Origin of the sequence: Enterocloster sp. 210928-DFI.2.20, from assembly GCF_020554465.1 — a bacterium.
Classification (GTDB): Bacteria; Bacillota; Clostridia; order Lachnospirales; family Lachnospiraceae; genus Enterocloster; species Enterocloster bolteae.
In genome coordinates this window covers 1-107,182 of record NZ_JAJCHK010000017.1, presented here as the reverse complement: position 1 = coordinate 107,182, position 107,182 = coordinate 1, and the positions used below count along the sequence as shown (strand labels likewise).

Sequence of the window (107,182 nt, the reverse complement as noted above, 5' to 3'; positions counted from 1 at the left end):
AAGAATGTTGGAAGTGTGCTTTTCAGCACACCCCAACATTCAGTATAGAACCCATCTTTTATGCAGAAGAAAAGGAGAACGCCTATGATTAAGAAGAAACTTGCGATACAAATCGCCCAAAGAATTGGAAATGGACGGGAGGAAACAACGAAGTTACTGGATGTTTTATGTGAGGTGCTGGGAGATACTCTGGACGCCGGCGTGTTTGTCCATCTTACGGGGCTGGGGAGACTTACCGTGCGGGAATATCCAGCCCAAAAGGGATTTGATCCTCGAACAAGAGGATTCATCAATATGGCTGCCAAGAAATCCCCAGTATTCAAGGCAAACAAAAGCCTGAAAGGAAAGTCCAATGAAGCGGGGGCTTGACTCAATGGGCTCCGCACGTCCTAGGTGGGGACGCTCTAGGGGACGTAATAAGCATCCGTGGTATGTGACGCTGGGGGGACTGTCCAGTTGTGTAATGCTGGTCGTGTCTCTGTTCATGCTGGGGCATTCACTATTGGGACTGGAGAAATCACAAGTGGTATTTACAACTTTAACTACCCGTGTGGAAGAAGAACGAAAGCGCCCAAAACCAACCACAACTATAGAACTTGTAACAGAGGACACACACGCTTCCTCACCATATGCGGTTCTGAAAGAAGAAAACGGCAATCTGTTTGGCTGGGTGAAAATTGCCGGAACAAAGTTGGACTATCCGGTGATGTATACGCCTGAAGAGCCGGAATACTATCTGCATCGGGCTTTCGACAAAAGTAGCTCTGTCAGCGGTGTTCCCTTCTTGGATGGAAACTACATTGATGGAGGAAAGCACTATCTTATCTACGGTCATAACATGAAAAACGGTACCATGTTTCATACTCTACTGAACTATGTAAAAGCAGATTTTTGGAAGGAACACCCCACCATTACCTTCGATACTCTACAAGATAATGGCACGTATACCGTTATCGGGGTGTTCTATTCCAGAGTGTATTACCAGGATGAAACGGACGTGTTCCGCTTTTATGCCTATCAAGATCTGAGCGATCCAGTTTTGTTCTCCGAGTACGTGGACAACGTGACGGCGGCCTCTTTGTATGATACGGGGGAAACAGCAAAGTATGGGGACACGCTTCTGACTTTGGTGACATGTAGCTATCACGCGGAAAATGGGCGGTTTGTTGTGGTGGCCCGGAAATGTTGATTGATATATTTGCAAGTGAGGGCTATATCTGGGGAAATTAGAAGGATATCCAGCTATCAAACAGATGCGATTGTAAATTTTCACTTGAAAAATAAGGAGTTTATTAGGGGTATGAAAAAAAACATTGAGATTATTCGATGCATTGCGGAAGAGATTTGCGTTTTTGTTCCAGGAATTTAAAAGCATTTATATCTCATTCAGCGGCAGCAAGGATAGCGATGTTCTTTTGAATTTGCTGCTGTATTACTGGAATAATCATGCTTCAGATCGTGTGATTGGCGTATTCCATCAGGATTTTGAGGCGCAGTATACCGTGACTACGGACTATATTACCCGCACTTTTAAGCGCCTGGAAAACGAATACGGCATAGAGCTTTACTGGGTCTGACTTCCTATGGTAACACGGACAGCGCTGAGTAGTTACGAAATGTATTGGTATCCTTGGGATGATACAAAGCAGGATATATGGGTGCGTCAGATACCAAAGTATTCCTATGTCATTAATCTGACGAAGCCGTTTGCCTACTATCGCTACAGGATGCATCAGAGAGATTTTGCAAAGCATTTTGGCCGATTCTACAAGGAGGAGCATGGGTATGGCAGGACGGTCTGCCTGCTTGGTATGCGAGCGGATGAGCCTCTGCAGCGGTACAGCGGATTTGTTAATAAAAAATATAGGTATCATAATGAGGGCTGGATTTCCAAGCAATTCAAAGATGTATGGTGTGCTTCAACTTTATACGACTGGTCAAACTCCGATGTGTGGTGCGCGAATTATTGATTTGATTATGACTACAATAATTTATATGATCTCTTTTAAATCAAGACCGGTTAGTAGAGTGAATCTATGGTATGTTCAGATGATATGGGGAAAGAACAGAATCTTTGTGAACAACTCAGAGAGATTGACATCAGGAGTGACTGATTTAATCATTAGGAAGCTGATATGGCGCGGTATATATGACCAGCTGGGCTAGCGCGAGAGAGGGCAGGACATTGATGGCCGCTTCCCGGCTCCCAAGAGCGAGGAGATATTGGATTGTGTTCTGCTGGAGGTAGAACTGGCGGTTGAGCTGCTGTCAACTCTGCAAGAGCAGGAACCTACGGAACCGGCAGTTGGAATCGTCCTGGGCTGGGAGCTACCAGTCCAGGCGGTGGTGAGTGGATTGGAAACGCCCCGCTCTTATTTGGAGCTGGTGCAGGAGGAGCATACCCCGTTGTAAGGGATGACTTGATGGGCCGCGCCCCATAAGAACTAAGCAAGGAAAATGTTGGTGGAAGGACATCACGGCCAGGCTGGACGACAGGGATGCATATACCGCTTTGGAAAAAGGAAGCAAGAAGGAATAACCTTTGGAGAAGACATCTTTTCGGGACTAATGGAGGAAAATCATGTTGGCAAAGAAGTTTAAAAGTGTCCTGTGTCAACTGGGCATGGAGCGACTGGAACACCCACTGTTTTACCATGCGCCAGTGGGAATCCGGTTCAGAATAGGTGGGGAAGAGACGATATACTTAGATGGAAAAATCAATTCTGACTATGTTCAGGGTGCGCTGGATCGGGCGGCTGCGATTTACCGGAGCCTTCCGAATCCACCAGATATCCTACGGATCGATGGATATCCCGAAAAAGAAACAGATGAGTCTGTACTGACTATGGTTCGGAAGATGTCCGGGCTTCCTGTCCCCCAGGAGCAGGAAGCATCCGTAGGATTGGATGAAGATGGCGATGCCCATAGGCAGATTCGCTTTTATTGGGACCTTAGGCGTGTTTTGTTCTGTCCAGAACAGCTTATTCGGGAAATTATCCTGGGAGACATCGGCGGTTGGTCCGGCTTTACGTCTAATGTTTATCTGGCAGGCCCTGGTCCCTACCTCTACCATCTGTACGATGACCGGGGGCTGGATGTGCTGGGCAGTTCACAGGAACTGCTGCTGCCTCTCTACCGCCAATTTCATAGCTGGATTTTAGAGTATGATCTGGAGCAGATTGATCGCCTGTTTGCTTCAGAAGACTAACCACCCTGACAGAAATTTATCAGTGATGGCCGACTTTTTTCGCTATAGCTGGATTCTACAGAGAGGCGAGCGGGTATTCAACCTTGGAGTGGACACGAAGAAGGGGTGGAATCTGAAGTTATTCAACGACATCCTACGGGGCAGTTTTGGGAAGATCAGCGGCCATGGAATTACCCTGGGCGGTATTATTGTGAATTCCGGTAATTTCGGCTGGAAAGCCAGTGGTAAAACAACTCCTATCGAAAAAAACACTCCTAGCTATCATGGGGACTCGTTTGTGGAAGCGGCAGCCCCGGCGGCCTTTGTCACCTATATCCATGCCATTCTTCTTCGCGATAAAGGTGCAACTCTTTCCCACTTCAACGCATTTCTGTTTTTGTAGGGCATGGAACCGCCTTTCTCTACGCCTGGAACGTCACGCAGAAAATACAAAGAAAATGATGGACTATCTAGACCATCATCCACAGGTGGAAAAAGTCAATCATCTCAGCCTGCCGGCTCATCCTAATCACGCATTGTACACAAAGTATTTCCCAAATGGAGGAGCCAGTATCTTCACCTTTTAGATTAAGGGTGGCCAGGAGAAATCCTGGAGGTTTATGGACAATCTATAAATTTTCTCCCTGCTTGCAATGTAGCCGATGTAAAGAGCCTCGTAATCCACCCTGCCAGTATCACCCATTCCCAACTCTTCCCGGAAGAATTGTTGGAACAGGGCATTAAGCAGAATACAATCCGCCTGTCCATCGGCACAGAGCATATTGATGATATTATTGCAGACTTAGAGAATAGGTTTGCTTCATTAAAATAAGTGATGTGAATGAAATTGAGGTAAAAGGGAGTCAGGCTTGAGCTGGGAAATTATCGGGAAATATTTGCCGTTGTACCTTTCTGGTTTCACTGAAATGCAGCCGGACAACATAATAGGTAGTATCCCAATCTTTTTTACTAATGCGGGCGTGTTCTTTTTCCCTACGCCGGTCTGGGGGTTCCACTATCATTTCAGAGGATTTTTTCTCGGTGCTTAAAGGGTCATATACTTCTTTATCGGGCACAGCCCACCGGAGATGAGTTGTCAAGGGCATTTTAATCAAGTTTTCAAAAATTCAAAAATGGCAGCCTTTCAATCTACGCTATTTCCAGGATTTTCCCTCGATTTTTCTGCGTCTTTTGCATATAATAAGAGTAGGGAAAATCCTACTTTCCATGTTTCAGAAAGGTGGTGTAAAATCATATTAGCAAATACGTTTGTAGACAATGCAAAAGTCATGGCAAAGGGGCAGGTCACAATTCCCAAAGATATTCGGGAAGTACTCGGCGTGGCAAGCGGTGATCGCATTACGTTTATCGTTGAGGGAAACACCGTCCGCATAGTTAATTCTGCTGTCTACGCTATGCAGGTGCTTCAAAAGGAGATAGCCGGAGAAGCGGAACGCGCTGGCTTAACCTCCGATGATGATGTCATGGAGTTTGTGAAAGAATTGAGAAATGAGGATGAGAACGAATGAGGGGGTTGATTGATACCAATGTCCTGAGCTCTGCCGCTTTAAACGCAAACGGCATTCCCTTTCAGGCGTATGTAAAAGCGGTGTCCTATCCCAATCATGGGCTGATCTGTGAGCAGAACGTGGACGAAATGAAGCGGGTATTTAGTAAGACAAATTCTAAAACTAATATCTTCCCATAATAAAAACTACCTTTTTCTTAAAACTATAGCAGTATCTCTCCTTAGTGAGCTACTGCTATAAATATATCCTATAATTAATAAATTTGTTGTGAATTATTTACAACTTGAGAGTTTTACTATTCGATAAATCTAAAGTAACGGTTGCTGTTTCAAAGTGTATTTCAAATACTATCAGTGATTTCCCACCATATTCTATTGTTTCTCGATAATCAGGTATCTTCTCGCAAAAACAATCTGCCAAATCAAAAATATTTTTTTTACTCTTTATAGCAGTTCCCCTCACTTTTATATGCTCGTTTTCTTTTTTGGGAATTGTTGTAAAGGCAACATTTTGATTTTGTTTCATTTCTTTTACTTTATCGTTATTTTTAAATGTTGCAAAGTATACAATATTATTTTCTGGATTGAAATAATAATTGACAACTCTAACATTTGGAATGCCGTCTGTTCCGATTGTTGCCAATGCAAGGTCAGTCTGTTCTGCCATCATTTTTTGAAATTCTTTTAGTGTATCCATAGAAATCCTCCTTTTATTATTGATACGTAAATAGTATAATATAAAAAGGTATCAGAACATGACACCATTTAGCGAAATAAGGAGGTTTAAACAAATGCGTAAATCAACACGATTGAATGACATGATGATTTTTTTAAATGATAAAAGTTATTTTAACTTGAAAGATATTATGCAAGAGTACGGAATATCTAAAAGTACAGCAATTCGAGATATACAATCTTTAGAAGAAATCGGTATGCCCATATTTTCGGAAACTGGAAGAAATGGACGTTATGGGATTTTGAAAAATAGACTTCTTTCACCAATTATTTTTACTGTTGATGAAATGTATGCTTTGTATTTTGCTATGCTAACTTTAAACGCCTATGAATCGACTCCTTTTCATTTAAGTATTGAAAAGTTAAAGAAAAAGTTTGAAACTTGCTTGTCTGATGAACTTATTAAAACTATTAATAAGATGGAACATACATTAAGCCTTGAGGGGACTAAGCATTATAATAGTAGCCCTTTACTAAAAGATATTTTAGAAATGGCAGTAAAAGATACGGTGTGCTGTATCTCTTATAAAAAAGGCGAATTCGTATCAGAAGTACAAGTGCAGTTTTTTAATATATCTTCATCTTTTGGACAATGGTATGTTACAGGTTTTAATTATGACAGGCAAAGAGTTCAAGTTTTCCGTTGTGATAAAATTATCGATATTTCAGAAAGTGAGTGCTATATACCGAAGCCAAGGCAAGAACTTCTAAATCGTTCGACAAATATATTTAAGTCTGAAAATGCTACAGATTTTGAAGTTCAAATATTAGATAAAGGAGTGGATTTATTTTATAAAGAAAATTATCCCTCAATGGAATTAGTCAAATATGATGGACAATATAAAATAAAAGGATTTTACAACGTAGGGGAAGAAAGATTTATTGCTGATTATTTCCTTTCATATGGAAAATTGATTAAGTCTATTTATCCAGAGCATTTAAAAAAACTTGTATCGAAACGAGCAAAAGAATTGTACCAATATTACGATAATCTATAAAAATAAGGCATATAATTTTATGTGTTTGTATGCTTATGAATTTATTTTACAATCTTCCAGTTGCTATCCTTATATAGCACAAGTTCAAACTGTGATACCTATGTTGTCTTTGTCTGATTATCAATGAATTTCATGGCAACTTTGACTTTCACATTATTCTCATGGCAATAAAATTCCCCTTTATTCCTCTTGATTATCTCAAAACAGCAAAGAAAAAGTCCTGTCAAGAGTCTTACCAACGTAGGTGGTGCTTGCACTCTTGATCGGACTTTTTGTTTGTTGTATCTTCTGTGAGAGGATAAAGGCTATTCATCTTGAACATCAAAATATTTCATATTTACAATAACCTTGCGTTTGGCGAATGGAACATACGGGGGCATGCGCTTGTGTCCCTCTGTGCTTTCCCCGAACATATCAAGGCTGTAAAACTCATCATAGCGGTCTAAAATCTTCTGAAATTTCAAATGCTTGACAAACTCTTTGATTGGGTAAAGGTTGGACGCTGTGATGTCTTTGCCATTGATATAATCTGTGACATATTCCCTTAACTGTTCTAATTCGTATTCCAGCCATTCTTCCTCGCTGTCAAAGAAGTTTCATAATGACCGTGTTTCAATTCAGCACTTAATCGTTCTTCCCCTCTGACAGACTTCTTTCTCTATATGAGAAGCAAATTTCCATGTACCTGACAGCATTTCATTCGGTGCAACTTCTAACACAACCATTATCTTTTCCAGTGTTTCAAAGGTAGGATAATACACACCTCTTTCAATCTTGGAAAGGCTTTGTAGGTTGATACCGATAGCATCGGCAAGTTCTTGCTGCTTCATCCCTTTTAGTTTCCTGAACGTCTGTATATTTGGTCCAAAATGCTTATCATTCATAGAACATCTTCTCCTTTCAATTGCTTTATAAGCTTATGATGATTATTAATATTGAAAATTCAAGAAAAAGTTCTTAAAAAGTAATTCTATTGGCGTTATTATCATAGCAGATAGAGCGATTGAAAACAATGAGGTCAATCACACGACTGAGTAAGCATTTAGAGAAGATATTTTCACTTTGATAGCATAAATGAGCATGGACTGTCAGACTGAAAATCGTGGTTTCCAAAAGGGGCTGGCTGGACGGGGCACATCCTCCAGACGTGTTTCGGACAGACAGTTCCTTTTGGAAAGGGAACGCCGTAGGCGTTGGGCAAGGACGTATATGTAACACTGCCCTGCGTATACAAGTTATAGTACCTAGAAACTGTGATAGATAAAGGAAAAGTTGCAATTTATCCCCGTAAAAAATCAGGAAGTACGAAAGGCGTAATGCAGTATCGTAACACACGAAAATTTATCCGTTAAGATTGATTACATCAGCATTGTATTTGAAACTGCAACCGCTGAAGATGTAATCACACACATTTTAGATTTACCGCCTGACATTTTCAATGTTTATCCAGCAACCGTAAAATTAAAGACATATCAGACACGCCGGGAGATTGGAGATATTTATGTATCGGGCGATGCAAAAAAGATAGAGGACAATCCAAAAGGACTTGGCTGTTATCTTGTGATGACGGACAAAGGGTGTGATGATATTTTTTAAATCCTCGACAGCAGAAATTTAACTTTTGGAGATATGTTCAGACGCTGTGAAAGAAGATACGGGCTCGATAACTTTCATTTTACAAGGCTTGATGTTGCCATAGATGATAAGAACGAAAAACCATTCTTTACCTTAGAGCAGATAAAGAAGAAATGCGAAAAAGAGGAATTTATAGCAAACAGTGAGGGCTATCACTTTGACGAAAGCAAGTTTGATGATTTTGATACCGCAAAGACGGGTTATATCGGTGCTGGAAAGTCGGGATTGTTCTACCGTTTTTATGACAAAGACAAGGAAGTTTGTTTAAAATACAACAAGACGCTTGATGAAGTCGGCAGTTGGAAAAGGACAGAAATGTAACTGCGTGATGATAAGGCTCATGACTTTGCCATGACATCCATGACATTTAAGGATAGACAGGTGGAACTTGGAGAACTGGCTTTCGGTTTGCTGGCTGATAATATACGCTTTGTTGTGCCAAATAAAAATGAAAGAAATAAGAGTAGATGAAAAACGTGTCGGTTTTGGGAACGCTTTTTAGGGGCTGTGGAAGTCTTGAAACTGTATATACCCAAACAACACAATTCCTACAATACCATTAACAACCATAAACGCTCGTTAAAAGCGTCATTCTACATAGCCATACAAGATGATTATGTGAGGAAGAACCCCTTTGATTTCTAGATGGGAGTCAAGACCACCGGCTTAGCTGGTGGTCTTGACTGATACAGAGATTGGAAGAGTAATAGTTATAATTGCCATCCGGTGGCTTCTACACAGAATTTAAGGAAATTCCGGTAAATTCCGTCCTTTTTACTGAGCTGCTCATGGGTGCCCTTTTGCTTGACTTGCCCATTATCAATCACAATAATCTGGTCAGCTTTTTGTACAGTACTCAATCGGTGGGCTATGGAAATTAAAGTCTTATTTTTAGTCAGCTCCTCAATCGCAGATAAAAGAGCCTGTTCATTTTCAGGGTCAACACTGGAGGTCGCTTCATCTAAAATGACAATGGGTGCGTCTTTTAAAATTGCCCGTGCAATGGAGATTCTTTGTTTTTCGCCGCCAGATAATGTAGATCCGCTTTCGCCAATTATAGTTTGATATCCATCCGGCAAAGCCATAATAAAGTCATGACAGCAGGCTCTTTTTGCTGCCTCCATTACTTCTTCAAGTGACGCATCAGGCTTCCCAAACTTAATATTATTTTCGATTGTGTCATGGAATAGATAAACCTTTTGGAAAACCATACTGATACAGTCAAGCACACTGTCAGCGGTATAGTCTTTCACATTTTGGCCGCCAATACACACAGAGCCTTCCTGAACGTCCCAGAAACGAGCGATTAAGTTACATAATGTCGTTTTACCGCTTCCTGACGGACCTACAATCGCACATGTAGTATGTTCTGGTATGTTTAAGGAAATGTGGTCAATAATTCTGCGGGAACCATAGCCAAATGATACATCTTTTAATGAAATCTCATAATTGGAAGGATGGAGTTTATCTGTAGTGGTGTCCATCTGGGGAATATTTGTCACTTCCTCCAAACGGTCTAATTCGGTATTTATTTTCTTGCTCAAGAATGCACTGTTTCCCATAGTTTCCAAATCAGAATAAACGGTGAATGCACAAAACAAAAATGTCATACAGAATGGTAGGGAAATTTTTCCGTCCATGTATAAGATACCAGCAATAGCGATTAAGACGCAGCTCATCAATTTATAGACAAGGCCATATAGCCGGAGAACACCTGCGGTTGCCTTTTCCTGCGAATAATCAGCGTCCCATTTCTTTTGAAATGCGGTGTGTACCTCTTGCTGGCCGCTTTTGCCGTTTGAAAATGAACGGAGAACAGCAATCCCACGTATGTACTCTAAACATTTATTAACCAGATTTTCCTGGGCAGCCTGATAAATTGGCGAATGTTCTGCGGCCCGCTGTCTGACCAGGCGTAATACTGTCAGGCCAATTACTAAGCCTATCATACTTAGTGTCCCTATTATTGGATTAAAAAAGAACATCATGAAAGACATAAGGAATGCCATGGCAACACCACTGGTCATCTGTTCGATAGCCATCATTGAGTAACCTTCCAGATCCGCTATGGTAGTGGTTAAAATTGTTTGGATGGTTCCAAGGTTCTGCTCTGAAAAATAACCCATAGGTGCTTGTTTTAATCGCTCACCAATTTCTAAACGGTAATCACGGAAAATATCATAACCGGTTCCGCTCATGGTACGGTCACTCATCCATTGGAAAAAGAAACGTCCAAGAATACTAATAAGAATGATAATTACAGCTTTTAAAATTATTGAGGAGGTCAGTGTATCAAGGTTCAACATGATTAAAAATACACTGAGCATCATAAAGCTTTGAAAAAAGGATTTTAAAATATTGCACAGTATTCCAACTGTTATTTTTTTTCTGCTGGAGCCGGCGATTTGATAAATACGAGAAATCATTTCAAACATCTAAGATTCTCCTTTCGTTTTGGAAGTTACCGCATCTGAATAATTCTCCCACATTTCCTTATAAAGAGGGCAGTTCTCTAACAGTTCATTTTGCGTTCCGCATCCGGCTATTTTCCCATCAGCTACAACAAGGATTTGATCGGCATTGCGGATTGTATTCAGACGATGTGCAACAACAATTAGGGTTTTCCCGGAAATTAACTTACTGATTGCTTCTTGTATCAGTGCTTCATTTTCCGGGTCTGCATAGGCAGTTGCTTCATCAAGAATAACCACGGAAGCTTTTTTTAGCATGGCACGCGCTATGGTGATACGTTGGCGTTCTCCACCAGATAGGCGGTCTCCGGCATCTCCGGCCATAGTGTCGTAGCCTTTTTCTAATTGCATGATAAAATCATGGCAGTTTGCAGCTTTTGCAACGGTTTCTATTTGTTCGTCCGTTGCGGCTGGATTTCCCATGCGGATATTATCACGGATGGTTTTATCAAAAAGAAAGTTATCCTGTGCAACATAACTGATTTCTCCCATCAGCTGCTCAAAGGGGATGTTGCGAATATCCTGTGAACCAAAAAGCACAGTCCCGGAGGTGGCATCCCAAAACCCCGCCATTAATTTGGCTATGGTAGATTTACCAGATCCGGATGGGCCGACAATCGCTGTCATTGATTTCGGTGACGTCTTAAATGAGATATCGTGCAGCACTTCACTTTTGTTATAACCAAAGCAAACGTGACTAAATTCAAATGTCGGTTCTGTGAGAGTAACCGGGTCCGCAGGCCGCTGCAGTTCAGGAGTTTTTAAGAAGGCAGTAACTTGTTCAAGGTTTCCTTTGATCATACTCACCTGCTCCATGGCTTCCGATACTTTCATCAGCGGCCCTGTAAAGCCAAGGGGGACAATAAGACATATCATCAGAACCGGTAAAGTAATCGAACCATTCATAAAAAGCAAAGCACCGATAGGAAGCGTGCCAAGTAAGGTGGAGGGAAGGACTGCGCGAGCGGCCGCATTCCATAGCCAGCACTCGCTCCACCATTCCATGGTGCAGTCGTGGAAGTAATTGACAGCTTTTGAGTATTGACCATAGGACGAGCTGGACCGGTTAAAAGCTTTAATGACCTGAATACCATTTACATATTCCACAAGAGAACTGTTCATTTCATTCGCAGAACACATATAGTTTTCCATACGGGAGGCATATCCGCGCATCATGGCAGCGAAAAACAAACCTCCCAACGGGACAGTAATTAAAGAGGCCAGCCCCATACGCCAATCCAAAATAAAGATTAATAGAATACTGCATAGCGGTGCTGTAATGTGGGACGGAAGTTCAGGCATAAAATGGGCCATAGAATCCTCTAGCTTTGCTACATTATCTACAATTAAGTTTTTAAAACTGCCGGAAGGGGTTTCCAACATGACGCCCATGGGAACCTTCGCCATTTTATCGGCAATTTTTTCACGTATATTTTGTAAAATAGTAAAGGAAATACGGTGGGACAGAAGGGACGACCTCCATATAAGGAATGTCTTAATGCACTGGCAAAGTGCCGCGATTCCCGCCAATATCACCGTATCTTTAGTAGTAGCTGTTCCGAAATAGAGTGAATCTGCCAACATAGCCAGCATAAGGAATGGAACCATACCAAATAGTTCCCCTAAAACGGCCATAAGAATGGAAAATTTCATTTTCCCCTTGCTACTGCCAACAAACATAAAAAGCTGTCGGATTGCCCCCGGTTCTTTTGATTTCATATAAACATCTTCCTTTCTGCTAATCAGAATTGGTAAATGGGTATTGATTTTTTAGGAAAAGGGTGGTAAAATCTATATTACAGCGTAATATTACAGTGTAATATAGTATAGAATGGAGGGGAGGAAATGTCAAGGGATTTCCAGCAAACTCATGAAAAGCTTTTGGCCTGTGCAAAGAAACACTTCTTAGAATTTGGCTTTGAAAGAGCCAGTATTAGGGAAATCTGTAAAGACGCAAATGTAACCAATGGTGCCTTTTACAATCATTTTGCTGATAAGGAAGCTTTATTTGGTTCTTTAGTGGAATCAGTTGTTCAGACAATCCAAAAGATATATTCAGAATCAATAGATAAGCATTTTGATTTAGTAAAAACAGATGAGCTTAAGAATTTGTGGAGGCTGTCAGAAAGCACGATTATCCAGATAATTGAATATATTTATGAGAATTTTGATGTATTCAGGCTGCTTCTGATGTACTCGTCAGGAACAAAGTATGCAGGCTTTTTAGACGACTTGGTACGCGCAGATGTGCAGGAGACAATAAAACTCATTGCAGAATTAAAAGCACGCGGTGTACCTGTCAATGATTTAGATGAGGACGAGTGGCATATGTTGGTCCATTCTTACTATGCTTCAATTGCGGAAATTGTTATGCACAATTATCCAAAGCCAGCTGCATTGAAGTATGCCCATACGCTATCGGTATTTTTCAGCTCGGGCTGGCAAACTGTTTTGGGGATTTAATCCCCAAAAAATTTCCCTGACGGTTAGCTGCATCTAACTATAAAACATAAAATTAGTCATAACGAAAGGACGATTAAAATGCAAAAATCTAATAAACTAAATGGAAAAGATCTTATCAATGTAGGAATTTATACTGCCATGACTCTTGTAATATTTTTTGTTTTCGGATTACTGACCTCACTGCCTGTAATATATCCATTCCTCCTGTTTATCTGGCCGTTTGTATGTGGCATTCCTATGATGCTGTACTACACAAAAATCCAAAAATTTGGGATGCTGACAATTACAGGTGTCATCTGCGGTCTGTTTTTCTTTCTTATAGGCTATACATGGATTGGGCTGGTGGGGTGGACACTGGGCGGAATTCTTGCTGATATTGTGTTAAAGGCCGGCCAGTATAAAAGCTTTAAAGTTACCTTCCTAAGCTATGCGTGTTTTTGTCTTGGGATGATGGGATGCCCTGCGAATCTTTGGATTGCCGGTCAGTCCTACTGGGAAAATATTCACAGCTCCATGGGGGACCAGTACGCAGAAACATTACAATCTATGATGCCATCATGGATGATGTATGCAGGATTTTTGATTTTGTTTGTCGGCGGGATTTGCGGTGCTTTGCTCGGTCATAAAATGCTGAAGAAGCACTTTGAGAGGGCGGGTATTGTTTGATGCACATGCTTGCTGTTACAGAGACGAAAGGATTCCATTTAGACCCACGGACAAAATTACTGCTGATGGCCGTTGTAGCTACCGCCGAGTTTTTATACGGCCATACTGCTTTTATGCTTGCAGTGGCTTTGATACCTTTTATTCTATTACTTACAAACAGGCAGTATAAGGCAGCAACCATTTTTATAGTTCTGTTTGTAGCTGCTTTGGTGGTTAAGGAAATCCAAAACTCAATTCGTTTTCATATGGTTGTCAATATGGTTGTAGTTTTATTGGTGGGATTGGTTTTAAGGCTTTTTCCTGCTTTTGCAATGGGAAATTACATAATTAAGTCTACTACTGCCAGTGAGTGTATTACATCACTGAGCAGAATGCATATCGGTAGGAATATTACCATTCCTCTTTCTGTATTATTTCGCTTTTTACCTACCATGCAGGAAGAGTCAGCAGCTATTAAAGACGCTATGAGAATGAGGGAAATCCAGTTTGGTACGAAAAAATTTTGGCAGAATCCAATGGCACTGCTTGAATATCGTTTCATACCGCTTATGATTTCGGTTGTAAAGATTGGTGATGAACTGTCTGCAGCAGCATTAACCCGTGGGTTGGATAATCCAGCGGATCGGTCAAGTATAACGAGAGTTGGATTTACCTGTTACGATGCCATTGCGGTAGTAATTTCAGGCGTTATGCTGTTTGTCACCTTATTTATTATTAAATGGTAGAAGGGGAAGTGAAATGATAGAAATAAAAGATGTGTCCTTTACCTATGAAAGCGGAGAATCAGAGAATAGCCTGCGTAATATTAATTTGAAAATCAAAGATGGAGAGACTGTTTTACTGTGTGGTGAATCTGGTTGCGGTAAAACAACTTTGACACGCCTGATTAACGGATTGATTCCACATTATTATAATGGACAGTTAACGGGACAGATTTATTTGGATGGGAAAGAGGTAAAGGATTATCAGCTATATCAGATTGCTCCCATGGTTGGCTCTGTATTTCAAAACCCGAGAACACAGTTCTACAATGTAGATACGACAAGCGAGATTGTGTTTGGATGCGAAAATATGGGGTTGCCGGTGCAGGAAATGCTGGCAAGGCTTGAGAATACAACAAAATGCCTTAAATTAGAAAATCTGCTTGGACGGAGCCTGTTTGCTTTATCTGGTGGAGAAAAGCAGAAGATAGCCTGTGCATCGGCAGATGCTATCTGCCCGAATACTTTTGTTTTGGATGAACCGTCCTCTAATTTGGATATTTCTTCGATAAAAGATTTAACAGAAGTAATTCGCCAATGGCAATCTGAAAATAAAACAGTAATTGTTGCCGAACACCGCCTTTATTACCTGGCTCCATATGCGGACCGAATCATATATATGAAGCGCGGAGAGATATGTAATGAATATACAAGAGAGGAATTTTTGGGACTAGACCCAAAAGAGTTAAAGAAAATGGGATTACGTGCATTAAATCCATTTGACTTGATGCCTGAAAAAACCCCTGAAGCAAATGAAAAAAGCCTGCAGATTGATAATTTTTGGTTTTCATATGAAAAACGGGGATATCCGATTGTAAACATACCGGATTTAACATTGCCGCAGGGAGAAATCATTGGAATCATTGGTGACAATGGAGCTGGTAAATCCTCTTTTGCCAGATGTCTATGCGGATTAGATAAATCTTCAAAGGGCACTTTGAAATTAAATGGCAATGCCCTTAATGCGAAGAAGCGCCGGCATATTTCCTATATGGTAATGCAGGATGTAAATCACCAGCTTTTTACAGAAGATGTTCTTGATGAACTTTTGCTGAGTATGGATGGAGAAAATGAGGAAGAGGACAAGGTTCGGGCACAAGAAATTTTGGCCGGGCTTGATTTGTCGGATAAACTGAAACTGCACCCAATGTCATTATCCGGTGGAGAGAAGCAGCGAGTTGCTATTGGCAGTGCGGTTGCATCTGGAAAAGAAATAATCATATTTGATGAACCCACCAGCGGGTTGGATTATAGACATATGCTTGAGGTTTCAGAAAAATTAATACAGCTAAAAGAAATGAAAAAAACGTTGTTTCTGATAACGCATGATCCTGAACTGATATACAAATGCTGTACACATCTTATGTTTATTGAGCATGGCCGTATATTATGGCATCGGCCTATGGATAACGAGGCTGTAAGACTTTTGCAGGAATTTTTCTCCCACGAAAAGGGTAGTTCAGCAATGGCTATATAAAAACGAATGAGTACTTTGAAGTGAGCTGAGAGAAATGTTATATGTCATAAGGACTAAAGAGAACTTATTTCGGATAAAGAAAATGTAAGAGTAAGCTGTAAGTTAATATAATGATTCAGGCCGCAGTACTTTTTATAATAGATGACAATGTCGATTTATCAAAAAGTCTGCGGCAATTATTTTATAAATTTGTTAAAAAGTTATTTTGGGAGGAAACGTATGACCATAAAAAATCGGTATTTTCCATTTGTGTCCGAAAATGTAGCTGACAGTAATAAGGGGACTATCTTGTTTTGCTTTCATCATGCAGGAGGAACGGCGACAACATATCGGCCGTGGACTTTGAAATCTAATGATTCAGTGATCATTATGTGTGTCGAGCTGCCTGGAAAGGGAACCAGGCGGACTGAAAGAATGGCTGTTGATTTTAATGAGATTCTGCCGGAACTGTCATTGCAAATTGCTGATGTTAGCTGCGGCAGAAAAATTGTCCTGTATGGGCACAGTATGGGGGCAGCAATGGCGTTTTATACGGCACATTATTTGTGGAATCAATTAGACAGAAAATGTGAAAAAATAATTGTTGCCGGGCGTCAGGCTCCGGATCAGGAAAATCCCTATGAATTTAAGACCTATATGAATGATGATGCTTTAATTGAGGAGTTAGTTCGGTATAATGCCACACCAAAGGAAGTGCTAGAAAATAAAGAGCTGCTGAATTTTATTCTTCCGGGTCTGCGTCAGGATTATATATTAAATGAAAGTCTGGTTTATCATGGAGAAGTGTTGGATATACCGATAGTAGCGCATACTGGAAGCCAGGATTACGAGGCAAATGCAGAGATAATGAATTTGTGGAAACATATGACAACCAATATCTTTCAGTTGAATTTGTTCGAGGGTTCCCATTTCTTTGTTACAGATTTAGGCAATAAGTATAGGGATATTGTGATACAGGAAGCAATTAATAAACGGGAGGATTAAGCCTATGAAGGAAAACATTTCGATTATAAAAGGGATGGACACGTTAAGAACAATTGCAGAGGAACGGAAGGTATCGGTTAATGTACTGCTAAAGGGAATCGCAGTGGAAATATATTATCGTTGGTTTGCAAATGAAACAGCAATAGAATATGTGACGCTGAATGATTTGATTAGTGAGGTAATCGACAGGTCTAAGGATAAAGATACCATAGTTATCAATGATTACGTGTGCAGTGTAATGTGCAACAATGATAAGGCTGTTCTGTGCATTGAGTGTGAGCAGTTGGAATGTGATATGATGGAAGGCTTGAGTGCTTTTACTGAGGAAATTATTTTGGAGTGGGCAGATTTAGCTGATAATGCTCCAATGGTCCACCAAATTCCGAGAAATCAGATGGCTGTCAGGAAGAACAGGAATAGGACGAAAAAAACATTTTCAGATGAATGCCTACATCATGGATTTTTTGAAAATGCGGCAAATGCGCCTGGGAAAGCAGCACTTATATATTACAAGAATGGAAATAAAGAAGAAATTAGTTATTCCTGCTTACAGGATATGATTTTAAAGTTAGCTGGATATTTAAAGGAAAATGATGTAAAAAGCGGAACGCTGGTCGGTGTAAGTATACCCAAAGGCATTAATCAGGTTATTGCCGTTTATGGTATTTTGGCGGCAGGAGCAACATATGTGCCTATTGGCGTTCACCAGCCTGTAGAAAGAAAAAAGAAAATTATAGATACTGGAAGAATAAGGTATATCGTAACAAGCAATGAAATGAGGTCAGAAGAAGATTTAGGAGTATCTGTGATCTGCCTTGAAGCGGTTCTTCAGAAAGCGTTACCGGCAAAAGAACCTGGCTTTCCCGAAACGAACCAACCGGCTTATATTATTTTTACATCGGGTACAACTGGTATACCTAAAGGTGTGGTTATCTCCCATAGTGAGGCCCATAATACAATAGCCGATATAAATCAACGATTTAATATAGGTAGGAATCATACTGGGATCGCTATTTCAGACTTGGATTTTGATTTATCTGTTTATGATATTTTTGGATTGTTATCAGCTGGGGGAACCTTGGTGGTGTTGAGTGAGGAAACAAAAAGGGAGCCTGTATTTTGGAGAAAAGCAATTATTGATGCGGGCGTAAATGTTTGGAACTCGGTTCCGGCACTGTTTGATATGTTATTAACCACCTGTGAAACTGATAAACAAATGCTGCCGCTTCAACTGGTTTTATTATCCGGAGATTGGATTAAGATGGATTTATATGACAGGCTGAAAGCAATCAGTGAATGCTGTAAGTTTGTTTCTCTGGGAGGAGCAACGGAAGCGGCCATATGGTCTAATTATTTTGTTGTGGACGGTATTGACAGCAGCTGGAAGTCAATACCATATGGTGAACCACTAAGCAATCAGTATCTGAGAGTTGTTGATGGTAATGGATATGATTGTCCGGATTATGTAAATGGGGAACTGTGGATTGGCGGGGACGGTGTGGCAGAAGGCTACTTAAATGACCCTGAATTAACAGATGCGAAGTTTGTTGCAATAGATGGGGTAAGGTGGTATAAAACCGGCGATTTGGTCCGGTATAATTCTGCAGGGATTGTAGAATTTCTGGGTAGAATCGACAATCAGGTTAAGATTAATGGCTACCGAATCGAATTGGGAGAAGTAGAAAATGTTATTAAGCGTTCTCCGGACGTTTCTAATGTAGTGGTAGGTGTGGTTGATGAGAAAGGAAAAAAGGAATTAGGAGCTGTGATTGTTCCGAAAATAAATGCTGCTGTCAATGTACATATTACTTGTTGTGAGGATAACAACAAATATTCGGATTTCCATATGAAGGAACGTGAAAGAGTTGTCAGGCAGTTGATTCTTGAATTCTGTCATATGCAATCAAGGGTATCAGCAGAGTATAGGCCGATTATAGAATTTTGGGAGGGCTGGCTTGAATGCCATATGGAATATTCAGCAGATATATTTTACGCCAGAGAGGAAATGGAACCATTGCAAGAGGTTATGAATGCAAGGAATCTTTTTGCGGAGATACTCACGGGGGAGCAACGTGTGGAGGAGCTGCTTCGGAGGGAGGAGGTTTCACCAGAGTTCTGGTCTTTAAAGGGGGAAGATACGAAGTACTTTTTAGACAAGATACTGGCAGGCGATATAAGTAACAGGAAAATCGCAGTTTTGGGTGCAAGAACAGGAGAAATTATAAAGCAATACTGGGACGGATTCTGCCAGGCAGAGGAGATAACGTTATTTGATACTTCAGCGGGAATATTGAAGTTGGCACAGGAAAAACTGGGAGGAATGAATGCAAATATCCGCTATTGCAGTACATACAATGAGGGTGTGGAAGAATCGGAACTGAATAAATATGATATTGTTTTGGCGGTAAATCTATTGCATACCTATGAGGAACCTTTAAAGGAAGTGGAGTGGGCAGCGCTTCTGCTGAAGAGGGAAGGGGACTTTTATGCAATCGAGTATGAGGAGTTAGACCCCATGGGTATTCTTATTTCTGGTTTGCTGGAGAATGGATTTGTTAATAGAAAGCGGGGAAGACGAGAGCATACGCCTTTACTATTATTGGATGATTGGAAAAATATTTATGGACAGGCTCCTTTTGGAGAGGTTGCAATAAACAGAAGAGGAAGATTGGGAGCTCTGTTAATCCACGCTAAAAACGTAACACCAGAAGTAATAGAAATGAGATCTCGTATATTAGAATACATGAATGAAAATCTGACGGCCTACATGATTCCGACTAAACGCATGATTGTAAAGCAAGTAGTGTTGAGCAAAAATGGAAAGGTGGATAGACAGCAGACATTAGCGTTATTGGCTGTAAAGCAAACAGCGGAAAAGGAGAGTATCATACTTCAGGGAATTGAAGCTGATATTGCAGAGCTTTGGACAAACATTCTGAGTTGCAAAATATTTGATAGGAGCCAGAGCTTTTTTGAATCGGGCGGAGATAGTCTATCAGCAACTCGGTTTCTGGCGGAAATCAAGAAGAAATACTCTGTGGATATACCATTAAAGGATATCTTTAGCACGCCATCTCTCAAGTCTGTTGCGGATCTGCTTCAGGCCAGGCTTGCGGAGAATGAAGGTATGGTTGAAGGCGAGATATAAAACTCTGGAAGGAGCATTGACTCTATGGATAAAACAAAAGAGTTCATATGGCTGGCAGATAATGAGTTGAGAATAAATTTAAATAAATTAGCCAGTGATGGAATCAATGTATGGTTAGAGGATGAAAAGCTAAAGTTTAAAGGCGAACAGGGCAAGGTTACGGAAGAGGCATTAAAATGGATGCGGCAGAATAAAACAGCAATTATATCCTATCTCTTGGAGAAGGAGGAGGTTCAGGATAAGGGATTTGATTTAACCCCGATACAAAAGGCGTATTTCTTGGGTAGGGATAACCTCTATGAATTGGGAGGTATCAGTGCTAATTACTATTTTGAAATAGATATGGATAAGCTGGATGTTAAGAAATTTGAATCAATATTTAACCAGGTGATTCATGATAATGAGGCACTGAGAGGCATTATCTTGAAGTGTGGGAGGCAGGCTGTTTTAAGTAACGTACCGTGGTTCTCCATTGAAGTGAAAAGAGTAAATGATGAAGCAGAGCAAAAAGCGCTGCGGTTAGAGTGGGAAAGCAAAATATATCCGTTGGAGTCCTGGCCTATGTTTCATGTGGGTCTGACAACAAAGGATAATTGCTGTTACAGGCTGCATGTGGGGTTTGACTGTATTTTGCTGGATGCCTGGAGTGTCACACTTATGCTGAAGCAGATATATAAACTTTATGAAAATGATAAGATTATGGTTCCTGCATACACCTTTAGAGAATATTGCAATGAACATGGGAAGCTTCTGAATGAAAAAATTCAGGAGCAGGCTGAGCGGTATTGGAGCCAGCGGTGTGAAATGCTTCCGAAGGCACCGGCCTTGCCATATGCAAAAAAACTATCGGATATTAATATACCGCATTTTAGAAGATTGAATTATGAGTTGCCGAGATCCGATACAGAAACGATATATATGAAGGCGAAGGAATACAAAGTAACCCCAGCAGCAGTTCTGTGTACTGTTTATATGAAAGTATTGGCAGAATATGCGGAGTCTCCTGAGTTTTCCATAAATCTAACTGTGTTTAATCGTTTATCAGCAAATAGGGAAGTGCAGGAAGTCCTTGGAGACTTTACGAATATCAGTATCGCGGTATATGAAGCGAAGAAAGGACGGTCATTTAAGGAGGAGGTTCTGGAAACACAGAAAGAATTTTGGAATTTGGTTAAATATAGAGGGTATGAGGGCGTAAAGATAATCAGAAAAATGCCAAAGAATAATCCAGTTCAGGCGTCTTTGCCGGTAGTTTTTACGGGAATCCTTCAGGGACTTAAACAGTCCGATTACTATCTCCCCAATTGGGCAAGAGAAATTTATGCCTACAGCCAGACACCTCAAGTTTCTTTGGATTATCAGGCAACGGATTTTAAAGGTAATCTGTCTGTTAATTGGGATTACGTGGTACAGGCATTTGAGAATTTTGTGATACAGGAGATGTTTGACAAAAATATAGCTCTGCTGAGGAAAATCATTCAATTGGATTGGGAACAGGAAATTGAAATATAGGAAGAATCCCATGTGGAATGATGGTGTTTATATATTTAAGGAGTTAGACCGTATCAGTGAATCAGATTTAGAACGGGTATCTATGATTTTGCCGGAATATCGGTTGGAAAAGGTTAAAAAATATAAACGGGATCTTGATCGTAAGAATTGCGTCATCGCTTATCTCTTATTAACGATTGCCCTGAAACGGGAGTTTAATATAGAGGGAAGGATTGCTATGGACTATGGCATTCACGGAAAACCGTATTTAAAAGAATATCAAGACGTTTACTTTAATTTTAGCCACTGTTCCCAGGGTGTGGTCTGTGCTGTTTCTATAAATGATATAGGTGTTGATATAGAAACAATCGATGAAAAGAGAATGTTCTTTTCATCGGATATTTTTTCACCAAAAGAACTGGAATTCATTGTAAATTCGCAGAAAGAAGATTTCTTCCGCTTATGGGTTTTAAAGGAAGCTACTGTAAAATGTACAGGCATAGGTTTGGTCTACGGGAGCAATTATATTGAGTTTTTAACTCCGAAAGACGGGACTTTCTGCAAAGATGAATTTGTGTATCATCTGAAAAAGATAGGAAGTATGTATTTAGCGGTATGTAGCAAATACCCGGTCCGATATCAAATGGTTACACGAAAGGAGTTACTGAATATATGAGACAAAATGGAAGTATTATGGAAATCTTTCATAATTTCTTTAATAATAGCGAAAATGAAATTATATTTTATGATTTGAGTGAGGAACGTTTCAGTGCAGATAATTTACGGAATATGGTTGAAAAAACCATGGCGAAGCTGAGCTCTGTTGAAAGGCGAGAGTATGTTATTTTACAGATTGGTGATAAAAAGGAGTTTCTAATTTCCCTGATTTCCGTATTCTGTTTAGATGCCATTCCGGTTATATTGCCAATGTGTACCAGCCAAAGTGGTTATGAGCAGTTAAAGAAGATTTTGAAGGCGCATCCAGGGACATTGGTGATTGCTGATAATCAGGGCAGCCAGAATTTGGCTCATTTTACAGATGGAAGTATTGATATACAAAATATTGAAGCGGACGCAATGAGCCTTTGCCGCAGGGGCAGAGCATATGGGGAGCAGGACGAGGCAATTATCATGTATTCCTCCGGCAGTACCTCGGAACCAAAGGGAACAATATTGACTGTCGAAAATATTATAGAGTCGGTAAAAGAGAAAAGCATAGAGTATAGCGTAGCACAAAATGATGTGTTTATGACATGGATGTCCTTAGAGCATATAGTGGGGATGGTGGACTTTATGTTCTTACCATTTTTTACAGGCTGTACATGCGTTTACTCGGAAATCAGCTCATTTTTATCTAATCCCAGGGAATGGTTCGATTTGATGGAAAAATACAATGTGACGGTTTCTGTAGCACCTAATTTTGCATATAAGTATATGTCCGATTGTATAACTGATTCAGATAATTGGGATCTATCATCCCTTCGCATTTTAATGAGTATTGGAGAACCGATTTCACGGCAGGTGATTCAGAGATTTTTTTCTAAGGTAAACAGGTTTCATATTGATGAGGAAAAGTTTGTTGCTGCGTATGGGTTGAGTGAGACTTGTTCCGGTGTGGTTGTAAATAAAGGAAATGTGTTAAAAGCTAAAGTGGCACCAGAAGTGAATATAACATCAGGAATTGATTTTGACAGCAGCCATTTTGATTATAAAAAAGCTGATTTAATTTGTCAGGGAGAACCTATTGCAGATACAAAAGTGAGAATCATGGACGACCATCGTGAGGAACTAAAAGAAAATTGTATCGGAAATATAGAGATAAAGGGAAGTGCTGTTTGTAAGGGATATTTTGAGTATGATGGCCGTCAGCCTGTAGAAGATGGGTGGTTAAGTACAGGCGATATAGGATTTTACTCTGGTGGGGCATTATATGTTATAGGGAGAAGAAAGGACGTGATTTTTTCCTACGGAAAAAATATATACCTGAGTGATCTTGAATATGCGGTTGCTAAATATTTTCAGCTTAGAAGCGTGGCCTGCGGTGATAATGTGTCCAGCGAGGGTGAATTTTATATCTATTTATTTGTTGAAATAAATGAGGCTGAAGGTCAGCAAATGAAAAGTAAAATCAGGCATACTATTTTAAGAGAGCTGGGTATAAAGCTAGATGATATTATCTTTATGGACAAACTTAGTAATACAAAAGCAGGAAAAATCAGTAAAGCAGAAATCATGAGGAAATATACAATGAGTAGAGATTCAGAGAGAAGAGATAATATAGAAGGTTTTATAAAGGGTTACTTTGCGGGAGAAGTTACGGAAGACACCAGTATTCTGGACGTTGCAGAAGACTCCCTGAGTATGTTTCGGTTGATTGGTGCAATCCATAAGCAATTTGGAATTAAAATGGGGATTCTTGATTTAACGAGGTGTGAAACCATTCATGATTTATGTGATTACATCAATAAGCTTTCCGGAAGAGAAATACCGGTAGAAAAGATAACATGTGAAAACCAGATGTTTTGCACCTCTATACAGGAGGCATACATACTGGGACGCCAGCAGGAGTTCTATGGAAATACCAACATGTCCCACTTTTATTTGGAAGTGAGGCATAATCTTTCTTCACAAAAAATAGAAGAGGCAATACGTAAACTAATCAGACGCCATTCTATGCTGCGCAGTATTTTTGAAAATAGCAGACGGGTGGTATTGGGTGAAGACATTGCCGATACGTTTTTCTTAAAGACTTTAGAAGAAAAGTCACTTGAAAGCCATAGAAAAGCTGCCAATCAGAAAGTAAATGAACCAGACAAATGGCCACTGTTTGAAATCTGTAATATCAAGGAGGGGGATTCTTATATTGCGGCCATTGATATAGATATGCTTATTGTGGACGGATTTAGTTTAAGCGTGTTGGTCAGAGACTTTAAGAGTTTATGCAGGAGGCTGGAATTAGAACCCATATCGGATGGATTTGGCAAGTATCTGGAAGCATATTCCATCAGAAAATCCGGAAACAGATACTTACAGGATAAACAATATTGGCTGGAAAGAGTGAAGACGCTTCCGGGCTCCCCACAAATACCGATTCTTGCAGCTGTCAATCGTGGCCCTAATGTATTTTTACGCAAGGAGAAGGCATTTACAGAGCAAGCCTGGGAAGAGTTAGAAAATGTTGCAGAAAGAAATGGTGTGACGATAAGCGTATTGCTGTTGACTCTTTATATACATACGCTTAAGAGATGGAGCGAGGAACCGGAATTTACACTCAATGTAACAGTGATGGATCGTCCGACACAGATGAAAGACACAGAGCGTTTTGTTGGAGACTTTACGACCAATACACTTTTCAATTACGAAAATGAATCAGGCAGTCCCCGGAATCTGTACCAGGATTTATCTCATGTAAAGGGTAGGTTATATGAGTATTTGGATCATAACAATTTCGATGGTGTAGAAGTAATAAGGGAGTATGCTAAAGTTCATCAGGGCGAGATGGCTTTAATGCCGGTGGTTTTCACCAGTATGTTGTTTAAGGAAGACAATGCGCTTACATATGAGGACATCAACTACTTTGTTACTCAAACATCACAGGTATATCTGGACTGCCAGATATATCATTATGATACAACTTACGTAATCGCTTGGGATTATCTGGAGAAGGTTTTTCCGGACAATATGATTCACAATATGTTTGATTACTACATGAATCTTGTTGAAGGAATAATCTGCGGCCGTGAAATCAATGAAATCCCCGTAGGAAATGAGAGAGCAGTTACTCGGTACAATGAAACTGATTATTCGGAAGAACTAATGACTATTCCGGAAATGTTAAAACGGTCACTCGATTTCTTTGGTCCCAAAACAGCCATAACGGATGGTGAAACTGTATTAACATATGAACAGTTAAAGAGACGTATGGAAGATATGATTGAGGATTATATAAAACAGGGGATGAAATGTGGAGATACGGTCATGGTACTGGCGGGAAAGGATATTGATTCCGTAGTAGCGATATTAGCTGTTGCTAAAATAGGAGCCACCTTTATACCCGTTCCGGAAGATTATCCGAAGGAACGTATTGAAACTATAAGAGAGTATTCCAGTGCAGAGTGGATTGTGCATGTGCAGAATAATAAGATTGAAAGATGTGTTTCTGCTAAGAGACAGAGGAATCACACAACTTCTAAGTTGGAGGACACAGCCTATATAATTTTCACATCGGGTAGCACAGGCAATCCCAAAGGGGTGGCCATTTCTCACGAAGGTGTTATGAATACGCTGGTTGATATGAAAAAAAGATTTGCCTTGGACGAAAATGAAGGGGTATTGGGATTGTCTGCGCTGAATTTTGATTTATCCATTTTTGATATTTTCGGCAGTATCTATATGGGCGGATTTTTATCTTTGGTAAAGGACCCGAGGAATGCAGAAGAGATAAACCATATGCTGGAGCAATTCCCTATAACGATATGGAATTCGGTTCCAGCAATCATGAAACTGTTTTTGGAAAGTCTTCCAGTGGATTATAGAAATACAGAAATAAATCATATTTTCTTAAGCGGGGACTGGATTGGTACGGAGCTGCCTGAAAAAATAAAAAAGGTGTTTACGAATGCAGAAATTATAAGTTTGGGAGGTGCTACAGAGGCTTCAATCTGGTCAATCTATTTTCCGATCCGTGAGGTTCGGAAAGAATGGAGCAGTATACCTTATGGCTATCCATTAGGAAATCAAAAGATTTATATATTGAATAAAGAAGGCGATGCATGCCCAACAAATGTTGTGGGTGAAATCTGTATTGGCGGAAGGGGAGTAGCTTTAGGATATGTTGGAGACGAGGAAAAAACAAATCGGTCATTTGTAGATATACCTTCAATTGGGAGAGTGTATAAAACAGGGGACTATGGTAAATTTTCTGAAGAAGGATATGTAATAATATTGGGGCGAAAAGATGGTCAGGTTAAAATAAACGGTTTTCGTATTGAATTAGGTGAGATTGAGGCTGTTGCCCGTAAATTCTATACAGTAGATAATGCAATTGCAATTATGGATTCTAAGAAGAAATTGGCTCTGTTTTATACTGGGAAGGAAATAGAAGATAGGGAATTGCAGGTTCACTTTGAAAAATATCTGCCTGCCTACATGATCCCATACCGCTTTGTTTATATGGAACAGTTCCCGTTAAGTAAAAATGGAAAAATAGACAGGGCTGCGTTATTGCAGATACGGGAATTAAAAGAGGAATCCGAGATATCAGCTCCGGCTAATGAGATAGAAATGAAAATATCTGTAATATGGGGGAAGTATTTAGAGAGCGATCAAGTATCGGTTGATGAAAACTTCTTTGCCTTGGGCGGGGATTCTATCATTGCACAAAGGATAGCACAGGAATTAACAAAGCAATTTGCAGTGAAAATTCCCTTTGTAAAAATTGTGGAAACCGGCACTGTAAAAGAATTGGCCCGGTTTATACAAGCTGAAACGGAATCAAAGGAGGAGCCGAAGGCCACTTTATTATCGGAAAACCAGGGGGAGAAAACAGTGGAAGCATCTCAAACGGAACTTCCAATGACGAATATTCAAAAAGCATATTTTAATGGAAGAAATGATTCGTTTGAATTGGCGCACTATAATGCCCATTACTATTTTGAGGTGGAGTTCCCATATGAAATCAGTGATATTGAAAGAAGCATTGCACAGATGCTGGAGCGTCATGAGGTTTTACGCAGTATATTTTTAAAAAATGGAACACAGAAGATTCTGGCAGACGTGCCGGAGTATAAGGTTGATATTACGATAGCCGAGACGGAACAGGAGTTTGCGGAAAAGAATGAACAGATGCGCCGCGAATTGTCTCACAAAAATTATGATTTTTCAAAGTGGCCGTTATTTACGTTTGAAGTTTTAAAACGGGGATGTGACGATTTTAAGATTTTGTGTGCAAGTATCAACCTCATGGTTTGTGATGGTGACAGCTTAAGAATCTTTCTAAAGGAATTTACAGAAGGTTTAAATAATAAAAAACTGCCGCCGATTCATTATTCATATCACGAATATGTAAATTCATTAAATGATTGTACGAATGAAAGGGAGTATCAGGAGGCGAAAGCTTACTGGTTAAATAAAATTCCTTGTTTTCCGGAATTCCCTCACTTACCTATGCTGAAAAACCTGACACAATGTAAAAATTATAGAATCAGCAGAGTCTCCGAAACGATTGATGCTGAAACCTGGGGGACATTTAAAAACACTGTAAGAAAACATGCTGTTTCTCCATCTACAGTACTTTGCACAATTTATGCCAGGGTGCTTGCGAAATGGAGTAATCAGAAGGATTTGCTGCTTAATATGACTGCATTTGAAAGAAAAGAGTTTGATCAGAATGTCAGTGGGATTTTAGGGGACTTTACAAAAATTCTTCCATTGGAAGTACATATTGATGGGGCGGATTTTTGGGATAATGCGATGCAGATTCAGACGAGGATTTTGAATAATCTGGATCACAAAGCATTTGATGGTACAGAGATTATAAGAGAATTGTCAAGGCTGAGGAATGGAATAGGTAAGGCCCTGATGCCGGTGGTATTTACCTGTGTGTTATTTGATTCTGATGAGAACTGGTTTGAACAGATTGGAAAACTGAGATACGCCGTTACGCAGACACCTCAGGTATTTTTGGATAACCAAATTCTTGAAATGAAGCATGAGCTTTATATATCGTGGGATTATGTGGAGGATTTATTCAATCCTGCGATAATAGCTGCAGTATTTGAGGATTTTATAAGTGGAATTAAAAATATAGCAGTAAATGGGGTATTTGAAACACGGTCTCAAATAGAAACGGATAAAGTTTGGGATGGATATAACATGCCGGTGGAACGTGTTGCCCCCAATACATTGCAGGCATTTTTTGAAAAGCAGGTCCGGGAAACACCGGACGGAACAGCCTTATATTACGGAGACAAACAATACACCTATGCTGCGATTGAGGCCAAAGCGAATCAGGTTGCACGTTATTTATGCAGCCATGGAATCTGCGGCGCCAATAACCGGGTCGGCGTGCTGGGAGAAAGAAAACCGGAAACCATTATTTCTATTATAGGAGTATTAAAAACGGGTGCTGCCTATGTTCCTGTGGATGCAAAGTTCCCGAAGGAAAGACGGGATTTCATACTGGAGAATAGTGGTTCAAGGCTATTGCTGAGTGAGGAACTGTATCGTTCGGGGGAATTAGAGCAATATGATGAAAGCCCCATAGGAATACAATCGCTGCCTGATTCTTTGGCATATATCATTTATACGTCAGGCAGTACAGGAAAACCAAAGGGCGTTATGATAAATCATATGGCAGCCTGCAATACAATCAGCGATCTGAACAACAAGATAAAATTAAATAAGACGGACAGATTGATTGGGATATCATCAGTTTGCTTTGATTTATCCGTATATGATATTTTTGGAGCATTTAGTACAGGAGCTGCACTGGTAATGGTCCGTGATGCGAGAGATTGCAGCGAGATTGTTTCCCTTCTTGCGGAAAGAAAGATTACGGTATGGAACTCGGTACCGGTTATCTGCTCAATTGTTGTTCAACATATGTTGGAAAGAGGGATGAAAGATAGCCTTTCATTACGGCAGATTATGCTGAGTGGAGATTGGATTCCACTTGATTTGCCAGATAAGGCGAAAAGCATCTTTAACAAAACTAAGATAATGAGTTTAGGCGGAGCAACAGAAGCTTCTATTTGGTCAATCTATTATGAAATAGGAGAAGTAAAACCAGCATGGAAGAGTATACCTTATGGCATGCCTTTAAAAAATCAGACAATGTATGTTTTGAACTTCGCCGGCGAGTTATGCCCTATGGACGTAGTGGGTGAAATATATATTGGAGGAGTTGGGGTCGCACAGGGATATTGTGGAGATACAGAGAAAACGGAAGCTGCATTTATTCAACATGACCATCTGGGCAGGATTTATAAGACTGGTGATATGGGAGTGCTGCGGAAAGAGGGATATATTGAATTTTTAGGCAGAATAGATAATCAGGTTAAAATTCGTGGCTATAGAATCGAATTAGGAGAAATTGAATCTGCCATTAATAATGTACCAGGAATTGAAAAAAGTGTAATTTCATATGTGGTAAATAGAACGGGAAATAAACAGCTGATAGCATACTATATTCCAACATCGAACGACCTTGCTTCAGAGACTATCAAGGAAAGTATAGGTGCTTTTCTGCCTGAATACATGGTACCGCAGCATTATATTTCCATAAAAGAATTACCGCTGTCTGCCAATGGGAAAATTGACAGAAGTAAGCTTCCTGAGCTGAATTTAGATAAGAAGGAGCGGGCATTATCAAAAGATGTAATCAGTCCGTTGCAGAAAACACTGCTGGGAATTTGGCAAAAGGTATTTGAAAATACTGAAATTACTATTACCGATGATTTTTATGGCCTGGGTGGAGATTCTATTGTTCTGATGAAGCTATTGGACGAAATTGCTTTGGCAGGTCTGGAAAACATTAGCATAGAAGATATTTTGGAATATGAGACAATAGAGGCGTTATCAGCTTATATGGAAGAAAACAAATAAGAGGAGTTATTACATGATAGGAATTATTGGAGGCAGTGGTAATGTTGGCCAATGGGCGACCCAGGCTTTAACGCGTTTTTCCAGTGCATACATCAAAGTGGGGGGAAGGAATAAGGAACAATTTGAAAAATTGGCAAGGTCATTGCCTGATAACGCCGCAGTGGAATTCAGGCAGGTGGATTTCAAAAACATTCATAGTGTAAAGCAATTTGCTGAGGATTGCACAATTATTTTAAATTGCGCCGGCCCTACCTATAATCATGCATCCGAACTGGCGGAAGCGGTATTGAATATGGGAATTGGGTATGTGGACGTTGGATATGGTAAAGCGATGGACCAAATATTTAAAAGATATGGCGATAAAAGGATTCTTTGTAAAGCCGGTGCAATCCCTGGATTATCAGGCGTGTTGCCAAAATATCTGGCCCAGCAAGTTGAAGAGATACACCAGATAGAAGTATATTATTGCGCTTTGGGAAAGTTCACTAAGACAGCTGCGGCAGACTATTTAGATGGGGTATTTGACAACAGAATGGAATTACCATCAAAGAGGAGAGAGGCAAGAAGGAAACTTCTTCCTCTTTCCATAAACGAAGCTTATTTATACCCATATTATGATGAGGAATGTGAGCATGTAGAACGGATTACAAAGTGTAATGTTTCAAAATGGTTCATGGCATTGGAGGGGGAGTGCACGCACAATTTTATGAACACGGCGGCTGACAGTTATAAAATGGATTCTGATAAAGCAGTTGAAGATTTGTGCTTGGCTACTTATGTCGATACATTAGGAAGAACGGAATATGCAGGTTTTGTAATTCAGATATCCGGAGAGACAGCGGGTAAACATATGATTCGCACCATGCAGGTAAAAGCACCAACAGCAGAGTATATGACAGGTACAGTAGCAGCGGCATCTGCCCTTTTGCTGGATAATACAAAGGAGTTGGAAATCGGAGGGGAATTAGGAAAGATAAAAGAAGTGAATGAATTCTTTTCTATATTGGATAGGATTGGACAAAGGTTGCTGATAAGCATTGTAGATAAATCAATAGAGGATTTAACAGCTGTTGAGGAAGGAGAAATATAAATATGCAGAAAATACGAACTGTGGTATGCGGCACTACATTTGGGCTCTTTTATCTTGAGGCTCTGAGACGATTGAATGATAAATTTGAGATTGTCGGTATTTTAGCAAATGGGAGCGAACGTTCCAAAAGATGCGCGGCAAATTTCAATACCACTTTATATACTGATATACGGCAGGTTCCAAAGGATATTGACTTAGCCTGCGTAGTTATAAGAACCAGGGCGTTGGGCGGAAAAGGGACTGAGATAGCGGCACATTTCCTGGAAAATGGAATAAATGTCATTCAGGAGCAGCCAATCCATCCTAAAGATTTGGAAGAGTGCTATCGTATTGCGTTAAAGAATGGGGTATATTTTCAAACCGGAGATGTTTACCCCCACCTTGACGGTGTTGAAACGTTTATACGAAGTGCACATAAATTAAATGAAATTCATGACCGTCCGCTATATATGAACTTATCTTTTGCACCGCAGGTATCTTATCCGTTAATGGATATTTTGATGAATTCCTTACCAGATATCCGCTCATGGGAATTCAGCGGTAATGTTAAGGCTGGACCATTTAGGGTTATAACAGGTACTTTAAATAAGATACCGGTATGCATGGAAATTCATAATGAGGTATTCCCGAAGGACCCGGATAACAACATGCATTTGCTTCATAGTATAACGTATATGTATGAGAGCGGACATTTGTCACTGCAGGACACATTTGGGCCGGCAATTTGGAATCCGCGGCTTGACATTCCTGTGGAGTTATACAATTATGGCGATGTGAAAAGTGAAGTTCCTGAATACATGTATGAAAAAACGGGACATATTTTAGGCGGATATCACAGCCGGAATTTTAAACAGATTATCACAGATATATGGCCGGAGGCTGTAAAGAAGGATCTCCTGCTGGTTTTAAAGGGAATTAGCGATAAACGGCTGCTCAACGCCAAAGGACAGAAAGAGATGATTTGCTCAAGGCAGTGGAATGAGATGACAAAATATCTGGGATATGCGGATATAATGGACAAGAAATTGAGTAAGGCCACCCTTACCGATATATTGGAAAAGAGTGTTCAAGAACAGAGGAGGCATGAATATGAATCATGTTGAGAACATGAAAATAATTTTAGAGTTATTTAAAAATAAGGGAATCACCCTATTTATGGATGGAGAAAAATTAAAGTACAGAGCCTCTCATGGAATAAATCATGATGATATTTTGTTGCTGAAAGAGAATAAAGAAGCTTTGATTCAGTATTTCAAAGAGCACGCTGAGGATATAAGAATCATATCTGCCCCAGAGGATATGTACAAACCATTTGCGCTTACAGATGTACAGGCTGCCTATGCATTGGGAAGAAAAGATACTTTTGAATATGGTGGGGTAGCATGCCATGTTTATATGGAATTAACATATAGTGAGTTACATGTGGATAAGGTACAGGCAGCATGGCAGCGTTTGATTGCCAGACATGAGATGCTGAGAGCCATTGTTAATGAAAATGGAACACAGCAGGTATTACCGGAAGTAAATGAATTTAAAATACAGGAGTATGATCTTTTACATATTTCTGAGGCTGGTAAGGCTCTCGAAAAAATTAGAAATCGTATGGGAAATGCTATATATGAACTTGGAAGCTGGCCCATGTTTGAAATTGCAGTGAGCCATACAGATAAGGAATCCATTCTTCACTTTTCAATGGAATTTTTAATTGCAGATTGGAAAAGTATTTGGATGCTATTATACGAGTTTGAAACACTTTATTTCACACCGGAACAATTGTTGCCTGAAGTGGGAGTGACATTCAGGGACTATTTGATAGCCGAGAGAAAATTGAAAGAAACAGAACAGTATAAGGTTGATAAGGAGTACTGGTTAAATAGAATAGAAAGTTTGCCAAAGGCTCCGGAGCTTCCGATACTTAGAAATCCAATTAAAAACAGGAGTGATTTTTCAAGATATTTTATGGAGATTGATCAGGAAAAATGGAATAGATTAAAAAGATACTCCAATCATTTTGGAATAACGCCAACGGCAGTGGTATTGACAGCTTATGCAGAAGTAATGGAACGGTGGAGTCAGACATCAGAATTTTGTATTAATCTCACCGTTCTCAACAGAGCGCCCATTCACCAGAAGGTAGAGGAAATTGTTGGAGATTTTACATCTGTAAGCCTTTTGGAAACACGTATGGAAAAATCGAAGCCTTTTATTGAAAAGGCCCGAGAGATATCAGGCCAATTGTTTGAAGATTTGGATCATCGTTTGTTTAATGGTGTTGAGGTCATCAGGGAAATATCGAGGAAAAAAGGAAGGGAACATGCCTTAATGCCAATTGTTTTTACCAGCGCTATTGGCCTTTCTGATAAGAAGCTGCAAGGTGAGTTTCACGGAAATGGAATTAGCCAGACACCACAAGTATTCATAGACTGCCAGGTCATGGACGGAGAATATGGATTACAGGCGGATTGGGATGTTAGAAACGGTGTATTTCCTGATGGGTTGATTAAGGATATGTTTGAAACCTTCCGTAGCAGGCTTTTGGAGTTGGCAGAAACTGATGTGAACTGGACAAAGGTTTCTGAACTGGAACTGCCTTCATGGCAGCTGGAGCGGATAGCCGGCATAAACAGTACTGAAAAAGAGATATCTCCTCAAATGCTGTATGACGAGTTCCTGGAACAGGTTAAGAAGCAACCTGCAAAAACAGCAGTGATTGATTCTGCAGATAAATTTACATATTTGGAACTTCATCATATGGCGTTAGGGATTGCGGACCGCCTGAGTGAAATGGGGATTAAACCAGGCAGCAATATTGCAGTTTTGCTCCCCAAAAGTCGATTTCAGGTAGCTGCGGTATTAGGTATTTTATATACTTCTTGCATTTATGTGCCTGTTGACATAGAGCAGCCGGAACAGCGTTGGAACACAATCGTAGCCAATGCTGATATAAAAGCAGTTCTTATTCATTCGGGTCATAGTGCAGTTTTTGAACATGTGCCGGTGTTACCGGTTGACCAGATCGAGGCAATAAGTAATGACAGTATGATATTGCGAGGAACCCCCGATGATTTGGCATATATTATTTTTACTTCAGGAACTACTGGTGTTCCTAAAGGTGTGGCTATCACACATAAAGCTGCTTGGAATACAATTAAAGATATTAACCAGAAATTTTTCGTCAGTAGTCAGGATTCAGTGTTAGGGCTGTCAAAACTTAATTTTGATTTGTCGGTCTATGATATTTTTGGATTATTATCATGCGGAGGAACCTTGGTTTATCCAAAACTCTCAAGATACATGGACCCGTCTCATTGGGTAGAGCTTATACAGGAATATGAAATCACCATCTGGAATTCCGTACCCGCGTTTATGCAGATTTTAACCGGTTATTTTGCCGGTAAGAATGAGAAGCTGCCACTTCGCATCGTGCTGTTATCAGGAGACTGGATTCCGGTAGGCATGCCTGGGGATATACAAAAATGTGCTGGTGATGCCATGGTTATCAGCTTAGGCGGTGCAACGGAAGCCTCTATCTGGTCCATATATCATGAATGTGTTGATAATGAGATACGTGAGGTGAGTATACCTTATGGCAAACCTCTATCGAATCAGGGATTCTCTATTTATGATGCAAAAGGACGCCCATGCCCGGTATACGTGACAGGAGAACTTTGTATTTGGGGAACAGGTCTTGCCGAAGGGTATTATAATGACCATAAGCTGACAGAGGCAAAGTTTGTTACGGGCAGAGAAAATGGCAGAATGTATAAAACAGGGGATAATGGCTGTTATCTGCCTAATGGTGAGATTGAGTTTAAGGGGCGAAATGATAATCAGATAAAGCTGAGAGGACACCGTATTGAATTAGGAGAGATCCAGTCTACTCTGGAACAGCATAAATCTGTTTCACAGGCTATGGTGGTGCTGAATGAGGTAAAAACGGATATTTATGCTTTTGTAAAGACTGTTCAAGGGAATGTGAAGAATTCTGATTTAAAACAATATTTAGAAGCGTATTTACCAAAGTATATGATTCCTGCGGATATTATTTCGGTAGAAGAGTTTCCGCTGACTGCCAATGGGAAAATAGACCGGGATAAAATTAAAAAGTTAATCATTAAACAGGAAAACGCAGAAGGAAAAGAACTGCGGGAAGAAAATCCTGATGAACTACAGAATAAACTGATAGAGCTTTGGAACAGCGTTGTTCCCCAAAGCGCAGCTGGGGTATTTGACAATTTCTATGACTTGGGAGCGGATTCACTAATACTCGCCCAGATGGCTACAAAAGTTAGAGAACAAATTTCTAAGGATATTGCCTTTGACGCTTTACTGAGAGAACTGATTTATAATCCGACCATTCAAAAACTGTCGGAGTTCATTAGGAATAATACAGAAACGGAAGTCGAAGAGAAGAAAATGGAGGACACAAACTCTGAACTTGTATTTGTGAGGGAATATGGCGGAGATCTGGAGAAAGGACTTAGTATAATATTCCATGGTGCTTTAGGTTCATTTAATCGTTTCGACTATCTTGCAGATTCTTTAATTGCAAGTAAGGGAGAAAAAGTGATTGGGATAGGTATTAAAGATACGAATAAGTATTGTTCAATACCGTCAACTAATTTGATTTGGATGTTATCAGATATATATTCCCAAATAATCTGTAGTTATCAGGTAAAGGCCGTAAGTTTGATAGGGTATTGTTTCGGTGGTGTTATAGCATTAGAGACGGCAAACCGCCTTAATGAAAATTCGATAACCGTGAAGTCACTCTCAATATTAGACAGCCTTTTATTGCCTCCTTCATTTAAGGTAGAAGATGAACTGCTAATGGAAATGATGTTTTTGGACAATATCCCAGTTTCTTACGCAGATATTGAGATGCCGAATCCTGCGCTGTACGAGCAGATTATAGTCCAGGAATCAATGAAAAAAGGAGTAATTAATAAGGGCTTTCTGACAAGTATATCTGGAACAACCGAACGGGAGCAGTTAGGTAACTTTTTCAGAGAATTGGCAACGATGCAGAAAGAAGAACGGTTCGGATTATACGCAGTACAGTGTAAAAAGAATACGAATGTAGAGATGCCGATGGAGCTTATTAAGAGTTTATATCAGGTTTGCGTTGCGACATTTGAAGCCATGCATTATGAAATATGCCCGTATTTAGGTACAATAAATTATTTCTTTGCCCCGGAGGGCGAAGTGGGATTTAAGAAAATGGTGTTGGAGACATGGGAGGGATTGGCATTAGGAGCTTTTAACGTTATCGAAACCCCTGGAAACCATTATACTTGTGTGGAACAGAAAGAGAATGCAGAATATTTGGCAGGCTCATTATGTGACTTAAAAGAATGATGGACATTGTACATCGAGATTACTGCTTCTACAAAATAAAACATTTTTGGTAACTTAAAAGGCTGGCAGTTAAAAGAAAAGGATGTGATATGATGTCAAATAAAAATAATACTCGGTCTATGCTGCTTCATGACAGCCCGCAAAGTTTAGTATTAACAATAGAAGGGCATACTGAAAGGCAATGGGGAGACCGGATGTCTGTTCTAAGAAAAAAGGAGAAGATTTCAAACGAAACTTGTAGCCAGAGTTATGCTATGAATCCGGGGATGAATAGCTATTGCGCAATAGGGTAGAGTTTAATATAATCGTGAATTTTGAATAGAGAAATAATAAATTATGACATTAATCGTGCAACATTATGGTTTTCATATGATCAGCCAGTGTATAATCGTAATTTCAGGGCGGTTGTTGGAAAATAAGATTACAAGACATATAGTGAATTTGTGAAATCCACTCTGATGGATTCCGTACAGGAGATGAGTAATACAGGTAAGCATATCCGCTATTTGGACAGAGAAATACTGCCACCATGCTATGAGGATGAGTCCCTGAACACAAATTGTGAAAGCTATGAGAACAGCATATACCTGAAAGAGTTGTCTGCCACCTATGGAAAGACCGGGATGGCAAGGGCAGAGGACTGGCTGATGACGAAAAAAGGTAGGTAAGCGGTCCTTGACGTGATGGGAATAGTGCTGGAGCCGGAAGAACTAGTGAACACAATCTTTTACCTGAGGGAAGGGGAGCTGGGGGACGATGCGTTGTCTGGAATTAGCATAGTCACAATGCTGTGTGATTTTTTAAGAGGATGCTGGGTATCTATAAATTAAATTGACATCTTGACATTATTCTGAAAACGTCTATAATATAAAAATAAAAATTAATTTCAAATTGGGGAGCACTTATATGTCTGAACGAGGCAGATACAAGACGAAGCAACAAGATCTCATATTAGAGTGTCTGAAAAAACAAAAGTGGCGTTTTCTCACAGTGAGCCAATTCATGGACTGTCTTAGGGAGAAGGGAGTGGTCGTTGGGCAGACAACTGTATACCGGGTATTGGAACGCATGGTCGATGATGGAAAGATGATGAAGCTTCCGATGGAGGATGGTACCAAAGTACGTTATTGTTTTGCGGGTGAAGAAGATTGGGACAAGCTGGGGAAATTGGTATGTATGGGATGCGGTCGTCTTATTCCACTTGAATGTTCTAAAATGGCAGATTTTTTGGAACATATTTATAAGGAACATGGCTTCGAATTGGATCAGAAACACACAATCTTGTATGGCTATTGTGAATGCTGTAACAATAAGAGGTCTGTCCCGAAGATTGGTCTGTGATGGCAAAATGGCCTTTCGTACGAAAGTTTTGTTACGCAATGTATTTTTGCAGGGATACTGATAAAACTTTGTCAATACTACAAGCAAGGTAGCTATCAGGCACCCAAATTAGTTTCTTTTAGTAATAGTGAGATAGGGCGGGGGCGTGGTAAAGCTACCGTTTATCAGTTGTCTCTTACTTGAGATTATTGAGGAGGCTGCAAACACATTCTGTGTCATTGTATTCTAAAAAAATTCTGGATGATTGTAGAATAATGATAATGGAGAGGGACCTATATCTTAGAATAAACGATTGACGTTTTGAAGTCTGAGGAGATGGCAGGTTGCGAGACCTATGAAACAGGAAGATCATTGGTTTTAGTCAATGGAGAGTCCATAGGTTAAAAACTGATAGTGGAATGAGATAACATCCGTTCAAGATAAAAAAAAAGGAGGAGATGAAGTGGACTATTTAGATGAGCATAAAAGAATCTTTGCGTTCGTGACAGCGTTTCTTGTAACCGCTGTGCTGCTTCTCTCTGGCTTTTTTATTGTCACACATATAGAACATGAGTGTACAGGTGAGGATTGTCCTGTCTGCGCGGAGCTTCAGGAATGCGCTGCTACGATCCGCTTGATAACAGAAGCAGCAGGAACAGGAGCCATCGTCATCTTTGCATATATCATTACTCAAAAACTCTTATCATCTTACCAGACTGGACTCTATCTGTGCCCGGTTTCTTTGGTCAGCTTAAAAATCCGATTAGATAATTAAAACTTTCTTTCAACAAGGCTGTTTTCTATCCATATAACCGTTATCCTCTGGGATGGTGTACTCTGTGTATCAGGATACACGGTTTGGCGGAGATACGTTTGGACTGGGAACACGCCTTGTTTTTTGTGTGCTTGTATACCTGCTATTACTGTAAAAAAACACATTTCAGGAGGATGATTATTATGAATAAAAAATTAAATTCTACATTCTGCACACTGGCTGTGACAGCAATGGTTTCTGTTGCTATGCTTTCAGGGTGCTCAGGTACCACCGCTGCACCAGGGGCTTCTGATACAGACCAGGCTTCAACCACCGCTGTGGCAGGTGGAGATAAGAGTATGGGCGAGGCGTCAATGGAGGCAGAGAACACCGATGCTGGGATTGAATCAAAGGATACGGACGGACAGAAGCTGAAGGTAATGGCCAGCTTTTATCCTATGTATGATTTTGCTGTCAAAATCGGCGGTGATAAAGCGGAGGTGACCAATATGGTTCCGGCCGGCACAGAGCCCCATGACTGGGAACCGGCCGCAGCCGATATTAAGAATTTGGAGGAAGCGGCTCTTTTTGTCTACAGCGGCGGGGGTATGGAGCATTGGGTGGAGGATGTGCTTGCTAGCCTGGAAACAAAGAAGTTGGTATCGGTGGAAGCTTCCGCCGGAGTTACACTCAGATCAGGACACATTCATGATGAGGAAGAACATAAGGGAGCGGAGGAACACACAGAGGAAGAAGAACATGGCCATGACCACGGCCAGTTTGATCCCCATGTATGGCTCAGCCCTGTGAACGCAAAGAAAGAAATGGAAAACATTAAGAATGCTTACGTTAAGGCAGACCCGGAAAACAAAGATTACTATGAAAAAAATTATCAGACCTATACAGCCGAGTTTGATAAACTGGATCAGGAATATAAAGATACGTTGTCTGCCCTGCCTAATAAGAGCATTGTAGTGTCTCATGAAGCGTTCGGTTATCTCTGCGATGCCTATGGACTGACTCAGATGGGCATCGAGGGATTGTCTCCTGATTCGGAACCGGACCCGGCAAGAATGGCGGAGATCATTGACTTTGTAAAGGCCAATCACGTCAAAGTTATTTTCTTTGAAGAACTGGTAAGCCCGAAGGTGGCCGAGACAATTGCGGCGGAAACAGGAGCCCAGACCCGGGTGTTAAATCCACTAGAAGGATTAAGCGATGAGGAACTAAAAAATGGCGCAGATTATTTCTCTGTGATGGAGGATAACTTAAAGCAGCTGAAAGCTGCACTTGAATAAAAACAGGAACAGGAGTACTGATGATGGATGTCATTGCAGTGAAAGGACTGGATTTTTCCTATGGAAATACCCAGATATTAAAGAATATCAATTTTACTGTTCCCGAGGGCCGATTTGCGGTTCTATTGGGACCAAACGGGGCAGGAAAAAGCACCCTGATAAAGCTCATGCTGGGGGAACTTCCGCTAAGTGGACAAACAGGTAAGATTGAACTTCTGGGGCAGGAGATTCGGCAGTTTAAAGACTGGAAGAAGATCAGCTACGTTTCCCAAAACGGTATGGCATCCTGTCAGAATTTTCCCGCTTCCGTAGAGGAGTTTGTCCAAGCAGGTCTATACACCCAAATTGGAAAGTTCCGGTTTGCCGGAAAAAGGGAGAGGGAGCAGGTTCGCCGTGTGCTGCATCAAGTCGGTATGGGAGATTTTGCAAAACGGCTGATTGGCCGACTATCCGGAGGGCAGCAACAGAGGGTCCTGCTGGCAAGGGCGCTGATAAACGCCCCGCGGCTTTTGCTGCTGGATGAACCCACTTCCGGTATGGACGAAGACAGTACTACCTTATTTTACCGGCTGCTGTATCAGATTAACCGGGAGCAGGGGGTGACCATCTGGATTGTAACTCATGATCGGAAACGGCTCATGGCTTATGCAGACGATATCTGGCTTTTAGAAGATGAGAAGATGAAATTGGTCCAGCCAGGCAGAGAGGAGGGAGAGCATGGAAATCTTTGAATATGCGTTCATGCAGCGGGCCTTTATTGTGGGCATTCTTCTGGCGGCCATCATCCCGTGTATCGGGCTAGTGATTGTATGTAAGCGTCTGTCCATGATTGGGGACGCCCTGTCCCATACCTCGCTGGCTGGGGTGGCGGCCGGGCTGCTCCTGGGGCTGAATCCTGTCTTGACCGCTGCGGCTGCCTGCGTGGTTGCCGCTATTGGGATTGAGGCGATACGCAGGAAGATTCCCAGATTTTCGGAAATGTCCATTGCTATCATTATGTCTGCCGGGATTGGCCTGGCGGGCGTTTTGTCAGGATTTATTAAAAATGCAGCCAATTTCAACAGCTTCCTGTTTGGAAGTATTGTGGCAATCAGTAACGGGGAGTTGTATCTGGTAATCGCCGTCAGCATGGCGGTTCTGCTTATGTTTCTGCTTATGTACAAAGAACTGTTTTATGTGTCTCTGGACGAACAAAGCGCCAGGCTGGCCGGGGTGCCCGTAAAGACAGTGAACTTTCTGTTTACTGTTTTAATCGCGGTGACAGTTTCTGTCGCTGCAAGGACGGTGGGGGCTCTCATCGTCTCATCCATGATGGTGGTTCCCGTGGCCTGCGCCATGCAGTTTGGAACGAGTTACCGTCAGACGCTTATTTTGGCGGTGGTTCTGGATATTCTGTTTATGATTACAGGCTTGTTCGCTGCGTACTACCTGGGATTGAAGCCGGGCGGCACGATTGTGCTAGTGGGAGTATTGGTTTTGATACTAGTGTTTGTAGGAAAGAGAATTCTGAGATGAAAATAATTATATGAAATTGCAAAAGAGAAAAAAGCAGTACGGAACAGTAGGGAAATATTGCGGCAGGGATTTGTATATTAAAAGAACAGTTAGAGGGAGACTACAGAGAAGGATAGGCCTAAGAAGAGGTAAGAACCGATACCTCTGCCTGGCTATAATTTGCGTCTGCCTGCTGGCTACAGGCGGTCTGTTGTTTAAAATGAGAATACTTCTGGGTGATAGGGAAATATCGACCACGGCATCTGCCGCAGAGTCAGCTTCGGCTTCTGGCAAGGAAGCTTCGTCATCTCCTGGTGAGAAAGCTTCACTATCCTTATTTGACAAGACGGATGAACTGCTGGCCCAGGTGGATAGAGCCGTTTCCCAGTATGACTATGACAGGGCTGTGGAGCTGCTTGTAGGAAACGGGGCTGATAAGGAAGATCCGAGGATTGGGGAAAAACTTTCTGATATTGAAGCGGTAAAGAAAACTCTGGTGGAACAGGACATTTACCAGATTACCCATATATTCTTTCATATTCTGGTAGAAGACCCAGGAAGGACATTTCTAGACACAGCCCAGGGCAAGGGCTACAATTCTGTGATGACCACGGTTCCGGAATTTGAAGCGATCCTGACTCAGATGTATCAGAGAGGTTATGTGCTGGTCGGCATTCACGATTTGGCGGAGGTGAGTGAGGACGAAACAGGGATGGAACAGATGAGAGCGAAGAAAATCCTGCTTCCCCCGGGCAAAAAAGCATTTGTTATGAGCCAGGATGATGTCAATTACTATGAATACATGGAGGGGTCTGGCTGCGCGCGTAAAATACTTTTGGATGATCGTGGGAAACCAGTTTGCGAATACATGGATCAGGATGGAACTGTCTGGATTGGGGAATATGACTTAGTTCCCATTCTCGACCGTTTCGTGGAGGAACATCCGGATTTTAGCTACAGAGGGGCCAAGGCAATCTTGGCCCTGACTGGATATAACGGTGTCCTGGGATACCGTACCGATGAAACGTACGATCCGGCTTCTCCAAACTATGATCCAGACATGAAACCAAATCCCAATATCGAGGAAGACCGGGCCTATGTAAAAAAACTAACACAGGCACTGAAAGAGGATGGTTATGAGTTTGCTTCCCACTCCTGGGGACATCGGGATTACGGGAAAATTGACCTTGAACATATGAAAGCAGATATTGAGCGATGGGAAAAGAATGTGGCTCCTCTGCTTCCCGATCCCTGCGACATCATGATTTATCCCTTTGGATCCGATGTGGGGGACTGGAGGCCCTATACGGAAGAAAATGAAAAATACCGATACTTGCAGAGCCTGGGCTTCAGGTACTTCTGTAATGTGGATTCCAGACCATATTGGGTGGAAACAGGAGGCCAGTTCCTCCGGCAGGCCAGACGGAACCTGGACGGCTACCGGCTGTGGATGGATTATGGCTGCGGTGCAAATAGGCTGTCCGACTTAATTGATGTGAATACGGTATTTGATGCGCGCAGGCCAACACCGGTTGGATGGAAGTAAGCAATACCGGTTGGTTGGAAGCGGCCGGCAGAAAGGAGTGTATATGACGGATGTTTATGTGATATCTGGCTTTTTAGGAGCGGGAAAGACGACACTGATTAAAACCATGGTGCATTCCGCGTTCAAGAACAAGAAACTGGTTGTGATTGAAAATGACTTTGGGGAGGCCGGGATTGATGCCGGGCTGCTCAAGGAATGCAACTTGGCGGTTACCAGTTTAAGCGATGGGTGTATCTGCTGCAGTCTGACCGGAGACTTTGAGAAAGCGATGGAACGCATATTAAAGGACTACATACCGGATGCCGTATTGGTGGAACCATCCGGCGTGGTCAGATTATCCGATCTGATTAAAATCTGTTTAAAACAGGAGGACAGGGGCCTTATCCATCTGAAAAGGACAATAACCGTGGTGGATATACGGTCATTTGATAAATATAGAAAAAATTACGGGGGATTTTTTGAGGATCAGATTGCTTATGCTGATTTGATACTGCTAAGTCACCAAGAGGAAGGGGGGCAGGAAATTCAATCGGTTAAGATTAAAATTCAGGAAATGAATCCTGAAGCCAGAGTCGAGGCGGATTTTTGGGAATCCATTCCTGCATCTGTATTCCGGTATGGCCCGCGAAACAGCAACATTTTTAAGCTAGAAATGGAAGCAGCGGTCTCTATGAAACCTGTGCGGATTCGCAGCTGCAGGGAACCATCCCGTAGAACCGGTTTTATCAGGCGTCACTTCGCCAGGGATGTCTTTTCTTCTGTTACTATTGAGTGGAAAGAACCCATTACGGAGGAGCGGCTGGGGAAAAAGATTCTGCATGTTGTGAAACATGCAGAGGGGGAAATCCTCCGAGGAAAAGGGATTGTGGCAGATGGACGCCGGGGATTGGTATTCCACTATCTGCCTGGTAGTTTAAGCATTGAACCCGCAAACATAGTTGGGAACCAGGTTTGCTTCATAGGCACCGGCCTGGATGAACAGCAGATACATACATTATTCAGAGAGGAAACAACATGACAACACCGGTATGGGTCATAACTGGACTGCTGGATTCGGGAAAGACCACGCTCATCAACCAGTTGGCTGAACAGGAACTGGATGAACTGGATATCCTGGTCATCCAGTTTGAATCAGGCGAAACACCTCTGATAGAACAAGAACGTGTGAAGAAACTGGCATTCTCCAAGAGCCAGTTGGAACAGAGTCCATTCGGCATTGCCGATACCATCATTCACTACATTGATAAACACAGACCTGATTTAATTCTGATTGAATGGAACGGGATGGAGCATTTCCATAAACTGGAGAAAATGCTTCTCCAGTTTTCTGCAAAAGCAGTGCTGAGTATTGAAAAGGTGGTTTATGCAGCGGAGGGAGCCAGCTTTAAGACCAGGATTCCAGATGCAGGAGTGGCAACATTTTCACAGATTGCGGGCTGCGACTGTGCTTACGTGAGACTGAAGGGGAATCGGAAATCTCGGAATGGCATGGATGTTCTTTATGGCTGCAACCCAGATATCCAGGTCTATACCAGCTGGAACCGTTTTGTACGCGCCTTGTTCCGTTTCGGTATGAAGCCTCGGCATTGGTTCCTGATGCTTCTGACTGCGGTCATGTTGTATATGGCAGCTTTTTCCATGCTAAATGATGCGGGGGCTTTGCCAGAACGGTATATAAGCATATTCCTTGGGGTTTTTCTGCAGGCAGCGCCCTTTTTGGCTGTTGGTGTCCTGCTTTCCTCCCTGATTCAGGTTTATTTAAAGCCAGACTGGATTCAGAGAAGATTCCCCAGAAAAATTCTGGCTGGCCAGCTCTTTGCAGTGCTTGCCGGTTTTTGCTTGCCGGTATGCGACTGTGCATCCATTCCTGTATTCAAAGGTCTGGTCAAAAAGGGGGTACCCATACCGGCTGCTGTGACCTTTATGCTGGTATCCCCGGTGATTAATCCGGTAGTCATCCTCTCCACCTGGTATGCGTTTAATGGCAATTACAAGATTATCGCGGCCAGATGCGGCCTGGGTATATTGTGCTCTGTACTCTGTGGATTGACCTATCTTTTTAAACCGCCTGTGAATTATCTGGTGGAAGATGCCATGCCTATCCAGGCGGCGTGTGGGGATTACAGCCTTCTGGTAGAAAAGAGGACTCAGTTGTCCCGTTTTTCTCTGATGATGCAGCACGCGCAGAATGAATTTTTCTCAGTGGGCAAATTCCTGCTTACCGGAATCTTTGCATCCACCTTGTTTCAGGATATGATTCCACGGGCAGTTGCCGCAGGCGGCGCCGCGGCGCCGTGGAAAGCGCTTCTGGTGATGATGGGGTTGGCCTTTGTGTTGTCCCTCTGTTCCTCCTCCGATGCGGTAGTGGCCAGAAGTATGGCCGGGAGCCTTCCGGTGGGGGCTGTCCTGGGATTTTTGGTGTTCGGCCCTATGATGGACATCAAAAATGCTGCCATGTTGCTTTCAGGTTTTAAATCCAGTTTTGTTATTCGTCTTTTTGCAACCACATTTCTTGTCTGTTTTCTTGTGATAGGTGTATTTATGACAGGGGGAAGCGGAGGAATCAGAATATGACGCTGCGGGGAAAAGGAATCAACCTTCAGGTATTGACAGAATGTATCTGTTATCTGTTGTTTGGATACCTGTTGTTTCAGCTTACTTATTCAGGCGGGTATTTAAATTATGTGACTCCAAGGATGAAGCCGTATCTTTACGGCATGTCTGCTTTAATGTTTTTATGGGCGGTGTTTACAGGAAGGTACTTACTGACACCCCGGTATCGGGTAAAGATGGCCCGTTCTTTTGTTTTTATTATCCCGATTCTGCTGCTTGTCTTCCATCCGGCCGATCCTAGGGGGAGCAGTATGGTCAGAAGCTATGAGAGCTCCGGTTTTTCCATGAGTTCCGGAAATGGCGGCGGCCAGATGGCGGGAAATCCGGGGCGGCAGACAGCGGGGAGTACTGTGAGACAGACATTGCCTGCGGCCGGAGGAGAATCCAGGGGGCCTTTCTCCGATGGAGAATCAGGTTCAGGGCTGCCGGACGGGGAAAATACAGAAACGGATGGATACAGCGGAACTGATGCTTATCCAGAAGATGATACCGGACAGTCCTCCGGAGAAGAAAATCCATGGTATGACTTAAATGGTCTGGACGAGGCGGAAAAAACCATTACGATTGCAGATGAAGATTACTACACATGGATGTATGAACTGAGTAACTTTTATGAAAAGTATGAAGGCTATACCATTGTAATGAAAGGGTTTGTCTACCGTGCTCCAGACATTCAAAAAAAGTGCGATTTTGCCCTGGTCCGGCTGTCCATGTGGTGCTGTGCCGCGGATCTAAGCCCAATTGGTTTTCTGGTGGATAGTGACAATGAAGTGACATTCAAGGATGACGACTGGGTGACGGTAAAGGGTACATTTGGAATCAGCGAGGATGGAGCATCTCTGATTTTAAAGGCCCAAAATATAGAAGCGGCCGAAAAACCCGAAGAAGAATATATTTATCCATATTTTTAATAAAAGCAACGATGAAGTAGAATTAAAATGAAAATCAAAGATTGAAAAGTAAAACAGGAGCAGAATACAGTGGAGCAATACAGGAAACTGTGCCAGAAATTAAAAGAGGAGGGGGAACCATGTGGCATTAATCAGCCTCCCAAAGAATGCCTCCCCGATCCGGCTGCATAACCGCTGCCGGATTACCGGCCATTATCATAGATATCTGCTCAAATAAAGAGGACAGATTGTATTTTAGAAACTGGTCTACAGAGGCGGACTGTCGCGAATCTGGAAAGCAAGTTGGAAAACTAAAGGAGATTTATGGATAAAAAAATAAACATTTGACGGTGTGAAATCCGGAAAGGAAAATGTGCTCATGAGAGTCAAGGTAACATTGGCATGTATGGAGTGCCACGACAGAACCTATGCAACAACTAAAAATAAGCAGAAGCACCCGGAACGGATGGAGGTAATGAAATATTGTCCGAGGCTTCGGAAATATTTGCTTCATAAAGAAACAAAATAAAACGTTGGATTGTTTTTGCTTTTAGTACAATATTTCAGGCGAAGTCGTTATTATGAAGATGGAAACGTGTAAAGATATTTGTCATACATTTGGGATGAAAGAATTATATTCGCTAAGAAAAGAAACCATTGAACGGGGGAGCGCAAGTGCAAAGGAGAATCATGAATTCTGGTATATGCAGATGTTTGGAAAAGCCTGAATGGAAATGAAAGTCGGGCTTACATTTGCCTTCATGAATCTTAAAAGCTGGCGAAGATTAAGGTCAAATGGGGACTCCTGGAGGAAGAAGGCCCAGTCACAAGGTCTATTTTACACAATTCGGTTAATAAAAGAAAAATGGCTCTGGGATGCAAATCCCAGAGCCGCTTTGTCTACAGTCTGAGGAGGGCAAGCAATGCTGGCCCTCCTAAATGGATGCGTAATTCTTGTAACCATACTTAGGGCATACACCATTTTCATTCAGTTGCAATGCCGCACAGTGGACAACGTTCTACTTCCAGATGCGGAGTGTATTCCTCCGATGCCTGATTCACACCGCTGGTAAAGGTCAGCTTGACAATGTTTAGTTTGTCCTTTCTGTCTAACAAAAAAGGATTAAGTCTGTAAGCTGTTTTTCTTGCTTACAAAATATTATACGAGGGAGGTGAAAGAAATCGGATATAAGGATTGTGGCGGTTTTGCTATAGATATTCCAAACTATGAACAACTGATGGAGCTATTTTAAATAAGATTTGAAATTTAGTGAAGTTGCTTTTTTCTGGATAGTATGCTATACTCAATCCAACAAAATCTTATAGAAAAGAACCGTCTAAAAAGAAGGGCTTTTGATATTACACTTTGGTGCCATATGAAAAGGCTCTTCTTTTTGTTATATTCTTTAGATTTTGTTTTTAAGAAATCGTTTGAGGAAAACAAAAAATTTAAAATCAGGAGGGAAAAACAATGGAAACAATTTGTGTTCAGAGAAGAGAAGGCGCCATTAAGGCAAAAAAATTAAGACGTCTGGGATTCATTCCGGCCAATGTATTCGGAAAGTCCCTGCCAGATCCGATTTCAATTCAGTTAAAAGAAAGTGATGCTCGCAGACTGCTTCACCAGAAACGTGAGGGAAGTAAACTTATGCTGGACTTAGAGGGAACCGGACTGCCGGTTCAGATTAAAGAAAAAGAAATAGATACAATTAAAGGACAAATTCAGCATATCAGTTTTCAAGCACTAACAGCAGATGAAAAGGTGAACAGTGTCATTCATATTCTCCTTGTAAATGATGACAAAATACCAGGACAGCTTGATAAGATGCTCATGGAGATACCATACGCTTCATTACCTGGAGATATGATTGACACGATAACAGTAGATTTGGATGGTATTACGGTTGGAACTATTTTGACTGTGAAAGATATTCCGGAACTTATGAGTGATAAGATAGAATTAAAGGTTGATTCAGAAGAAATTGTACTTCGTGTCAGCGAGAGAAAACACCATGTTGAAGTTAAGGAAGCGGAGTAATTGTTATGGAACTCTTGGGGCGGTAGATGATTCATAAAAATTTGGAAATGGCGTGATTACGAATAGATTGACATAATTCGTATAACATTTAACGTGTTCAACACACATAAAGAAAAAAAGAAGAACTTTTGCTATGCTTTTGTGTTGAAAAAGTTCTTCTTTTTATTTCTTACATAAATTTAAAAACAAAATCTCTTTATGTAATGCAATTGTTGCAGGCACGATGTATTGCTGCACAGGCACAGAATTATGTGGATTTCTATTTTGAATTGCTTCTTAAAATGAATATAACAAAGAAGACATACAGCGATTTATGGATAACTGAGAGTGGAAGGAGGAAAAGGATTGAAACAGGAAAAGACTTTGGAGAAAGCAAAAGTGGATAATGTATATGAGATAGAGACAGATTCTGTTCAATGGTATTTAAAGCAGGCTGGAGTAGGTCCTCTATTGACAAAAGAAGAAGAAATAGAACTTGCATATTTGATACAGGAAGGCAGTGATGAAGCACGGCAGAAAATGATTTCCTCTAATTTGAGGTTAGTAATCAATCAGGCTAAAAAATATGTTACATATACACAATCATTGACATTATTAGATTTAATTCAAGAAGGAAATCTAGGATTGATAAAAGCTGTTGAAAAATATAATCCTGAACTCGGATTTCGTTTTTCAACCTATGCATCATGGTGGATTAAGCAGGCAATCACACGAGCAATTTCAGTTTTGGATAAAGCAATACGCTTACCCGTACATTTTTGTGAAGATATACAAAAAGTAAAAAGAGCAACACATGAAATCATGCAGCAGAATGATATTGTTACACCAGAGAAATTAAAAGATATCACCGGATTTTCAGAGGGTAAGATAGAAAAGATACTTATGAATATGAACCATACGATTTCACTTGAGACCCCAGTGGGGGAAGAAGCTACTCTGGGAGATTTTGTTGAAGATACACTTACCCCATCAATAGAGGAACAGGCAATGGAAAATGCTATGCAGAGGGAAATTAGTCGTCAAATGGAGTGCTTGAGACCTCGTGAACAGACAATTTTGGCTTTGCGGTTCGGATTAAATGGTCAGAATCCGCATACCTTGGAAGAAGTTGGAAAGCAAATGGGTGTGACAAGAGAAAGAATACGGCAGATTGAGATGAAAGCATTAAGAAAGTTAAGACATCCAAATAGAAGCCGATATTTGAGAGAGTTTATTTTGGGATAGACTGAAGGGGGAGAAATATGGAGATTATGAAGTTTTTCTTTCATAAGATTACTGTAACAGGCGAATTAACAGTAGCTGCTATCATTTTTCGAATATTTGTTTCTCTTTGTATTGGAGGAATTCTTGGAGCAGAAAGAGGAATAAAAAATAGACCAGCAGGATTTATGACCTATGTTCTTGTTTCAGTAGGGGCGACAATTTATATGTTAACAAATCAATATATTACTACAGTTATACCGGGGAGTGATCCAACAAGATTTGGGGCACAGGTTATAAGCGGAATCGGTTTTTTAGGGGCTGGTACTATTATCGTGACAAGACAAAATGAAATCAGAGGGTTAACTACAGCAGCCGGTTTATGGGTTGCAGCATCATTGGGATTGGCTGTTGGAACTGGATTTTATTCGGGTGCATTTATTGGAATCTTATTTACAGTGTTTGCACTTGTTTTATTAAAAAAAATAGATGTTTATATTAAACAGCATGCTAGAAGTATGGAGATTTATATAGAGCATAATATAGAATTTTCATTTCGTAATCTGGTAGATTATATAGAAAAACGAGGGTTTGACGTGTTTGAGATGCAAAGAAGCAAGATAAAAACTCTGGATAAGGATTTGGGCGTTCTTATTTTTTCGTTGGATTTAGTAAAAAAAGTAAATCATCAAGAAGTTTTAAACCATTTAAACGAAATTGAAGGGATAGAATATGTCAAAGAAATTGCTTAGAAAAGTTCCTTTATTGAGTGGCTTTTTCTTTTTTTGGACGAAAGCCTATCTCTACTATAGGCATCAAAATCCTAGAAAAGGCAATGACAGGTCTTTCTAGGTAACTGTAAGGGGAGATTGCCCAAAGAACCTTATAGGAGGCCATAATTAGAATGAGTATGAGGGGGCCAAGCGGTGAAGCTGTTTAAACCACCTTCAGAAATAAGAGCATGGATGTGGGGGATTACATTTTGAATTTCACTCGAAGATATGGAGAGGGAAGATAAGCCGGGGATAAAGTTTGCGCATTTAATAAGTTAAAAAACATGCATAGAATAACATTCCTGGCAGCACGAAACAGGCAGTTGAGACACGCGGAGTTTTTACGAATAGTAAAAACACAGGGCCGATGGAAGCTGGAAAACAGTTTATAGGACATACGAAAAGCCCATTTTAGGTTATATATGTTCCTATAGGAAGGGGAGAAACGGCTTTTTTTAGTTGGAAAAAAGAAACTCCTACACCCCTCATGAGTGAGGGGCGGTGGACATGAAAGTGCCGAAGGAAGTTTGTTTTATGGGATGCTTTCTTGTATTTTTATACTTTCTACAGTGTAACATAAGATTTTCTTTTTGGTAAACAGGTTTAGACGTCCGGGGACTTCCCTTTTAACCAATCTGTCCAGACAGAGTAATACTTTCCGAGCACGTGGGAACCATCAGTGGAATAGGTGGTCTTCAGAGCACCGTTTTCATCATCGAAAATGTCATTGACATCGATATAGCAGCAATCGCTGTTTTCTGCGATAGCTCTGATGCCACTGTTTATCTGGTTGATTTTTTCATTGGTATAGGTATTGCTGGAGGCGGATTTTTCGGCAGTTACGTGGAGGTTGGCCTCCAACACAATCATAGCGTTCGGCTGACGGGCCTTGATGGTATCCACGACAGACTGGTATTTACGGATAATACTGTTGTAATCGTAGCCCAGTTCGTTGATGCCCAGCATCAGATATATGGTGTGGTATTGTTGTTGGAAAAGGACTTCCTCCAGATTTTGTTTTAAGCCGCTTTTGGTCTTTACGGTGGATTCAAACAGGTTGAACACACTCATTCCAGAGTTGGCAAAAATCTCGGCGTTTCCTAAATCACCATATTCGAAAAGCCCCACAGTTCTGGAGTCGCCAATGAACAGGGTGCTGGTAAAGTCAGGGTTTGGAGGGATATAGCTGGGCCCCACAGAGGTAGCAGCGGGAGTTTGCGGTGCAGAAGTTGCGGGTTCCGATGTGGTGTCTATGCTGTCGAAAGAAGAAGCTTCCATGGAAACGCTTTCTGAGGAATCATTTTTATGGGCAGAATGTTTTGGAACTACATGAGCAGTATCATGAATAGCCGGCTCCTCCGGATGTGTATTTTCAGTTTGGCTTGTTTCCGGGTGGTCGTGTTTTACGGCAGAAAGTTCTGCATCGATATTTTCAATCATTTCCTGACCATTGCTACATACCCGGACGAAGACAGAGGTAACAATGCCGTAAACGGAGGCGGGTAATGTAGATATGATGGCTGATATAAGAAGGCTGAAAGCCAGAAGTAAGGTATACCAGTATTTCTTCATAGTTGTAATCTCCTAATTTAAAATCTGAAGTACAAAAATGGATCGTCCGCGCCCATTTTTATAAGGTAAACGCAGAGCCAGAAAACGGCTAGTAGGATTACCGCAGTCAGAAAGGAGCGCTTCCACTGTTTATAGAGTTTACGAGGCAGCTGTGTTATAAAGATTAGGCTGAGAGTCAAGGACAGCACATAAATCCGGCCATATTTCAGGAAATCTCCCGCAAAATAAAGAGACTGTTTTTCAGGAGCGAGAAAGGGGAACAGGCGTAGAAGATAAATTTTCATCTGTACCAGATCCGTCACTGCAAAGCTCAACCAGGTCAGCGGGATGGCCATTATCATATAGAGATGGCCGATTAGGGGACAGCCGTCCAGTAAATGTTTCAGCCCCATCTTCTCGATGAGCATGAGCAGGAAAATGACACTTCCCCATAGGATAAAATTCCAGCTTGCCCCGTGCCATAATCCGGTCAGTAGCCAGACCACTAGCATATTGCGAATCGTTGTGGCTTTGCCACAGCGATTACCGCCCAGTGGGATATAGATGTAATCCCGGAACCAACCGCCCAGAGTCATGTGCCATCTACGCCAGAATTCGGTCATGGACAGGGATAGATACGGATAGTTGAAATTGTCCGGCAGAGAAAATCCCATCAACTGTCCAAGTCCCTTTGCCATCAGGGAGTAGCTATAAAAATCAAAGTAAATCTGAAAACTGAATGCGGCCAGACCCAGCCAGGCAAAAGGAGTTGAAATACTTTCGTAGCCAATGGCCCCTACCTGGCTCCACAGCCGCCCAACCTGGTTGGCTAGAAGAACTTTGAGCCCCAGACCAATCGTAAATTCCCGCAAACCGTTTTCAACATTTTTTAGGTAATGGCTACGCTGGTGGATTTGCTTACGTACGGAAGCGTAAGTGACGATAGGACCAGCAATTAGCTGTGGAAACATGGTGATATACGTGCCATAGTTGATAAAGGAAGTTTCGTGAAGAACATCCTTTCTATAAACATCAGCGAGGTAGGAGATGGCTTGAAAGGTGTAAAAGCTGATTCCGACAGGTAATGGAAACTCCGGAATCTGGATGGAAAATCCAATTCCCATTTTTTTAAAGATCCAATTTAGATTTCCTGCAAAAAAGCCGGAATATTTAAATAGGAACAACCAGATCAGGTTATAGCAGAGTCCGAATATCAGCCATTTTTTCCGGTGTTCAAGCCATCTGCGCCGTCCCAGAAGGAGGCCAATATGGTAATTTACCAGGACGGATAGCAGAAATAAGAAAAAGTACCAGGGCTCATTTTTTACGCCGTAAATATAGAATATAAGGCTGCCGGCAAACAGAACGGCGTTTTTCCATTTTGCGGGACATATATAGTACAACAGTAAAAACAGGGGCAGAAAGTGAAATAGGAAAACAAGGCTGCTGAAAACCATTTTTCATTCCTCCAGTAAGTACAGTATGGGTAACTCATTTATATTAGATGGAGCGAGAGTTAAAAAAGTTTCATTAAAATGTAAATTTTTATATAATATTACAGCGAACAGCTGTGTACTCTATCATACTGTGCAATAGCCAGACTGCTATGGGCACTATCAGTTGCCCTTTTATCAACCGCTGCATTTATGTGGTAAACAAATGCGCTGTATGATGTGCCTATTCTGTATAAATGCAACCATTATAATGGCTTATATCAAGATAGTTTTAGCATTCCTCAAACCAGTGCTCAATCGGCCAGCGCAGGTATTGCTACAAGGTTCTTCTCCTTGCGATACGCAACGACACATATGCTGAACCTATGTGCCTGGATGGAGCTGTTGGCATCTTCTGGCAGTGTCACCTATTCCTTGGAATTTTTTGAGGATGGGGAGGGGCAGAAGTAAGACAGATATTGCCGGCGGAAGGAGGCGAATCCCAGAGGCCGCTATCCGATGGAGAATCAGGTTCAGGGCTGCCGGACGGGGAAAATACAGAAATGGAGGGATACAGCGAAAACGATGCATATCCAGAAGATGATAGCAGACAGTCTTCCAGAGAAGAAAATCCATGGTATGACTTAAAAGGTCTGGATGAGGTAGAAAAAACATTACGATTGCAGATGGAGATTACTACACACGGATCTATGAATTGAGTGATTGTTATGAAAAGTAAGAAGGTTATACCGTTGTAATAAAAGGATTTGTCTTCCGTACTACGGATATCCCTAAAATGCGATCTTGCCCTGGTCCGTCTGTCCATGTGGTGCTGCTGTGCCGCGGATTTAAGCCCAATGAGTTTTCTGATGGACAGTGAAGTGACATTCAAAGAAGACTAAATGGTGACGGTAACAGGCGCATTTGAAATCAGCGAGGATGGAGAGTCCCTGATTTTAAAGGCTCAGAGCATTGAAGTATCCAGGAAGCCTGAGGAAGGATACGTTTATCCGTGCTTTCAATCGGAAAATAGGATGAGGGAGAATTGAAAGGAAAAATAAAGATTGAAAAATGAAAGCGGACACATTGTTAATTTAACAGATAAAATTCAGATATTTGTAAAAAATTAAAAATAGACTTCCTGTGTGATAGAATTACATATCAATTGTAAGATGTCTATTTTTATAATGAGAAAATCTAATATAAATTGTTATTGACATGGAACATCTTTTAATTCAGATCATCATGAAGTATTAAAAAATTGCACAGTACGAGGCACAAGCATCATAAAAGTCATACGTATATTATGAGATTGTGAAAGGAAGATGATTAATAATGTTTCCAAAAATCAGGGGAGCTCTGTAAAAGTGAGAGTTCTTTCTGATTTTTTTGTGTATAGAGCTAGGTATAACTCAATGAACTATTTTGGTGATTTTGTGGCAACTTTTATATTGATTAAAGATTAATACTATAGCTATGAAGAAAACAAACTTTTATTATTTTTAAAAATGTTTACTTCTTACAGGGTGCTTAAAAGGAACAGTCATTTTTTGTTTAGCAATAAGGATAATCGTCTATAATCAGGGCACTATAAATAATTATAAAAACCATATAATGTAAGGAGCAGAATTTGATGAAAAGAAATGGAAGGCTGGTAAAACGAATTGTTACGCAGGAATCTGTTAACAGATATTGCGAATGGCTTTATGGATGTGAGAAAAGCAGTGGAACTATTAAACAATACAAGCATTATTTATTGCTATTTATGCAATACATGAATGGGAAGAGTGTAGAGAAAAGAGATGTAATTATGTGGAAAGGAATACTGAGAGAGAGAATGGCTCCGGTGACGGTCAACAGTGCACTGGCAGCAGTCAATGGATTTTTGACGCATAATGCATGGCAGGATTGCCGGACAAAATTTTTGAAGGTAAGCCGCAGAGTATTTTGTCCGGAAAGCAGGGAAATAGATAGAGATGAATATAAGCGTTTGGTGAAATGCGCTTACAAGAAGGGTGATGAAAGAATGGCAATGCTTCTTCAGACTATATGCGCTACAGGAATACGAGTTTCTGAAGTTCCCTATATTACTATAGAGGCCGTAAAACAGGGAAGGGCAGAAGTTGAATGCAAAGGGAGAATAAGGACTGTTTTCTTGACTTCCCGTTTGTGTTATATGTTGCTGGACTACGCAAAGAAAAGTCATATTGACAGTGGGATGATCTTTGTGACAAGAAGCGGGAAGGCACTTGACAGAAGCAATATATGGCGAAACATGAAAAAACTGTGTGAAGGAGCCGATGTATTATGGGATAAGGTATTTCCGCATAATTTTCGTCATTTGTTTGCCAGGCTCTATTATGAACAGGAAAAAAACCTGGTTAGACTTGCGGATATATTAGGGCATAGCAATATTAATACAACAAGGATTTATACAATGGAAAGCGGACGCAACCATATGAGACAATTAGAAAAACTCGAAGTATTGTTTGACTTTTACAACAAATTTTCTCTTTTGTTGTAAAAACATTCATACAATCACAATTATTTTACTACATATTTCGAAAGAAGTCTACAGAAATTCTTAATAAATATTGTAATATTATGTTTTTAGACATAATAAAATGGCCAACTGATTTTTTTGGGGTTGGCCTATTTGTATTGTTTGCATCTATGAGTTTTAGATTCTAAAAAACTTTTTCTACTAGGTTTTCGCCTTCTTTCCACTGAATTTTGAAGCAGATTTACAACAAAAGAGAAAATTTGTTGTAAAGGGAGAATTATTTATGAAAAGAGTTTATGGGCCATGTTTACTGATTCTTTTTCTTTGTTTAGCCGTTATATGGAGTCTGCCGGCCTGCGGAATGAATGCTCAGGCTCAGACTCAGATGAAGGACATAGAGTTTGAAAAAAGAGGCAGATATGCTGAGGAAATGACCGGCAGAATTCCCGATTATGAGGTCTGCGGAGATAAAATGTTAGAACTGATTGAAAACAGCGAGGAACTGTCAGAATGGAAGGATTCAGGAGTTGTTTTTGGTACAGTGGAGGATGCTTTGTCATTTGGCCGTTATTTTTACCGTTACATATATCTCGGAAAACAGGAAATCCGGCTGGCAGTGGGAGAGAAGGGGGACAGGGCTGTTGTTTATGTGCAGTGTGACGATCCTCACCAGGCTGCGATACAGCATAGGCAGACAGAGGACAGGCTTTACGATATTGTAGCGGAAGGAGCCGGCATGGCTGAAAGAGAGAAAGCCTCATTTTTTTACGAGTGGGTCTATAGCAAGGTGGAATATGACACGGAACTAAAGAGGAAAACGGTTTACGAGGCTGTAATGGAAGGGCGTTCCGTGTGTTGGGGGTACGTCTCTGCATATCTGATGTTATGCAGAATGGCAGGTATGGACTGTGAACCGGTCTACGGCGGGGGTCACGCTTGGAACCGAGTTTGGATTGATGGGGGATGGAAGCATTGCGATATTACATGGGACAAGAGTGCGGGGCTACGCCGATGGAAACTGGTGCCGGAGGCGAAAATGGAGGAGGACCCCATGCACAGGACTTTCCTGTAGAAAATGGAGGACTCAGCCATAGGAGAGTTTCGCCAAAGCGTCAGCAGATGACTGAGTTTCGCAGGGCGAAAAAACGGCGGCGGATTCGAAGAAAAATGATACGGTATCTGACAGTGGCAGGTCTGACAATTGTTGTGGGAATAGGAACTTATTTTTTTGCTTCGGAAGGGGCATCTGTTCAAGATTATATTCAGGTACCGCCGTTGACTGTGGTTTTGGAGAGCACAGAGGCGCTGGGAGGTTCCGAGAAAGTAACAGAGAACGCAGCACCTGTAGATGTACCCAAGGACGGTGCAGAAGCCGCAGATGCACTGCAGTTGGCAGATGATTTGCAGCGAGGAAACTGGAATGGAAATGCATTGTTTGCAGTAATAGATGAAAATGAAGCCCGGGAAGCATATATAGGGGAATTGGATGTGGCGGCCTACTGTGGCTGTCAGTACTGTATCGGAAGATCGGACACCTATGTCACTTGGTCTGGACGACTTCCGACACAAGGAACGACCGTGGCGGCTGACCTTAATGGGTTTGAGATTGGTGACGTGCTTAGAATCGGATCGGACATATATCGGGTGGAAGATAAGGTGTCGCCTGGAGCCAGGGAAGCATTATGCCTGTATTTCTCCAATCATGCAGACGCCATTGCGTTTGGCAGACAGATACTGCCGGTTTTTAAAATTAAATCTAGAGAGGAACATTTGGGAGAGCCCTTAGGGATTTTTGAAGTGACTGGTTACTGCGGCTGTGAAAAATGCTGTGGATTAAAAGGCGGATTGACTAAGGCAGAGAAAATCCCGAAGGCAGGGCATACAATTGCGGCAGATCCCGAGGTGCTTCCTATGGAGAGCAAAGTGGAAATTAATGATATTGTCTATGTGGTGGAAGATACTGGAAAGTTAGTGAAGGGAAATGTGATAGATATTTATTTCAATACCCATGAGGAAGCAGTGAGGTTCGGCAGACAGAAGATAAACGTTTATTTAGTGCCGTAATTGGATTGCAATGGAAGGATGGGGCTGGCCAATGTATCTGAAGTTTTGTGAATTGAAAGATTACCTGCTGGTGGTGGGGGCCTCAGCAGTTTATATATAGATACAATAGCAGAAAGGAAAGAATGAAATGAGAAAAAGCATGACAGCAATCATGGCTTTAACGTTGTCTGTGGGATTTTCAGCTGCTTTGGGGATGGGAAGTGTACAGGCGGCAGAAGGCTGGACCAAGATAAATGAGGAGTGGCGATATTATGACCAGAACGACCAGCTGGTAACCCTGACATGGAAAAAGTCAAAGGATTATTGGTATTATCTGTCGGAGGACGGAACCATATTGAAGCATTGTGTGTTCAGGGATAAGGATTCTATTTACTATGTGGATGAAGAAGGGAAAATGGTACAGGACACATGGATATATGCAGATGCAGGAAGTGTTACCATAGATGGGTTTGAAGAGGGCTGGTACTATTTCGGTGCAGATGGGAAAGGTTACCGGCGTAAGAACAGCAGCTTTAAAAGGAACATTGGAGGTAGTATCTACATATTTGACGAAAATGGGAAGATGTTATCTGGATGGTTTGACGAGGAAGGGAATCCCATTGAGGATTCAGACACCCCTTTTGTAGAAGGGGTTTATTATGCAAAAGAGGATGGAAGACTCCTGACCGGGGAATGGCTGGATTATGGGGAAATCGATGAAGGAATCGGGGGTTCCGACCTGGACAGTGAGGTTGCAGGAAGAAACTACACGGATTATGACAAGATGTGGATTTTTTTTGACAGCCATTCAAAGAAGGTTAAGAGCAATGGAGACCGTCTTAGACAAAAGACCATCAATGGAGCCAAGTATGGTTTTGATGAAAATGGCATCATGATTCCCTGGTGGAGTAAGGTGGCCAGTATCAGCAATGCAGATAAGAGTAATCCCAGCAGCGATGTTTCAGCCCGGTATTATTCCGGCTATGACGGTGGGGCGCTTCTGAAAGACAGTTGGTTTTGGATGTATCCATCGGAGAATCTGGATACGGAAGATTACTATGACCAGGAATGCAGTTGGTGGCATACAGATGAAAGAGGTGAGGTATATCGGAACCGTATTCGTAAAATCAATGGACGTTCCTATGCTTTTGATGGGATTGGCAGGATGCAGACAGGTTTTGTCCTCTTCGATGGAAAGTCTGAGTTTGTAGCCCGTTATGAAGTGGATGACTGGAGCTCAGAGGATTTTATTGAAGGAACTATATATGGTATTGAAAAATCAGATTTGTACCTGTTTTCTCCAGATGAACTTAACGATGGTTCCATGCAGATTGGGAAGGATATCGCGGTGGAACTGGAAGATGGGGTGTTTCATTTTGGGTTTGCCTCCAACGGAAAGGCGTTCGGTAACCGAAATCGGCTTCAGAAAAAAGAGGGCATGTATTATATCAATGGTCTTCGTCTGGAAGCGGATGAGGAATACGGATACGGGGTTGTAAAAGTAGAAGATGGTGCGGATACCTATTATCAGGTTGTGGACACCAGGGGGAAAGTGATTGAAGGCAAAAAGAAGATTGTAAAGGATAAGGAGGGCGGTTACCTGCTTATTATTCGAAATCGTTTGGTGGCTTGGTGCGGGGATGAAGATAAGCCAAGGTGGAGAAAAGGAGAGGAAGGAACCGGATTTTACCATTATGATAGGGGGAACAAGGAGGAACACTTTGCCGGAGGACTCATTGCGGCTGCGGGCATGGAGCCCGACATTGACGGTCTGCCGGAGGAAGAGCGGCTGAATTTTTAAAAGGAGATGAAAAATGTACAAAGGAGATGAAACAAATGAACAGCGGCATATATACATTCTATAAACGCCTGACGGCCATGTTGCTGGCCATATGCATGATAGCGGGGCTTGTTATGGGACAGCCCAACATTCTGTCCTATGCATCCACGGAGCTTCAGAATGAAGATCTGGGAGATGGGGCCAGCGAGGCAACTGCATATACCTGGAAGAATGGTTCTGTGACCGGCCAGGGAGGGGGAGGAAATTCCTGGCGTTTCGACCTTAGGGGCCTGCAGGCAGGGCAGCATAATTATGCTCAGGCTGGTATTAAAACAACTTACAGTAACGGAGGGTATGCAACCTGGTTTCAGGTCGGGACTAATTCCAAACAGCTGATAGGAGGCAATACAAACGGCGGGGTACAGTCTTTGGATACCTATGGCATAGAGGTGAAGATTGCAGTATCCCCGAGTCCGGATAATAAGTATGTGTTTGTTGATTACTATGTCTATGATAAAAATGGTCAGGGCGGCTCAACTGGCAGGACTATCAAAATGGGAACGGGAACCGATGTCATGATTGGAGGAACCCAGGAAGATGACTATGCAACGGTATATAAAAATGACCGAGGTTTTCATATGGTCAACCAGCATGTCAAAACCACCTTTGACTGCATCACAAACGACAGCAGCCTTGGGGTGACACCTCCTGATACCAGATGGATTGGTCATTACAATTCCTGGGGAAGCAATGTCTTTAATGAGAGCTCCAATGATGTGGTAAGCGGCACTGATTCGGGAATGGCCTATTCATGGGAGTTTCAGCTTCATCCGTATGAGACGGTTCACAGGAGGGTTGCATTTGCCATCAGAGACACCTCCTATTATGTATCAGACCAGTACGGCCAGGACTCTACCAGCGCAGAAGGAACCTACAGCAGTCCTTTTAAAACCATTGAATATGCGCTTAATAAAATCGGAAATAACAAGGGGTATATTTATGTAATGGATTATCCGGAGATTTCGTCCGCTATTGATGTGACGGGAAACAGCCAAAAGGATATTACCATTGCCAGTACGGATTATGACCATGAGGGGCATCCTATGAATGAGGATGGTGATTATATTAAAACCCTGACGCGCGCATCCGGGTATACGGGTCCGCTGTTTAACGTATCAGGCCCCACTTTAAAGTTTACTGACATTGTCCTGGACGGAAACCATGCGGAAAGTCAGGATTCCTTGATATCCGCTTCATCCGGAAAGCTGGAGATTAACAGCGGCGCTGTAATCACTAACTGCAGCGGCAGTGAGTCCAGCCAGGGAAGTGCGGTAAATGTAACGGGAAGCGCGGGACTGTCCATGAATTTTGGAACGGTTTCCGGAAATGTGTCCGCTGGAAAGGGAGCTGTTTATTACAATGGGTCAGGTGCATTTGAAATCAGAAACCGGAATCAGATATCGGACAACACAACTCCGTCCGGGAAGAAGGCAAACGTATATCTGGCTCAGGATAAATATATAACAGTTATGAGCGATTTAGACACGTCCCAGATAGGCGTTACAGCAGAGCAGCTTCCTCTGGCATCACCGGGAGGGATATCATCCCAGCCTAGTCAGGAAGTAAAGATAGCTGTGCCGTCAAGTAGTTATCCGGGGGCTGCAGGCTCCTGCCCCTTTGCGGATAATTTTAAAGCAGACCAGGAGGCGGGGAATTCCGGTGTGTATGTAAGCGCGGGAACGGAAATCCTTGGCAATGGGCGGAATGCAGTATTAAAGCGGAATGGATATACGGTGTCCTTTATATATCGGGATTCTGCCACAGGCGGAACTGTGAATGGTGCGCCGGCAAGCATCCCCCTGTCATATGCGGGAGGAGATGCGGTTGAGGTGAATGCGCCCGCCGCCATTACTGGATACGGCCTTACAGGCGTAACCATTGACCAGGGGACAGGCGGCACTCTGAGCGCCCAGGCAGATGCCGGTGTTGCAGATTTTGGCAAGGTAACGGGAACCATGCCGGGCCAGGATGTTGTTATTACATATGAATATACCAGAAACAGCGGTTCCATTGTATTTGAAGCCAATGGAGGGACGCCGGAGCCTCAGGCTCTGACCGGTTCTGTTGGAGGAAGCGTCAATGCGCTGCTGCCTAATATCAGCCGTTACGGCTACCAGTTTGTGGGGTGGAGTACGGTCAATGACAGGGTGAATCCAGATCTCATAAGCGGATTGCCATCAGAATTCCCGGAGGATCCGGTTACTTATTATGCAATTTTCTCACCGGACAGTAATGTGAAGTTTGATTATACGGTTGACTATGTCAATGCGGACGGTTCCATCGTGTTCCAGTCGACCACGACCGAGGATGCCTACAGCGTGGAGGCAGAGGTTCATTCGGGGAAGAAGAACATCCATGGCTATACCTGGAGTTTGGCGGATTCCTCCACGAACCCGGCCATCTACAATTACGGTGATGGGCACGGCCCCGTTCCATTCGGAAACTTTAATGGAGGTACCGGTGACTTCTCGGGGAAGATGCCGGGGCAGGATGCGGCCGTGAAATATGGTTATCAGGTAGACCGCAGCAATCCAAATGCGAAATCCGCATTTACAGTTAAATACGTGACAGAAAATGGTACAGTTGTCCATACAGCTGACATACAAGATGTTTTCCCGGAAGATGCGATCGCGGCGGTTCCGGCGGATGTTTATGGCTTCCGGTACCTGTCAGGCAGCATTACGGCGGGAAGTACTGCAGATGATACGGACGGGCATCTGGTAAGCGCTGTCCAGGGCGGTTTTGACAGCGATGGAAGATTTACGGGAACCATGCCGAACCAGCCGGTAGAGATAACGTACCTGTATGAAGCCACGGAAGAGGGCTATGAGTATAAGATTCATTATTTGGATAATGGCACGCAGGATGAAAGGCTGAGAAACATTACAGGACCGGACATCCAAAATGTAACAGCGGATACGCCTGTGACCGCTGAATTTAAAAATATGTATGGTTATGTGTTTCAGGATGAACGCTCGGAACCTGCATCAGCAGGAACCTTTGACAGCAGCCATAATTTTACTGGAACTATGCCAAATGACCGTTTGGCTGTCACCTATCGTTATGACAGAGACCCATCAAAGTGGGCGAATCTGATATACAAGGCAGGAGAACATGGCGTCTTAAGACCAGGGAATGGTATGTCATCGGATGTTGTTATTTTATCCGGAGGAGCTTATAGGGTTTCCGTACTGATAAATGACGGAACCGTAGAAGGCACCGCGGGAAGCTATACATGGAATGACATACTGGAAAAGAGACTGGTTCCTGAAGCGGTTGCAGACACCTATTACCGCTTTGAAGGCTGGTTTATCGACCAGAATGGAAACGGAATCAAGGATAGTGGTGAGGAGCTGCTTTCAGCCGATAGCAGGTTTACAGGTTCGGCTGCCGTGACTGCATACTTTGCGGAAGATCCTGACCAATGGGTTGATATTCACTTTGCGGCGGGAGAGCATGGAACCATAGATGCGGGGGAAAACGTAAATCTCCATATCCAATATGACCGTACCTGGGCCGATACCGCGGGAAATCGGCCGGCCTATACACCGGAAATCAATTATCTGGTTGATGGTTGGTATGATGGCGGAGTGTCTGTGGAAGATGACAGCAGACTTGTGAATGGAAATACCTATACCATACGGTTCTATCCGGACCCGGCAGTCTTTGGTACAGATGTGGCGGCGCGGGATGCATCAGCAGGTATTGATACGCAGGGAAAAGGCAGGATTACAGTCTATGGGACAACCCAGGGCTATCAGTATATCATCACGGACATGGAAGGCAATATAATAGATGTGGTACGCGGGAATATATCAGGACGGGTATATTTTGAAGACCTGTATCCTGGTACGCGGTATTTAATATATGAAGCAACAGGTACGACACAGGCACAGACTGGGAGGCCCATAGACGGTGTGACTGGAATCATAAGCAGTGCGACTGAGGTTCTGGTCCCGGTAGTGGAGACCAATTACCAGGTCCTTTACGATGAGGAACATGAAGGGAAGACTGTTTTCGTGATTAAGCCGGCGGATACGGATTCCGATTATGCTATTTTAGATAAGGACGGACATGTGGTCATAACTCCTGAGACGGGAGATGGGGGCTGGCAGTCGGCCGGCGGCAGCCAACCGGCAAGCCTGACCTTCTCCGGACTGGATTACAATGAGGAGTATGTGGTAGTGGCAAGGCCTCATGGGTCATCCGGCATCACTGCGGAAAGCAAATTGGAAGACGGGACTCACATCAGCACAGATCCGGGCGGCGAACTGGATATTCCCAACTATATAGTGGAGGCGATTAATGGCCAGGTCCACTCTGTTGATGGAGTAGAATTAGATATCCCCAGATATGATGAGGTCCATAAAGGCGATGAAGTGGTGCTTCACGCGGAAGAAACCGATGGAAATGGACAGAATTTCCTGTACTGGAAGGTGACAATCGGGGCAGTTCCGGGAATGACAGAAACCATACGCCGTCAGGATGTGACATTTACGATGCCGGATTCCAACGTGGTTATGACAGCTTATTATGAGCGTGCGTCAGCGACACCCAGCAATGCAACGGTGACGGATGAAGTACGGGGAGGTAATAAGCATGAGATGGCTCTGGACCCCAATGAAATTGAAAACCTGGAGGAGGAGCTTACCACAGACGCAGACCGGACCCTTATGGATGTGAACCATGCAGATGTGACCTATAAAGTAGTATATAAAAAGAATGTGGTAAAGGCGACTGAATCCAATGCAATTAAACGTTCGTCTTATTATGACAGTGACCATGAAGAAGCGTACCATGGAGCCTGGGGATTGAATGTAGATATTGAACGGTATGTGAACGGGCGGAGAGTAGGGGTAGCTTCGCCATCAGAAGCAACATTTAATACATATGTGCAACTGGATAAAGAAGATGTAGACATGATGGACTATCAGCTGTTTGCTATTTCCGAGGATGATGATGGGGAGCTGATCATTGATTCGGTTACTATGTCTGATGATCCGGAAGAGACCGGCGGTTTGTTTACATTTACGGCTCAGGCTGGTATGAGATATGTGCTCATCTATTCCAGGGCATACAGGATTTATTTTATCAATAATAAAGAAGAACCAAAGTACCGCTATTATTTTAAAGTGCGCCGGGGTGAGACACCGAATAGTGGAGACTATTCCTTTGAATACAGCCAAGTGGAGACACCAATCGATTCATTTATTGATAATGAGGGGGTTGAATTTAATTATATTGGCTGGAGTTACCGGGAAGACCGGCTAAAGGAATTTGACCCGGACAAGGAAATCAAGAGGAAGACGTATGTATATGCGTTTTACGATGATAACAGCGGTGAAGTGAATGATGCCAGGAAACAGCTGGAGGATGCAATCAAAGCTGCAATCGAAAAATCAGACGATTACTTCCTGACGCTGAAGGAGACAGAAAAGATAAGGGAAGCCATAGAAGAAGCTATGGATGTATTCGATAGAACGGGCCCCCGGGCAACTCTTGATGAACTTTTGGAGGCCTTGAACCGTTTGGAGGAAACATGTAAACCCTTCGATAAGATTCTGGAAGACCGGTATGACCATTACGATAAACTTCAGAATGGAGGAAACAGCGGAGGTACATCCGGCGGAGATGGATGGGGCAGCGGAAGCCATGGCGGTTCAGGAGGAAGCAAAGGTGGATCGAAAGGAGGCGGTGGCAGCTCCAGGTCTGCCGGCACAGGCGGGCCAGTCACAACTCCGGCGCCTTATGTTGCGGAAACCAGTAAGAGTTATGTGGTAGGCACCAATGGAAACTGGGAGCTGGTTGACCCAGAGAGTGATAAATGGGCTTTTGTACTCAACGGAGGAATCCGTCTCACCAGCATATGGGCCAAACTTGATTATGCCAACGGTGATGTGAATCGAAATGGCTGGTATCACTTTAATGCCAGCGGACTCATGGATTATGGCTGGTTCAGGGACGAGCATATGAACTGGTATTACTGTAATGCGAAAAAAGACGGCTGGCTGGGAAAGATGAAGACAGGATGGCATTATGATGAGGTAGATAAGCATTGGTATTACCTGGATTTGATTACAGGCCAGATGGTAATGGGATGGAAGGAAATTGAAGGAAAATGGTATTTCTTTACACCTCAGAATACGGCACAGACATACTCATATGACCGCAGCACCGGGAAATGGGTGTTTATGCAGAATCAGGAAAGGCCGCTTGGCTCCATGTACAGCAACGAGAAGACACCGGACGGTTATCAGGTAGGCGCTGATGGAGCTTTACAATAGCAGGAGGTTTTATGAAAAGGACAAATAAGATTAAGGCATATCTGGCCCGTGTCTTGGCCGCGGCCATGGTGATCACCATGGCCGCGCCTCCGGCGCCGGCGTATGCATTGAATTACGGGGATCCGGCAGTCATTCGGTTTGATCCCAAGGAGGGCCCGGATTTATCACATTCAAACTATATGAATGTTCCCAGAGATGGAAACCGGATTACGTATGCTACCGGACGAGCTGGTCATCCACTGGCTGAAGCAAGTGATTTCAATGGAATTGCCGTGGAAAATCTGGGTTCTGGTGACAGGCCGGTGCTGCCTGCATTTGACGCGGATTTGAGTTGGCCGGGATATACCTTTGACGGCTGGTATAATGCAGATGGTAATAAGATACTGTATCTGCCCTTTGCGTTTCCTTACAATTCAACCACGGCATATGAGGCACGCTGGAATGGTGATGCGTCCAGTCAGTTTGATTTTACAGTCATGCATTACCGGGACCTGAATGAGGACAGAAATGGAAACATGAATGGAGAAGACCCGAATGCATGGCCCGAAGCGGATGACAGCCAGATATATAAGTTTTTTGATGACGGAAGCTGGACAACCCGGGTGACGGCCAATACAGCAGTATCCGCTACCTACAAACGGGATATACCGGGCTATAAGGTATCTTCTGTGATTATTAAGAACAACAAAACGCGCCGTTTTGATGACGCCTCAGGCCATGGAACGCTGGGGGAGGCCGCGACCATTAATGAGTCTACCCGGTCTGTCCGCGGAAATATGCCCAATGATGACTTGACTGTGGCATACAGATATGAGCCTGACAGTTCAAAGAAATTTGCCCTGCGTGTAGAATATGCAGATGGGAGTGGCCGTGCGATCCGTACCCCGGAAAGCTATCTCTATTCCGCGGAGTCGCAGGTTTCTGCCGCACCGGCACAGATTACGGCTTATACCCTTACCGGCGCTCAGATAAAAACAGGCAGCGGGGATATAGATGATTTGTCGGGAAGAGGGATATATTCGGCGCAGACAGCAGGATGCACATTTGATGCCCAAAAGAACTTTACCGGAAAGATGCCCAATCAGCCGGTAACCGTGGTATATACTTACGAGATTGACCCTTCCTATGTAACCCATGTAACCATTAACCGGATAGACAACCATAACAATGTGCTGGCTGAGCCGGAAACAAGGGAGGTGTCTCCTAATGAAACAGTGACGGTAAATGTAGAGCGAAAAGCCGGGTATACGTATCCGCCTAACATTGGATGGAATGGAACATTTACCGATATCAGTATGGACCAGACAGCAGCCACGCTGAGTTTTAAAACAGACTTTACAGGCGGCACTGTTACGATTACCTATAATGAAGATTTGAATGATACAGCACATTGGGCCAGGATAAACTATTACAACAGCGAACATGGAAGCCTGTCAGGAGACAGCAGCCCGCGTTCCTTACGGCTTGGTACCCACTCCATTGATACAATCACAGAGGGAATCACGCCATCTCCCGAACAGCACTATATGTTTAACGGCTGGTATAAAGCCAATGCTTCCGGTACAGGTAAAGTAGGAACCGTGTTGACCGGAGATATTGAACTGACCGGAGACCTTAAACTTTACGCGGATTTTGTGGAAGATCCGGGACAATGGTGTGATATAAGATTTGAAAGCGGAAGCCGCGGCTCTATTTCAGGAACCAATTCCATGCATGTGCCGAAAGGGACTCAGTGGTCTCAGATTTCCCTGCCCCAGACCACACCGGACAGTAACTATATGTTTGCTGGCTGGTTTGATGAAAACGGGAATCAGGTTACAGACCCGAATATGACGATTCTGGCGGATCAGACTTACAGGGCACGCTTTACACCTGTGGGAGGAGATGATGGAATCCTGTGCATTCCAGATGGAACTGGAACGATAGGAAATGACGGTATGGGTAAGATTGAGATAAGCGGAGCAAATGAGGCGCGTAAATATGCCCTGACGGACAGTGACGGACGGCTTTTGGCAGTGATGACAGGGGAACAGCTTGGCAGCAGCTGCTTTGAACAACTGCCGCCCTGTGACAGCTACTACGTATATGAGATGGCGGAAAGCGCAGCTCCTGTTGTTGGAGACATACTGACAGATTCAGTGGATCCATCCTTAATAAGTCAGCCAGCCCGTGTCATGGTACCTGCTATTGGAGGGAATTATTCCACCGCGGATGATACGACAGAGGGACTAAGGAAGATTGTTATCCGCCCGGCAGGAGAAAATACTGTGTATGCGGTTCTTGATATGGATGGAAATGTGGTCAGTCAGGATGGGAACGAAGACGGATGGGTAAGCCCGTCCGGCAGTCCGCGGACAGCGGAACTTGCAGGACTTGAACCCAATGTATCCTATATCATCGTGGCCAAACAGGCAGATAACGGCGATGCGCCTTCAGACCGTATGATAAACGGAAGCCAGGTAATGGTAACAGGCACTTCGCAGCAGAACCGTGTTTATACCTTCCGTTTGCTGAACGGAGGTTACGTGGAGTCGGTGACAAGAAACGGGGAAGCGCTGGATGTGGAAGAGCATGCAGATGAAGTCCTGGTAAAGGCAGGGGACCAGATCAGGATATCTGCGGAGGATATGAATCCTGCTGGACAGGCATTTAAACAATGGGAAGTACAGATTGGTAATCTGCATATGTCATACCTGACCAGAAAAAATCAGACCGTGGAAATGACAGCGGGAGATGTAATCCTCCAGGCCATGTATGAACCGTCTCCGGTAGCGACTGCATCCAACGCAACAGTGGATTATTCACCCAAAAACGGGATATTTGCCCTGGACAAGTCAGAGGAAGCGCTTCAGGAATTAAAGGAAGAACTGGTGGATAACGATGAGGATAGCACAGCGCTTTCAAACGGGCAGCGGATAGCTTATACAGTTAAGTTTGACCGACATGCACCGGTGGCATCTGCTTCGGAAGCTGTGAGGCAGGAAGTGGATGACGGGGAGAGCGTTAAGACACCATGGAGTCTGGATATCGGACTTACGCGAAAGGTGGATGGAACCAATAAACCACTGGTGGAGGATGCAAATCTGACTCCAGCAATTAAAGTGTTTGGAAAATTAGACACCAGTCTTTTGGGAAATCTGGAATACAGGTTATGGAAAATTAATTTTGGAGAGGATGATGGTGATACGACCTGTGAAGAAGTCCTGATGACACCTGACCCGAATGAAAATGAAGACTTTACTGGAAGCTTTGCCTTTGAAGCTAATATCGGTGATACTCTGGTATTTAGTTATTATAAAGCGTATGAAGTGATCATCATGGATACCGGAAGGGGACAGGTTCACACATTTAAGGTAAGGGATGGCAGGTCCTTGGATGATACGGAAGACTATATGGATTTAGATATTCACGAAGGCTATACGGATTCCGTTACAGGCATAGCGTATGAGTTCACAGGCCTGTCGAAACGCCAGTCTGGAGGAGGGATGTATGATACTTCAGATCCAGTGACAAGAGATTTGAAACTGTATGCTGTCTATGAACCGGAAGATGATACCCAATGGCAGGAAGCAAAAGAAAGGCTGCAGGAGGAGATTAATATCGCTAATGCCCTGAAGAATAATGGGTCTGTAAGCGCAGAAGACAGAGATGCCCTTACTGAGGCTGTGGATGAGGCTGTTGAAGTGCTGAACCGCCTGCCCAGACCTTCGGTTGACGACCTGGAAAGTGCCTTTGATACACTGAAAGCACTGGTAGACAGTATTAGCAGTGGCGGTTCTGGCGGTTCTGGCGGTTCTAGCGGTTCTGGCGGTTCTGGCGGTTCTGGCGGTTCTAGCGGTTCTGGTGGTTCTGGCGGTTCCGGCGGTTCCGGGGGCTCCGGCGGTTCAAAAGGTTTTTCCGGCGGAGGACATGGACCGGGCAGTGATGGCACAGAAAACAGTTACCGTACGTATTTAGATGGCACCGAGGGCATATGGAATAATGTTGATCAGACTAACCATAAGTGGGCCTTTGTATTGAACAGTGGAACACGTATCAAAGACAGCTGGGCCAATATACGATACACACATAATGGAAGCAGCCAGATTGCCACCTATCATTTTGACCGTGAGGGTATTATGGACAGTGGCTGGTTTTTGGACCAGGATACAGATAACTGGTATTTCCTGTCCAATGTACACGATGGCTGGTTTGGCCGAATGACAAAGGGATGGCACTATGATGATGATGATGGCAGATGGTATTATTTGAGTCCGTTTACCGGAGTTATGCTGATGGGGTGGCAGAAGATTGACGGAATATGGTATTATCTGACCGCTGATAGCCAGCAGAAGACCTGGACGTTTAATGAGGGATCGAAACGATGGGAATATACGAATCAGAATGGCCGTCCATTGGGGTCTCTGTACATAAATGAGATGACACCAGATGGATACCAGGTTGATGAAAACGGAGCCTGGACTCGGGAAACACCTTAAGTGATATTCAATTCTGCCCTGTAGTGCTGTGATGGCATTACGGGGCAGAATTATCCTATGCTGTTATGCGATGAAGAATATGAAGCCATGACCGATGAAAGGAATATGATGAGGGATGAGGTGATCGATATGGAAGAAAGCGATTTTTATACACTGGCAAACACGGACCGTATGGGTATATTTCTCATTTGTATTAAAAATAAACAGGGTGAATTAAGTGGGGACATTGTAAATTTTTATTTAAAGGAGCCCGTGGCATTTACCGGCATACTGGATTTGGGACTGAAAATAGACACATTATGCGCGAAATTTCAACGGCCTATGGCGACAACAGAACCAAGGTTTTTGACCGCTCATATGAAAAGAGCATATGAGAAGCGGGAACTGGACAAAGAGCATATTCCAATGAAATACTGTACAAAGATTCAAAATATGGCTAGCTTTATGGCTTTAGGTATAAGCGCGTGTGAAACATTGATTATTGAAATTCATCAGCGTCAGTTTTCCAGTATGCAGGGACGCATAAAAGGAAAATGCAGTGGTGGAAACGGCGTTTCATTCCGCAGCGCATTAGAGCTGATGAGAATGCTGCGTGAATATGAGTATATGCGAAATGAAAAGAATAAGAACGGAGGTTCTAATGGGAAGACCAGAAAAGAACAGGAAACAGTAGAGACACCATGATGAATAATGGCTATTTATAGTTATATGTAAAAATAGGATGGGACTGTATTGTTTGGTTTTCATAAATAGGATACAGAACTATGGATGATTCGTCAAAATATATCGCTTTGAGCAAGGAAAGGGATTTTTAATGAGAAAAGACAGATTTAATATTTGTATTTCTTTTTATGCAGTGTTGGCATTTGTATTAGCAATTTTAGGACAAACTTTATTATGCGGTATGTTGCTTGGTTTTGTTATTGTGATTCAAAAGGATGAATGGCTTACAAAGCAGGTCATGCAGGCATTTTTTCTTGCTCTTGTGGAAAGTATCATATCATGCGTAACGAATATTTTTTCAGGGCTATATGCTATACCTATCTTAGGAATTGCTTTCTCTGGAATCGTTGGTCTTATCAGCGGCATTCTCTCTTTTCTTTTGTTAATCATTGGACTTATCGCAATAGGGAAAGTATCAAAAGACTCAGATGCAAGAATTCCCATAGCATCTAAATTGGCAAATAAGGCATTCGGTCTGACTTGTACGATACAATATAAGCCTGCTTCAGATGCGTCTGTGCAAGATCCAGACACCTCAAACGATCATAAAGACTAAAATAATCAAATGTTATGATCCGGCTTCTTATGGAGTGGTAATCAGAAGTGACGGCTCCAAGCCAAAAGAATATGTTGCAAAAACAGAGGTGTGTAGGTTGGAAGACTAACTGGTCAGGAAGGAGTGCATGCAGTGATTGAAAATCTTTACATAAGAGGTATGGTTTATGCGGTGGAAATCTACAGGAGAGGCAGAAATTAATATAGGGGTGCTTGGAAGCAGGAATGATGTTTTGTGGGAATTCAGAGATTTTTTGATTTGTCTTGACGCTGAATCAGATTACAAGATTAGCATGATGTTGGCAAAAAATCGTGAAACTCTTCTGCGAGTGATGTCATTCGTTCCTGGAGGATTTGACATCATAATTGTGACAGACCATCTGCCTGGTTTCGTTTATTTGGAAATGGCAGAAATGGCATTTGCGTTTAATGCAGAAGTGAAAATCCTGTTTCAAATGGATAGGGGCATGGAATTTTCAGATAAACTATACCCACATGCATTATTTGTGCCTGGCAGGGAACAGCTAAAAAGCTTAGCGAAAGAAAAAATGGATGATATGATAACAAAAAATAGTGAAAAAGGAGCAGCAAAATGAATAGGGAGAACTGGTTGAAAAAATTTCTGAGAAATCAGGCTTGGCCATCTGTCAAAGTGCGAATGCACTAAATGGAATCATTGATTCTATCTCTGAGAAATTAAAAACAGGGGATGTGTGCTTGATGTGGGGTGGAACTTTTGCGGTTGCAGAACGGAAAGGACGTCAGAGAAGAAATCCAAGAACCGGAGAAGTAGTCGAGATTAAACCGCGTAGGGTTCCCGTATTCCGCGCGGGTTCCATATTGAAGAGGGAGGTAATTCAGGGAAATCAAGGATAGGTGTTGGTAGCATACCATGTCATAGATTATTGTAAGTGGAGAAGCGGAACGCAGTGCATATCGGTAACAAGTTACTTTGCGTGAGCTGGTAAGAACGAAACGAATTTTAATTTTTCAGTAGATTCATTGGTCAAATAATAGAGCAATATTTAGAGTCACAGCAGTGACTTTAAATATTGCATCTATGGCATGGTATAGTAAGATATGTCGGAAGCCTTCGTAAGACCGTAGAATTTGTAACGTAATTAAAAGGAGATGGAATGGATATTAAGTGCCAATATTGTGGAAAGAATCTGGCAACGATAGAGGGAACGGGAAGAGATACTTTCACAAGTAAGATTGTATTTACATGTAGATTTTGCGGAAGAACTACATCACTGAACATTATACGGAATAAGAGAAGAAAGAATGAGAAAGAGAGAAATAGGGCTGCTATAGAATTATAAGGTGAAGGTGGCATGATATATTGGCATACATAATGACAGGTGCGGTAGACAGAGGGAATATAAAAAGAAAATCATGGTATATCACGGGGCTACTCTGTAATGCAGTTGCATCCCTGGTTTAGGTGAAAGAATTGGGACTATGAAACGTGTAGAAGGTGCGAGTTAGAGCTCGAATACTAGGAGGGTGTGTAGATGAAGGATTTAATGAAACGATGGAAACTGGCAAATGAGGTGATTGCCTGTATAACTACAGTAATAATTATTTCGATACTACCTCTGGTATTTCATGATTACTATTTTGATATATTAGATACAAAATATTATTTTTATTGTGGCACGGTTATTTGCATGGCGGCAGTCATGCTGTTATTGACTCTCATCATTCTTCGGCTTAACAAAGGAACGATTGTAATGACGCCAAAGCTCAGAAAATCGGATTGGGCGATGATTGGTTTTTTGTTTTCTATTGTGTTATCTTGTATTTGGTCTGACTACCGTTTCGAGGCGTTTTGGGGTACAGAAGGTCGCCTTATGGGGACTTTTTTGTATTTGATATGTGGTATCAGTTTCTTTACGCTTGGACATTGTTTGAAATTTAAGAGATGGTATCTGGAGGCTTTTCTTGTCACGGGAATGGTTGTTTGTTCAATTGGAATTATGCAATATTTCCTCATCGATCCATTTGGATTTAAAAAAGATATTCATGCAAGCCATTACACTTCTTTTATATCCACAGTTGGTAATATAAATACATACGCTTCTTATGTAGCACTTATATTTGGAATGAGTACTACGTTATTTGTAAGAGAGAGAAATATGGCCAGAAAATCATGGTATGTCTTTACGGTTATTCTATCATTATTTGCACTGGTTACGGGGAATAGTGATAATGCATATTTGACAATAGGAGTCATAGTGCTTTTTCTTCCATTATACGCGTTTCGTGATATGTATGGATTAAAACAATATATGCTTTTAATATCTATGATCAGTACAGAATTTATGGCAATTGGCGAGATTGATAAAAGGTATGCATCGCATGTGCTGCCGATAGGTGGTTTATTCCGCCTGATAGTCGGGAGTGATTGGCTTATTTTCGTAGTGGCAGCACTGTGGGGATGCACCGCTTTCATATATATATTAGAGAGATTTGTGCGGAAGAAATACAAAGACGAGTGCGGAATATGTATATGCAGACGAATTTGGGGGACAGTGTTAATCCTGGCGATAGCTGTACTCATATATATGACGTTCGATGCGACACGAATGGGGAATGGGCAACAGTATGGGATATTAAAGGATTATTTATTGATTAATGATGAATGGGGAACACATAGGGGATACATCTGGAGGATTGGTATTGAATGTTACATGAAATACTCACCTCTCCGAAAGCTGTTTGGCTCCGGTCCCGACACATTTGGAATTGTTACACAAAGCTATTATAGAGAAATGATTGAGCGTTATTATGAAATATTTGATAGTGCACATAATGAGTATTTGCAATATCTAATCACTATTGGGATAGTCGGGCTATTTTCCTATCTTTTTTTATTAGTGTCTTCTATAATCGAAATGGTAAAGGCTTCAAAAAGGGAGGATTCAGTTATGTCAATTGTATATGCCGTTAACTGCTATGCGGCCCAGGCAGTTGTAAATATAGGAGTTCCGATTGTATTTCCAGTTATGTTTACACTTTTAAGTGTAGGAATATCCGTTCAAAACTGCACAGATAAAACATCGGAAGTAAAGGTGATGAGAGGGACTAAAAGAGAAAACAAAAACAATAAATATCTCTATAAAGATAAAGTACAGTTTACAAGGGACTACACAGGGGAGGTATCTGACGGGAGGGGGTCCACCCCGTCTTAGCTATCATGGTGTCTCGTTTGTGGAAGCGACAGCCTTGGCGGCCTTTGTCACCTATATCCTGTGCCATTCTTCTTCTCGATAAAGGTGCAACTCTTTCCGGAAGAATTGATGGAATAGGGCATTAAGCCTAATACAATCCGCCTGTCCATCGGCATAGAGCATATTGATGATATTATCGCATACTTAGAGAATGGGTTTGCTTCATTAAAATAAGTGATGTGAATGAAATTGAGGTAAAAGGGAGTCTGGCTTAAGCTGGGAAATTATCGGGAAATATTTGCCGTTGTACCTTTCTGGTTTCACTGAAATGCATCCGAACAACATAATAGGTATCATCCCAATCTTTTTCCCTATGCCGGTCTGAGGGTTCCACTATCATGTCAGAGGATTTTTTCTTGTTGCTTAAAGGGGCATATACTTCTTTCTCGGGCACAGACCACCGAGATAAGTTGTCAAGGGCATTTTAATCAAGTTCATAAAAATTCAAAAATGGCAGCCTTTCAATCTACGCTACTTCCAGCATTTTCACTTGATTTTTTTGAGTCTTCTGCATATAATAAGAGTAGGGAAAACCCTACTTTCCATGTTTCAGAAAGGTGGTGTAAAATCATGTTAGCAAATACGTTTGTAGACAATGCAAAAGTCATGGCAAAGGGGCAGGTCACAATTCCCAAAGATATTCGGGAAGTACTCGGCGTGGCAAGCGGTGATCGCATTACGTTTATCGTTGAGGGAAACACCGTCCGCATAGTTAATTCTGCTGTCTACGCTATGCAGGTGCTTCAAAAGGAGATGGCCGGAGAAGCAGAACGCTCTGGCTTAACCTCCGATGATGATGTCATGGCGTTTGTGGAAGAATTGAGAAATGAGGACGAGAACGCATGAGGGTTTTGATTGATACCAATGTTCTGATTTCTGCCGCTTTAAGCGCAAACGGCATCCCCTTTCAGGCGTATGTAAAAGCGGCGTCCTATCCCAATCACGGGCTGATCTGTGAGCAGAACGTGGACGAAATGAAGCGGATATTTAACAAGAAATTTCCGAATCGGCTTGCGTCACTGGATAAATTTCTTTCCGTTGCACTCCTGACTTTGGAACTGGTTCCGATTCCAACAGAGAAAGATAGTTCAGAGATACAGATCCGTGATAGGAATGATCGTCCAATTCTTCGGGCAGCCATAGAAGCAAAGGCCGATGTTTTACTGACCGGCGATAAAGATTTTTTGGAATCTGGCGTGAAAAATCCGATGATTATGACACCGGCTGATTTTCTCCAATACTGAAACGGTGCGGAGCCGGGAACCTGAGAGATGGTTTCCGGCTCCGCATTTTGACATCTGCTTAACCTCATTTTTGAGCATACGTTTTATCTTGTTGTTTATGGTTGCCTTGCTGGTTTTACTGAAATGTATTCGGACAATAAGTAGTTTTACCGATTTTCTTTACCAGAGCAGGCGCGTCCTTTTGTCCTGCGCCGGCCTGGAGGAATGCAGCTGTTTCAGAGGCATTTTTCTTCCAGAAGTTTTTCCTTCAGAGAGAATCAGGGCACACCGTTCCAGGATGGGGGCATAGATTCGTGCATGGAACAGAGCGGATGGGGTATTGATCGCGTCCAGTTTCAGGTTTGTTTAATCATTGGTTTCCGATTGCGGTAACTACAGTCGCTCACATGGGACATCAGATTTATTGCGTACTCGGTATTCTCGCTCCCAGAGCGTCAAGGGGTAACAGGTCATACATTCCCTGACTAACGATAAAATCCGCGCTGTCTCCGGAAAACATACCATCCAGCCGGTTTGGGATAGAGGGGAAGTTTATCATCAGCACCGAAATATCCTGGTCAAGCAGAGCGTTGGCGATACAACTAGAGAAAAAAATTTCCCATCCCCACATCCACGAACAGGAGAAACAAGGTGTTATCCCGGCATGCTTTTGTTCAGTTATCCACATAGGCGCGGGCTTTCTTTATCAGTGGATTCTGCCCATTGTCATTGGCAACAGTGTAGTCATACAGATAGCGGTCATGAAGCCCTTGCGCCTTTATTCCCCTAATGCTTTCCCTACGGTTTCACTGGTCCTCGGCCTCCTTGCTCCGCCATTCTGACTCCACCTGACAGGAGCATACACAGTGGGGAATGAAATAGCCGGATTTCCCGAAGCAGGGAACAACGGTTTAGTGGTTCCCGCTGCAATGTTTACAGTGGATAAGCCCGTCAGCCGGGGATATCTACTCGTCCGAGAGGAAGAAGCGGTAAAGCTCTCTGGGGCATCCAATCGGGCTGTTAGAGGCTAGGAGGTTCACTGCGACCCTGTGGTGAGTATGGGGAGAGTATCGTTCCGGCCCGAACAGGTCATGCCCCAGCATGAGCGGCTCCTGCGTTTTAGCAACGGTAAGCCGGTTACGGATAGGACTGGTCGCGCTGCTTCAGAAAACGGGTTTTCGTGTCGATAAATCGGATGCATTCCGGTTTCGGCACAGAAGCTTACCAATGATGTTCGGCAGGCGTCTGGAGCCATAGGAAACAAGGTTCAGAATCGCGATCTCATTGATACGATTCTGTGTGGGGTAGAGGACGCCCATCGGCATTTTGCTATAATTTGGAACAGGTATATTGCGAAATACGCTTCTGAGTGCTGATGGAGTTGGATTCTACCTTCAGTTAATCAGAGTGGTTCAATCTTTCGTACGGGGGTGTTATTTTTGTTGTAAGCAAGGTGTTGTCTTCCTCGCGTGAAAATGCTCTAAGTGTCTCTCCACTAACCATGAGAAATAATCATGAGTAAGGAGTTACTTAGAGCATATAACATCGGTGGCAAGATAGGTTAATTAAGATTAAATGCTGCTCAATTATTAGATGGGCTATATGGCCTACAGCTTTCACGATTAGCTAAATCATTCGGTAAGAATTGTGTCTGTAGTAGCAACATATTTGTTTGAAAAAGGATGTTTTCATTACGTAATAGAGTGTATTCACTGAATTTCAGAAGATGTTTTTTAGTATATATGTTTTTTCTATGGCTATGCATTCAATGATATACATATGGTGGTCAGTAAATCGCTACAAGGAGAGAGGCTGAGAATCACACCAGGCTCGATATGAATGCGGCTGACATGGGCAAAATCAGCCATAACGAGGGAATTGATTCCATCGTCTTTACTAATGCTGTTTAAGGATTTTTTGTAATTCAAAATGCAATCGTATTTAGAACAAACGGCGACAGCATGGCAAAATCATTGATTCTCTGGCTATAATCTAGAAAAAGGGAGTCTTGATCATGCTATAATACTTTTATTGTGGTCAAGGCTCCTTCCATCATGGAACGGAGCATGATGAAATGTAAAAAGAAGGAAATGAACAAAGGCGGGGCAGAAGAGGGCACCTTTGGAAAATCAAAGTGTAAGAAATAATGCAAATATTGAGCCTCATTGCCATGATGATGTGCGTGAACGATCAAAGTCTAGGAGTATTGATAAGTACAAAATGTTTGTGTTTATCTTTTCATTTTTTAGATTTAGAATATATGAAAAATGAAGAATTGCCAGTGCACTGGAGCCTATGGCTCCATTAGAGGACTCCTGGGGCTTTTGTGATGCTACCGGTGGGCCTGGTTATCGTTATGGGTACCGGAACTTCTTTCGGTACGGTACCGGTTTTGGCTGTGCTATATGTACCTCTGTGTTCCGAGCGGGGCTTTGGCTTGGGCGCAACTACCCTTCTGGTTGCAGCAGCAGCCACCATTGGCGACACTAGTTTCCACGTGTCCGACATTACTCTGGCACCCACGTCTGGACTGAATGTCGATGGACAGCACGACTATATATGGGATACCTGCGTGATTCCCCTCATTGCATTAGATATCCCCATGTTTATTCTGGCCTGCCTGTGCCCATTGTTCTTCTAAAGTAGTTAGGAACAGAAGCCTCTTTTCTTTTAAAATATGCGTTTATTATGCTTGCAATGACACAAGGAGGAAAAGAGGCTTAACTTATGCTTAAAAAGAAGTTTTCGGACAATTTGGGGGCTATCCAATATTCATGCAATACCGGTGTGGCGTAATTCCTTTATACCGTTTAAATGTTTTGATAAAATAACATACATCGCTAAAACCACATCTATAGGCTACTTCTGTCAAAGTTAAATCAGAGGTACTTAATTCGCTACAGGCGCGCTCAATACGATAGTAGTTCAAGTAATCAATGGGGGTTCTGTGAATGATAGAATGAAAATAGCTGCAGAAATACTTGGGAGACATTCCGGCAATTCTGGACAATTCATTCAGTGTAATGGTCTGCCCGTAATTACTATCTATGTATTCCAACACAGGTTTGAGCTGCATCATCTTTCTGGAAGATTTTGTAGCATCAATCTTATCCTGATAAAGCTTTTTCTGGTAGATGATTCCGAAGAGTTCAAATAAAGTGCCCATGGTTATCAGTTCGCTTCCAGGCTCACTATGCTGCATGGATATGAAAAGATGGTTGATAATTCGATGTAAGGAATGGTTGTTTTTTGTAAAATGATTCTGTACGATAATCTGATGCTTTGTAATAAGGCGGATATAAAACCGACAGGTATCTGTGTGCATGAGGAGACGCTGGATATCGAACACAATACATTCATAAATGCAATTATGAGGTAAACCGCCATGAATAACCCCCTCATTAATAAAAATAATATCCCCAGCTTTAGCTTCAAATTCTTCATCATCTAACTTTAAAAAGAGGATTCCCTCCAAAATCCGGATGATTTCCAACTCTTTATGACAGTGGAATGGCATGTTATAACGGGGATGATGCTCATCTACATGGTAATATTCGATAGGAAAATCCATAGTCCCATGTTGCTTTTTTTCATTATAGTCCAAATAGTGCATACTGCGCCCTCCTGAAAATGTAAAAATAACTATAAATACAGAACGGTAAAGTAAATAGATGGATAAAATGCTTAAAAAATGAATATTATTATATTTTTTGCCATTATATCACAGCAAATAGGGGAATATCAATAGTATAATACAATTATGTAAAAAAGCGCAAAGAAATTAGAATAATAACAATCTAAAATTAAAAAGGAGGAAAACACTATGGCAGCAAGCAGATTGGTTGGGTCTTATCCGGTTATCGGCATTAGACCCACAATAGACGGAAGACAGGGATATATGAAAGTAAGGGAATCTCTGGAAGAACAAACCATGAACATGGCCAAAAGTGCGGCGGCCCTGTTTAGGGAAAATCTTTTTTACAGTAATGGAGAACCGGTAAACGTAGTGATTGCGGATTCCACCATTGGACGGGTGGGGGAAAGCGCGGCCTGCGCGGATAAATTCCGCAGAGCCGGAGTGGATATTACACTGACTGTGACCCCATGCTGGTGTTACGGTGCAGAGACCATGGACATGGATCCGCATACAATCAAGGGCGTGTGGGGATTTAACGGAACGGAGAGACCCGGTGCCGTATATCTCGCCTCTGTACTGGCTACCCATGCGCAGAAGGGGCTTCCGGCTTTTGGTATCTATGGACATGATGTTCAGGATGCTGATGATACAAGTATACCTGAGGATGTAAAAGAAAAACTTCTCCGTTTTGGACGCGCCGCAGTGGCTGCCGCTACCATGAGGGGAAAGTCATATCTCCAGATAGGTTCTATCTGCATGGGAATTGGAGGTTCCATCATAGACCCGGCATTTATTGAGGAATATCTCGGGATGCGGGTGGAATCCGTAGACGAAGTGGAACTGATCCGCCGTATGAGTGAGGAAATATACGATAAAAAAGAGTTTGAAAAGGCCCTTGCATGGACAAAGGCAAACTGTAAGGAAGGCTTTGACAAGAACCCTCCCGAAGTTCAGAAGACCCGGGAACAGAAGGATAGGGATTGGGAATTCGTAGTTAAGATGATGTGCATCATCAAGGATTTGATGAATGGGAATCCCAATCTGCCAGAGGGGCGGGAGGAAGAGCGGATCGGACACAATGCCATTGCCGCAGGCTTCCAGGGACAGAGACAGTGGACAGATTTTTATCCCAATGGTGACTTCGCTGAGTCCATGCTGAATTCCTCCTTTGACTGGAACGGCGCAAGGGAGCCATACATACTGGCTACTGAAAATGACACATTAAATGGGCTGGGTATGCTGTTTATGAAGCTGCTCACCAACAGGGCACAGATTTTCGCGGATGTGCGTACGTACTGGAGCCCGGAGGCTGTTAAGAAGGCGTCCGGATATGATTTGGAAGGGGTCGCAAAGGAAGCAGGCGGTTTCCTGCATCTGATCAATTCCGGAGCGGCCTGTTTGGATGCCACGGGTAAAGCCCTGGATGAAGACGGACAGCCGGTCATGAAGCCATGGTATGAGGTGACGGCGGACGATCAGAAGGCAATGTTGGAAGCAACCACATGGAATGAGGCTGATTTTGGGTATTTCAGAGGCGGCGGCTATTCTTCCAGATATGTTACAGAAGCCCAGATGCCATGTACGATGATCCGCTTAAACCTGGTAAAGGGACTGGGGCCTATGCTGCAGATTGCAGAAGGCTGGACCGTGAAATTGCCGGACGATGTAACCGACATCTTATGGAAAAGAACGGACTACACATGGCCGTGCACCTGGTTTGCGCCCAGGGTGACAGGCCGGGGAGCATTTGCCTCCGCGTATGACGTGATGAATAACTGGGGAGCTAACCACGGTGCAATCAGCTATGGACATATTGGGGCGGACCTTATTACACTCTGCTCAATCTTAAGGATTCCTGTCAGCATGCACAATGTGCCCGAGGAAAAAATATTCCGTCCTGCAGCCTGGAACGCATTTGGAATGGACAAAGAGGGACAGGATTTCCGTGCCTGTGCGGCTTATGGGCCTTTATATAAGTAAGGCGGTGTGTCTATGAGCCATAAAAATGTACTGGCAGTGGATTTCGGTGCTTCCAGTGGAAGGGTAATGCTGGGAAACTTTGATGGGAACCGGTTATCTATACAGGAAATCCATCGTTTCCCCAATGATCCGGTTATATTAAACGGAACCATGTACTGGGATTTCCTGCGGCTGTTTTATGAAGTGAAGCAGGGACTGATGAAAGCAAAGAAGTATGGAAAGATTGACAGCATTGGCGTGGATACCTGGGGCGTGGATTTCGGCCTGATTGACAAGGAGGGAAATCTTTTAGAAAATCCGGTGCACTACCGGGATGCGCGGACCGCAGGGATGCTTGAAAAGAGTTTTGGAAAGATGGATAAGGACCGCTTTTATCAGATTACGGGCAGTCAATTTATGGAGATTAACACGGTATTCCAGCTTTTGGCTCTGCTGGAAAAGCGACCCGGACTTCTGGAGGGAACTTCCAGACTTCTGTTGATGCCGGACTTATTTAATTATTATCTATGTGGGGCGCAGGTCAGTGAGTACTCCATCGCGTCCACCACGCAGATGCTGGATGCCCGTACTAAAATGTGGTCAAAGGAAGTGTTGGAGAGCCTAGGTATCCCAGAACGGATTCTGGGCGGTATCGTTCCATGTGGAACGAGACTTGGTTTCATAAAAAACGGGATTTGCCAGGAGCTAGGAATTGAGCCTATGGAAGTGATTGCTGTGGCAGGACACGATACGCAGAGTGCCCTTGCGGCTGTTCCTGCCAGGGATAAGGATTTCATCTTCATCAGCTGCGGAACATGGTCGCTGTTTGGCACAGAACTGGACGAACCTGTTATCAACGGGGTGTCAGAACGGCTGAATATCACAAATGAAGGCGGGTGCCAGGGAAAGATTTCCTTCCTCAAGAATATTATCGGGTTGTGGCTGATCCAGGAAAGCAGGAGACAGTGGATTCGTGAGGGAAAGGAATACAGTTTCGGACATCTGGAGCAAATGGCGGCAGATGCAAAGCCGTTTAAAGCCCTGATTGACCCGGATGCACCAGAGTTTGTTCCGGCTGGAAATATTCCTGAAAGAATCCGGAGTTACTGCCGTAAAAGCGGGCAGAAGGTACCAGAGAATGAGGCGGAGCTTGTGAGATGCATTGATGAGAGCTTGGCACTTAAGTACCGCATGACATTGGAAGAAATTAAGATGTGTACCGGAAGAGAGTACCCGGCTATCCATATGGTGGGTGGTGGAACACAGAGCGGACTTCTCTGCCAGATGACGGCCAATGCGTGTCATTGTCCGGTAATTGCCGGACCGGTGGAGGCTACCGTACTGGGTAACGCGGCTATGCAGCTGCTTGCGACAGGAGAACTTAGGGATCTGGATCAGGTGAGAAGTGTCGTAGGGGCTTCAGCCAAGGTAAGTATCTATGAGCCGAAAGATACAGATCAATGGGAGCAGGTATACGGACAATATAAAAAAATGCTGGAATGACCAAAGACCGGGGCAACCTGGAAAATAGGAGGTATTATGGAATTAAGCTATATGGAACTAAGGGAACAGATTTGCGATGTGTGCCATAAAATGTGGCAGCTTGGCTGGGTGGCAGCCAATGACGGCAACGTGTCCGCCAGGCTGGATGACGGAACATTTCTTGCCACTCCCACCGGAATGAGCAAAAGCTTCATCACACCGGAAAAGCTGGTTCGTATCAATGGGAAAGGCGAGGTGTTGGAAGGCCTTCCCGGATACAGGCCCTCTTCAGAGATTAAGATGCATCTCCGCTGCTATAAAGAGCGTGAGGATGTAAATTCCGTGCTTCACGCCCACCCGCCTGTAGCCACCGGATACGCGGTAGCCAATGTGCCGTTGGACGAGTACTCTATGATTGAGACGGTAATTGCTCTGGGTTCGATTCCGGTAACGCCTTACGGAACCCCCTCCACTTACGAAGTACCGGATAACATAGCGCCTTATCTGGGGGAACATGACGCAATGCTCCTTCAGAATCATGGGGCTTTGACCGTGGGGGCTGATGTGATTACCGCTTATTACCGCATGGAAACACTGGAACTCTTTGCAAAAATCAGCCTTAACGCCAGAATGCTGGGAGGTGCACAGGAAATATCCAGGGAAAATATTGACCGCCTTATCTCAATGAGGAAAGGATATGGGGTAACTGGCAGGCACCCCGGTTATAAAAAATACAGTAAACAGGAGGAAAACAGATGCTAAGAGGAATACCCCATATATTATCTCCTGAACTGTTAAAGATATTATGTGAAATGGGTCACAGCGACCGGATTGTGATTGCCGATGGGAATTTCCCGGCAGAGTCCATGGGCAGGGATGCCCATGTCATACATATGGAAGGCCACGGCGTGCCGGAGATACTGGAAGCAATCCTCTCGCTTTTTCCACTGGACACCTACGTAGAACACCCTGTCTGCCTGATGTCGGTAACGGACGGGGATACGGTTGAAACACCCATCTGGGATCAATACATGACATTGGTGGAAGCGTGTGACAGCAGGGGCAGAAGTGCCATTGGCCATATAGAGCGGTTCGCGTTCTACGAGGAGGCAAAGAAAGCTTATGCAATTATCGCCACCAGCGAGAAAGCGCTTTATGCCAATATCATGCTGCAAAAAGGGGTAGTTACCGACCAGGGCCTGTAAATGGGTTCCGCCAAAACAGTGCAATTAGTAAAGAAATGGAAGGTGATGATGTGGGAGAAGTAATTCTGACCATGAAAGACATTGATAAGTCCTTTGTCGGGGTACATGCGTTAAAAAATGCCTGTCTGGAACTTAAAAAGGGCGAGGTCCATGCACTGATGGGTGAGAATGGCGCCGGAAAATCCACCCTCATGAAGATATTGACAGGAATCTACAGCAAGGACAGCGGTACCATTGTGTATGAGGGGCGCCAGGTGGAATTTAAAAGTCCCAGGGAAGCGCAGGACGCCGGCATTGTGATCGTGCATCAGGAATTGAACATGATGAACCACTTAACGGTGGCCCAGAATATCTTTATCGGCAAAGAAAAAATGAACGGAAAGCTGATTAATGACCGCAGGATGGTGGAAGAGGCAGAAAAGCTGTTCGGATTACTGAATATCAGGATTGACCCAAGGGAAACAATGGGGAGGCTGACGGTGGGGCGCCAGCAGATGTGTGAGATAGCAAAGGCAATCTCTACAGATGCCAAGATAATCGTATTTGATGAACCGACTGCCGCGCTGACAGATTCAGAAATCAGCGAGCTGTTCAAAATCATACGTGATCTGAGGGCCAAGGATATCGGAATTGTATACATTTCCCACCGCATGGATGAGATTAACCAGATTACTGACAGGGTAACGGTCATGAGGGACGGGGAATATGTGGGTACGCTCATAACCAGGGATTCCACGAAAGACGACATCATCCAGATGATGGTGGGACGCACGGTGTATGAGGAGCCTAAGAGTTTCAGCAATGTAAAGCCGTCTGCCCCGGTGGTGCTGAAGGTTGAACACCTGAATGTTGGGAAAACAGTAAAAGATGTAAGCTTTGAACTTCGCAAAGGAGAAATCCTGGGTTTTTCAGGACTCATGGGAGCCGGAAGGACGGAGACAGCCAGGGCTATCTTTGGTGCTGACAGGAGAGACAGCGGTGATATTTATGTGAATGGAAAACGGGTGGATATCAAGAACCCACAGGACGCGGTTGACGCCGGGATTGGATATCTGTCGGAGGACCGCAAGCGCTATGGTGTGATCATTGAGAAAACGGTAGCCGAGAATACGACAATGGCTTCCCTGAAAGCATTCTGCAAAGGCCTGTTTATTGATAAGAATGCGGAAAAAGAAACCGCGGAACAATATGTGGAGGCATTAAAGACAAAGACACCATCCGTGGAACAGCAGGTGCGCAACCTGTCGGGAGGTAACCAACAGAAAGTGGTCATTGCAAAATGGCTTACCAGGAACTGCGACATCCTGATATTTGACGAACCCACAAGGGGAATCGATGTAGGAGCAAAAAGCGAGATTTATACATTGATGAATAATCTTGTAAAGCAGGGGAAGTCCATTATCATGATATCCTCTGAACTGACGGAAGTGCTGCGAATGAGCGACCGTATCCTGATTATGTGTGAGGGCCGTAAAACAGGAGAAATCAGCATAGAAGAAGCTACCCAGGAAAAAATCATGCATGCCGCTACACTGAGAGATTAAATGGGAGGTTAAAGACATGTCAAATAATGGGAATCAGGTAAAAAAGGAGCCGAATGGATTGTTCAAAGCCATCGGTACTCAGAAATTGGTGGCAGTCATTGCGCTGATTGTATTATTCATGTTCTTCTGGATTTTCGGGGACAATTTTGCAAAATACAGCACACTGGTCAGCATTTTTGATTCGTCCTATTATATTGGTTTTATGGCCATAGGTGTAACATTTGTAATTATCACCGGAGGAATCGACTTATCCATTGGTACGGTCTGTATCTGCTGTTCCTTGATTTCAGGAACGCTGTATACAAAACTGGGACTGCCTATGCCGCTGTGCGTTATCCTGGCCATATTGATGGGAGGCCTGTTCGGACTTGCCAATGGACTTATGGTATCTGTCATGAGGCTTCCGGCCTTTATTGCCACACTGGGAACTATGATGATTACCAGAGGCCTGGGTTCGATTGTGACAAATACGGCAACCGTGACCTTTCCGCAGGCTTCGGCGCCGGGCGGCTCATTCAGAGGTATTTTTAAATTAAAAGGGGCAGGGCTTCCGCAGGCAGGTATCCCCACGGGATTCATACTGCTGATTATACTTGCAATCCTGATGGCAATCCTTCTCAACAAGGCGCGTCCGGGACGCTATATACTGTCTCTTGGGAGTAATAAGGAGGCGACCCGGCTTTCCGGTGTAAATGTGGTAAAGTGGGAGACTTTGGCTTATGTCATAAGCGGTCTGTTTGCCGGGCTGGCAGGTGTGTCTTATGCAGCTGTATACTCCACACTCATGCCTGGAACCGGAAATGGATTTGAACTGGATGCAATCGCCGGAGTTGTAATCGGCGGAACATCCCTGGCAGGTGGCGTGGGTTCCATATCGGGGACTTTAATCGGTGTTTTTATTATGTCCGTTTTGAAGACAGGCCTTCCCTTTGTGGGAGTACAGCCACATTATCAGCTGCTGATTACCGGATTTGTGTTGATCATAGCCGTATTTGTAGATGTTTTGAATAGAAGGAAACAGGGGAAGAATTGATACGCACTAATAACCCGCAAAGCGGGATAATAAAGGGAGGTTTATTTATGAAGATAAGATTATTAAGTACAGTCATCTGCGCAGCAATGGTTTCCACAATGGTAATGGGCTGCTCCAGCGGAGCCAGCGCGCCTGCCACCACAGCCGCAGCAGCGGCCGCTCCGGAGACAGAGGTAAAAGACACAACAGCAGGGGATACGGAGACAGCCAAGGCAGATGCTGCTGTGGACTACAGCGATGTCACGGTTGAGATTGTGGCAAAAGGCTTCCAGCATGATTTTTGGAAAGCGGTAAAGATGGGATCAGAGCAGGCCGCAGAGGATTTGGGGCTTAAGTCCACCAATTTTGTAGGGCCAGCCAGTGAGAGTGCAGTCGCTGAGCAGATTGAGCAGTTAAATAATGCGGTCAACAAGGCTCCAAGCGCCATCTGCCTGGCGGCTTTGGATACACAGGCGGCCCTGGATGCAATTTCCAATGCTCAGGCAGCAAATATTCCGATTGTAGGGTTTGACTCTGGGGTTCCGGATGCCCCGGCAGGCGCCATTGTAGCTAATGCAGCTACGGATAACTATGCGGCAGGTGGCCTGGCCGCGGAGAAATTGTATGAAATGATTAAGGATAAGGTCACAGATCCGGCAGAAGAGGTCAGAATCGGCGTTGTCTCCCAAGATGCGACATCCCAGTCTATAGGAGAACGGACAGGCGGTTTCATAGACAGAATGCGTACCTTGGTTGGCGAAGATAAATGCATGGTAGTAGGCCATGATAAGTATAATAAGGCAGTTGACGAAGCAAAGGTGATTATCGATGTAGGCATTCCGGCAACTGTGGATGACGCGGCTTGTGTGACTGTGGCCAATACCCTGCTGAATAAAAATGATCTGATTGCCATTTATGCGTCCAACGAATTTACAGCCAAGAACCTGGTGACGGCCAATGAAAGTCTTCAGGTACTGGGTAAAGATAAGGTAATCGGCGTTGGATTCGACTCAGGCGCCATTCAGCTTGATGCTATCAAGAGTGGTGTCTTAGCAGGTTCCATTACGCAGAATCCGGTACAGATTGGATATCAGGCGGTTACCCTGGCAGCCAAGGCAGCCAAAGGAGAACCGGTAGAGGATGTTGATACTGGTGCACTGTGGTATGACAGCACCAATATGGATTCAGCGGAAGTGGCTCCGTGTCTCTATAAATAATATTGTATCAGCCAGCTGTTCAATCATAAATTGATTAGACGGCTGGCTGTATCGTTTGGTATATAGCGGTATTCTAAGTGTTCGAAGTTTTCAGATAATCGTCCTATGTGAAGAAACATTTTATTAGAGCTAAAGACAGGCTAAATAGGGGCATAGTAGGCTATCAAACAAGGAAATGAAATGTCTTAAGCAGATTGCGGAGAAATCAGATTTGCTAAAGAACATGAATCAACAATGTGGATGAAAAATTTAATAAAACAAAAGGAGAGGGCGGCGATACTATTGGATTATTGTTGCCCTCTCCTTTTGTTTTATAATTATCTTAATTCTATAGGGTCAACACTGGAAGTATCTTCATTTAAAATGACAATGAGTTCATCTTTTAAAATTGCCTGGGCAATAGAAATTCATTTCACGAAGTATTTTTGCATACCTTCTCCTCACGGAACAAAATAGAAAGACTGACAATCCAGGTTACTTATACCGTTTTTATCAGTCTTTTAAGGTTTAATGCTGTTGCCAATAGGAGGCATTCTTCCAGCGATTTTTGGAGACCCCTTTTGTGTATCTTATTCAGTTTGTGTTCTTGTTTTAGAATAGCAAATGTTCCTTCCGCCCATATCTGTCTGAGTCGCATGATTCTCAGATAATTGCTGATTCTCATGTTCTGATTTTATGGAATCAAATCAGAACGAAGGATTGAAAAGAAAGTGGCGCTTAACTTTTGCCTACCGCTTGTTTGTGGGCTTGGCTTTCTTCAATTATTGTAAGGCGAGGAAATTACAAAAGCAAAGGTACTGGAATACTGGGAACAGCTGCAACGAAAACATCAGGCTCGTAACGTCAATGCCAATGCGCCGTTCAGCTTGACCGTTGACTGGCTTTGCTCTTTTCCCAACAAACTGGAATCTGTCAATTTTGAATTTCCAACGCTTTGTCCGTCATTAGTTTATAACTGATGAGTGCTTCACCGTTAAGATCCTCCCGATTCATATCTACACCAACAATACTGTAATTATCATAAGTCTTATAGTAGTAAATACCCCTGTCAGCATTACAGCAAGAAGTGTAAATGGAAATTTCATATTTCCCGTCCGCCAAACGGCAACATCCTCTTTGCTGCTCAACGGAGCCTAATATATGGAAAAATTGGCTTACGCTTGATTTTTCGTCATTCTCGGACAGTGAATTCATTTTTGTAAAAGCCACACGTACAAATCTTGACATAGATGATAAGTCTCCGGGGAGCCCGATAGCGCCCATGCCCCTACTGTATGCATTTAGCCTAATCTGTTCGGAAAAGCAATTTTTAGGGGTGTCGATGGACAATCTCATATAGTTGTTCAAATTGAACATTTGAAACGGAAAAGGCGGATTATTTGTGAGAACACCTACGGGATTATCATAAACAAATATACCGTCCTTCACACTTTCTACCGTAATGGAGCTGTTTTTATCCGAAATGATCCAATGGAGCTGTGCCATAGGAAAATGTGGACTAAACGGTTCGGCCAAGAAGTTGATCCTGTCAAGCAGTTCTCTCGCGTCATTCACAGTTGCACACTGACCCATGATCCAAGGAATAAATTCCCATTGGGCAATGTTGTCCTTACCTTTTTCTTTTTCACGGTAATGAGCATTTCCCACAAAATTTAGCCCGGCAATACACAGACCCTTTTCGTTTACAGCATCATAATACAGTGGATAATTCTCTGTTATATGAGCCATTCCCATAAAAGCAAAATGATGATCCATTGTTCCCATACTTCGAAACATCAACTTGAAATTTCTTGGTGTGACTGTAACAGTCTCACCATAGGAAATTTCATAATCAAGTGTCCGTCCAAAATAGAAATCTCTGGTTTTATAAGTTGCTGCTGTACACATAATTCTTTCTCCTTCATTGCGTTATACGATATTTCATCAGCATATGCCTATTCCCCTCAAATCCCGACTTGTTTGCCTCACCGAATTGGAAGTTATTAAACTCTTTTTATCGGATAGCACACCACGGTTTTTAGGTTCCTGGTTGCCATCTTGCGAGGATTGCACAAATAAATCTCTTGGTGATAGAGTATCCGTAATGTCAATAGTTTAATCCTGTTTCTCGGCATATTCAATCATAGCGGAAATGGTTTCGGATTCATCATCATAAGAACCGAGGTGCATACACTACACACACTCACCCTTATCATAGGTAAAAAACTTAACCTTTGTAAAATCTTGTTTTTTCTTCTTGGCTTTTTCTTCAATCGCCCAATCAAAATCCACCTTTGTTACGAAATCAGGCAAACAAATGACAAAAAATAAATTCAAAATTACCCTTTGCATAGTCAATTCCGGTAAAGCCGTTCTGCCAACAAAATCCTTCATGGGGGCAACATAATCAAAATATCTATCAATTTTATGCTCGCATTATAGCTCATTTTGATAGTAAATACAATACCACACAGCAACCTGAGAGATGATACATACTCACCGTTTCATCGTTGGTATTACCTTTGTACCGCACGGCGATGTAGTTTATTTCGGAACCGTTACGATAGATGATTTGTTTTGCGGCATATAAAACTATTTATACTCTTTTTTATAGTCAAATGACATTATTGCATCTCCATAAAGGATGATTTTTCAATTGCTCAACTTTGGTCAAACATGAAGTTCCCATAGAAAGGGCAGGCATACATGATACCACCAAGGGTAGGATTGCCACAATAACCCATCTTTTCTATATTTTCGATAACAGTGCTACGAGGATATAAAAAATATATCTTTCGCGAAAGTGGACAAGGAGTTGGTATGCGATGATATCACTATTATATCTACTGCATTGAGAAAATCCGTTGTCTTACATACTGCGGTAATATACGGCCCCTTACCGGTGCAATCCGACCTTTTCTTTTTTACAAAATTGCCGGGCTTGTCGCTGAAAAGGCCGTAGATCCATCCCACCAGCTGTCCCTTTGGCTGATTGCGGAACTGGGACTGGCGGTTGAACGTACAACTCATCAGCCAGTTAGAGTCCTTGCCGGTGACGATGCCGCTCATCCAGTTGCTCTGCTTCGGATTAGAACAGAATTTATTAGGACGCCGAAAGCGGGGCTTGCGCCGCTATCTTCCGCCACATATCCTAGCCGCCGCTTGGCTTAATTTCCGTATGGAATGATGCAGGGGGATTTTGAGAACTCAGACTGGAATTTTCCACGCAGCCGCCGTTGGTGATAAAGACCAGATCGTTTTCCGTTAAATCAACGAATTCCGTATGACCATCCGCCAGAAGTTGGAGTCCAGAACCTCCTTGCCCAAAAAAGTTGGTGATGCGCTTGTCATACAGTTTTTCATCCGAGGCAAAAAACAGGTGAATGATCTCTAAGGCTCCCTTGTCGGACAGGCCGAACTTGCCGTCCGTATGGGCATCCTAGCCTCAATTCGCTGTGGCCCGCATGAGGGCATAGTTGAGATCTTTTTTGTTCAGCCAATAATACTCATCCAATACACTTCCGCCATCTGTTTAGATGGACGGAATCGACCGGAAAAGATCCCACATCACTTCAACGTGGTTGTCCATCTCCCGATCACCCTGCATGACATAGCCCAGGCCAGGGTATTCATAACCGTCACACGCTCCACCCGGTATCGAATCCTTTTCAAACACATGAATGCGGTCACCGCTCATCTAGCCGTCCCGAACCAGATAACATGCGGCTGTCAATGCCGCCAGGCCGGTTCCAATGATATAGGCAGATTTGGATTCAACTCCTTCGGGCTTGCGGGGCCGGGCAAAAGCCTCATAGTTACCACTTGCGTAATACATATCTAAAACCCTCATATAATTTCCTGATTTTATTATGTCCCTGGGACAACACAAATAAACCATGACAAGAATTTTCAATTTCATATGCCTCGCTTCTGAGAAAGTAGTTCCTATTTGTTTTCGGTTCTTTTGCATCTGATCTGGATTTCATAGACCAGAACACAACATTCATTACAATGGCAGATGCAACCTTTCAATGCAATCTCCATATATCTGCAAAACTTGTTATTGTCCTGAAACCTTGTCAGATACATTGACATCTACAAAGTTTTATTTTTCCAAGCCTAAGGTAAAAACCATCGCTTTTAGGCGGTAGAGTTTCATCAGTAATTCCTTCAAGTAGAGGCAGTAATATAATTAACGTACGGGGAGATGCGTAGAACTGGCGAATTATAGAAACGGAAGTCATGCAGTATATGATATAAAATATCACTTTGCGTGGATAACGAAATACAGATACGAAGCATTAAAAGGAGATGCAGCCTTTATGCTGCGAGAACTGTTAAGGCAGACAGCCAAGGGATAAAAATATTACAGGGAAGTATTCAGCCGGATCATGTCTATATGCTATTGTTATGCCCAACAAATTTGTCACCAAGTGAGATTATGCAGAATCTGAAAGGGAAAAATAAAGGATATTATAAGAGGAGTTCCCACAATTAAGAAAGAGATATTGGGGACAGTATATGTGGGGGAGAAGATATTTTTGTGGCACAGTAGGAGAAGTCAAACAAAGAATGATAGAAGAATATAGAAAAGCTGGGAAGAGAAGATGGGTACGACAATTTTTCGATAGGGGAAGAATGACTACCTCAGTAGAACTTTAGTGGACTTTAGTCTAAAAGAAAGGGCTTTAGCCCCATTGCGACTTTCGGTTGCCTAATGGCGGTTTTTAGACCGAATCAACCCACCGGCTTTAGCTGATGGTAGTTGAGTATACCAAAAAAGGGGGAGCACGTCACTCAGGGAGTTCGCTGTAGTACTAGGTTTGGAACGTAAACTTAAAAATATGCCAAACAATCTTTATGGTGGACAACAGTAACATATGGCGATTGCAAGATTTCTTACGGCAAAACCTACGAGTATGGTTGATAAGACTTTGACTCACCCTGACGAGATAAATTTGATAGAGCTGAAAAATGCCGTATCAAAGTAAATTGCAAGAAAAAAGCAAGAATATAAACATAGCATTTTCATAACACTATGTTAAAGTATTCTTACTTGTACTTATAAAGGAGGGACTGTTTCGTGTCAAAAGCAACGCTATTTGACAGTCGTATCAAAAAATACGCTTACTGTGATCCATTAGAAATCTATCGAGACATTGGCACATCTCCGGATGGTCTGACCATTGAGCAAATTGAGTCGATGCGGGAGAAGTATGGAAAGAACAGCTTCAATGAGCGAAAAAATGATACGATGATGAAACGATTGCAACGGGCATTTATTAACCCGTTTCATGTGATTCTTTTTGTTCTGGGTATTGTTTCTCTCATTACAGATGTTTTTGTAGTATCCAATTTTGCAAGAAACGCTACTACCGCTATTATCATCTTTTCCATGATTCTAATTAGTGGTGTAATTCGTCTGATTCAGGAGCTGCGGGCAAAGAGCGCCGCAGCTCAGCTTGATCGACTGATTCATGAAAGCGTCACGGTGAGGCGCGATGGGGAGTTAATGGAGATTCCCACCGAAGAATTAGTGGTCGGTGATCTTGTTTTATTCTCCGCAGGTGATCGTGTTCCAGCAGATATCAGATTGACGAAGAACACGGATCTTTTTATCTCCCAGGCTGCCATCACTGGCGAGAGCGCCATCCTTGAAAAGAGCTGCCGCAAACTCAGCTACGGCGAGCAGGAGACGCTGACTCAGCTTGAAAACCTCGCTTTTATGGCAACAACTGTTATCAGCGGCAGAGGCGAAGGAATTGTGCTGGCCGTTGGCAAAGACACGCTGTATGGCAGCTTTACAAAGCCCGATCCTGATGACAAAAATTCCTTTCAAAAGGGTGCCAATTCCATTGCCTGGGTCATGCTCCGCTTCATGGCAGTGCTGGTGCCGATTGTGTTTGTGATTCTCGGTATCACAGGTGGAAAATGGCTGGAGTCCTTTGCCTTTGCCCTGTCAGTGGCCGTTGGACTGATGCCGGAAATGCTGCCCATGGTCATTACAGCCTGCCTTGCCAAGGGCAGTCTTGCCATGAGTAAAAAGCAAACGATTATCAAAGATATCAATGCCATGCAGGGCTTTGGAAGTATGGATGTACTTTGCATGGACAAGACTGGCACGCTAACCAATGAAAGTATCCTGCTTGAATATTACATGGATATTCTAGGCAATGAAAATACGGAAGTTCTCGATCTGGCTTATCTGAACAGCGCCTATCATTCCGGCGTTCGCAACACGATTGACAACGCAATTCTTGCCTGTAAGACTATGCCTGGCCGTGAAACACATTATTCCGCCCTTTTGACCCAGTATCAAAAAGCGGACGAAATTCCCTTTGACTATGCCCGCAAGTTTATCAGCACCCTTGTACGAGATATAGATGGCGAGTGTCAGCTCATTATGAAAGGTGACATTGGGCATATCGTTTCCCGTTGCAGTCATGTGGAATATCGGGGTGAAATCCTGCCGATTGAAAAGGATGATATGCAGAGCGTATCTTCTGTGGTAGATGATATGCTCCAGGAGGGGATGAAGGTCATTGCTATCGCACGGAAAAATGTAGGCCATCAAAGAGAAATCACACCCGCTGACGAATTTAATATGACTCTGGTGGGCTATCTGTCCTTTTTTGATGCGCCCAAGCAAACCGCAAAAGAATCCGTGGCAGCCCTCAAGAGGTTAAAAGTGACCCCAAAGATTCTGACGGGAGATCAGGCGGCCATTGCGGTGTCTGTTTGCCATCGGGTGGGCATCTCTGCCGAGGCTGTGCTGACTGGTGCAAAACTGGACGAAATGACAGATAGTGAGCTTAGAAAAGCAGTTGAGGAAATCTATGTTTTTGCGGAACTTACTCCGGGCCAAAAGGTGCGTCTGGTTTCCGCTCTGCAGGAAAACGGTCACTCGGTGGGTTTCCTTGGTGATGGCGTCAATGATATCCCGGCACTGAACGAGGCCAATGTGGGAATCTCAGTGGATACGGCAGTGGACTCAGCCAAAGATGCAGCCGATGTGGTTTTGTTGCAAAAGGATCTCAATGTTCTGGAACAAGGTGTTTTGGAAGGGCGTAAGACCTTTACTAATATGCTCAAATACATCAAGATCACCGCCAGCTCCAATTTTGGTAATATTTTCTCCATCATATGCGCCAGCGCATTTTTGCCGTTTTTGCCCATGACATCCATCCAGATTCTGCTTCTGAATTTGCTGTACGATATTTTGTGTATTGTTCTGCCGTGGGACAATGTGGACGAGGAAGAAACCCTATCTCCGAGAGATTGGTCGGGCAAAACTTTGGGACGGTTTATGATGTCATTCGGGCCACTCAGCTCTCTGTTTGATATTGCGACCTTCCTGTTCCTGTATTATTTCCTGTGTCCCATGCTATGTGGAGGAGCAACCTATCTAAATATTACCGATCCTTCTTTGCAGCTTCAGTATGTGTCCCTGTTCCAGACGGGGTGGTTTTTGGAATCCATGTGGACACAGGTGCTGATCCTGCATTTTCTGCGAACACCTAAAGTTCCTTTTATGCAGAGCAGGACATCCACACCTGTGATTTGCATAACGCTGGCCGGAATTGTTGCCTTTACAGCCATGACCTTTACCAGTGGTGCATCTCTGTTCGGCATGACGAGGCTGCCGCTTTGGTATTTTGCATTTTTGCTGTTCGTAGCGCTTGCCTATATGCTGTTGACTACGGTAGCCAAATATTTCTATAAGAAGTACTATGAGTTGATTTGAAAGGAGGAATTCATTGTGAAAAAGAATATCAGTTATATTCCTATGGATTCCAACCTTGAAATTTGGTTGCTGGAAAAGCTAATTAAAGAGCCACCGAAAAGTGACTGTGTGGAAGATTTTCTGTCTGGCATCCGGGATATGATCAGCGGAGAGGTATCTTCTTTGATTTTGGGAGCATCAGAAGAAACAGAGCTATCTGCCAGTGCTCTGTCGGATGGGATTATAATTGGAGAATTGGAAATTCATCCGAAAAGCAGAAAGGTTCTGCAGAAAGGTTCAGAAATCAGCCTGACTCCAAAAGAGTTTGACATTTTGTATTTTCTTGCCCAGAATCGGGGCGAGGTCTTTACTAAAGAGCAGATTTATCGTGCAGTCTGGGAAGATGATTATCTGCTGGATGACAGCAACATCATGGCATTTATCCGAAAACTGCGCAAGAAGATTGAGCCTGACCCAGATGCTCCGAAGTACATTTTGACTATCTGGGGCATCGGGTACAAGTTTAATGATCAACTATAAAATAGGCGGACTGAGACCACTTTCGGTTTCAGCCCGCCTGAATTCTTGCCAAATCGCAAGGAAATTGCAAGGTTTTAGCCATGGGAGTCACCTTGTGCTTGTTGTATTATTAAGCCTGTGCCTGTTGCAAGGTATTGTTCCGCAGCTTCAGCCGGTATACTTCTCAAACATGTATGAAGAGAATAAAGCCCCAAGAGATTTTGAGAGTGGTATTGGACCGCTTTTCCATGATTTCAAAAAGAATTATATTTAAAGGACGAAGGATGGCAACCATACTTTTACCTTTGGAAACATCAATACCTACTGCGTTCATGTTCATAAATTTGTCACTCCTTAAGATTTATAATGCAAAAGATCAATACCAACTTTACTCATTGCTTATTCAATCTACTGTGGTGTGACACGAACGCACTGAAAGTGGTTCAACCTGCATAAAACGAACGCTGCGAATGAGGAGCTGGTTATCAGTCTCAAAAACGGACGTGTAAGTCCAAGAAAGGAAGCCGATATACCGATTGCCCCATCATTATACAGCTTAAGCAATAAGATGGCTAACAACCTAACTGGTTGTTAAGTATATTAACCAATTTATATTGTAGTAGAAGGGAGGATTAAAGTGGAGAAAAAATCGAATCCCCATAATACCGCACAAAAGGCTGCAATGTACGTTTCCAGTATCAGTATCATTGTCAATCTCCTTTTGTCTTTATTTAAATTGATTGCCGGAATCATCGCAAGATCTGACGCCATGATTTCCGATGCAGTTCATTCAGCGTCCGATGTGCTTAGCACTATTGTGGTTATCGTTGGATCAAAAATATCGAGCAAGGAATCCGATACAGAGCATCCTTACGGACATGAGCGTATTGAATGCGTATCATCCATTATCCTCTCGGGTATGCTTCTGGTAACTGGAATTGGAATCGGAATTGTTGGGGTGAAAAAGATTATTGCCGGCAGCACAGGGGATGATTTGACAGTTCCGGGAATATTGGCTCTTATGGCCGCCGTAGTATCCATTATTGTAAAGGAGTGGATGTATTGGTTTACCAGATCGGTGGCAAAGAAGATTAATTCCGGCTCTCTGATGGCAGATGCGTGGCACCACCGTTCAGATGCTCTATCTTCTATTGGTTCGTTTGCGGGGATTTTGGGGGCAAGGCTTGGCTATCCTATTTTAGATTCAATTGCCAGCGTTATCATTTGTGTGGTGATTGTGAAGGTGTCCATGGATATTTTCTATGATGCCATCAATAAAATGGTAGATCATTCCTGTAATGAGGCTACTGAAGATAAAATACGAAGTCTCATTGCCACAATCCCTGGAATAAGGCGTATTGACCTACTACACACCCGCCTGTTTGGTATGAAAATATATGTGGATATTGAGATCGCTGTAGATGAAAACTTACGGTTAAAAGAAGCGCATCATATTGCTGAGCAGGTTCATTACTCAGTAGAAAATTCCTTTCCAGAAGTAAAACACTGCATGGTTCATGTAAATCCAGCAAGCACTGTACCTGTTGGCAGTACAAAGTAGAACATAGCGATCTATGAACTATTATTAACGTATTATCTTTTGAAATCTTGCCAAATCACAAGGAAATCGCAAGGTTTTAGCCATGTGCTTTTCCTTGCGGTTTTTATATACTGTTCGTGGTCGATGGGAGGTGATTTACATGTTTTACACCGATTTTATTTTAAGAATCTCCCTCTCCTTGGTGCTTGGCTTTCTGATTGGATTGGAACGGCAGCTAACCGGCCATCCGGCGGGTATTCGTATCAATGTGTTGATTTGCATGGGAACCAGCTTCTTTACCTTGTTTCCAATGCTCTATGGCTCGGATCAGGTATTTCGTGTTGGGAGTAGTATTATATCTGGTGTTGGTTTTTTATGCAGCGGTGTGATTTTTAAGGACAGCGGAACAGTGCGTGGAATGAATACTGCGGCAACGCTATGGTGTACAGCTGCAATTGGCATTCTTGCAAGTACAGGGATGTATGCAATGGCAATCACTGCCGCTGGTATTTTGATTGCCTCAAACTCGATTCTGCGTCCTCTTGCAAGAAAGATGAACCCAATCACAGCTGGTGATGAATTTGAAAAACAATATCGTATTTCGGTCATTTGTCAGGAAGCTGCAGAGCAGGAAATTCGTCTGTTGCTTATTAACAGCAATTCATGCAAAACTCTGTTCCTGAATAATCTGGAAAGCGGCGATGTTGTTGGTGATAAGGTTGAGATCATTGCGAAATACTGTTCTGTTGGAAAACCTAAAAACAATGTTTTAGAGGGAATCGTTGGGCAGGCATTGGCAATCCCGGAAGTTGTAAGTGCTGGCTGGGAGGTGTTGTGAGTGAAGACGAAAATCAAAGATTACAAACTGGCAATTTTCTTGGCACTTTACTCCGTGTTCACAATAATATGTGGCTGTTTAAGCGGGATGTTCTCTAAACTGAGAATTTTGATGTTTCAGATTTGGTATCAGGTAACTGCTGTTATTTGGTTTATCCTTGCTGTTACAGTGATTATACTGCTCATCAGGCTTCTGAGGCTGAATAAACTAAAAAATGAAGTTAAACATTGGAAGGAGTGAGAAAATATGGACTTTACATGCATCTTTTTCGGCATCCTCTTTACTATTGCAGGCTTTGTGTTTGCCTGCGGAAAAGGACATATTCACTTATCTGAGTGGAAAAATATGCCGCAGGAAGAGAAAGATAAAATAAAAATTATCCCGCTTTGCCGTAACATCGGGGAAGTCATTGCACTTAATGGTATTATCTTTCTGATGAAGGGGCTTTGGTCAGGATTTCCAAATCACTGGTTTGTATGTGCAATGATTGCATGGCTAATCGTTGCGGGCTTTGATGTCTGGTATATCGAAAAAAGTAACCGATATCGCAGACCGTGATCCGCATTGCGGTTTCACATAGATAGTTTTAAAGAATGTGAGGTGAAAGACATGGACTCTGAAAGCAGTCCACGAAGGCAGAGAATATTGTATGGGTGTACGGAGATTCCGTGTCCCTCATATAATCTTCCTTGCCCCTATGAAAATTCAAGGAGGTAAGACCAATGAACAAGAAAGAAAACCGTATGGCTGTTCGTCAGACTGTCGAAAAGACAGTTATCCGTGACGAACAGAACCGCCGCATGCAATTTGCGGCAACCAATCCCATTAAAGAGGTTTTGAAAAACCTTCATACCACACTTCGGGGATTAGATGCAGGAGCAGTACCCGTAAGTCGTACTAAATATGGCACCAATAAAGTAACACATGAAAAAAAGAAGTCCTTGGCAAAACGGCTGGTCAGTGCGTTTATCAACCCTTTTACAGCCATTCTGTTTTGCCTGGCACTGGTATCAACCATTACAGATATGATTCTACCTTATTTTTCTCTGTTTGGCAGTGTGCCGGATGATTTTGACTGTCTGACGGTAGTTATCATTTTAACGATGGTATTCATTTCGGGTACGCTTCGGTTTGTCCAGGAATCCAGAAGTGGAAATGCAGCAGAAAAGTTGTTAGCCATGATTACGACCACTTGCACCGTTACTCGTAGGAACCAGGAAAAAATAGAAATCCCTATGGATGATTTGGTGGTTGGAGATATTGTACATCTGTCTGCTGGAGACATGATTCCGGCGGATGTGCGTATTTTGGATGCGAAGGATTTGTTTGTCAGTCAGGCAAGTCTTACTGGTGAGAGTGAACCCATTGAAAAAAACCCCAATGTGAGCGCACAGAAAGAGAGTGTGACCGATTACACAAACATTGCTTTTATGGGGAGTAATGTAATTTCAGGCAGCGCAACAGCTGTTGTTGTTTGTGTTGGCGATCATACTCTGTTTGGATCCATGGCGTCCGCAGTTGCCGGAGAAGCGGTTGAAACAAGCTTTACCAAGGGTGTCAACGCCGTTTCTTGGGTGCTGATCCGTTTTATGCTCGTCATGGTTCCGCTGGTGTTCTTCGTCAACGGCATCACCAAGGGCGACTGGTTGGAGGCCTTCTTATTCGGCATTTCTATTGCTGTCGGTTTGACACCGGAAATGCTGCCAATGATTGTAACAACCTGTCTTGCGAAAGGTGCTGTTTCCATGAGCAAAAAGCAGACAATCGTTAAAAACCTCAATTCTATTCAGAACTTCGGTGCTATTGATATTCTCTGCACCGACAAGACTGGCACGCTGACCCAGGATAAGGTTGTGCTGGAATACCACCTGAATGTAAATGGCGAGGACGATACGCGAGTACTGCGTCACGCTTATCTCAATAGTTACTTCCAGACTGGCTATAAAAACCTGATGGATTTGGCAATTATCCATAAGACGGAGGAGGAAGAAGCCGCAGATTCGCGTCTTATTGACCTGTCCGAAAACTATGTAAAGGTGGATGAGATTCCTTTTGACTTCACACGTCGCCGTCTTACTACTGTGGTACAGGATAAAAACGGCAAAACCCAAATGGTAACAAAAGGCGCTGTGGAAGAAATGCTCTCTATTTGCGCATTTGCAGAGTGCGATGGAGGAGTGAAGCCTCTGACTGATGACGTCCGTTGCCGGATTTTGGAGACAGTGGATGATCTGAACGACAAGGGATTTCGCGTTTTGGCGATTGCACAGAAAAGTAATCCATCTCCCGTTGGCGCATTTGGTGTCAAAGATGAATGTGACATGGTGCTGATTGGATATCTGGCATTCCTGGATCCTCCAAAAGAATCTACTGCGGATGCAATTAAGGCTTTGAAAGACCACGGTGTTACCACCAAAATTTTGACTGGTGATAATGACAAAGTGACTCGTACCATCTGCAAGCAGGTGGGGATGAAGGTTCGCAATATGCTTCTTGGCGCTGATTTGGAACACATGAGCGATACAGAGCTTGCAAGAGCGGCAGAGTTTACAGATGTATTTGCAAAGCTGACCCCCGATCAGAAAGCCCGTGTGGTTTCTGTTCTTCGTGAAAACGGTCATACGGTCGGTTTCATGGGTGACGGTATCAACGATGCCGCAGCTATGAAAACTGCCGACATTGGCATTTCGGTGGATACTGCCGTGGATGTTGCAAAGGAATCTGCCGATATCATTCTGCTAGAAAAAGACCTGATGGTTTTGGAACAGGGCATCATTGAGGGACGTAAAACTTATGCCAACATGATCAAATACATTAAAATGACCGCATCATCCAACTTCGGCAATATGTTCTCGGTACTGGCGGCTTCTGCGCTGCTGCCGTTCCTGCCGATGATGAGCGTGCACCTGATTTTCCTGAACCTGATTTATGACTTGTCCTGCACGGCAATTCCATGGGACAATGTGGATGAGGAGTTCATCGCCAAACCACGTAAATGGGATGCTTCCAGTGTTGGAAGTTTTATGATCTGGATTGGGCCAACCAGCTCCATCTTCGATTTTACAACCTATATTTTCATGTACTTTGTATTTTGCCCGTTGTTCGTATCCAACGGCGTGTTGTTCAATGATTTGCCCGCCCATTTCAGCGGTGCAGAACTGGCAACGCTTCAGAAGCAGTATATCGGAATGTTCCAAGCCGGATGGTTCGTGGAATCTATGTGGAGCCAGACGTTGGTCATTCACATGATCCGTACTCCGAAGCTACCCTTCATTCAGAGTCGTGCGTCTGCTCCGGTGACTTTGCTCACAATGACAGGAATTACGGTTCTGACCATCATTCCGTTTACTGTGTTTGGAACTATGCTGGGATTTGTTGCATTGCCTGCAACATACTTCGCTTATCTGATTCCATGTATTCTGCTGTATATGATTCTGGCAACAAGTTTGAAAAAAGCCTATGTTCGTCATTTCGGCGAACTGCTCTAAGGGGGTGCAATGATGAACTGGAAAGAACTTTGGATGACCTTTTTCGGAACTACCGAATGGCTTGGTCTGAATATCGGCTTTTGGATGGCTATGGCAGTTGTGTTACTGATTGTCATTGTAATGAATGTAATATTTTGGTCTATGAAACCAAAAGCAGATGCAAAAGAGCTTTATAAATAAGATGGAAATATGAATGAAGCAAGGGAGATACACAATTTTTTATTGTGGAATCTCCCTTATCTATTATCATCAAATCAAGGCCCATTCAATCGTGATAATTTTGTGGTAAAACAAGTGCTTTTTCATTAAATGTAAGCGTCAAATAGGTTCTTTCCAAAGTTAGTTGATTTGATAATAATACTCATTTAAAAAAACCTTTGCTTTTAATAAGCGAAAGTTGTTCCTGCCATACATAATACGTTTAATTAATTTGATTTTATTGACGCTTCCCTCTGCCAAACCGTTGTTAAACTTGTATTTTATTGCATTTTTTACTGCGTCAATATCGGATTTTAAACCATTGACATAAGTATCTATCTCGTCAACGTTCAGGGATTGGGCTGTTTCTATCCACAAATCCAGCTCATCATATTTTCCGGAAAACATAATTCGATGAAATTCCCTTAATAAATCATATAGCTGTCCGAGAATGGGATACTTCTTAACTGCGGCTTCATATTGTTCCTCCGTTATGCCATTTGCCTTTTCTAATTTTCGATATATCAGCTGGCACAGACATTTGCGTGGAACATACTCAACGGCGTCTGCCTCCGCAGCGGATATTCGTTTTTGATGTGTTCTTTCTTTTTGCATAAACACTCGCAGGGAATTCATCCGATTCATAAGGGGCAAGTTTTCCTGGCCTTCTCGAATCATAATGTCCGTTGCCTACAGGACAGTCGTCTTTTAAGTATTTTTTTATTGTCACAGTCGTGTGCCCGGTTAAACGTGAAATTTCATCAATGGAATGTCCACCAGCATAAAGCTGCCTTACCTCATTGATTGCAAGCTGTTTATTTTCAAGTCCCTGAATGTATTGTCTTTCACGAGCATTTTCTTGTATTTCTGGAATTTCATTCTCGGGAATTGCAAGGTATTCCCTTACAGTGGTTGTTGCCGAATGTAAAAGGAGGGCTATGTCATTTATTGTGTAGCCTTCATTTCTCTTTCTGTGGGCAAATACTATTCGTTCAGCCCGGTTTCTGGTATCATACAGTGCCTGCATCTGGGGATTGGCAGTTATTGCCGGTATAATCAGCCTTGACGGGAACAGGCGGTGCATGTATTTTTCAACTGCATCCGATAAATTTTTAAGCAGATGAAATCTGTCACTGACCTGTACTGCATCAGGATGGGCGTTGCTGGCGGCAGAGGAATATGTCTGTGCCCCATCTCTGGAAATTACTTTTAAATTGGGATAGGATTTTAACCATTCCTCTACTTTTTTTGTTTCTCGGGAGTCAATAATGTCAATTATCCTATGTGTATCCAGATTCACCATGACAGTTCCATAGCTGTACCGTTTCCGAAATGCAAAATCATCCACACATATATTAATTACAGAAGATTTATCCACATGTACTGGCATTTTTTTGAGCAGATCACAAATACTGCTCTTGCTTACCTGAATGGCATCTGCTTTCAATAATGCAGATGCACTCACTGAACTTAACTTGACAGAAGTCATTAATATTCGGTCAATCAAACGTGTTGTCTTTTTTTCATTAGGAGAAATAAAACCAAATCTTTCTGAAAAAGTTTTATGGCTGCAATTGGGATTGTCACAGAACATTTTTCTAACATTAAGCAATAATATCGTCTGTTTATCATGTAATGGAATGTCCTGAATTTCCCGCTGATATGTAGAATGTATCCTTGCTGAGTTGCTCCCAAAATATGGACATACGGTATGAACTTTACTACTCAGACCTCTATAATGACCACATTTGACTTTATTTTACAATCCAGACATTTTAGAGTGGAATCTAATAAATTTATCAGTTCTTGTTCCATGGCAAACACCATCCTTTGAACCCATTATATCGCTTTGTTGTTATACATTCAACTAACTTTGGAAAGAACCTATTTGACGCTTACGGATAATCGAAATTTCAATATAAAATTTAATTTATATTAGTGTATTTACACGATGACATTCAGACAAACCTCCTTGCCTATTTTTGACCTGCACTATCATAAAAATATCCTGCGGAGTTTTAGACGAAGACATCGTGTCAGTACACTAGTAATCTCATCAACTTTATCGAGAAAATAAGGAGCGGGGAGTAGGTCTTTAGATAAAGGGGAAGTATTGACTATTTTAGGCCCAATCGGTGTGGGATAAACGACACTTTTAAATTGTATGATGAGCATGTTGTAGTTACATGAGTGGAGGAGAATTGTAAATGGTTTTAAATTGCTCGGGAATTGTGTAGCGCCTCTGAAATGCTGGTATTAGATGAACCGGTTCAAATTGAGACTTTAAAATTAGTTGATTGTGTTAGAAACGATTCAAATACTTTCAAAAAAGAGAATGGAAGCAATTGTAAATACACATTTTCCAGCTCACGCACTGAAAATAGCGAATAAAGCCTTAATGCTTAGTTAAAATCGAACTTGCAAATTTGTTGCTGTAGAACATATAGTAACAGAACAAAACATGAGAAAAGCTTTTCAAGTAGAAATTAAAATTGTTAATTTTTCATACCTTAACGGAGAAAACCATAAAAGTGTTATTCCTTAAAAATTTACAGAGAAAGCTAATGGAGCAAAGTTTCAAGATACAGCATTTTCCGTAGCTGACGGCTGAATCCTTCGGTGGCATTGGTCGTATTATCATGAAACGGATATAGTACAACAGATCTAAAAGCAACCAAAAAGAACAGTTTATAAAATGCCCATATTTTTTATCAGGGAGAAATATGAGCATTTTAGGAAATAGTCGATTGGTAACCATTATAGAAGGCGATAATAATATATTGGAATGATTTCATTAAATCTTAAGTTTATGATGTTGGACTATGTTAGTGGCCTTGACTTCTCGCCATGCCTCTGATGCATTCCTGAAAAATCAGTGAATTTTTTGATAGAGTCCCTATATACAAGAAGTTAGTTTTTGCTAACAAGGTAAAAGACAAGAGGTTGCTCCATAAGGTTTATCAAACAATTTTTTAACAGCATTAGAAAACCGAAAGGCGGGATGGGGAAAGTGATGGCTAGCGGTATGAATCAAGGTAATGCCCTATTTTGGCTTGGGGACGTTCACCTTTCCTGGCCATTCCTACTGTGGCCCCTTCTATAAAAAATATTTTGTCGAATAAAAGGTGAATAGCACTTGTACCAATATGGATAATAGGATAAATAGCGTGAATAGGAAAATGAATAATAAATTGACATTTTCTTTTGGTTAGTATATACTAACTTTATAAGGGAAGTTAGACTAACCTTGTATTTCAAATCAAAGGAGGCTGTTATTTTGAAAAAAGAACTCGCAACTCAGGTAAATGCATATCTTGCAAACATTGGTGTCTCATACATCAAATTACACAATCTTCATTGGAATGTAGTGGGGAGCCAGTTTAAAGCGGCACATGAATATCTGGAAACCTTGTATGATGCCCTTGCAGATGTACTCGATGCTATCGCAGAACTTTTAAAAATGAACGGAGAAGCCCCTTTGGCAAGTATGAAGGGTTACTTATCAGTTGCCACAATTCCAGAGTTGGAAAGTGTCGAGCTGGATGTCAAGAGTGCGATGCAGACGGTTCTGAAAGATATGGAATCTCTCAGAACTCAGGCTTTTTTCATTCGTGAGCAGGCCGACAAGGAGAATCAATTTGATGTGGTTGCCCACATGGAAGACGATGTGGCAAATTACAACAAAACAATTTGGTTCATTCAATCTATGTTGAAGTAATAAGCAAATGTTCAAATAGAGAACTATCGTAGAACGTGGGTAGTTCTCTATTTGATTGTCAATGATTGAATCTTGCATCTAGTTCTTTTTTTCTTTAAAAATAAATGAGATAATATTATATATGAGTTAGTCTTGGCTAACATTGATTTCAGCATATATCTAGAAAGCCTGCTAATAAAAAGTCAAGTGTTTTTTGAAGAAAATTTCAAAAAGCCGATTTGATATTTTAGGGTATAACTTTTAAGCCGCCAGAACTGCCGGTTTTGAAAGGGGTGATATAGAGACGGGTGTTACTCTGCCTGCTCCAAGTTCCGCAGGCACTCTTTGACCTTGCCATAATAAATGCGGAGAAACTTATTCGCTCCGGCGGTCATGTAGACATAGTAAGGCTTTCCCTGTGCCCGCTTTTTATCAAGGAAACGATAGACCGGATCGTCCACAGGGGCATTCTGGAGCAGGGTCGTCATGATCTGAAATAAGGTCTTGCGCAGTCTGGCAGAGCCAACTTTGGAAGCCCTGTTGCTCTTGGACTTGTGCTGGCCGGACTCATCCACGCCGGGGTCAACGCCTGCAAAGGCGGTCAATGCCTCCCTGTGGGTAAATCTGGACACGTTGCCAATCTCAGCAATGAGCAGCGGGCCATAAGTCTTCCCAACGCCATAGATGCCCATCACGGTGTTGTATTATGATCTCTCGGAATCTTGAGTGATCATGCCAGCAAAACTCTGGCATTGA

The 107,182-nt window shown here is 42.6% G+C and carries 84 protein-coding genes and 8 pseudogenes; 73 read left to right on the top strand and 19 right to left on the bottom strand.

The features are described from left to right. Window positions 1-84: 84 nt before the first annotated feature. The 8 genes and pseudogenes from LI015_RS16285 (at window position 85) to LI015_RS16250 (ending at window position 4,895) form a co-directional block, all read left to right on the top strand. Complete coding sequence (locus LI015_RS16285; protein WP_002565743.1) at window positions 85-369, top strand: HU family DNA-binding protein; 285 nt, start codon at window positions 85-87, stop codon at window positions 367-369. Beyond that, window positions 353-1,189 (top strand): class B sortase, encoded by an 837-nt coding sequence (locus LI015_RS16280; protein WP_118024415.1) that lies wholly within the window; start codon window positions 353-355, stop codon window positions 1,187-1,189. The genes LI015_RS16285 and LI015_RS16280 overlap by 17 nt, the downstream gene beginning before the upstream one ends. 124 nt (window positions 1,190-1,313) lie before the next feature. After that, window positions 1,314-1,967 (top strand): annotated as a pseudogene (locus LI015_RS28810) (phosphoadenosine phosphosulfate reductase); the annotation flags it as partial. Between the two features lie 256 nt (window positions 1,968-2,223). Further along, window positions 2,224-2,412 (top strand): hypothetical protein, encoded by a 189-nt coding sequence (locus tag LI015_RS16270; protein WP_007036551.1) that lies wholly within the window; start codon window positions 2,224-2,226, stop codon window positions 2,410-2,412. A gap of 169 nt (window positions 2,413-2,581) precedes the next feature. Continuing rightward, window positions 2,582-3,208, top strand: a complete 627-nt coding sequence (locus LI015_RS16265) for a DUF3885 domain-containing protein (RefSeq protein WP_002565739.1) — start codon at window positions 2,582-2,584, stop codon at window positions 3,206-3,208. 154 nt (window positions 3,209-3,362) lie between these two features. Next, window positions 3,363-4,019: pseudogene (locus LI015_RS28805) on the top strand (PLP-dependent transferase); the annotation flags it as partial. Window positions 4,020-4,476: 457 nt separating this feature from the next. Beyond that, a complete protein-coding gene (locus LI015_RS28800) occupies window positions 4,477-4,716 on the top strand; it encodes an AbrB/MazE/SpoVT family DNA-binding domain-containing protein (protein ID WP_002565737.1) in 240 nt (79 codons plus the stop codon). Further along, window positions 4,713-4,895, top strand: coding sequence for a hypothetical protein (locus tag LI015_RS16250; protein WP_002565736.1), 183 nt, complete (start codon window positions 4,713-4,715; stop codon window positions 4,893-4,895). Before LI015_RS28800 ends, LI015_RS16250 begins: the two co-directional genes overlap by 4 nt. 97 nt (window positions 4,896-4,992) lie before the next feature. Here the strand turns inward: LI015_RS16250 and LI015_RS16245 are convergent, their stop codons facing one another. Next, complete coding sequence (locus tag LI015_RS16245; protein ID WP_002565735.1) at window positions 4,993-5,412, bottom strand: pyridoxamine 5'-phosphate oxidase family protein; 420 nt, start codon at window positions 5,410-5,412, stop codon at window positions 4,993-4,995. 94 nt (window positions 5,413-5,506) lie between these two features. Between LI015_RS16245 and LI015_RS16240 the strand changes: the two genes are divergently transcribed. Further along, the gene (locus tag LI015_RS16240) at window positions 5,507-6,448 is read left to right on the top strand and encodes a helix-turn-helix transcriptional regulator (protein WP_002565734.1); all 942 of its coding nucleotides are present in this window, start codon (window positions 5,507-5,509) and stop codon (window positions 6,446-6,448) included. 617 nt (window positions 6,449-7,065) lie between these two features. On the opposite strand, the gene LI015_RS29065 is transcribed toward LI015_RS16240, so the two are convergent. Continuing rightward, complete coding sequence (locus LI015_RS29065) at window positions 7,066-7,332, bottom strand: helix-turn-helix domain-containing protein (RefSeq protein WP_002565733.1); 267 nt, start codon at window positions 7,330-7,332, stop codon at window positions 7,066-7,068. 439 nt (window positions 7,333-7,771) lie between these two features. Between LI015_RS29065 and LI015_RS29060 the strand changes: the two genes are divergently transcribed. The 3 genes and pseudogenes from LI015_RS29060 to LI015_RS16220 all read left to right on the top strand — a co-directional run. Further along, window positions 7,772-8,044 carry a hypothetical protein gene (locus tag LI015_RS29060; RefSeq protein WP_227125657.1) on the top strand — a complete coding sequence of 91 codons (273 nt, stop codon included), beginning with the start codon at window positions 7,772-7,774 and terminating at the stop codon, window positions 8,042-8,044. A 33-nt stretch (window positions 8,045-8,077) separates the two neighbouring features. Beyond that, entirely contained in the window at window positions 8,078-8,404 is a 327-nt protein-coding gene (locus tag LI015_RS29055) for a replication initiation factor domain-containing protein (RefSeq protein WP_002571371.1), read from the top strand. 186 nt (window positions 8,405-8,590) lie between these two features. Further along, window positions 8,591-8,725: pseudogene (locus LI015_RS16220) on the top strand (phage integrase SAM-like domain-containing protein); the annotation flags it as partial. Between the two features lie 68 nt (window positions 8,726-8,793). Here the strand turns inward: LI015_RS16220 and LI015_RS16215 are convergent. Then, window positions 8,794-10,518, bottom strand: a complete 1,725-nt coding sequence (locus tag LI015_RS16215; protein WP_002565731.1) for an ABC transporter ATP-binding protein — start codon at window positions 10,516-10,518, stop codon at window positions 8,794-8,796. Continuing rightward, window positions 10,519-12,273 (bottom strand): ABC transporter ATP-binding protein, encoded by a 1,755-nt coding sequence (locus LI015_RS16210; protein ID WP_002565730.1) that lies wholly within the window; start codon window positions 12,271-12,273, stop codon window positions 10,519-10,521. It lies immediately after the preceding gene. A gap of 126 nt (window positions 12,274-12,399) precedes the next feature. Here LI015_RS16210 and LI015_RS16205 point away from each other — a divergent pair, with 126 nt between their 5' ends. The 28 genes from LI015_RS16205 to LI015_RS16065 all read left to right on the top strand — a co-directional run bounded on the left by LI015_RS16205 (window position 12,400) and on the right by LI015_RS16065 (window position 50,501). Beyond that, window positions 12,400-13,017 (top strand): TetR/AcrR family transcriptional regulator, encoded by a 618-nt coding sequence (locus LI015_RS16205; RefSeq protein ID WP_002565729.1) that lies wholly within the window; start codon window positions 12,400-12,402, stop codon window positions 13,015-13,017. Between the two features lie 78 nt (window positions 13,018-13,095). Beyond that, on the top strand, window positions 13,096-13,683 hold the full coding sequence (locus LI015_RS16200; protein ID WP_002565728.1) for an MptD family putative ECF transporter S component: 588 nt from the start codon (window positions 13,096-13,098) through the stop codon (window positions 13,681-13,683). After that, on the top strand, window positions 13,683-14,408 hold the full coding sequence (locus tag LI015_RS16195) for an energy-coupling factor transporter transmembrane component T (protein ID WP_002565727.1): 726 nt from the start codon (window positions 13,683-13,685) through the stop codon (window positions 14,406-14,408). Before LI015_RS16200 ends, LI015_RS16195 begins: the two co-directional genes overlap by 1 nt. A gap of 13 nt (window positions 14,409-14,421) precedes the next feature. Next, the gene (locus LI015_RS16190; protein WP_002565726.1) at window positions 14,422-15,921 is read left to right on the top strand and encodes an ABC transporter ATP-binding protein; all 1,500 of its coding nucleotides are present in this window, start codon (window positions 14,422-14,424) and stop codon (window positions 15,919-15,921) included. A 219-nt stretch (window positions 15,922-16,140) separates the two neighbouring features. Then, entirely contained in the window at window positions 16,141-16,905 is a 765-nt protein-coding gene (locus LI015_RS16185; protein WP_002565725.1) for a thioesterase II family protein, read from the top strand. Between the two features lie 4 nt (window positions 16,906-16,909). Continuing rightward, entirely contained in the window at window positions 16,910-20,053 is a 3,144-nt protein-coding gene (locus LI015_RS16180) for an amino acid adenylation domain-containing protein (protein WP_227125652.1), read from the top strand. A 24-nt stretch (window positions 20,054-20,077) separates the two neighbouring features. Further along, the gene (locus LI015_RS16175; RefSeq protein WP_002565723.1) at window positions 20,078-21,565 is read left to right on the top strand and encodes a condensation domain-containing protein; all 1,488 of its coding nucleotides are present in this window, start codon (window positions 20,078-20,080) and stop codon (window positions 21,563-21,565) included. 10 nt (window positions 21,566-21,575) lie between these two features. Continuing rightward, window positions 21,576-22,220, top strand: a complete 645-nt coding sequence (locus LI015_RS16170) for a 4'-phosphopantetheinyl transferase family protein (RefSeq protein ID WP_002565722.1) — start codon at window positions 21,576-21,578, stop codon at window positions 22,218-22,220. Continuing rightward, window positions 22,217-30,148: a non-ribosomal peptide synthetase gene (locus LI015_RS16165; RefSeq protein ID WP_227125650.1), complete on the top strand. Its 7,932-nt coding sequence runs from the start codon at window positions 22,217-22,219 to the stop codon at window positions 30,146-30,148. The genes LI015_RS16170 and LI015_RS16165 overlap by 4 nt, the downstream gene beginning before the upstream one ends. A gap of 13 nt (window positions 30,149-30,161) precedes the next feature. Further along, entirely contained in the window at window positions 30,162-31,238 is a 1,077-nt protein-coding gene (locus LI015_RS16160) for a saccharopine dehydrogenase NADP-binding domain-containing protein (protein ID WP_002565720.1), read from the top strand. Between the two features lie 2 nt (window positions 31,239-31,240). Beyond that, a complete protein-coding gene (locus LI015_RS16155) occupies window positions 31,241-32,341 on the top strand; it encodes a Gfo/Idh/MocA family oxidoreductase (RefSeq protein ID WP_002565719.1) in 1,101 nt (366 codons plus the stop codon). Next, the gene (locus LI015_RS16150) at window positions 32,328-36,596 is read left to right on the top strand and encodes a non-ribosomal peptide synthetase (protein ID WP_002571366.1); all 4,269 of its coding nucleotides are present in this window, start codon (window positions 32,328-32,330) and stop codon (window positions 36,594-36,596) included. Before LI015_RS16155 ends, LI015_RS16150 begins: the two co-directional genes overlap by 14 nt. Before the next feature lie 476 nt (window positions 36,597-37,072). Continuing rightward, window positions 37,073-37,264 carry a hypothetical protein gene (locus LI015_RS16145; RefSeq protein ID WP_128132532.1) on the top strand — a complete coding sequence of 64 codons (192 nt, stop codon included), beginning with the start codon at window positions 37,073-37,075 and terminating at the stop codon, window positions 37,262-37,264. Between the two features lie 238 nt (window positions 37,265-37,502). Beyond that, window positions 37,503-37,937, top strand: a complete 435-nt coding sequence (locus LI015_RS16140) for a Fur family transcriptional regulator (RefSeq protein WP_002565717.1) — start codon at window positions 37,503-37,505, stop codon at window positions 37,935-37,937. 442 nt (window positions 37,938-38,379) lie between these two features. After that, complete coding sequence (locus LI015_RS16135; protein ID WP_002565716.1) at window positions 38,380-38,691, top strand: hypothetical protein; 312 nt, start codon at window positions 38,380-38,382, stop codon at window positions 38,689-38,691. Window positions 38,692-38,873: 182 nt separating this feature from the next. After that, a complete protein-coding gene (locus LI015_RS16130; RefSeq protein ID WP_002571365.1) occupies window positions 38,874-39,968 on the top strand; it encodes a metal ABC transporter substrate-binding protein in 1,095 nt (364 codons plus the stop codon). 23 nt (window positions 39,969-39,991) lie between these two features. After that, the gene (locus LI015_RS16125; protein WP_002565714.1) at window positions 39,992-40,699 is read left to right on the top strand and encodes a metal ABC transporter ATP-binding protein; all 708 of its coding nucleotides are present in this window, start codon (window positions 39,992-39,994) and stop codon (window positions 40,697-40,699) included. Then, complete coding sequence (locus LI015_RS16120) at window positions 40,686-41,483, top strand: metal ABC transporter permease (RefSeq protein WP_002565713.1); 798 nt, start codon at window positions 40,686-40,688, stop codon at window positions 41,481-41,483. Before LI015_RS16125 ends, LI015_RS16120 begins: the two co-directional genes overlap by 14 nt. Before the next feature lie 10 nt (window positions 41,484-41,493). Next, a complete protein-coding gene (locus tag LI015_RS16115) occupies window positions 41,494-43,008 on the top strand; it encodes a polysaccharide deacetylase family protein (RefSeq protein ID WP_002565712.1) in 1,515 nt (504 codons plus the stop codon). 43 nt (window positions 43,009-43,051) lie between these two features. Further along, a complete protein-coding gene (locus tag LI015_RS16110) occupies window positions 43,052-44,026 on the top strand; it encodes a CobW family GTP-binding protein (RefSeq protein WP_002565711.1) in 975 nt (324 codons plus the stop codon). Then, on the top strand, window positions 44,023-45,582 hold the full coding sequence (locus LI015_RS16105; protein WP_002565710.1) for a permease: 1,560 nt from the start codon (window positions 44,023-44,025) through the stop codon (window positions 45,580-45,582). Before LI015_RS16110 ends, LI015_RS16105 begins: the two co-directional genes overlap by 4 nt. Further along, window positions 45,579-46,532, top strand: a complete 954-nt coding sequence (locus LI015_RS16100) for a TIGR03943 family putative permease subunit (protein WP_002565709.1) — start codon at window positions 45,579-45,581, stop codon at window positions 46,530-46,532. The genes LI015_RS16105 and LI015_RS16100 overlap by 4 nt, the downstream gene beginning before the upstream one ends. 121 nt (window positions 46,533-46,653) lie before the next feature. Beyond that, on the top strand, window positions 46,654-46,749 hold the full coding sequence (locus LI015_RS29050; protein WP_080548689.1) for an uS14 family ribosomal protein: 96 nt from the start codon (window positions 46,654-46,656) through the stop codon (window positions 46,747-46,749). A gap of 141 nt (window positions 46,750-46,890) precedes the next feature. Then, window positions 46,891-47,040: a 50S ribosomal protein L33 gene (gene rpmG, locus LI015_RS16090; RefSeq protein ID WP_002571364.1), complete on the top strand. Its 150-nt coding sequence runs from the start codon at window positions 46,891-46,893 to the stop codon at window positions 47,038-47,040. 52 nt (window positions 47,041-47,092) lie between these two features. Continuing rightward, on the top strand, window positions 47,093-47,239 hold the full coding sequence (locus LI015_RS16085) for a hypothetical protein (RefSeq protein WP_007036529.1): 147 nt from the start codon (window positions 47,093-47,095) through the stop codon (window positions 47,237-47,239). A 743-nt stretch (window positions 47,240-47,982) separates the two neighbouring features. After that, window positions 47,983-48,549 (top strand): 50S ribosomal protein L25/general stress protein Ctc, encoded by a 567-nt coding sequence (locus LI015_RS16075; protein ID WP_002565708.1) that lies wholly within the window; start codon window positions 47,983-47,985, stop codon window positions 48,547-48,549. 345 nt (window positions 48,550-48,894) lie between these two features. Further along, the gene (locus LI015_RS16070; RefSeq protein WP_002565707.1) at window positions 48,895-49,773 is read left to right on the top strand and encodes a sigma-70 family RNA polymerase sigma factor; all 879 of its coding nucleotides are present in this window, start codon (window positions 48,895-48,897) and stop codon (window positions 49,771-49,773) included. Window positions 49,774-49,790: 17 nt separating this feature from the next. Next, window positions 49,791-50,501 (top strand): MgtC/SapB family protein, encoded by a 711-nt coding sequence (locus LI015_RS16065; RefSeq protein ID WP_002571363.1) that lies wholly within the window; start codon window positions 49,791-49,793, stop codon window positions 50,499-50,501. Between the two features lie 624 nt (window positions 50,502-51,125). On the opposite strand, the gene LI015_RS16060 is transcribed toward LI015_RS16065, so the two are convergent. Beyond that, window positions 51,126-52,094, bottom strand: a complete 969-nt coding sequence (locus LI015_RS16060; RefSeq protein ID WP_002565705.1) for a GDSL-type esterase/lipase family protein — start codon at window positions 52,092-52,094, stop codon at window positions 51,126-51,128. Window positions 52,095-52,111: 17 nt separating this feature from the next. Beyond that, window positions 52,112-53,530 (bottom strand): MBOAT family O-acyltransferase, encoded by a 1,419-nt coding sequence (locus tag LI015_RS16055; protein ID WP_002565704.1) that lies wholly within the window; start codon window positions 53,528-53,530, stop codon window positions 52,112-52,114. 878 nt (window positions 53,531-54,408) lie between these two features. On the opposite strand from LI015_RS16055, the gene LI015_RS16050 reads away from it, so the two are divergent. The 15 genes and pseudogenes from LI015_RS16050 to LI015_RS15980 all read left to right on the top strand — a co-directional run bounded on the left by LI015_RS16050 (window position 54,409) and on the right by LI015_RS15980 (window position 76,409). Continuing rightward, entirely contained in the window at window positions 54,409-54,555 is a 147-nt protein-coding gene (locus tag LI015_RS16050; protein WP_007036520.1) for a hypothetical protein, read from the top strand. Between the two features lie 584 nt (window positions 54,556-55,139). Further along, entirely contained in the window at window positions 55,140-56,030 is an 891-nt protein-coding gene (locus LI015_RS16045) for a tyrosine-type recombinase/integrase (protein ID WP_002565703.1), read from the top strand. A 262-nt stretch (window positions 56,031-56,292) separates the two neighbouring features. Then, on the top strand, window positions 56,293-57,081 hold the full coding sequence (locus tag LI015_RS16040; protein WP_002565702.1) for a transglutaminase domain-containing protein: 789 nt from the start codon (window positions 56,293-56,295) through the stop codon (window positions 57,079-57,081). A 47-nt stretch (window positions 57,082-57,128) separates the two neighbouring features. Next, window positions 57,129-58,073 carry a 3D domain-containing protein gene (locus LI015_RS16035; protein ID WP_227125646.1) on the top strand — a complete coding sequence of 315 codons (945 nt, stop codon included), beginning with the start codon at window positions 57,129-57,131 and terminating at the stop codon, window positions 58,071-58,073. Between the two features lie 127 nt (window positions 58,074-58,200). Next, window positions 58,201-59,853, top strand: coding sequence for a cell surface protein (locus LI015_RS16030; protein WP_227125644.1), 1,653 nt, complete (start codon window positions 58,201-58,203; stop codon window positions 59,851-59,853). A 35-nt stretch (window positions 59,854-59,888) separates the two neighbouring features. Beyond that, window positions 59,889-66,176 (top strand): InlB B-repeat-containing protein, encoded by a 6,288-nt coding sequence (locus LI015_RS16025; protein ID WP_002565699.1) that lies wholly within the window; start codon window positions 59,889-59,891, stop codon window positions 66,174-66,176. Between the two features lie 11 nt (window positions 66,177-66,187). After that, window positions 66,188-70,654: an InlB B-repeat-containing protein gene (locus tag LI015_RS16020; RefSeq protein WP_227125642.1), complete on the top strand. Its 4,467-nt coding sequence runs from the start codon at window positions 66,188-66,190 to the stop codon at window positions 70,652-70,654. A gap of 129 nt (window positions 70,655-70,783) precedes the next feature. After that, window positions 70,784-71,338: a hypothetical protein gene (locus tag LI015_RS16015; protein WP_048928833.1), complete on the top strand. Its 555-nt coding sequence runs from the start codon at window positions 70,784-70,786 to the stop codon at window positions 71,336-71,338. Window positions 71,339-71,468: 130 nt separating this feature from the next. Further along, window positions 71,469-71,933: a hypothetical protein gene (locus LI015_RS16010; RefSeq protein ID WP_002565696.1), complete on the top strand. Its 465-nt coding sequence runs from the start codon at window positions 71,469-71,471 to the stop codon at window positions 71,931-71,933. Window positions 71,934-72,099: 166 nt separating this feature from the next. Continuing rightward, window positions 72,100-72,528, top strand: coding sequence for a hypothetical protein (locus LI015_RS16005; protein ID WP_002565695.1), 429 nt, complete (start codon window positions 72,100-72,102; stop codon window positions 72,526-72,528). Window positions 72,529-72,538: 10 nt separating this feature from the next. Next, on the top strand, window positions 72,539-72,808 hold the full coding sequence (locus tag LI015_RS28790; protein WP_207749870.1) for an HU family DNA-binding protein: 270 nt from the start codon (window positions 72,539-72,541) through the stop codon (window positions 72,806-72,808). 638 nt (window positions 72,809-73,446) lie between these two features. Beyond that, the gene (locus LI015_RS15995; protein ID WP_227125640.1) at window positions 73,447-75,126 is read left to right on the top strand and encodes an O-antigen ligase family protein; all 1,680 of its coding nucleotides are present in this window, start codon (window positions 73,447-73,449) and stop codon (window positions 75,124-75,126) included. A gap of 87 nt (window positions 75,127-75,213) precedes the next feature. Next, window positions 75,214-75,339: pseudogene (locus LI015_RS28785) on the top strand (PLP-dependent transferase); the annotation flags it as partial. Window positions 75,340-75,735: 396 nt separating this feature from the next. Then, window positions 75,736-76,011 (top strand): AbrB/MazE/SpoVT family DNA-binding domain-containing protein, encoded by a 276-nt coding sequence (locus tag LI015_RS15985; RefSeq protein WP_002565692.1) that lies wholly within the window; start codon window positions 75,736-75,738, stop codon window positions 76,009-76,011. Continuing rightward, the gene (locus LI015_RS15980) at window positions 76,008-76,409 is read left to right on the top strand and encodes a putative toxin-antitoxin system toxin component, PIN family (protein ID WP_002565691.1); all 402 of its coding nucleotides are present in this window, start codon (window positions 76,008-76,010) and stop codon (window positions 76,407-76,409) included. Before LI015_RS15985 ends, LI015_RS15980 begins: the two co-directional genes overlap by 4 nt. 51 nt (window positions 76,410-76,460) lie before the next feature. On the opposite strand, the pseudogene LI015_RS15975 reads toward LI015_RS15980, so the two are convergent. Both LI015_RS15975 and LI015_RS29045 read right to left on the bottom strand, forming a co-directional pair. Continuing rightward, a pseudogene (locus LI015_RS15975) lies at window positions 76,461-76,590 on the bottom strand (transposon-encoded TnpW family protein); the annotation flags it as partial. A gap of 763 nt (window positions 76,591-77,353) precedes the next feature. Continuing rightward, window positions 77,354-77,533: a DUF5720 family protein gene (locus LI015_RS29045; protein ID WP_416351119.1), complete on the bottom strand. Its 180-nt coding sequence runs from the start codon at window positions 77,531-77,533 to the stop codon at window positions 77,354-77,356. A gap of 1,184 nt (window positions 77,534-78,717) precedes the next feature. Between LI015_RS29045 and LI015_RS15965 the strand changes: the two genes are divergently transcribed. Next, window positions 78,718-79,029 carry a Na+/H+ antiporter NhaC family protein gene (locus tag LI015_RS15965; protein WP_007036504.1) on the top strand — a complete coding sequence of 104 codons (312 nt, stop codon included), beginning with the start codon at window positions 78,718-78,720 and terminating at the stop codon, window positions 79,027-79,029. Window positions 79,030-79,149: 120 nt separating this feature from the next. On the opposite strand, the gene LI015_RS15960 is transcribed toward LI015_RS15965, so the two are convergent. Further along, window positions 79,150-80,001: an AraC family transcriptional regulator gene (locus LI015_RS15960; protein WP_002565688.1), complete on the bottom strand. Its 852-nt coding sequence runs from the start codon at window positions 79,999-80,001 to the stop codon at window positions 79,150-79,152. Between the two features lie 210 nt (window positions 80,002-80,211). On the opposite strand from LI015_RS15960, the gene LI015_RS15955 reads away from it, so the two are divergent. Genes LI015_RS15955 through LI015_RS15925 form a run of 7 tightly spaced genes read left to right on the top strand, consistent with a single transcriptional unit; the run spans window position 80,212 to window position 88,444 of the window. Then, window positions 80,212-82,005 (top strand): L-fucose isomerase, encoded by a 1,794-nt coding sequence (locus tag LI015_RS15955; RefSeq protein WP_002565687.1) that lies wholly within the window; start codon window positions 80,212-80,214, stop codon window positions 82,003-82,005. 12 nt (window positions 82,006-82,017) lie between these two features. After that, window positions 82,018-83,487 carry a rhamnulokinase gene (locus LI015_RS15950; protein WP_002565686.1) on the top strand — a complete coding sequence of 490 codons (1,470 nt, stop codon included), beginning with the start codon at window positions 82,018-82,020 and terminating at the stop codon, window positions 83,485-83,487. A 36-nt stretch (window positions 83,488-83,523) separates the two neighbouring features. Next, the gene (locus LI015_RS15945; protein WP_002565685.1) at window positions 83,524-84,228 is read left to right on the top strand and encodes a class II aldolase/adducin family protein; all 705 of its coding nucleotides are present in this window, start codon (window positions 83,524-83,526) and stop codon (window positions 84,226-84,228) included. Next, window positions 84,222-84,671 (top strand): RbsD/FucU family protein, encoded by a 450-nt coding sequence (locus LI015_RS15940; protein ID WP_002565684.1) that lies wholly within the window; start codon window positions 84,222-84,224, stop codon window positions 84,669-84,671. Before LI015_RS15945 ends, LI015_RS15940 begins: the two co-directional genes overlap by 7 nt. Window positions 84,672-84,721: 50 nt before the next feature. Next, complete coding sequence (locus LI015_RS15935) at window positions 84,722-86,215, top strand: sugar ABC transporter ATP-binding protein (RefSeq protein ID WP_002565683.1); 1,494 nt, start codon at window positions 84,722-84,724, stop codon at window positions 86,213-86,215. A gap of 16 nt (window positions 86,216-86,231) precedes the next feature. Further along, complete coding sequence (locus tag LI015_RS15930) at window positions 86,232-87,248, top strand: ABC transporter permease (RefSeq protein ID WP_002565682.1); 1,017 nt, start codon at window positions 86,232-86,234, stop codon at window positions 87,246-87,248. 47 nt (window positions 87,249-87,295) lie between these two features. Beyond that, a complete protein-coding gene (locus tag LI015_RS15925; protein ID WP_002565681.1) occupies window positions 87,296-88,444 on the top strand; it encodes an ABC transporter substrate-binding protein in 1,149 nt (382 codons plus the stop codon). A gap of 478 nt (window positions 88,445-88,922) precedes the next feature. Here the strand turns inward: LI015_RS15925 and LI015_RS28770 are convergent, their stop codons facing one another. From LI015_RS28770 to LI015_RS28560, 6 genes and pseudogenes are all read right to left on the bottom strand, one after another. Next, a complete protein-coding gene (locus tag LI015_RS28770; RefSeq protein ID WP_007036501.1) occupies window positions 88,923-89,108 on the bottom strand; it encodes a transposase in 186 nt (61 codons plus the stop codon). Between the two features lie 248 nt (window positions 89,109-89,356). Continuing rightward, window positions 89,357-90,331, bottom strand: a complete 975-nt coding sequence (bsh, locus tag LI015_RS15915) for a choloylglycine hydrolase (protein WP_002571348.1) — start codon at window positions 90,329-90,331, stop codon at window positions 89,357-89,359. A gap of 285 nt (window positions 90,332-90,616) precedes the next feature. Beyond that, entirely contained in the window at window positions 90,617-90,817 is a 201-nt protein-coding gene (locus LI015_RS29040; protein WP_330370107.1) for a hypothetical protein, read from the bottom strand. Window positions 90,818-91,192: 375 nt separating this feature from the next. Further along, a complete protein-coding gene (locus tag LI015_RS28565) occupies window positions 91,193-91,492 on the bottom strand; it encodes an oleate hydratase (RefSeq protein WP_002565679.1) in 300 nt (99 codons plus the stop codon). 82 nt (window positions 91,493-91,574) lie between these two features. Then, complete coding sequence (locus LI015_RS28760; RefSeq protein WP_334291229.1) at window positions 91,575-91,676, bottom strand: hypothetical protein; 102 nt, start codon at window positions 91,674-91,676, stop codon at window positions 91,575-91,577. A 279-nt stretch (window positions 91,677-91,955) separates the two neighbouring features. Next, a pseudogene (locus LI015_RS28560) lies at window positions 91,956-92,273 on the bottom strand (oleate hydratase). Between the two features lie 367 nt (window positions 92,274-92,640). Here LI015_RS28560 and tnpA point away from each other — a divergent pair. From tnpA to LI015_RS15890, 3 genes and pseudogenes are all read left to right on the top strand, one after another. Continuing rightward, window positions 92,641-93,065: pseudogene (gene tnpA / locus LI015_RS15900) on the top strand (IS200/IS605 family transposase). Between the two features lie 441 nt (window positions 93,066-93,506). Next, complete coding sequence (gene mgtA, locus LI015_RS15895; RefSeq protein ID WP_002565677.1) at window positions 93,507-96,167, top strand: magnesium-translocating P-type ATPase; 2,661 nt, start codon at window positions 93,507-93,509, stop codon at window positions 96,165-96,167. Between the two features lie 15 nt (window positions 96,168-96,182). Then, entirely contained in the window at window positions 96,183-96,686 is a 504-nt protein-coding gene (locus tag LI015_RS15890) for a winged helix-turn-helix domain-containing protein (RefSeq protein ID WP_227125637.1), read from the top strand. A gap of 163 nt (window positions 96,687-96,849) precedes the next feature. On the opposite strand, the gene LI015_RS15885 is transcribed toward LI015_RS15890, so the two are convergent. Continuing rightward, window positions 96,850-97,005: a hypothetical protein gene (locus LI015_RS15885; protein ID WP_002565675.1), complete on the bottom strand. Its 156-nt coding sequence runs from the start codon at window positions 97,003-97,005 to the stop codon at window positions 96,850-96,852. A 297-nt stretch (window positions 97,006-97,302) separates the two neighbouring features. Here LI015_RS15885 and LI015_RS15880 point away from each other — a divergent pair, with 297 nt between their 5' ends. From LI015_RS15880 to LI015_RS15855, 6 genes are all read left to right on the top strand, one after another. Beyond that, a complete protein-coding gene (locus LI015_RS15880) occupies window positions 97,303-98,226 on the top strand; it encodes a cation diffusion facilitator family transporter (protein ID WP_002565674.1) in 924 nt (307 codons plus the stop codon). 139 nt (window positions 98,227-98,365) lie between these two features. Next, window positions 98,366-99,043: an MgtC/SapB family protein gene (locus LI015_RS15875; protein WP_002565673.1), complete on the top strand. Its 678-nt coding sequence runs from the start codon at window positions 98,366-98,368 to the stop codon at window positions 99,041-99,043. After that, window positions 99,044-99,283, top strand: coding sequence for a hypothetical protein (locus LI015_RS15870; RefSeq protein WP_002565672.1), 240 nt, complete (start codon window positions 99,044-99,046; stop codon window positions 99,281-99,283). 6 nt (window positions 99,284-99,289) lie between these two features. Next, the gene (locus LI015_RS15865) at window positions 99,290-99,601 is read left to right on the top strand and encodes a DUF3784 domain-containing protein (protein ID WP_002565671.1); all 312 of its coding nucleotides are present in this window, start codon (window positions 99,290-99,292) and stop codon (window positions 99,599-99,601) included. 164 nt (window positions 99,602-99,765) lie between these two features. Further along, window positions 99,766-102,531 carry a magnesium-translocating P-type ATPase gene (gene mgtA, locus LI015_RS15860; RefSeq protein ID WP_118019536.1) on the top strand — a complete coding sequence of 922 codons (2,766 nt, stop codon included), beginning with the start codon at window positions 99,766-99,768 and terminating at the stop codon, window positions 102,529-102,531. Window positions 102,532-102,540: 9 nt separating this feature from the next. After that, window positions 102,541-102,711, top strand: a complete 171-nt coding sequence (locus LI015_RS15855; protein ID WP_002565669.1) for a hypothetical protein — start codon at window positions 102,541-102,543, stop codon at window positions 102,709-102,711. Between the two features lie 159 nt (window positions 102,712-102,870). On the opposite strand, the gene LI015_RS15850 is transcribed toward LI015_RS15855, so the two are convergent. Beyond that, entirely contained in the window at window positions 102,871-103,344 is a 474-nt protein-coding gene (locus tag LI015_RS15850) for a transposase (protein ID WP_227125635.1), read from the bottom strand. Further along, on the bottom strand, window positions 103,286-104,458 hold the full coding sequence (locus LI015_RS15845; RefSeq protein ID WP_227125654.1) for an ISL3 family transposase: 1,173 nt from the start codon (window positions 104,456-104,458) through the stop codon (window positions 103,286-103,288). Before LI015_RS15845 ends, LI015_RS15850 begins: the two co-directional genes overlap by 59 nt. A gap of 1,548 nt (window positions 104,459-106,006) precedes the next feature. On the opposite strand from LI015_RS15845, the gene LI015_RS15840 reads away from it, so the two are divergent. Continuing rightward, window positions 106,007-106,447 carry a Dps family protein gene (locus LI015_RS15840; protein ID WP_002565667.1) on the top strand — a complete coding sequence of 147 codons (441 nt, stop codon included), beginning with the start codon at window positions 106,007-106,009 and terminating at the stop codon, window positions 106,445-106,447. Between the two features lie 290 nt (window positions 106,448-106,737). Here the strand turns inward: LI015_RS15840 and LI015_RS15835 are convergent. After that, window positions 106,738-107,130 (bottom strand): annotated as a pseudogene (locus LI015_RS15835) (transposase); the annotation flags it as partial. Between the last annotated feature and the right edge of the window lie 52 nt (window positions 107,131-107,182).

Excerpts from the sequence above, each read along its gene's own strand:
- LI015_RS16285 (WP_002565743.1), top strand. The coding sequence starts at position 85 with ATGATTAAGAAGAAACTTGCGATACAAATCGCCCAAAGAATTGGAAAT.
- LI015_RS16280 (WP_118024415.1), top strand. The coding sequence starts at position 353 with ATGAAGCGGGGGCTTGACTCAATGGGCTCCGCACGTCCTAGGTGGGGA.
- LI015_RS16265 (WP_002565739.1), top strand. The coding sequence starts at position 2,582 with ATGTTGGCAAAGAAGTTTAAAAGTGTCCTGTGTCAACTGGGCATGGAG.
- LI015_RS28800 (WP_002565737.1), top strand. The coding sequence starts at position 4,477 with ATGGCAAAGGGGCAGGTCACAATTCCCAAAGATATTCGGGAAGTACTC.
- LI015_RS16250 (WP_002565736.1), top strand. The coding sequence starts at position 4,713 with ATGAGGGGGTTGATTGATACCAATGTCCTGAGCTCTGCCGCTTTAAAC.
- LI015_RS16245 (WP_002565735.1), bottom strand. The coding sequence starts at position 5,412 with ATGGATACACTAAAAGAATTTCAAAAAATGATGGCAGAACAGACTGAC.
- LI015_RS16240 (WP_002565734.1), top strand. The coding sequence starts at position 5,507 with ATGCGTAAATCAACACGATTGAATGACATGATGATTTTTTTAAATGAT.
- LI015_RS29065 (WP_002565733.1), bottom strand. The coding sequence starts at position 7,332 with ATGAATGATAAGCATTTTGGACCAAATATACAGACGTTCAGGAAACTA.
- LI015_RS29055 (WP_002571371.1), top strand. The coding sequence starts at position 8,078 with ATGTTCAGACGCTGTGAAAGAAGATACGGGCTCGATAACTTTCATTTT.
- LI015_RS16215 (WP_002565731.1), bottom strand. The coding sequence starts at position 10,518 with ATGTTTGAAATGATTTCTCGTATTTATCAAATCGCCGGCTCCAGCAGA.
- LI015_RS16210 (WP_002565730.1), bottom strand. The coding sequence starts at position 12,273 with ATGAAATCAAAAGAACCGGGGGCAATCCGACAGCTTTTTATGTTTGTT.
- LI015_RS16205 (WP_002565729.1), top strand. The coding sequence starts at position 12,400 with ATGTCAAGGGATTTCCAGCAAACTCATGAAAAGCTTTTGGCCTGTGCA.
- LI015_RS16200 (WP_002565728.1), top strand. The coding sequence starts at position 13,096 with ATGCAAAAATCTAATAAACTAAATGGAAAAGATCTTATCAATGTAGGA.
- LI015_RS16195 (WP_002565727.1), top strand. The coding sequence starts at position 13,683 with ATGCACATGCTTGCTGTTACAGAGACGAAAGGATTCCATTTAGACCCA.
- LI015_RS16190 (WP_002565726.1), top strand. The coding sequence starts at position 14,422 with ATGATAGAAATAAAAGATGTGTCCTTTACCTATGAAAGCGGAGAATCA.
- LI015_RS16185 (WP_002565725.1), top strand. The coding sequence starts at position 16,141 with ATGACCATAAAAAATCGGTATTTTCCATTTGTGTCCGAAAATGTAGCT.
- LI015_RS16180 (WP_227125652.1), top strand. The coding sequence starts at position 16,910 with ATGAAGGAAAACATTTCGATTATAAAAGGGATGGACACGTTAAGAACA.
- LI015_RS16175 (WP_002565723.1), top strand. The coding sequence starts at position 20,078 with ATGGATAAAACAAAAGAGTTCATATGGCTGGCAGATAATGAGTTGAGA.
- LI015_RS16170 (WP_002565722.1), top strand. The coding sequence starts at position 21,576 with ATGTGGAATGATGGTGTTTATATATTTAAGGAGTTAGACCGTATCAGT.
- LI015_RS16165 (WP_227125650.1), top strand. The coding sequence starts at position 22,217 with ATGAGACAAAATGGAAGTATTATGGAAATCTTTCATAATTTCTTTAAT.
- LI015_RS16160 (WP_002565720.1), top strand. The coding sequence starts at position 30,162 with ATGATAGGAATTATTGGAGGCAGTGGTAATGTTGGCCAATGGGCGACC.
- LI015_RS16155 (WP_002565719.1), top strand. The coding sequence starts at position 31,241 with ATGCAGAAAATACGAACTGTGGTATGCGGCACTACATTTGGGCTCTTT.
- LI015_RS16150 (WP_002571366.1), top strand. The coding sequence starts at position 32,328 with ATGAATCATGTTGAGAACATGAAAATAATTTTAGAGTTATTTAAAAAT.
- LI015_RS16145 (WP_128132532.1), top strand. The coding sequence starts at position 37,073 with ATGAGTAATACAGGTAAGCATATCCGCTATTTGGACAGAGAAATACTG.
- LI015_RS16140 (WP_002565717.1), top strand. The coding sequence starts at position 37,503 with ATGTCTGAACGAGGCAGATACAAGACGAAGCAACAAGATCTCATATTA.
- LI015_RS16130 (WP_002571365.1), top strand. The coding sequence starts at position 38,874 with ATGAATAAAAAATTAAATTCTACATTCTGCACACTGGCTGTGACAGCA.
- LI015_RS16125 (WP_002565714.1), top strand. The coding sequence starts at position 39,992 with ATGGATGTCATTGCAGTGAAAGGACTGGATTTTTCCTATGGAAATACC.
- LI015_RS16120 (WP_002565713.1), top strand. The coding sequence starts at position 40,686 with ATGGAAATCTTTGAATATGCGTTCATGCAGCGGGCCTTTATTGTGGGC.
- LI015_RS16115 (WP_002565712.1), top strand. The coding sequence starts at position 41,494 with ATGAAATTGCAAAAGAGAAAAAAGCAGTACGGAACAGTAGGGAAATAT.
- LI015_RS16110 (WP_002565711.1), top strand. The coding sequence starts at position 43,052 with ATGACGGATGTTTATGTGATATCTGGCTTTTTAGGAGCGGGAAAGACG.
- LI015_RS16105 (WP_002565710.1), top strand. The coding sequence starts at position 44,023 with ATGACAACACCGGTATGGGTCATAACTGGACTGCTGGATTCGGGAAAG.
- LI015_RS16100 (WP_002565709.1), top strand. The coding sequence starts at position 45,579 with ATGACGCTGCGGGGAAAAGGAATCAACCTTCAGGTATTGACAGAATGT.
- rpmG (WP_002571364.1), top strand. The coding sequence starts at position 46,891 with ATGAGAGTCAAGGTAACATTGGCATGTATGGAGTGCCACGACAGAACC.
- LI015_RS16085 (WP_007036529.1), top strand. The coding sequence starts at position 47,093 with ATGAAGATGGAAACGTGTAAAGATATTTGTCATACATTTGGGATGAAA.
- LI015_RS16075 (WP_002565708.1), top strand. The coding sequence starts at position 47,983 with ATGGAAACAATTTGTGTTCAGAGAAGAGAAGGCGCCATTAAGGCAAAA.
- LI015_RS16065 (WP_002571363.1), top strand. The coding sequence starts at position 49,791 with ATGGAGATTATGAAGTTTTTCTTTCATAAGATTACTGTAACAGGCGAA.
- LI015_RS16060 (WP_002565705.1), bottom strand. The coding sequence starts at position 52,094 with ATGAAGAAATACTGGTATACCTTACTTCTGGCTTTCAGCCTTCTTATA.
- LI015_RS16055 (WP_002565704.1), bottom strand. The coding sequence starts at position 53,530 with ATGGTTTTCAGCAGCCTTGTTTTCCTATTTCACTTTCTGCCCCTGTTT.
- LI015_RS16050 (WP_007036520.1), top strand. The coding sequence starts at position 54,409 with ATGGTGACGGTAACAGGCGCATTTGAAATCAGCGAGGATGGAGAGTCC.
- LI015_RS16045 (WP_002565703.1), top strand. The coding sequence starts at position 55,140 with ATGAAAAGAAATGGAAGGCTGGTAAAACGAATTGTTACGCAGGAATCT.
- LI015_RS16040 (WP_002565702.1), top strand. The coding sequence starts at position 56,293 with ATGAAAAGAGTTTATGGGCCATGTTTACTGATTCTTTTTCTTTGTTTA.
- LI015_RS16035 (WP_227125646.1), top strand. The coding sequence starts at position 57,129 with ATGACTGAGTTTCGCAGGGCGAAAAAACGGCGGCGGATTCGAAGAAAA.
- LI015_RS16030 (WP_227125644.1), top strand. The coding sequence starts at position 58,201 with ATGAGAAAAAGCATGACAGCAATCATGGCTTTAACGTTGTCTGTGGGA.
- LI015_RS16025 (WP_002565699.1), top strand. The coding sequence starts at position 59,889 with ATGAACAGCGGCATATATACATTCTATAAACGCCTGACGGCCATGTTG.
- LI015_RS16020 (WP_227125642.1), top strand. The coding sequence starts at position 66,188 with ATGAAAAGGACAAATAAGATTAAGGCATATCTGGCCCGTGTCTTGGCC.
- LI015_RS16015 (WP_048928833.1), top strand. The coding sequence starts at position 70,784 with ATGGAAGAAAGCGATTTTTATACACTGGCAAACACGGACCGTATGGGT.
- LI015_RS16010 (WP_002565696.1), top strand. The coding sequence starts at position 71,469 with ATGAGAAAAGACAGATTTAATATTTGTATTTCTTTTTATGCAGTGTTG.
- LI015_RS16005 (WP_002565695.1), top strand. The coding sequence starts at position 72,100 with ATGCGGTGGAAATCTACAGGAGAGGCAGAAATTAATATAGGGGTGCTT.
- LI015_RS15995 (WP_227125640.1), top strand. The coding sequence starts at position 73,447 with ATGAAGGATTTAATGAAACGATGGAAACTGGCAAATGAGGTGATTGCC.
- LI015_RS15985 (WP_002565692.1), top strand. The coding sequence starts at position 75,736 with ATGTTAGCAAATACGTTTGTAGACAATGCAAAAGTCATGGCAAAGGGG.
- LI015_RS15980 (WP_002565691.1), top strand. The coding sequence starts at position 76,008 with ATGAGGGTTTTGATTGATACCAATGTTCTGATTTCTGCCGCTTTAAGC.
- LI015_RS15965 (WP_007036504.1), top strand. The coding sequence starts at position 78,718 with ATGCTACCGGTGGGCCTGGTTATCGTTATGGGTACCGGAACTTCTTTC.
- LI015_RS15960 (WP_002565688.1), bottom strand. The coding sequence starts at position 80,001 with ATGCACTATTTGGACTATAATGAAAAAAAGCAACATGGGACTATGGAT.
- LI015_RS15955 (WP_002565687.1), top strand. The coding sequence starts at position 80,212 with ATGGCAGCAAGCAGATTGGTTGGGTCTTATCCGGTTATCGGCATTAGA.
- LI015_RS15950 (WP_002565686.1), top strand. The coding sequence starts at position 82,018 with ATGAGCCATAAAAATGTACTGGCAGTGGATTTCGGTGCTTCCAGTGGA.
- LI015_RS15945 (WP_002565685.1), top strand. The coding sequence starts at position 83,524 with ATGGAATTAAGCTATATGGAACTAAGGGAACAGATTTGCGATGTGTGC.
- LI015_RS15940 (WP_002565684.1), top strand. The coding sequence starts at position 84,222 with ATGCTAAGAGGAATACCCCATATATTATCTCCTGAACTGTTAAAGATA.
- LI015_RS15930 (WP_002565682.1), top strand. The coding sequence starts at position 86,232 with ATGTCAAATAATGGGAATCAGGTAAAAAAGGAGCCGAATGGATTGTTC.
- LI015_RS15925 (WP_002565681.1), top strand. The coding sequence starts at position 87,296 with ATGAAGATAAGATTATTAAGTACAGTCATCTGCGCAGCAATGGTTTCC.
- LI015_RS28770 (WP_007036501.1), bottom strand. The coding sequence starts at position 89,108 with ATGAGAATCAGCAATTATCTGAGAATCATGCGACTCAGACAGATATGG.
- bsh (WP_002571348.1), bottom strand. The coding sequence starts at position 90,331 with ATGTGTACAGCAGCAACTTATAAAACCAGAGATTTCTATTTTGGACGG.
- LI015_RS29040 (WP_330370107.1), bottom strand. The coding sequence starts at position 90,817 with ATGAAGGATTTTGTTGGCAGAACGGCTTTACCGGAATTGACTATGCAA.
- LI015_RS28565 (WP_002565679.1), bottom strand. The coding sequence starts at position 91,492 with ATGAGCGGCATCGTCACCGGCAAGGACTCTAACTGGCTGATGAGTTGT.
- LI015_RS15885 (WP_002565675.1), bottom strand. The coding sequence starts at position 97,005 with ATGAACATGAACGCAGTAGGTATTGATGTTTCCAAAGGTAAAAGTATG.
- LI015_RS15875 (WP_002565673.1), top strand. The coding sequence starts at position 98,366 with ATGTTTTACACCGATTTTATTTTAAGAATCTCCCTCTCCTTGGTGCTT.
- LI015_RS15865 (WP_002565671.1), top strand. The coding sequence starts at position 99,290 with ATGGACTTTACATGCATCTTTTTCGGCATCCTCTTTACTATTGCAGGC.
- mgtA (WP_118019536.1), top strand. The coding sequence starts at position 99,766 with ATGAACAAGAAAGAAAACCGTATGGCTGTTCGTCAGACTGTCGAAAAG.
- LI015_RS15855 (WP_002565669.1), top strand. The coding sequence starts at position 102,541 with ATGATGAACTGGAAAGAACTTTGGATGACCTTTTTCGGAACTACCGAA.
- LI015_RS15850 (WP_227125635.1), bottom strand. The coding sequence starts at position 103,344 with ATGCAAAAAGAAAGAACACATCAAAAACGAATATCCGCTGCGGAGGCA.